The 115,343-nt window shown below is 60.7% G+C and carries 104 protein-coding genes and 1 pseudogene (1 of these 105 running past the window's edge); 46 read left to right on the forward strand and 59 right to left on the reverse strand.

Annotated elements, in window-relative coordinates; all coding sequences use genetic code 11:
- Window positions 1-17: 17 nt before the first annotated feature.
- Complete coding sequence (locus P9230_RS21850; protein ID WP_278120815.1) at window positions 18-146, reverse strand: hypothetical protein; 129 nt, start codon at window positions 144-146, stop codon at window positions 18-20.
- Between the two features lie 46 nt (window positions 147-192).
- On the opposite strand from P9230_RS21850, the gene P9230_RS21855 reads away from it, so the two are divergent.
- The 4 genes from P9230_RS21855 to P9230_RS21870 all read left to right on the forward strand — a co-directional run bounded on the left by P9230_RS21855 (window position 193) and on the right by P9230_RS21870 (window position 4,453).
- Entirely contained in the window at window positions 193-1,143 is a 951-nt protein-coding gene (locus tag P9230_RS21855; protein WP_278055625.1) for an ABC transporter permease, read from the forward strand.
- Window positions 1,140-2,663: a sugar ABC transporter ATP-binding protein gene (locus P9230_RS21860; protein ID WP_278055627.1), complete on the forward strand. Its 1,524-nt coding sequence runs from the start codon at window positions 1,140-1,142 to the stop codon at window positions 2,661-2,663. The genes P9230_RS21855 and P9230_RS21860 overlap by 4 nt, the downstream gene beginning before the upstream one ends.
- Window positions 2,660-3,625 (forward strand): ABC transporter permease, encoded by a 966-nt coding sequence (locus tag P9230_RS21865; RefSeq protein ID WP_278055629.1) that lies wholly within the window; start codon window positions 2,660-2,662, stop codon window positions 3,623-3,625. Before P9230_RS21860 ends, P9230_RS21865 begins: the two co-directional genes overlap by 4 nt.
- 99 nt (window positions 3,626-3,724) lie before the next feature.
- Window positions 3,725-4,453 (forward strand): GntR family transcriptional regulator, encoded by a 729-nt coding sequence (locus tag P9230_RS21870; RefSeq protein ID WP_278055631.1) that lies wholly within the window; start codon window positions 3,725-3,727, stop codon window positions 4,451-4,453.
- Between the two features lie 32 nt (window positions 4,454-4,485).
- Here the strand turns inward: P9230_RS21870 and araD are convergent, their stop codons facing one another.
- From araD to P9230_RS21910, 8 genes are all read right to left on the reverse strand, one after another.
- Entirely contained in the window at window positions 4,486-6,216 is a 1,731-nt protein-coding gene (gene araD / locus P9230_RS21875; RefSeq protein ID WP_278055632.1) for an L-arabinonate dehydratase, read from the reverse strand.
- On the reverse strand, window positions 6,213-7,133 hold the full coding sequence (locus P9230_RS21880) for an amidohydrolase family protein (RefSeq protein ID WP_278055633.1): 921 nt from the start codon (window positions 7,131-7,133) through the stop codon (window positions 6,213-6,215). The genes araD and P9230_RS21880 overlap by 4 nt, the downstream gene beginning before the upstream one ends.
- A complete protein-coding gene (locus P9230_RS21885; protein WP_278055635.1) occupies window positions 7,130-8,122 on the reverse strand; it encodes a Gfo/Idh/MocA family oxidoreductase in 993 nt (330 codons plus the stop codon). The genes P9230_RS21880 and P9230_RS21885 overlap by 4 nt, the downstream gene beginning before the upstream one ends.
- 102 nt (window positions 8,123-8,224) lie before the next feature.
- The gene (locus P9230_RS21890) at window positions 8,225-10,285 is read right to left on the reverse strand and encodes a hydantoinase/oxoprolinase family protein (protein ID WP_278055637.1); all 2,061 of its coding nucleotides are present in this window, start codon (window positions 10,283-10,285) and stop codon (window positions 8,225-8,227) included.
- Entirely contained in the window at window positions 10,282-12,033 is a 1,752-nt protein-coding gene (locus tag P9230_RS21895) for a hydantoinase B/oxoprolinase family protein (RefSeq protein WP_278055638.1), read from the reverse strand. The genes P9230_RS21890 and P9230_RS21895 overlap by 4 nt, the downstream gene beginning before the upstream one ends.
- 53 nt (window positions 12,034-12,086) lie before the next feature.
- The gene (locus tag P9230_RS21900) at window positions 12,087-12,854 is read right to left on the reverse strand and encodes an ATP-binding cassette domain-containing protein (RefSeq protein ID WP_278055639.1); all 768 of its coding nucleotides are present in this window, start codon (window positions 12,852-12,854) and stop codon (window positions 12,087-12,089) included.
- Window positions 12,851-13,750 (reverse strand): ABC transporter permease, encoded by a 900-nt coding sequence (locus P9230_RS21905; protein WP_278055641.1) that lies wholly within the window; start codon window positions 13,748-13,750, stop codon window positions 12,851-12,853. The genes P9230_RS21900 and P9230_RS21905 overlap by 4 nt, the downstream gene beginning before the upstream one ends.
- Window positions 13,751-13,912: 162 nt before the next feature.
- On the reverse strand, window positions 13,913-14,920 hold the full coding sequence (locus tag P9230_RS21910) for a sugar ABC transporter substrate-binding protein (RefSeq protein WP_278055643.1): 1,008 nt from the start codon (window positions 14,918-14,920) through the stop codon (window positions 13,913-13,915).
- A 186-nt stretch (window positions 14,921-15,106) separates the two neighbouring features.
- Between P9230_RS21910 and P9230_RS21915 the strand changes: the two genes are divergently transcribed.
- Window positions 15,107-16,156 (forward strand): LacI family DNA-binding transcriptional regulator, encoded by a 1,050-nt coding sequence (locus P9230_RS21915; RefSeq protein WP_278055644.1) that lies wholly within the window; start codon window positions 15,107-15,109, stop codon window positions 16,154-16,156.
- Window positions 16,157-16,685: 529 nt separating this feature from the next.
- On the opposite strand, the gene P9230_RS21920 is transcribed toward P9230_RS21915, so the two are convergent.
- The 7 genes and pseudogenes from P9230_RS21920 to P9230_RS21950 all read right to left on the reverse strand — a co-directional run bounded on the left by P9230_RS21920 (window position 16,686) and on the right by P9230_RS21950 (window position 27,800).
- Window positions 16,686-19,118 carry an AAA family ATPase gene (locus P9230_RS21920; protein WP_278055645.1) on the reverse strand — a complete coding sequence of 811 codons (2,433 nt, stop codon included), beginning with the start codon at window positions 19,116-19,118 and terminating at the stop codon, window positions 16,686-16,688.
- Window positions 19,115-19,714 carry a hypothetical protein gene (locus tag P9230_RS21925; RefSeq protein ID WP_278055647.1) on the reverse strand — a complete coding sequence of 200 codons (600 nt, stop codon included), beginning with the start codon at window positions 19,712-19,714 and terminating at the stop codon, window positions 19,115-19,117. The genes P9230_RS21920 and P9230_RS21925 overlap by 4 nt, the downstream gene beginning before the upstream one ends.
- Window positions 19,711-21,465, reverse strand: a complete 1,755-nt coding sequence (locus P9230_RS21930; protein WP_278055649.1) for an SIR2 family protein — start codon at window positions 21,463-21,465, stop codon at window positions 19,711-19,713. Before P9230_RS21930 ends, P9230_RS21925 begins: the two co-directional genes overlap by 4 nt.
- A gap of 433 nt (window positions 21,466-21,898) precedes the next feature.
- Complete coding sequence (locus P9230_RS21935) at window positions 21,899-23,059, reverse strand: hypothetical protein (RefSeq protein ID WP_278055650.1); 1,161 nt, start codon at window positions 23,057-23,059, stop codon at window positions 21,899-21,901.
- 188 nt (window positions 23,060-23,247) lie between these two features.
- Window positions 23,248-24,714: a helicase-related protein gene (locus tag P9230_RS21940; RefSeq protein ID WP_336618919.1), complete on the reverse strand. Its 1,467-nt coding sequence runs from the start codon at window positions 24,712-24,714 to the stop codon at window positions 23,248-23,250.
- Window positions 24,709-25,446 (reverse strand): annotated as a pseudogene (locus tag P9230_RS21945) (BREX system ATP-binding domain-containing protein); the annotation flags it as partial. The pseudogene P9230_RS21945 and the gene P9230_RS21940, both read right to left, overlap by 6 nt.
- Complete coding sequence (locus tag P9230_RS21950; protein WP_336618917.1) at window positions 25,443-27,800, reverse strand: TerB N-terminal domain-containing protein; 2,358 nt, start codon at window positions 27,798-27,800, stop codon at window positions 25,443-25,445. The pseudogene P9230_RS21945 and the gene P9230_RS21950, both read right to left, overlap by 4 nt.
- Window positions 27,801-28,102: 302 nt before the next feature.
- Here P9230_RS21950 and P9230_RS21955 point away from each other — a divergent pair, with 302 nt between their 5' ends.
- Entirely contained in the window at window positions 28,103-31,501 is a 3,399-nt protein-coding gene (locus tag P9230_RS21955; protein WP_278055654.1) for a TM0106 family RecB-like putative nuclease, read from the forward strand.
- Between the two features lie 113 nt (window positions 31,502-31,614).
- Here P9230_RS21955 and P9230_RS21960 read toward each other — a convergent pair whose 3' ends face one another.
- From P9230_RS21960 to P9230_RS21970, 3 genes are read right to left on the reverse strand one after another with little or no spacing between them, the layout of a single operon-like run.
- Window positions 31,615-33,021, reverse strand: a complete 1,407-nt coding sequence (locus tag P9230_RS21960; protein ID WP_278055655.1) for an exonuclease domain-containing protein — start codon at window positions 33,019-33,021, stop codon at window positions 31,615-31,617.
- A gap of 6 nt (window positions 33,022-33,027) precedes the next feature.
- Entirely contained in the window at window positions 33,028-33,585 is a 558-nt protein-coding gene (locus P9230_RS21965) for an ImmA/IrrE family metallo-endopeptidase (RefSeq protein ID WP_278055656.1), read from the reverse strand.
- Window positions 33,563-33,922 carry a helix-turn-helix transcriptional regulator gene (locus tag P9230_RS21970; RefSeq protein ID WP_278055658.1) on the reverse strand — a complete coding sequence of 120 codons (360 nt, stop codon included), beginning with the start codon at window positions 33,920-33,922 and terminating at the stop codon, window positions 33,563-33,565. The genes P9230_RS21965 and P9230_RS21970 overlap by 23 nt, the downstream gene beginning before the upstream one ends.
- A 152-nt stretch (window positions 33,923-34,074) precedes the next feature.
- On the opposite strand from P9230_RS21970, the gene P9230_RS21975 reads away from it, so the two are divergent.
- Genes P9230_RS21975 through P9230_RS21990 form a run of 4 tightly spaced genes read left to right on the forward strand, consistent with a single transcriptional unit; the run spans window position 34,075 to window position 36,981 of the window.
- Window positions 34,075-34,602 carry a hypothetical protein gene (locus P9230_RS21975; protein WP_278055659.1) on the forward strand — a complete coding sequence of 176 codons (528 nt, stop codon included), beginning with the start codon at window positions 34,075-34,077 and terminating at the stop codon, window positions 34,600-34,602.
- Between the two features lie 7 nt (window positions 34,603-34,609).
- Window positions 34,610-35,107 carry a hypothetical protein gene (locus P9230_RS21980; RefSeq protein WP_278055660.1) on the forward strand — a complete coding sequence of 166 codons (498 nt, stop codon included), beginning with the start codon at window positions 34,610-34,612 and terminating at the stop codon, window positions 35,105-35,107.
- 40 nt (window positions 35,108-35,147) lie between these two features.
- A complete protein-coding gene (locus P9230_RS21985; RefSeq protein ID WP_278055662.1) occupies window positions 35,148-35,594 on the forward strand; it encodes a hypothetical protein in 447 nt (148 codons plus the stop codon).
- 10 nt (window positions 35,595-35,604) lie between these two features.
- Window positions 35,605-36,981, forward strand: a complete 1,377-nt coding sequence (locus P9230_RS21990) for a hypothetical protein (RefSeq protein WP_278055663.1) — start codon at window positions 35,605-35,607, stop codon at window positions 36,979-36,981.
- A 312-nt stretch (window positions 36,982-37,293) separates the two neighbouring features.
- Here the strand turns inward: P9230_RS21990 and P9230_RS21995 are convergent, their stop codons facing one another.
- The 3 genes from P9230_RS21995 to P9230_RS22005 all read right to left on the reverse strand — a co-directional run bounded on the left by P9230_RS21995 (window position 37,294) and on the right by P9230_RS22005 (window position 40,159).
- On the reverse strand, window positions 37,294-37,941 hold the full coding sequence (locus P9230_RS21995; RefSeq protein WP_278055664.1) for an SMC-Scp complex subunit ScpB: 648 nt from the start codon (window positions 37,939-37,941) through the stop codon (window positions 37,294-37,296).
- Window positions 37,942-37,943: 2 nt separating this feature from the next.
- The gene (locus tag P9230_RS22000) at window positions 37,944-38,900 is read right to left on the reverse strand and encodes a DUF1403 family protein (protein ID WP_278055665.1); all 957 of its coding nucleotides are present in this window, start codon (window positions 38,898-38,900) and stop codon (window positions 37,944-37,946) included.
- A 239-nt stretch (window positions 38,901-39,139) separates the two neighbouring features.
- Window positions 39,140-40,159, reverse strand: a complete 1,020-nt coding sequence (locus P9230_RS22005) for a GSU2403 family nucleotidyltransferase fold protein (protein ID WP_278120818.1) — start codon at window positions 40,157-40,159, stop codon at window positions 39,140-39,142.
- 235 nt (window positions 40,160-40,394) lie between these two features.
- Here P9230_RS22005 and P9230_RS22010 point away from each other — a divergent pair, with 235 nt between their 5' ends.
- From P9230_RS22010 to repC, 4 genes are all read left to right on the forward strand, one after another.
- Window positions 40,395-41,486 carry a site-specific integrase gene (locus tag P9230_RS22010; RefSeq protein ID WP_278055846.1) on the forward strand — a complete coding sequence of 364 codons (1,092 nt, stop codon included), beginning with the start codon at window positions 40,395-40,397 and terminating at the stop codon, window positions 41,484-41,486.
- A 1,018-nt stretch (window positions 41,487-42,504) separates the two neighbouring features.
- Complete coding sequence (gene repA / locus P9230_RS22015; protein ID WP_278055666.1) at window positions 42,505-43,707, forward strand: plasmid partitioning protein RepA; 1,203 nt, start codon at window positions 42,505-42,507, stop codon at window positions 43,705-43,707.
- A gap of 2 nt (window positions 43,708-43,709) precedes the next feature.
- Window positions 43,710-44,720, forward strand: coding sequence for a plasmid partitioning protein RepB (gene repB / locus P9230_RS22020; RefSeq protein ID WP_278055667.1), 1,011 nt, complete (start codon window positions 43,710-43,712; stop codon window positions 44,718-44,720).
- A 165-nt stretch (window positions 44,721-44,885) separates the two neighbouring features.
- On the forward strand, window positions 44,886-46,220 hold the full coding sequence (gene repC, locus P9230_RS22025) for a plasmid replication protein RepC (protein WP_278055669.1): 1,335 nt from the start codon (window positions 44,886-44,888) through the stop codon (window positions 46,218-46,220).
- A gap of 33 nt (window positions 46,221-46,253) precedes the next feature.
- Here repC and P9230_RS22030 read toward each other — a convergent pair whose 3' ends face one another.
- Complete coding sequence (locus P9230_RS22030; RefSeq protein ID WP_278055671.1) at window positions 46,254-47,423, reverse strand: site-specific integrase; 1,170 nt, start codon at window positions 47,421-47,423, stop codon at window positions 46,254-46,256.
- A gap of 174 nt (window positions 47,424-47,597) precedes the next feature.
- On the opposite strand from P9230_RS22030, the gene P9230_RS22035 reads away from it, so the two are divergent.
- The 3 genes from P9230_RS22035 to P9230_RS22045 all read left to right on the forward strand — a co-directional run bounded on the left by P9230_RS22035 (window position 47,598) and on the right by P9230_RS22045 (window position 50,074).
- The gene (locus tag P9230_RS22035; RefSeq protein ID WP_278055673.1) at window positions 47,598-48,722 is read left to right on the forward strand and encodes an RHE_PE00001 family protein; all 1,125 of its coding nucleotides are present in this window, start codon (window positions 47,598-47,600) and stop codon (window positions 48,720-48,722) included.
- 102 nt (window positions 48,723-48,824) lie between these two features.
- Window positions 48,825-49,556, forward strand: coding sequence for an XRE family transcriptional regulator (locus tag P9230_RS22040; RefSeq protein WP_278055675.1), 732 nt, complete (start codon window positions 48,825-48,827; stop codon window positions 49,554-49,556).
- A 155-nt stretch (window positions 49,557-49,711) separates the two neighbouring features.
- Window positions 49,712-50,074 carry an RES family NAD+ phosphorylase gene (locus P9230_RS22045; RefSeq protein WP_278055848.1) on the forward strand — a complete coding sequence of 121 codons (363 nt, stop codon included), beginning with the start codon at window positions 49,712-49,714 and terminating at the stop codon, window positions 50,072-50,074.
- A 130-nt stretch (window positions 50,075-50,204) separates the two neighbouring features.
- Here P9230_RS22045 and P9230_RS22050 read toward each other — a convergent pair whose 3' ends face one another.
- Window positions 50,205-50,507: a DUF982 domain-containing protein gene (locus P9230_RS22050; protein ID WP_278055676.1), complete on the reverse strand. Its 303-nt coding sequence runs from the start codon at window positions 50,505-50,507 to the stop codon at window positions 50,205-50,207.
- A 327-nt stretch (window positions 50,508-50,834) separates the two neighbouring features.
- Window positions 50,835-51,077, reverse strand: coding sequence for a DUF982 domain-containing protein (locus tag P9230_RS22055; RefSeq protein ID WP_278055678.1), 243 nt, complete (start codon window positions 51,075-51,077; stop codon window positions 50,835-50,837).
- 298 nt (window positions 51,078-51,375) lie between these two features.
- Here P9230_RS22055 and P9230_RS22060 point away from each other — a divergent pair, with 298 nt between their 5' ends.
- The 4 genes from P9230_RS22060 (at window position 51,376) to P9230_RS22075 (ending at window position 56,165) form a co-directional block, all read left to right on the forward strand.
- Window positions 51,376-52,572, forward strand: a complete 1,197-nt coding sequence (locus P9230_RS22060) for a DUF932 domain-containing protein (protein ID WP_278055680.1) — start codon at window positions 51,376-51,378, stop codon at window positions 52,570-52,572.
- A 270-nt stretch (window positions 52,573-52,842) separates the two neighbouring features.
- Entirely contained in the window at window positions 52,843-54,960 is a 2,118-nt protein-coding gene (locus P9230_RS22065; RefSeq protein ID WP_278055682.1) for a ParB/RepB/Spo0J family partition protein, read from the forward strand.
- 110 nt (window positions 54,961-55,070) lie between these two features.
- Window positions 55,071-55,457 (forward strand): hypothetical protein, encoded by a 387-nt coding sequence (locus P9230_RS22070; protein ID WP_278055683.1) that lies wholly within the window; start codon window positions 55,071-55,073, stop codon window positions 55,455-55,457.
- A gap of 108 nt (window positions 55,458-55,565) precedes the next feature.
- On the forward strand, window positions 55,566-56,165 hold the full coding sequence (locus tag P9230_RS22075) for a DUF1419 domain-containing protein (RefSeq protein WP_278055684.1): 600 nt from the start codon (window positions 55,566-55,568) through the stop codon (window positions 56,163-56,165).
- 96 nt (window positions 56,166-56,261) lie between these two features.
- Here P9230_RS22075 and P9230_RS22080 read toward each other — a convergent pair whose 3' ends face one another.
- Window positions 56,262-56,657 carry a hypothetical protein gene (locus P9230_RS22080; protein ID WP_278055850.1) on the reverse strand — a complete coding sequence of 132 codons (396 nt, stop codon included), beginning with the start codon at window positions 56,655-56,657 and terminating at the stop codon, window positions 56,262-56,264.
- Window positions 56,658-56,920: 263 nt separating this feature from the next.
- Here P9230_RS22080 and P9230_RS22085 point away from each other — a divergent pair, with 263 nt between their 5' ends.
- Window positions 56,921-57,361, forward strand: coding sequence for a MucR family transcriptional regulator (locus P9230_RS22085; protein ID WP_278055685.1), 441 nt, complete (start codon window positions 56,921-56,923; stop codon window positions 57,359-57,361).
- Between the two features lie 188 nt (window positions 57,362-57,549).
- Here the strand turns inward: P9230_RS22085 and P9230_RS22090 are convergent, their stop codons facing one another.
- The gene (locus tag P9230_RS22090) at window positions 57,550-57,867 is read right to left on the reverse strand and encodes a hypothetical protein (RefSeq protein WP_278055686.1); all 318 of its coding nucleotides are present in this window, start codon (window positions 57,865-57,867) and stop codon (window positions 57,550-57,552) included.
- A gap of 79 nt (window positions 57,868-57,946) precedes the next feature.
- Here P9230_RS22090 and P9230_RS22095 point away from each other — a divergent pair, with 79 nt between their 5' ends.
- Genes P9230_RS22095 through P9230_RS22105 form a run of 3 tightly spaced genes read left to right on the forward strand, consistent with a single transcriptional unit; the run spans window position 57,947 to window position 58,672 of the window.
- Window positions 57,947-58,123 (forward strand): hypothetical protein, encoded by a 177-nt coding sequence (locus P9230_RS22095; protein ID WP_278055687.1) that lies wholly within the window; start codon window positions 57,947-57,949, stop codon window positions 58,121-58,123.
- A gap of 13 nt (window positions 58,124-58,136) precedes the next feature.
- Window positions 58,137-58,430 carry a hypothetical protein gene (locus P9230_RS22100; RefSeq protein WP_278055689.1) on the forward strand — a complete coding sequence of 98 codons (294 nt, stop codon included), beginning with the start codon at window positions 58,137-58,139 and terminating at the stop codon, window positions 58,428-58,430.
- Complete coding sequence (locus P9230_RS22105; RefSeq protein WP_278055691.1) at window positions 58,427-58,672, forward strand: hypothetical protein; 246 nt, start codon at window positions 58,427-58,429, stop codon at window positions 58,670-58,672. The genes P9230_RS22100 and P9230_RS22105 overlap by 4 nt, the downstream gene beginning before the upstream one ends.
- A 215-nt stretch (window positions 58,673-58,887) precedes the next feature.
- Here P9230_RS22105 and P9230_RS22110 read toward each other — a convergent pair whose 3' ends face one another.
- From P9230_RS22110 to P9230_RS22120, 3 genes are all read right to left on the reverse strand, one after another.
- The gene (locus P9230_RS22110) at window positions 58,888-59,079 is read right to left on the reverse strand and encodes a hypothetical protein (protein ID WP_278055693.1); all 192 of its coding nucleotides are present in this window, start codon (window positions 59,077-59,079) and stop codon (window positions 58,888-58,890) included.
- A gap of 115 nt (window positions 59,080-59,194) precedes the next feature.
- Window positions 59,195-59,473 carry a hypothetical protein gene (locus tag P9230_RS22115; protein ID WP_278055694.1) on the reverse strand — a complete coding sequence of 93 codons (279 nt, stop codon included), beginning with the start codon at window positions 59,471-59,473 and terminating at the stop codon, window positions 59,195-59,197.
- A gap of 26 nt (window positions 59,474-59,499) precedes the next feature.
- Entirely contained in the window at window positions 59,500-60,339 is an 840-nt protein-coding gene (locus tag P9230_RS22120; protein WP_278055852.1) for an ATP-dependent DNA ligase, read from the reverse strand.
- Window positions 60,340-60,433: 94 nt separating this feature from the next.
- On the opposite strand from P9230_RS22120, the gene P9230_RS22125 reads away from it, so the two are divergent.
- The 3 genes from P9230_RS22125 to P9230_RS22135 all read left to right on the forward strand — a co-directional run bounded on the left by P9230_RS22125 (window position 60,434) and on the right by P9230_RS22135 (window position 61,672).
- Entirely contained in the window at window positions 60,434-60,619 is a 186-nt protein-coding gene (locus P9230_RS22125; protein WP_278055696.1) for a DUF3606 domain-containing protein, read from the forward strand.
- Entirely contained in the window at window positions 60,616-60,798 is a 183-nt protein-coding gene (locus P9230_RS22130; protein ID WP_278055698.1) for a hypothetical protein, read from the forward strand. The genes P9230_RS22125 and P9230_RS22130 overlap by 4 nt, the downstream gene beginning before the upstream one ends.
- 130 nt (window positions 60,799-60,928) lie before the next feature.
- Window positions 60,929-61,672, forward strand: a complete 744-nt coding sequence (locus P9230_RS22135) for an excalibur calcium-binding domain-containing protein (RefSeq protein ID WP_278055700.1) — start codon at window positions 60,929-60,931, stop codon at window positions 61,670-61,672.
- 19 nt (window positions 61,673-61,691) lie between these two features.
- On the opposite strand, the gene P9230_RS22140 is transcribed toward P9230_RS22135, so the two are convergent.
- The gene (locus tag P9230_RS22140; protein WP_278055853.1) at window positions 61,692-62,885 is read right to left on the reverse strand and encodes a DUF1173 domain-containing protein; all 1,194 of its coding nucleotides are present in this window, start codon (window positions 62,883-62,885) and stop codon (window positions 61,692-61,694) included.
- A 178-nt stretch (window positions 62,886-63,063) separates the two neighbouring features.
- Between P9230_RS22140 and P9230_RS22145 the strand changes: the two genes are divergently transcribed.
- The 8 genes from P9230_RS22145 (at window position 63,064) to P9230_RS22180 (ending at window position 72,775) form a co-directional block, all read left to right on the forward strand.
- Window positions 63,064-67,560 carry a strawberry notch family protein gene (locus P9230_RS22145; RefSeq protein ID WP_278055702.1) on the forward strand — a complete coding sequence of 1,499 codons (4,497 nt, stop codon included), beginning with the start codon at window positions 63,064-63,066 and terminating at the stop codon, window positions 67,558-67,560.
- 11 nt (window positions 67,561-67,571) lie between these two features.
- The gene (locus tag P9230_RS22150) at window positions 67,572-68,615 is read left to right on the forward strand and encodes a toprim domain-containing protein (protein ID WP_278055704.1); all 1,044 of its coding nucleotides are present in this window, start codon (window positions 67,572-67,574) and stop codon (window positions 68,613-68,615) included.
- Window positions 68,616-68,861: 246 nt separating this feature from the next.
- Window positions 68,862-69,803: a DUF2493 domain-containing protein gene (locus tag P9230_RS22155; protein ID WP_278055706.1), complete on the forward strand. Its 942-nt coding sequence runs from the start codon at window positions 68,862-68,864 to the stop codon at window positions 69,801-69,803.
- Between the two features lie 63 nt (window positions 69,804-69,866).
- The gene (locus P9230_RS22160; RefSeq protein WP_278055708.1) at window positions 69,867-70,127 is read left to right on the forward strand and encodes a type II toxin-antitoxin system prevent-host-death family antitoxin; all 261 of its coding nucleotides are present in this window, start codon (window positions 69,867-69,869) and stop codon (window positions 70,125-70,127) included.
- Entirely contained in the window at window positions 70,114-70,536 is a 423-nt protein-coding gene (locus P9230_RS22165; protein ID WP_278120816.1) for a hypothetical protein, read from the forward strand. Before P9230_RS22160 ends, P9230_RS22165 begins: the two co-directional genes overlap by 14 nt.
- 273 nt (window positions 70,537-70,809) lie before the next feature.
- On the forward strand, window positions 70,810-71,343 hold the full coding sequence (locus P9230_RS22170) for a hypothetical protein (protein ID WP_278055710.1): 534 nt from the start codon (window positions 70,810-70,812) through the stop codon (window positions 71,341-71,343).
- A gap of 713 nt (window positions 71,344-72,056) precedes the next feature.
- Complete coding sequence (locus tag P9230_RS22175; protein ID WP_006205585.1) at window positions 72,057-72,380, forward strand: DUF736 family protein; 324 nt, start codon at window positions 72,057-72,059, stop codon at window positions 72,378-72,380.
- Window positions 72,381-72,436: 56 nt separating this feature from the next.
- Window positions 72,437-72,775 (forward strand): hypothetical protein, encoded by a 339-nt coding sequence (locus P9230_RS22180; RefSeq protein WP_278055711.1) that lies wholly within the window; start codon window positions 72,437-72,439, stop codon window positions 72,773-72,775.
- Window positions 72,776-72,892: 117 nt separating this feature from the next.
- Here the strand turns inward: P9230_RS22180 and P9230_RS22185 are convergent, their stop codons facing one another.
- Both P9230_RS22185 and P9230_RS22190 read right to left on the reverse strand, forming a co-directional pair.
- The gene (locus tag P9230_RS22185) at window positions 72,893-73,300 is read right to left on the reverse strand and encodes a hypothetical protein (protein ID WP_278055712.1); all 408 of its coding nucleotides are present in this window, start codon (window positions 73,298-73,300) and stop codon (window positions 72,893-72,895) included.
- A complete protein-coding gene (locus P9230_RS22190) occupies window positions 73,297-74,022 on the reverse strand; it encodes a ParA family protein (RefSeq protein ID WP_347404008.1) in 726 nt (241 codons plus the stop codon). The genes P9230_RS22185 and P9230_RS22190 overlap by 4 nt, the downstream gene beginning before the upstream one ends.
- A gap of 452 nt (window positions 74,023-74,474) precedes the next feature.
- Here P9230_RS22190 and P9230_RS22195 point away from each other — a divergent pair, with 452 nt between their 5' ends.
- Complete coding sequence (locus tag P9230_RS22195) at window positions 74,475-74,882, forward strand: hypothetical protein (protein WP_278055714.1); 408 nt, start codon at window positions 74,475-74,477, stop codon at window positions 74,880-74,882.
- Window positions 74,879-77,116: a relaxase/mobilization nuclease domain-containing protein gene (locus P9230_RS22200; protein ID WP_278055715.1), complete on the forward strand. Its 2,238-nt coding sequence runs from the start codon at window positions 74,879-74,881 to the stop codon at window positions 77,114-77,116. The genes P9230_RS22195 and P9230_RS22200 overlap by 4 nt, the downstream gene beginning before the upstream one ends.
- 161 nt (window positions 77,117-77,277) lie before the next feature.
- On the opposite strand, the gene P9230_RS22205 is transcribed toward P9230_RS22200, so the two are convergent.
- The 13 genes from P9230_RS22205 to P9230_RS22265 form a co-directional block, all read right to left on the reverse strand.
- Window positions 77,278-81,990: a hypothetical protein gene (locus P9230_RS22205; RefSeq protein ID WP_278055716.1), complete on the reverse strand. Its 4,713-nt coding sequence runs from the start codon at window positions 81,988-81,990 to the stop codon at window positions 77,278-77,280.
- A gap of 365 nt (window positions 81,991-82,355) precedes the next feature.
- Window positions 82,356-84,506, reverse strand: a complete 2,151-nt coding sequence (locus P9230_RS22210; RefSeq protein ID WP_278055718.1) for a type IV secretory system conjugative DNA transfer family protein — start codon at window positions 84,504-84,506, stop codon at window positions 82,356-82,358.
- 12 nt (window positions 84,507-84,518) lie between these two features.
- Window positions 84,519-85,544 (reverse strand): P-type DNA transfer ATPase VirB11, encoded by a 1,026-nt coding sequence (gene virB11, locus P9230_RS22215; protein ID WP_278055720.1) that lies wholly within the window; start codon window positions 85,542-85,544, stop codon window positions 84,519-84,521.
- On the reverse strand, window positions 85,541-87,004 hold the full coding sequence (gene virB10, locus P9230_RS22220; RefSeq protein WP_278055721.1) for a type IV secretion system protein VirB10: 1,464 nt from the start codon (window positions 87,002-87,004) through the stop codon (window positions 85,541-85,543). The genes virB11 and virB10 overlap by 4 nt, the downstream gene beginning before the upstream one ends.
- Window positions 87,004-87,801 (reverse strand): TrbG/VirB9 family P-type conjugative transfer protein, encoded by a 798-nt coding sequence (locus P9230_RS22225; protein WP_278055722.1) that lies wholly within the window; start codon window positions 87,799-87,801, stop codon window positions 87,004-87,006. The genes virB10 and P9230_RS22225 overlap by 1 nt, the downstream gene beginning before the upstream one ends.
- Complete coding sequence (locus P9230_RS22230; RefSeq protein WP_278055723.1) at window positions 87,798-88,505, reverse strand: type IV secretion system protein; 708 nt, start codon at window positions 88,503-88,505, stop codon at window positions 87,798-87,800. The genes P9230_RS22225 and P9230_RS22230 overlap by 4 nt, the downstream gene beginning before the upstream one ends.
- 79 nt (window positions 88,506-88,584) lie before the next feature.
- Entirely contained in the window at window positions 88,585-89,628 is a 1,044-nt protein-coding gene (locus tag P9230_RS22235) for a type IV secretion system protein (RefSeq protein ID WP_278055725.1), read from the reverse strand.
- Between the two features lie 183 nt (window positions 89,629-89,811).
- A complete protein-coding gene (locus tag P9230_RS22240) occupies window positions 89,812-90,537 on the reverse strand; it encodes a type IV secretion system protein (RefSeq protein ID WP_278055727.1) in 726 nt (241 codons plus the stop codon).
- Between the two features lie 18 nt (window positions 90,538-90,555).
- Window positions 90,556-91,713 carry a lytic transglycosylase domain-containing protein gene (locus tag P9230_RS22245; protein WP_278055728.1) on the reverse strand — a complete coding sequence of 386 codons (1,158 nt, stop codon included), beginning with the start codon at window positions 91,711-91,713 and terminating at the stop codon, window positions 90,556-90,558.
- Window positions 91,697-94,099: a VirB4 family type IV secretion system protein gene (locus tag P9230_RS22250; RefSeq protein ID WP_278055729.1), complete on the reverse strand. Its 2,403-nt coding sequence runs from the start codon at window positions 94,097-94,099 to the stop codon at window positions 91,697-91,699. Before P9230_RS22250 ends, P9230_RS22245 begins: the two co-directional genes overlap by 17 nt.
- Entirely contained in the window at window positions 94,096-94,389 is a 294-nt protein-coding gene (locus tag P9230_RS22255) for a VirB3 family type IV secretion system protein (protein WP_023720449.1), read from the reverse strand. Before P9230_RS22255 ends, P9230_RS22250 begins: the two co-directional genes overlap by 4 nt.
- A gap of 3 nt (window positions 94,390-94,392) precedes the next feature.
- Entirely contained in the window at window positions 94,393-94,707 is a 315-nt protein-coding gene (locus P9230_RS22260; RefSeq protein ID WP_278055733.1) for a TrbC/VirB2 family protein, read from the reverse strand.
- Between the two features lie 12 nt (window positions 94,708-94,719).
- Window positions 94,720-95,184, reverse strand: a complete 465-nt coding sequence (locus P9230_RS22265) for a lytic transglycosylase domain-containing protein (protein ID WP_278120817.1) — start codon at window positions 95,182-95,184, stop codon at window positions 94,720-94,722.
- 276 nt (window positions 95,185-95,460) lie between these two features.
- On the opposite strand from P9230_RS22265, the gene P9230_RS22270 reads away from it, so the two are divergent.
- From P9230_RS22270 to P9230_RS22280, 3 genes are read left to right on the forward strand one after another with little or no spacing between them, the layout of a single operon-like run.
- Window positions 95,461-96,063 (forward strand): hypothetical protein, encoded by a 603-nt coding sequence (locus tag P9230_RS22270; protein ID WP_278055735.1) that lies wholly within the window; start codon window positions 95,461-95,463, stop codon window positions 96,061-96,063.
- Window positions 96,060-96,608 carry a thermonuclease family protein gene (locus P9230_RS22275; RefSeq protein ID WP_278055736.1) on the forward strand — a complete coding sequence of 183 codons (549 nt, stop codon included), beginning with the start codon at window positions 96,060-96,062 and terminating at the stop codon, window positions 96,606-96,608. The genes P9230_RS22270 and P9230_RS22275 overlap by 4 nt, the downstream gene beginning before the upstream one ends.
- A complete protein-coding gene (locus P9230_RS22280; RefSeq protein ID WP_278055737.1) occupies window positions 96,605-96,769 on the forward strand; it encodes a hypothetical protein in 165 nt (54 codons plus the stop codon). Before P9230_RS22275 ends, P9230_RS22280 begins: the two co-directional genes overlap by 4 nt.
- Here the strand turns inward: P9230_RS22280 and P9230_RS22285 are convergent.
- Window positions 96,766-97,110 (reverse strand): hypothetical protein, encoded by a 345-nt coding sequence (locus P9230_RS22285; protein WP_278055738.1) that lies wholly within the window; start codon window positions 97,108-97,110, stop codon window positions 96,766-96,768. The genes P9230_RS22280 and P9230_RS22285 overlap by 4 nt on opposite strands.
- A 304-nt stretch (window positions 97,111-97,414) precedes the next feature.
- On the opposite strand from P9230_RS22285, the gene P9230_RS22290 reads away from it, so the two are divergent.
- Window positions 97,415-99,028 carry a hypothetical protein gene (locus P9230_RS22290; protein WP_278055856.1) on the forward strand — a complete coding sequence of 538 codons (1,614 nt, stop codon included), beginning with the start codon at window positions 97,415-97,417 and terminating at the stop codon, window positions 99,026-99,028.
- Window positions 99,018-100,043, forward strand: coding sequence for an alpha/beta hydrolase family protein (locus P9230_RS22295; RefSeq protein ID WP_278055739.1), 1,026 nt, complete (start codon window positions 99,018-99,020; stop codon window positions 100,041-100,043). The genes P9230_RS22290 and P9230_RS22295 overlap by 11 nt, the downstream gene beginning before the upstream one ends.
- 46 nt (window positions 100,044-100,089) lie before the next feature.
- On the opposite strand, the gene P9230_RS22300 is transcribed toward P9230_RS22295, so the two are convergent.
- Complete coding sequence (locus tag P9230_RS22300) at window positions 100,090-100,254, reverse strand: hypothetical protein (protein ID WP_278055740.1); 165 nt, start codon at window positions 100,252-100,254, stop codon at window positions 100,090-100,092.
- Window positions 100,255-100,439: 185 nt separating this feature from the next.
- The gene (locus P9230_RS22305; RefSeq protein WP_278055741.1) at window positions 100,440-100,967 is read right to left on the reverse strand and encodes a helix-turn-helix transcriptional regulator; all 528 of its coding nucleotides are present in this window, start codon (window positions 100,965-100,967) and stop codon (window positions 100,440-100,442) included.
- Window positions 100,968-101,063: 96 nt separating this feature from the next.
- On the opposite strand from P9230_RS22305, the gene P9230_RS22310 reads away from it, so the two are divergent.
- The 3 genes from P9230_RS22310 to P9230_RS22320 all read left to right on the forward strand — a co-directional run bounded on the left by P9230_RS22310 (window position 101,064) and on the right by P9230_RS22320 (window position 103,031).
- Complete coding sequence (locus P9230_RS22310; protein ID WP_278055743.1) at window positions 101,064-101,666, forward strand: hypothetical protein; 603 nt, start codon at window positions 101,064-101,066, stop codon at window positions 101,664-101,666.
- A 55-nt stretch (window positions 101,667-101,721) separates the two neighbouring features.
- A complete protein-coding gene (locus tag P9230_RS22315; protein ID WP_278055745.1) occupies window positions 101,722-102,180 on the forward strand; it encodes a hypothetical protein in 459 nt (152 codons plus the stop codon).
- Between the two features lie 482 nt (window positions 102,181-102,662).
- Window positions 102,663-103,031, forward strand: a complete 369-nt coding sequence (locus P9230_RS22320; protein ID WP_278055747.1) for a cupin domain-containing protein — start codon at window positions 102,663-102,665, stop codon at window positions 103,029-103,031.
- Window positions 103,032-103,131: 100 nt separating this feature from the next.
- Here P9230_RS22320 and P9230_RS22325 read toward each other — a convergent pair whose 3' ends face one another.
- The 10 genes from P9230_RS22325 to P9230_RS22370 form a co-directional block, all read right to left on the reverse strand.
- Window positions 103,132-104,193 (reverse strand): GTP-binding protein, encoded by a 1,062-nt coding sequence (locus P9230_RS22325; protein ID WP_278055748.1) that lies wholly within the window; start codon window positions 104,191-104,193, stop codon window positions 103,132-103,134.
- Between the two features lie 20 nt (window positions 104,194-104,213).
- Entirely contained in the window at window positions 104,214-105,872 is a 1,659-nt protein-coding gene (locus tag P9230_RS22330) for an amidohydrolase (RefSeq protein ID WP_278055750.1), read from the reverse strand.
- 82 nt (window positions 105,873-105,954) lie between these two features.
- Window positions 105,955-107,280 (reverse strand): branched-chain amino acid ABC transporter permease, encoded by a 1,326-nt coding sequence (locus P9230_RS22335; RefSeq protein ID WP_278055751.1) that lies wholly within the window; start codon window positions 107,278-107,280, stop codon window positions 105,955-105,957.
- The gene (locus P9230_RS22340; protein ID WP_278055753.1) at window positions 107,277-108,281 is read right to left on the reverse strand and encodes a branched-chain amino acid ABC transporter permease; all 1,005 of its coding nucleotides are present in this window, start codon (window positions 108,279-108,281) and stop codon (window positions 107,277-107,279) included. The genes P9230_RS22335 and P9230_RS22340 overlap by 4 nt, the downstream gene beginning before the upstream one ends.
- Window positions 108,282-108,283: 2 nt before the next feature.
- Window positions 108,284-108,988 carry an ABC transporter ATP-binding protein gene (locus P9230_RS22345; RefSeq protein WP_278055754.1) on the reverse strand — a complete coding sequence of 235 codons (705 nt, stop codon included), beginning with the start codon at window positions 108,986-108,988 and terminating at the stop codon, window positions 108,284-108,286.
- On the reverse strand, window positions 108,985-109,782 hold the full coding sequence (locus tag P9230_RS22350) for an ABC transporter ATP-binding protein (RefSeq protein ID WP_278055756.1): 798 nt from the start codon (window positions 109,780-109,782) through the stop codon (window positions 108,985-108,987). The genes P9230_RS22345 and P9230_RS22350 overlap by 4 nt, the downstream gene beginning before the upstream one ends.
- A 66-nt stretch (window positions 109,783-109,848) precedes the next feature.
- A complete protein-coding gene (locus tag P9230_RS22355; protein WP_278055758.1) occupies window positions 109,849-111,042 on the reverse strand; it encodes an ABC transporter substrate-binding protein in 1,194 nt (397 codons plus the stop codon).
- A 302-nt stretch (window positions 111,043-111,344) separates the two neighbouring features.
- Window positions 111,345-112,070 (reverse strand): SDR family oxidoreductase, encoded by a 726-nt coding sequence (locus tag P9230_RS22360; RefSeq protein WP_278055858.1) that lies wholly within the window; start codon window positions 112,068-112,070, stop codon window positions 111,345-111,347.
- A gap of 476 nt (window positions 112,071-112,546) precedes the next feature.
- On the reverse strand, window positions 112,547-114,520 hold the full coding sequence (locus P9230_RS22365; protein WP_278055760.1) for an FAD-dependent oxidoreductase: 1,974 nt from the start codon (window positions 114,518-114,520) through the stop codon (window positions 112,547-112,549).
- A 606-nt stretch (window positions 114,521-115,126) separates the two neighbouring features.
- A protein-coding gene (locus tag P9230_RS22370; protein WP_278055761.1) for a branched-chain amino acid ABC transporter substrate-binding protein crosses the window boundary here: on the reverse strand, window positions 115,127-115,343 show its final stretch. Its footprint extends 902 nt past the window's final position; the window shows 217 of its 1,119 coding nt (coding positions 903-1,119); its start codon lies beyond the right edge, outside the window; the stop codon is at window positions 115,127-115,129.

Here is a 115,343-nt window from a genome sequence, read left to right on the forward strand (position 1 = left end):
CTTTTTTGGCCTAAATATTAATAACCCTTGCGTGCTCTTTTACCCACCCCCCCCCCCCCCCCCATATTTTGGGGGGGGGGGGGGGGGGGGGGGGGGCGGGGCGCCCCCCCCCCCCCCCCGACATGATTGGCCACTTGCTTGAACACAAGGGCAACGAGCCGGAAAACGGCGACTCACGGAGGAGAGTTTAGGATGCAAGCCGTCGCTGTGCGCAAGGAGAACACGATTATCTTCGGGCTGGTCGCGCTGGCCGCTATCGTCCTCCTTGGCTACATGTACATGAACGCCCCGGCATTCTTCCGGGTCAACAACCTCGTCAATGTCCTGGTCCAGACCTCGGTATTGGGCCTGCTGGCAATGGGGATGTCTTTTGTGTTGATCGGTGGCGGGATCGACCTTTCGCTGCCTGCCATTCTTGCATTCAGCGCCATCATCGGCGTGATCGCGATGCAGACGACGCAAGTAGCGATGCTGGGTCCGATCATGATGCTGGCAATAGGAGCCGCGCTCGGCGCATTCAACGGAGCGGCGGTCGCCTACTTCGGCATGGCACCGTTCGTCGTCACCCTGGCGACGATGACCGTAGTCGGGGGAGCGAGCGTATGGATAACCGGCTCGCAAAGCGTTTCGGGCTACCCTCCCGTCTTCGACGACGTAATCCGCTTCCGCCTCCTAAACCTCCCCATGCTGGTATGGATCACGGCGGTGATCACCGCGGTCGCCACGGCAATCATCGCAAAAGGCGCATACGGACGGCAGATAAAGGCTGTAGGCCTGAATCCTCGAGCCGCCCTTATCGCCCGCATGGACGTGAAGCGCCTGGTTCTGTCGACCTACGTCTTGTCCGGCTGTTTTGCCGCCATAACCGGAGTGTTCCTGGTTGCCAGGCTAGGATCTGCATCGGCCAACCTTGGAAACGATAGCCTGCTTCTGGACATCATCAGCGCCTGCGTGATCGGCAGGGTCAGCATTTACGGCGGTATCGGCAATCCTCTCCATGCCGTTCTCGGGGCGCTGTTCGTTACCTTGATCAGCAATTCGATGAACCAGCTGGGCGCCTCCTACTTCGCGAGCCTTATCTTGAAGGGAGTGCTGATCATCATTTTCGTCTATCTCGATCAGGCACTGAGGAGGAAGGCATGAGCGAACTTGCACGCCTCTCCATGAAGGGCATTCGCAAATCTTTCGGCTCCGCCGTCGCCATTTCCGAAGGTGATCTGTCGGTAATGCCAGGCGAAGTCCACGCGCTCATGGGTGCCAACGGCGCAGGCAAGAGCACGATGATGAACGCGCTCGGCGGCATCATCCCGGTCGATGATGGGACGATCGAAATCGACGGCAAGGCCGTCGCGCTGAGACACGCCCGCGACGCGGCAAGCCATGGCATCGCTTTTGTCCACCAGGAACTGACGATGCTGCCCACGATGACCGCCGCCGAAAACGTGTTCATCGACCGCTTTCCGACCCGGTTCGGAAGGATCGACCGCCAGACCATGCGATCCCGGTGCAAGGAGCTTCTCCAGTTGGTCGGCTGCAGCGTCTCGCCGGACACGCCCGTCGAAACCCTAAGCACAGGCGACCGCCAAATGCTGGAGATTGCGCGGGCGCTGAAATCCAACCCCAGGATCGTCATCTTAGACGAACCCACCTCTTCGCTTTCGCGCCCCGAGCGCGAGCGCCTTTTCGACGTCGTGCGCAAGCTGAAGGCAATGGGGACGGCCGTCGTCTACATCACGCATTTCCTCGAAGAAGTCTTCACGATCTGTGACGCAGTCACGGTAATGAGGAACGGGCGTACGGTCTCGGCAACCAAGATCGAGAACACGACACCCTCGACCGTGCTTCGCGAAATGCTCGGAGAGATTGCCGCTACTGAGCGGTTGAGGGAGCCATACAGAACCAGCGCTCCTGCCAGGCTGACTGTGCGCAACCTGACCCGCGAGCGCGTTCTCGATGACATAAACCTGACGCTTCGGCCTGGCGAAATCGTCGGCCTCTGGGGCCTGCTCGGCTCCGGGCGAAGCGAACTGGTGCGCGCGCTCATGGGGCTCGATCCCATCGATCGTGGCGACTTGGAGCTAACCGCCAACGGAAGCTCCGGGCGCGTCGAACCTGAGTACCTTCGAAAGATCACCGGGCTCGTCACCGAAGACCGACGGGGCGAGGGCCTGATCCTTCCCTTCAGCGTGGCTGAAAACATTTCGCTGCCGCAGCTGAAGAAAATGAAGTCGAAATCGGGCCTCGTCGACACCGACGCCGAGAAGACCTTGGCGGAAACCCTCATCAAGCGTCTCGGGGTGAAGGTAAGTTCGCCGCAACAGCCTGTCGGAACGCTCTCGGGGGGCAATCAGCAGAAAGTCGTCTTCGCACGCTGGCTACCGCTAAAGCCGGAACTTTTCATACTGGACGAGCCAACCCGCGGACTCGACACCGGGGCGAAGGACGAGATCCTCAAGCTCAGCGTCGAGCTCGCGAAAGAAGGCGCGGCCATTCTCTTCATATCCTCGGAACTGGAAGAGATCATGCGCGTCGCGGACCGTTACGTCGTCATCATCCGCGGCCGCATAACGCAAGAATTGCCGGGCACCGCGACCAAGGACGAGCTGATGGAATCGATTTCCGCTCGGCCTGCAGTCGCCCATGCGCAGGAGACCGTCCAATGACCACAGTATCGACGAGCCAGTTCACGGGAAGGCGCCGGCTCCCCGTCCTCGGATTTGGGGCCATTCTCCTGGCGGTGATTGTCGGCTTCTCGATCGCCGCACCGAATTTCGCGACGGTCGGCAACGCCTTCGCCATGCTTCACGCCATGGTGCCCGTTACCGCAGCCGCAACAGGCATCGCTCTGGTCATCATGAGCGGCAAGATCGACATCTCGATCGGGTCCATAGCGTTCCTCGCAGGCTCGATCGGCGGCCTCTTGATGGACGGCGGCCAAGTTGGACCAATCCTTGGCTTTTTCCTCATCCTCGTAATTGCCTCCCTACTGGGAGCGCTGAACGGCTTCATCGTCTCGGTCCTGGGCATCAATTCGCTCATTACCACCTTGGGCACCATGATCACGTTCCGCGGCATTGGGCTGATGTTGACAGAAGCGCGCGTCATTCCGCTGCCCGCGAGCATTCAGAATCTGGGCAACTCAACATTGGGCCCGGTATTCGTCGACACGCTGTTGCTGGCGTTGCTGCTGGTGGTCGTTCATTATGCCCATCTCCACACGGCTTTTGGCAGGCACGTTACGGCCGTGGGAAACAGCGAGGAGACATCGCATAGAATCGGAATCAACACGCGTCTCACCAGCTTCGTGGTCTTTGTACTGTCCGGCCTGTTCGCAGGGATTTCGGCATCCGCCAGCTTTATTCAAGTCGGTTCCATAACGGGGTTTCTTGGTCGAGGGCTGGAGTTTAACGCTATCGCGGTTGCTGTCGTGGGAGGTATCAGCCTTTCTGGCGGGCGCGGCAAGATCCTACCGGGGATATTGCTCGGCGCGCTCGCGTTCCAGGTGATTTTCAACGGCCTCAACCAAGTCGGCGCCAACCCCTACATTTATCAGCTGGTGACCGGAGCGGTAATCTTCGTCGCTATGTATGTGGACGCCATAAAGACTCGGAGGCAGCCAACCTAACGGGCGGGCAGGCACATAGGGTCGGTCTGAAAATAAAGATAGGTTCGACAATGCGGTCGGACCTAGCGGACGCGCATTCTTCGGGCGGAACACCAAATCATGGACTCATTCAAGAAATTCGTTGCAAAGAGGGCTCTTAGCGACAGCCTGCCGAAAACCCATCAAGTCTATGAGCTCATTCGACAGGCGATCATATCGATGCATTTGCCTCCGGGGGCACCGCTCGTTGAAAAGGAGATTTGCGCCGAACTGGGCATTTCACGAACACCTCTCCGTGAGGCAATTCTGAACTTGGCCACGCAGAATCTTGTAGTGATCAGGCCGGGAGGCGGAACGTTCGTAAACCGCATTGTCCTGAGGCAGGTCCTGCAGGGTCAGATGGTCCGCGACACGCTCGAAGTGCGATTGACGAGGCTTGCAGCCCGCAATTTCACGACCGAAATAGCACCCGACTTTGAGCTTTCGCTTTTCCAGCAATCGGCCGCCGCGAAGCGCCGGGACGTCGATGCTTTTTTCGCGCTCGACAACGAGTTCCATAGCCTTGTCTGCAGGTGCGCCGGATTTCCCGATGCCTGGCAGACAATTCATATGGCGACCGGGCAACTGGATCGAATCCGGCGGCATGCGTTCCCGACCGAAAACACATTCGACCTCGTGCTTGACGAGCACCGTCAAATCTACGACCGGATCAAGAATCATGACGAGGACGGTGCCGAGAAAGCGTTCCAGGCTCAGATCGATAGCATCTTCCCTACTATCAAGGTCGTGAAGACCAGCTTCCCGCATATGTTCGACACGGATGCCGTTTCGGTCGAGGACATCCGGTAGCCGGGCACCCCGATAAGACGATGTCTCGGCCGTTAGAATATCGCCGGCTCATCAGTTACCCCACCGTAGCTCGTCTCCAAGAAGTCGAAGTCGCAACCCTTGTCCGCCTGCTGGATATGCTGGGAGAACATGGCGCCGTACCCGCGGGTAAACCGGGGAGCCAGAGGCTTCAGCGCCGCCCGGCGATCCGCGAGTTCCTCCGGGGATATCTCCAACCTGATCTCGCGGTTTGGAACGTCGATCGAGACGAGGTCGCCAGTCCTGACGAGGGCGAGCGTTCCGCCTACAAAGGCCTCCGGCGAGACGTGAAGGATGCAGGCCCCGTAGCTCGTCCCGCTCATCCTGGCGTCGGATATGCGAACCATGTCGCGCACGCCCTGCTTCACGAGCTTCTTCGGTATCGGCAGCATTCCCCACTCGGGCATGCCGGGCCCACCTTGCGGGCCGGCGTTCCGAAGGATCAGCACGTGATCGGCGGTGACGTCCAGGTCGTCGCTATCGATCACCGCTTTCATCGAAGGGAAGTCGTCAAAGACAAGCGCAGGCCCGGTATGGCGAAGATATCGTGGACTGCATGCGCTCGGTTTAATGACGGCGCCGTTCTCCGCAAGGTTGCCCTTGAGGACAGCCAGCGCCCCTTCGGGGTAAATCGGGTTGTCGAGCGGCCGGATAACGTCTTGATTGTAGACCTCGGCACCGGCGATGTTTTCCCCCACCGTTTGCCCGTTCACGGTCATCTCCGACATGGAAAGCCGGCTGGCGAGACGGTTCATGAGGGCTGGCAGTCCGCCAGCGTAGTAGAAGTCCTCCATCAGGTATGTGTCGCCGCTGGGGCGAACATTGGCGATCACCGGGACAACCCGGCTTGCCTTGTCGAAGTCGTCGAGCGTCACATTGTGCCCAGCGCGTCGAGCCATCGCAATGAGATGGATCACGGCATTGGTCGAACATCCCATTGCCATCGAGACGACGATCGCGTTGTCGAACGCCTGGCGAGAGAGCACCTTGGCGGGCACCAGGTCCTCCCAGACCATATCCACGCACCGCCTCCCCGCCTCCGAGCACATGCGAATGTGGTTGACGTCGGCGGCCGGGATAGACGAGGCCGCCGGAAGAGTCATTCCGATCGCTTCGGCGATCGCCGTCATGGTCGATGCCGTTCCCATGGTCATGCAGTGTCCGTGACTGCGGGCGATTCCGGCCTCGATATCCTGCCAATCCTTGTCGGAGATATTCCCGGCGCGGCGTTCGTCCCAGAATTTCCATGCATCCGAACCGGAGCCCAGCGTCTTTCCCTTCCAGTTGCCTCGCAACATCGGTCCGGCCGGCACGTAGATGGCCGGCAGCCCCGCACTGATCGCCCCCATGATCAATCCAGGCGTGGTCTTGTCGCAACCGCCCATCAGGACGACCCCGTCGACCGGATGGGATCGGATCAGCTCTTCGGTATCCATGGCGAGCATGTTCCGGTAGAGCATCGTCGTCGGCTTGACGAAATTTTCGGAGAGCGAGAGCGCCGGAAGTTCGATGGGGAAGCCGCCTGCCTGGAAAACGCCTCTCTTCACGTCTTCGACGCGAGTTTTGAAGTGCGCGTGGCACGGGTTGATGTCGGACCAGGTGTTTAGGATCGCGATGACGGGTTTTCCCACCCAGTCATCTGCCGAATATCCCATCTGCATGATGCGGGAGCGGTGGCCAAATCCCTTCAAGTCGTCCGGAGCGAACCACCGAGAGCTTCTCAGCGTGTTGGGAACCTTTTTCATTTCAAGCCATCCTCGTCAGCGAAGCCGAACAGCTTCGCTGGATTTCGGACCAGAATGCTTCTCAGGGCGTCGGAACTATCAACCCAAGCGGCGATGCGGTCGAGGGCCTTTGCGTCGTCGACTGGGCGGAAAGGAGTGACTCCATGCGGGCTGGACGCGCCCGTGCCCCCGCCCGGATGGGGCCAGTTCGAACCCCAGAGAAGACGGTCGGGGTTGGCTTTGACGAAGGCGCGGACCAAGTGCCCGACAGCGGTCGACTGGGGATCGGCCGAAACTAGGTAGGGCGCCGATAGCTTCACGTAGACCTTCTCGGACGAGACAAGCGAGATGAGCGTATCGAGGCCTGGTTGATCCAAACCCCTGTCGGCATCGGCACGGCCGAAATGGTCGATGACCACCGGGACGGGCGCTTGCTTCAATTCCGCTTCCAGAGCAGCGATGATGCCCAACTCCGTGAATATCTGCACATGCCAGCCGAGCTTTTCCGTCAGCGCGAATGCCCATCGGACATCATCGCGTATTCGATCCAACTCGGACACGGAGCCAGCCGCGAGGTTAAGACGGATGCCCACGATTCCCCCGCTGGCCAATTCCTCCATTCCCTTTGGGCTCGCATGACGATCCACGACGGCCACCCCGCGCGCGCCAGGACCCATCATCCGAATGGCATCGAGAGTGCACGTGTTGTCCGTGCCGTAAATGCTGGGCTGGACGACGATGACGCGGTCAAGATTCAACGCCGCCTGGTGGGCGGCAAGAGCCTCGACCGGGGCCGGCGGGGGGGTGTAGGAGCGTCCGTTCCACAGCGGAAACTGTTTGCGCGGCCCGAAAACATGCACATGGCAATCGCATGCGCCCCGTGGCATGTCCGTGCCGACAGTGCTGTGCACGACGTCCAGGATCGGCTCCGGTGTCATTGGCGCGCCTCGGCATCGGGATGCGCGTCCCACCATTTGGCCTGCTCGTCCTCAATGGATTGGAGAATGCTCATGGCCGGAAGGACGGACCGCCCGGTGACGAGCGGGGCCTTGCCGCCACGAACCGCCGAAACGAAATCGCGGCTCACTTGGGCATTGTTTTCCTTTTCCGACTGCACGGGCTGCTCGCGGCCGCTCAGCGACAGCGTGCCCTTGAGGATATCGAGCCGATAAGCCTCCCGGTCCGTGACGACAAAGATGTCGAACATCCTTTCCTGCGAGTGATAGGATCCGGTACACACTATCGTCTGCTGCCGATCGGTCTCGATCATCGCCGCCAGTTCCATCGGGATGCCGGTCTTGGGCAAAGGCGGCGGCATGATCGCGAAAGAGCGCGTGATGCGCGCGGCCGCGCGCTGCGGAACGCCTCCGCCTGCAAGCCAGAGCCCCACGTCGACCAAGTGCGCACCATGGTGCCAGAGCAGGTTGTCAGTCCAACTGCGATGCAGACCTGTGGAGCCTACGTTTTCCAGCCGATGAAGGAAGAGCCTGGAATGGACATGACGTACATTCTCCTCGCCTGCGCCAACGCGCTTGCACAGTTCGACGTGCTCGCGCCTGAAACGCATCGGATGGACGACGCCGAGAGTGAGGCCCAGCCGCTCGGCGAGTTCCACCACTTCGAGCGCGTCCGGATAATTCAATGCCAGCGGAATCTCGACCAGAACGTGCTTGCCCGCCTCGAGAGCCTGAATCGCCATCGAGGCATGGGTGGCGCTAGGCCCCGCGATAATAATGATGTCGATTTCGTCATCGGAAACGGCGGCGGAGTAGTCGGTCGTCCACTTGCGATATTCATAGTCGACGGCGAAGGCTTCCGTCTTAGGCGCTTCGCGGCCGACAAGCGTATGCAGTGTGCAGCCGAAGTCCTTTAGGCTGTCCGAATGCCACGTGCCCATCATGCCGTGGCCTACCATGCATACGTTCATTTTGTCAGCTCCAGCGCGCCAGCGGACATTTAGCAATATATCAGAATATTACAATATCGATGACTGTCGCAGGCGTGTTGCGTCGATATCCCGCGGCCTCAGTCAGTCAAACGAGATCAGCAGCCCGCCCTCGGCTGTAGTGCTTGCTCGACTGCCCGCGGGCACGAAGTTTGACGTGAGCAAATCTGAAACGATGGCCGGCCCCGACAACTCGCTTCCGGCTGGCAGCGTGCCGGCATCGAAGGCGGCGATCGTGGACCACCCTCCTTTTTGCGAAAGATAGACCTGTCTCTTCGTGGAAACCCGGCGCGAGAAATTGGCCATCGCGGCGCCCGTTGGCGCCCGCACCTGCACCCGACCGACCGCCTGGATGCGCCATTCGAGAAACTCGACCGGCTCGGCAGGCGAGGCAACCGAGTAGAGCCGCTCGTGCAAGCGGTGGAAATCCAGGACGAGTTCGGTGAGAGCTTGCGCGTCGAGGCTCTGCCTACCGACGGGCACGGGTATCTGCCAGACCTGTCCATTGTAGCGGCACTCGGCCGCGAGCAGGAGCTCCCGCCTGTCATCGTCGATACCCATTGAATCGAGGAACGCAGTTCCTTCGGCCACCAGTGCGGCGAGCGTCGAATTCACAAGACCAAAATCGAAAGCGTCGCTTCGGCTGTGGGCGATCCTGCCGAAATCGAACTTGATGTCGCCCGTCGAGATGCCATACGCGCTCAAGACGCTGCCCGCACGCGGTATCAGAACCTTACGAATGCCGAGTTCCTTGGCCAGATTGGCAGCATGCAAACCGCCTGCCGCACCACCGGAGACGAGGACGAAGTCGCGAGGGTCAAATCCCTTGCGCATAGTCATGTCTTCAATGGCCGACACCATGTTCTGCTCGGCGACGGCTGAGATGATCGCGGCAGCATCCTCGACGCCAATTCCCAGCGGATCGGCCACATGCTTCGAAATCGCAGCCACAGCCCGTTGGCGGTCGAGCGTGAGGTGGCCGCCCCCGAACCGACCCGGCTCGAGAAGGCCGCGAACCAGATTGGCATCGGTAAGCGTCGGCCGTTCCCCACCCAAGCCATAGCAAGCCGGTCCAGGCTTGGATCCTGCACTTTGCGGCCCGACGTGTACGAAGCCTCCGGCGTCGACCCTCGCAATCGAGCCTCCGCCGGCGGCAATCGTCGAAATATCGACCGAGGGTACGCCGAAGACATGTCCCGCGATCGTTCCTTGTCGTTGCATCGCGACCGCGCCGTCGATCGCCATGCAGACGTCGAGGCTCGTCCCCCCGAGGTCCATGGAGATCACGTTGCGCTCGCGCAGGCCGGCGTGTCCGACAAGGCGGATCGCAGCGCCCGGGGCGGCGGAAGGGCCGGACAGGCACAGGAAAACAGGCTTGTCGACGATGACCTCACCGGAAGTTCTTCCTCCGTTGGAGCAGACGAAGAGCGGCGTTCGCTCGAATCCGGCATCGGCAAGCCGGGTAGCGAGGGTGCCGATGCTGTCCTTCATAACTGGCTTCAACGAAGCGTCGAGTGCTGTGGCGGACGTCCGGCGGTATTCGCCCACGGCGGGATTGACCTGATGCGACAAGCTAAATGGAACACCCGGCAATGTCTCGGAGATCAGTTCGCCGACCCGCAGCTCGTGCCTAGGATTCATCACCGACCACATCAAGGCGACTGCGACGGCTTCGGGTTCGGTCTTCTTGACGCGCGCCAGAACCTCTCGAACCTCTCTATCGTCCAGGGAGAGTTCGACGCCGCCTTCCGCATTGATCCTTTCCGAGACGGCAAACGTCAGCTGTCTCGGGATTAGCGGGTCGGGATAGTCCTCGAATATCTCATAGCTGTTTTCCCGGCCTCCTTCCCGGATGCGCAGCACGTCGCGGAACCCCGTGGTGCAGATCAGGACGGTCCTGGCAGTGCGGCGTTCGAGAATGGCGTTTGTGGCCGCCGTCGTGCCGCACGAGAACGTCGCGCAAGCTTTCAGAAGATCCCTGACGCTGGTGCCGCGGTCGGATGCGACGTATTGAATCCCGTCCATTATCCCTTGCGGAATGTCGTCGTGGTTCGAGAGCGACTTGTAGAAGCGGAGCGCTCCGTGGTCGTCCACCACGATGTCGGTGAACGTACCGCCCACATCCACGGAGATGGTGAGATTCATAGTGCATCTCCCGAGCAGGGACGGCTTCCCGCCGTTGGGTCGGCCCGGGCATAGCCGTAAAGCCTTGCCGCGTGGGCTTCGGTCAGCAGACCTTCCGAAATCGATTTCTCGATCTTTTCCCGCGATCGCTTGCCTGGATCACCGAAGCCGCCGCCCCCGCTTCCGTGGGCGATCAGGCGCTCACCGGGACGAAGGGTGACGTCGAAAAAGATCGGGAGCTCGCTCAGCGCGCCTGACAGGTCTCGCTTCCACGTTCTGGTCTGTCCGCCTGGCAGCCCGCCTGCTACTCCGGCCGGTGGAAACTGCTCGCCGCCGCTGTTGACCGAAAAGGTCACCGCGTCGTCTCTCACCCGGATGACGCAGTCGCAGCCCTGCGCGCCTTCCCACTCGCCGGCACCTCCTGAGTCCGGACGGAGCTCGAGCTTCTCGATGATCAGAGGCTGCTGCTGCTCCATGACCTCGACCGAGGACTGGGAGAGCATGCCTTGCGTCGTTCCGCTTCCGTATGTGAGCCAACCGTCGTGGCCGGCGAGTGCGGGGCCGCCCCAGTATCCGAGCACCATCTGGTTCACGAAGGGCGCCTGGCGCCGGGAATCGAAACCGCTGACGCAGGGAGCGGAGGCGGGATTTCCGACGGTCCCGTAAGCGGTGCCGCGCGTGTCGGTGACCTCGGCGAACATAGCCTGGATGTGATCGATCAGGATGTGAGCGAGATTGGTGGTCGCCGAACTGGTCGCCGCGGGGAACCTCGGCAGTCCGATCGCGGAGTTCTCGCGCATCTTGATCCGCACCCGGTCGAACGAACCCGATGCCCTGGGCACGTCGGGTCCCAGCATGTTGAGCACTGCGGTCAGGCAGCTGGCGGTGACGGTCGCCTCGGTCATGTTCAGGCCGATCGGAAGGCAGTCGATGTTGTCCGTAAGGTCGATCGTGATCTCGCCGGCCGTCGGGTCCACCGTCATCGTCGCCGAAATGGGCAAACCGCTCTCGAAACCCTCGCTGACGCCGTCGTGCATCGCGCGCTTGCTTAACGTGGCCGCCGGCAGCCGCGAGATTGCGCTCTTCGCCATCATGGACGCGTATTCCTGATACTGGTCCAGGAACGCCAGCACCGTCTCGACGCCGGACCGCTCACACATCTCCCGGGCCCGGCGTTCCCCGGTACGCACCGCTCCGACCATCGCGAGGTAGTCGCCATAGAACTGCTCGGGAGCGCGGATGTTAGCCTTGCAGAGTTCCACCAGCTCGAAGTTGTCTCGATAGTCGGCCTGGATTCTCAGGCAGGGAAGCGTCAGACCCTCGGCATAGTAGTCCCTGCAGAGGGATCCGTAGGTCGTAGGGGTCGGAAACCCGATATCGCTGAGGTGCGCGCGGGCGATCGAGAAGAACATGAGCCTGCCGTCGAAAAAGACGGGAGCGCATAGCGTCACGTCGGCGCAGTGTGTATTGCCCAGGTAGCTGCTGTTGTTGATGAAGCAGTCGCCTTCGCGGACGTTGTCACCGTATCGGTCACGAACGGCCTTCGGCACCAGATGGGCTGCGCCGGTGTGTATGGGAAGACCCTGCCCCGCGCTCACAGTGCGATGCCGGGCATCCGTCATAGTGCACGAGAAATCGAGCGCGGTGTTCAGCACTCCCGATCGGCCTGTCCGGGCCAGCGTATATGCCATTTCCCGGTTGATCGCCTCGAAGCGCTTCTGAAGGACGACCATGGTCAGCTGGTCGAGAGTTTGGCTTGGGTCAGACATACGCATATTCCCCTGGCCATCCTCTCAATGTTCCAGATCCTTGCTGGCCGCGCTTAATGCCGGCGCGGCTCCTCGTTGCCTCGGATGAGCGCGGAGACGTGTTCGGGATCCGCCTCGTCGATCCCGAAGGCGGCGATCGACCTGCCGTTGCGAAGCACGACGATGTCGTCGGCGACTGGCCGCACGTGGTGCACGTTGTGGGTGATGAAGATTACGGAAATCCCGCGGTCCCGGACCGCCCGGATCGTGTCCAGGACCTGCTCCTGCTGACGGACGGAAAGCGCGGCGGTCGGCTCGTCCAGGATGATCAGCTTCGCGCTGAAGTGGATCGCGCAACTGATGGCGATGCTCTGTCTCTGGCCACCGGAAAGTTCGCTGATACGATCATCGGCGCTACGCAGCCGAAGCCCCATCGAGATAGCGGCCTGTTCAGTTTCGCGCCGCATTTTTGCGTGATCCAGACGTTTGAACGGCCCCCAGCCCTTGGTCACGGAGTCCTCGCGCCCAAGAAACATGTTCCTGGCGATGCTCAGCTCGTCGACGAGGGCAAGGTTCTGGAACAGCGTCGCCACGCCTGCGTCCTGGGCGGCTTGCGGCGAACGGAAGTCGATCGGGCGGCCCTCCCAGTGGAGGCTGCCACGATCTGGCGAAACCACTCCGCTCAGCATGCTGATTAGGGTGGACTTCCCGGCGCCGTTGTCGCCCAGAAGGGCAAGCACCTTGCCCTTGCCGACAGCGAAGGAAACGTCCTTGACTGCCTCGATATGTCCGTAGCTTTTTGCGACGTTGCGAACGTCGAGGAGTACCTCCGCCGAGTTCATGAGCGGCTCCTCTTCTCGATCGCCCGGTTGATAAGAACTGCGGAAACAAGCAGCGCGCCGAGCAGTGCCTGGTAGACTGCCGGCGGCATGTTTATCAGGGCAAGCCCTTGCCGGATCATCGCGATCGTCAAGCACCCGAGCAGGGTCCCAAGCACGCTGCCGACACCGCCGCGAAGGCTGCTGCCGCCGATGACGGCCGCGGCGATGGCTTCGAGTTCCAGGCCGGAGCCGCGGTTGGCGTCGACGGTTCCAAAACGGCCGAGTTGGACAAGCCCGGAGAAGCAGGCCAAAACCGCTGTCATCACGAACAGGGTCAGTTTCAACTGGTTTATAGGCACGCCCTTCAACCGGGCGGCGGCGACATTGCCTCCGGTGGCATATATCCAGTTGCCAAACTTGGTGTTGGTCAGGACCCAGTGCGCGATCAGGAGAACGACGAGCGACCACAGAAGCCCCATGCTGAGGCCGTTCGCGAAACGCTGGGACATCCACGTCAGGACGGCTGAATCGGCGGGCGCCGAAACAGGATATCCGCCCGAGATCAGATAGACCATGGCGCGCCAGAACATGAGGCCGCCGAGCGTCACTATGAACGACGGTATGGACGCATAGAGCACAAGCGTGCCGTGCAGCAGGCCGATAAGAACTGCGCTTGCCAGCGCGCCGCATAGGGCGACGGGAACGCTCACGCCCGCGACCGACGTCAGGAACGCAGCGATAATAGACGTCAGCGCAAGCACCGACCCGATGGAGAGGTCGAATTCTCCGGCGATCATCAGCAGTGTCACGCCCGCGGCCCCGATCCCGAGCTGAGCCGCCACGATGGCCACTGAAGTCAGCGATTCCGCCGAGCTGAAATGAGGCGCCACCGTCAGGAAGATGACGAAGACGACCAAGGCGGAAATGGCCGCACCTACCCAAGGCGTTTGCGAGATCAAGCGGCGGAATTTGTGGCCAGGCCGCGGCCCGACATCGGGTGCGACAGCCGTCGTCTTCAACGTTTGCATACTTTCCTCCGAATTGAAGGGTGAGCGGGGAGCGCGCTCACCCTTCTCGCCTCACCGATAGCCGGCGGCGACGTTCGCCTTGACGGTCGCGACATTGTCCTTGTCGATGATGGCCGGACCAGTCAGCACGTCTTGGGCGAGCGTAAACCCGTACTTCTTGTTCAGATAGAGGAACTCGACCGCCAGGTAGCCCTGAAGGTACTGCTGCTGGTCGATTGTGCCGAGAATCTGGCCCTTCTCGATCGCATTGATGACGTCGTTCGACATGTCGTAGGAAAAGAGGGTGACGCTGTCGATCTTTCCGGCCTCCTGAAGCACCTTCATGATCTCGATGGTGTAGGTTGGATCCACGACGAAGACGGAAGAGATGTCGGGGTTGGCGGTCAGGTAGGCGCGGAACTGCTCGGCGGCCTGGGTCGGACTGTCGGGCGGCACCACGATGGTGTCGGCCTTGAGGCCGGCCTTGTTGTAGGTGTCCGTGAAGCCTTCGCAGCGCGCCACCAGGCCTGACTGGCCCGCGTTGGTATTCACGCAGATGCCCGACGTCGGCTTCTTGTGGCTGAGAATGTACTCCGCAGCCCTTTCGCCGCCCAGTCTTTCGTCGCCGCCGATGTAGAACAGGTAAGGGATACGCTCACCGACCGGACGGGTATCGCCCACGTTCATGGCGATGATCGGAATCCCCTTTTCAGTCGCGCGCTTCAGGCTCGCTTGGACGCCCTTGGCGTCGGGGAGGGAAACGATGAGACCATCGGGCTCGGCGGCGATGGCGCGGTCGATCTTCTCCGACTGCTGGGCCGAATTCGGTGGCGAGTTTTCCTGAAGGCTGACGACTTTGACGCCGTACTTGTCGGCGGCGTCGTGCATTCCCTTGTTGAGAACGTTCCAGAAAGGATGGCCGAGCCAGGCGTGGCTCGCCTCGTAGAACACTAGCTGCTTGTCCTCGGCGTTGGCCGCCGAAGTTGTTGAGGTGAGCGAAAACGCGGCCGTCAGGACGACTGGCAGGACGGCAAGCAAGCTGCGGACACGCGACGTCCGGCTATCACGCTGGTTTTTCATCGTTTTTCCCTCTAGCGGTTGAACCTTTGAGGTCCGCGGCCGTCTTTAGCTGTCTCTGCAGCGGCCTCTTGTGTATCGATACACAACCACCTGTCGGTGTCAACAGAATATTGATATATCGTTGAACCGCACTCTCAGACGATGAAATCAGTTGCCCTGATCGAAATGGTGTGTGCAGGAGGCGGCATGGGAAGAGTCACGATCCAGGACGTAGCAAGGACGGCTGGCGTATCCGCCACCAGCATCTCAAATTTCTTCAACAACCGCCTTCATCACATGCGCCCAGAGACGAAGGAGCGGATAGAGCAGGCGATCAAACAGTTGGGCTATGTTCCAAGCCACGCGGCACTTCAGTTGAAGACCGGCAAGACACCGATGATCGGCCTGCTCGTCCCGACTGTGGCGAACGCGTTCTTCGGAGAGCTTGCGGTGGCCATGGAGCAGGCCGCAAAGGAACAGGGATTCCGGATTATCCTTTGCAACACGTTGCAGGATGCCTCGAACGAGCGGGATTTTTGGGTCGGCCTATCTGCGCTGGGCGTGCGTGGGGTAATTTGCTCGTCAGCCCTGGTGACGAACGACGAACTGGCCGGCTACGTGAAGATGGGTCTCTGCGTTGTCGCCGTCGACGAAAAGCAGTTGGACCAGCTTCCTCCGTCTGTGGATTTCGTGTCGATCGATCACCGGAAGGCGATCCGCCTTGCTGTCGACCACCTGGTGATGCTGGGGCACCGCCGCATCGCCTACATAGCCGATTTCAGCACGACGACCTTCAGCCGCAGATCCAAGGCCGAAGGCTTCCTGGAGGCCGTGGCTAGCCATGGACTTGAAGACTGCCATCTGGTGATGCCTGACGCATCAGAAGGCGTTCCCAGGTTCTCCGGCAAGGAACTGGCGGAACTGGGAAGAGCGGGCGTGAACACCATTCTTCTCGAACATCCGAAATCGACCGCTATAGTGACCTTCAACGACATGACCGCGCTCGGAGCGATCGAGGCGTTGAAAGAGCGCCAAATCTCGGTTCCCGACCAGATTTCCGTGGTTGGTATCGACGGCATCAGCGTCGGCGAATTGCTCGCGCCCACGATTACGTCCGTGCGGCAGCCGCTGGAGCTGAGCGCCAGAGAGGCGATAGGCTGCATCACTGAACAGCTTGAGGGCGGGCGCAAGGTTCGCAAGGATGTCTCGATCGAACCTCAACTTCTAGTTCGGAAGTCTTCGGGGCCGCCGCCATGACCTGTTCAGCATGAAGCCGCCTTTGTGCGATCTCTGTCGTCAAGTTCGGGTTCAATGCGGCCGGTTGCGCGATGCAACAGGCTGACGGTGCCCTTGTCATATCCCTGTCAAGGGCGCTCTCGGTGTCGGCAAAGATCACGCTCGCACACAGGCCTGTGAAGCACCTTGCAGGTACTGCTGGCCACAGCCATGGTTGCAATCGCGGTAACGAAGCCTGATCTTGAGCAGTTCCACATTGCCCTTAATGCGACTTTCGAAGCACGAAGCGTGAACATGGAGTAGCGGCTTATGTGTTTCGAAGCCAGCAGCTGTGGCTTAGTTCGGTGACGGGCAACCACTGTGAAGGTTGGGGCCGAGAACGGATGGCAGCATGGGGTCGAGCGGCCGTTCCTTCGTCGACCTCGAGTTGGCGCCGCGACGTTCGTTGGGCACTGGCTGCAGCGTCGGGTCGGCCGCATTTCGCCGGAGCAAGGCGTCCGCGGTTTGCGCTTCCAACGTGCGAGCGGTTATAAGTTTTCGCTGCAGTCTGCTACGCCGCCACAGCGTCCACCAAGTAGGTGACTAGGTCAGGCACGATTCGGGTGGATTCTCCCGCTGTCCGACGAAGCTCAAGCGCCAGAAGACGGTCCTTCTCAAATGCGGGACTTAGCTCCAATTTCAGGTAGTCGAAGAGCGTCCGTTCATGCACGGCTATGACTACTTTCGTACCGTGTGCGCGGGAAATCGTTCTCAGCAAAGCCGCGAACTGTGCAATGTGGACCTCGTCCATATTCTGCACCGGATCATCCAGTACCAGCCATGGCAATCTCGTACCGACCGAGAAATGCAACGCGAGGAACAGCGTCAGCGCGGCGGTGTTCAGATTTCCAGCACTGAGCATGGAGCCCGGCGTGCCTCCCTTTTTGCCGTTGCGGTGCACAGTCTCGAGCTTGGCAAAATCCTTAGAATCCGTTTCGGGAACCTTGAATGCAGGCACGAATGGTTCAGTCGGAGCAAGCCGGATGAACAGGTCGCGCCACAACTTGTTGAGCGAGTCGTTGAACACACGCCGCACGATCGACGTTCGGGCACTTTGAGCGGTCTCCCCTAGTATCTTTGCCTGCGCCTTGAGCTTCTCAAGCTCGGCAACAGCCGCCTTCAGTATGACAAGCGTGTCGCGTGCCTTTGAGAGCTCGCCCGAAACAATTGCACGACGTTGATCGATGGATAGAACCGTCTGCAATGATTGCAACGCAACCGACTTTTGCGACTGCAACGCGTTTAGGCGCGTCACATTGGCCTGAACTTGCTCGACCAACGATTTAAGCATTGAGTCGAATGGCTCGTTGGCCAAGTCTTGGCGCGCCAGTTCGTCGGCAATGCGAATAAGCGAGTTGCGTAGATCAGACGCCGAGCGATCTCGCTCTCGGAAACTGGCAAGCCGCCCGCGTAATGACGCCTCGTGCGTAAGCAGCGCCGTGCCGCTCGCGGCCGAAGTGGCCAAGCGGTCCAACGCTACCTTCGCCTCCGACATATTCGCTTGCACCATTATCATGGAAGCTCTGGCATCGTCCGCGATTCGTTGCGATTTCAGCGAGCCAAGTTCGCGACGCAGCTGCGCCAACCGACCACCGGAGGACGACTTTTCGTTCGACAGTTCCGACAGTTTTCCTGCGTCCGCGGTCAACTGCGCGATGGTTTTTTGCAAGTGAACCGAAAGAGGCTCGGTGGGCGATATCTGTGAAAAATCGCGGCCACAAACCGGGCAGTCCTCGGTGTGGACGTGCGGAAGGAGCGCGGCGAGCGCACCCGCAAAGTCACCGGCGTCCTTCGCGACACCCGCCAGCTGACTGTCAATAAGCTGACCGCGCGCCTCTTCCTTCGAGACCGACTCGTTCAGTTCATCTTCGCGTTTTCCGGCGGCGTCGTCCCTATCGAGCAGGCCTTTGATGCGAGTCAATTCGTTAGCGACACGCTGACCGGCAGTCTCGGCCGCCGATGCCGGATCGGTTGACGACCAAGATGGCAAATCCGGGAACGTGGCGCGGAGGGATACGATTACTTCTTCGAGTTGGAAGCCAGTCGAGGCGCGCCAACCATCGGCTGCCTGGACAGCGGCAAGTTCTGCGGCCTCCACGTCGGTCCGCTCGCTGGCCTCCGCATCCTTTGGCAACTTCGCCCAGGCGCTATCGAGCGACCGTAGCTCCGTAAGGCGACGCGTTGCCTCGACAAGACCATTGTCACTCGAAAGAGCTCGAAGACGATCGCCCACGGTTCCGAAGTCAAAAGTATCCGGCGTCTCGCCCGGAAAGAGTGCCGCGAGGGCAACGTTCATTGGGGCAAGAGCTGTTGCCCGGCTTTGGTTCAGCTCGGAAAGCTCTGAGGTGAGCTGAACGATGTCCTGGGCCGTCCGCTCGATCCTCGTCTCGAAGGCCCGGTACTCCGGAACGAGCGTTTTGGTTCGGCTTTTGTGACCAGCATCATGCAGACCGTCTACCAGCGCATCTAGCTGGTTTAATCCAAGCAAATCCTTGACGAACTGCGTAAGCGCGCTTTCGCCATCTTCGACCTTAGACTTTTGGTAGATGTCAAGCAGTCGCCCAAGCATCGACTGGGCCAGATAGCATCGCTCGGCGAAAAACTTCCGATCGCGTGCATCCAGATACGGAGTTCCGGTTAAAACGCCGCCCCCGATGACAAAATTGCCAACCGCCGGCGTCGGCGCGTGTCGTCCCGTGAGGGCGACCTTAGCCTCGCTCGCGCCCTCATGAACGATATGACGAGCAAAGTTCGTGTCGTCGTCGCGCATCGACCTGATGTCGCCGGTAAGGGCCAACTCAAGCGCGGAGAGCAAACTAGTCTTTCCGGTCCCGTTAGGCCCGTGGATCAGAATAATCGGAGCGTCGAGCTGAACGGTGACCGTTCCCGCGATACTGCGGAAATCAGTGACAGATAGCTGGAGGGCATCATCGAGATTGCTCATTCGTCCTCGCCGAGCTTCTTCGCCGCAATCGCGAAAGGAACGGTGAGCCTCCGCTTCAATTCCTGCTGGACAGCCTTAGGGCCCCGCGGCGAAACCTGCAGCACGACGTCCGCGAGCGAATGATCCAGAGTCGTTGGCAGAAGCTTCTTTATTTCGCCAATCGGATCGGCCGCGATCCCCGATTGTGGGGCGATCGGCAGCGGCAATAGAACCGAAAGCCAGTCTTCGAGCACTTCGTCGTCCTTGGTTCCCGTAGGTGTGCCTACTGGCAGAACGCGGCAAACGCGAGCGATCGACTCTAGCGTGTTTTCATCAGGCCGCGGTCCTGTCAGAATCGCCGTTACCGGACGACGCGAGCCTACCACATCCATTGCGCGGCCGAGACCGCCGATCTTCTGGCGCGTTCGCTGAATCTCCTCGTTGATCGTGTCGATAATTACGACCAAGTCAGGATTCTTGTCCTTGCCGATCAACACCGCGGCGAAGTCGAATGGGACATTGCCGATCTTGATCGGTGTGGGGACGCGCCGAAAGGCATTCGATGCTTCTAGGATCGAAACGATCCGCTCGACAGGCGCTTGTGTCGATAAGCTCACAGCGTTGCCTCCTCTTTCAGGCGCGCCAGCAAATGGTCAGCGCCGGTGGCATTCTCCACGAGACTCTTGAAGCTGAATTCACGGCACCCCGACGGGGCATCATCCTTACCTGCCCGACCGTAGGTCGCCGACGGGTTTGTCTGGCGGCGAGGGACTGGCGCGGAGCAAACGGCGACGATCGTGTTCGTGTCACTCTCGTCTAGAACGCCCTCGCCGACTAGCTTCGATACTGTTTCATTGTTTGAAACCACGAAGACCTTCTGCGGGGCAACCGACGCAGGCGTCGAAATGGAGAAGCTTCCAACATCTGGACCACCGACAGGCTGCGTTAGAGTCCATCCCTCAACTGCCGTTCCTAGCCCGACTGCTCCCACAAACATCGCCAGCTCCGGCATGCCGGAGTTCTGAAGATTGGGATCGTTCCCCATTTGGCCAATTGGAACGGTGCCAACAGGCCCATATACCCTGTTGACGAGAGCATGGTTGTCGCCTCTAAACATCGCGAGATTGCGTGTGATGCCCGCGACAAGCCCGTTGACGAAATTGCGCTTGTCGTCACTGCTATCGCCCGCTAACGCGGCGATCAGATCACGTATCTCCATCGCGCCGTCGGCGATTCTCTTCCGCTCTGGCGCGAGGAGCAACGGTGCGTTGGCAAGGCGAATGAAACTAGCCAACTTCTGACTGAGCACGCTTAATACCAGCGCGGACAGGAGTGGCTTGCCATACGCGGGTATTTTCGCGCCTTTCTCGATTTCCTCTTGATGATTGTCGTAGTCGTCCTGATAGACGCTCTTGATCATCGTACCCTGCTCAGCGCCCAATTCGTCGCCGGCAAAAACATAAGCAGGAGGATGAGCGGGCCACGCGCGTTTCAGCATCGCGCGCCCGGCCGAGAAAATATCCTTGATGTTAGAGTCTTGCGCTGACAGCCCGATCATGAGCGTGCGATACGTTACGCTCATGCCGTCGAGTTGATTTTTCATCAGCGCGAACTTCGGGTCGTTCGGCCAGTCCGTGATTTGCTGATCTCTTCCCACGATGTACTCGCGGTACAGCTCCTCGCTTTGCTTAGCACGAACCGCGCAGCCATGAAACTTGTGAAGGTGCGTCCTGCCGTTTGCGCCGGGAATATCATCGGCCCGCACCATGATGGCGACGATATCCTGATTTCCGTTTGTAATAGACGCAGCGGCCTTTTCCACCAACCCATCCCAATTCGCCGACGCCACCTTCGGAATGACTCCTTCAAGTGCAAGCACCGCAATCGCAATATGCTCGCAGTCGGGCTCAAGATTGTCGTTGGCGTAGGTGTTACGAACATCCACGATGTCCCACACCAAGTGATCCGACCGTTTCCCTGCGATCCGCAGGTCCAGAAGCAGCGCATATTTTCCGACCAATCGGTCGACGATGGTGTCAACATTAGGCCACTGCGCGGGCTCAACAGATTGATCGACCCCGACCTTTTCCGCAGTAGTGAGCGCGTAGTCCAAGGCCTTGCTAAGTGCCCGCTTGAACGGACCGTCATCAGCTTCTGCGCGCGCTTCTTTCGACAGGTAGTCGAGGACGCGTCGCGCCACGATGCGCAGATCGGGCACGCGCTCGCGAGATATTCCGGAACCAAGCCAGAGGGCATATTCGCCCTTGGCAACGCCTTCGGCCACCTCGTGAAACTCACCATCCAGTAGTTTCAACGTGTCCAAGACAGAAATATTCGCAGCAGTCTTTTTCTTTATGGCGCTCGACATGAAAGTGCCCCCCGACACATACGATTTCACTCTACTTAAAATACGCGAGCCGGAGCTTGCAAGGCTGGTAAGCGAATAGAGTTATCCGTTCGCCTTACCCAAATTCATCGGACAAAACAAGAACGATCAACCGAAGGCTACCCATTAACCATTCGCCAAGGCTTGTTAATGACCGGACACAGGTCTCCATTTTTACTGAACGAAACGCAACTACCGAGCTAGCGCGGCATTACGGCGCATGACGTCGGTGGCTTTTCTCAATAGTCGACGACTTACTTCGTGCAATATCTAACATCTGCACTTGCCCGATCAAGCGCCATCGACGTCGACTTCAACCGACCAGAATGCCTTTCTGAGCGTCTGTCGCTCAGCGCACAGCTGGCTTTATCAGTGCGGTATGAGGGGTGGGCCAGCGATGGTGTGCAATGGGTATTTACAGTGAGTGCGCGGCCAAATTCATTCCTCCACTAAATCGCGAAGCGCCGATCGGATGCGCGGCCGAAGTGCGTTTACAAACGCGTTTGTCCGCTCCTGAAGCCAGTTCAGGGCCCGTGCCCGGTCTTCTGGATTCTCCAGGTCCTGCACGGGTGTAGTCCTGAGCAATGATTGGCCTGTCGCCCGCAAAATCGATCGTCACCCCTGGACCCAATTCCGCAGCCAACTCCTCTGCCTGAGGGGCCAGGGCCTTCGACGCGCGCTCGCCCACAGAGTTACGGTTGGAAGATAGGTCCAGACCGACGCGGTTGGCGCGCATATCACGGTAGACCGTCAACCAACTCGAACCACCGGGCGCTCCGAACTTGAAGACGATATGGCCGCCAAGGGCAGGTGGCGGCCGCATCTGATCCGGATCGTCGAGATGGAGTCCCGACAGGAAATCTTGCCAGAAGCTCTGCCTGATGGCGTTGCGCCGCTCCCGCCCGGCTCTTCTTTCCGATGTCTCGACGGGACCAGAGGATTCCTCTTCTTCGTCCTCAGACAGAGCGAGGCCATCCGGCAGGGCGATAACGCTCCTCACAATTGTCTGCGTCTTCGCGAGAACACGCGCCACGACGATCCGAGTCCCGTCTGCCAGCTCGTAGATCGGCATTTCGACGAGGCCCAACGTAAAATGAAGGCCGGAATGGCCTTGTAGATACTCCGCGATCGTCTCTACCCCGACGCGAATACCATCACCTACAATCAGGAGCAGGAACCGTCCTCGCCTCAGGTTCAGTGTCAGCGCATCATTGAAGCTGATCTCGTCCACATCGTTTCCTGCTGCCCGCACCAGATCGAGGAGGACATTTCCTTCTCTGCCTACTCTTCGGCTGGTCTCGCGTTGCAGGTCGGATGAGGTCCACAGCGCTAGTTCCTTCGCATAGTCGAGAATCTGCCCAACTACCTCCCGCCTGCCTTCTGGGTTGCGCCAAAGCTTGCACTCAGCGAGCACTGGCAGGCCTGTAGGCGTGACCATGAAGTTGTCGATTGGACCAGCCGGCGTCGAAAGCTCTCGGCAAATGGGTACCGGATTAGCGAATAACGGATCGATCTCGGCGATGGGCAGGCAGGATGGAAAGCGATGAATGAGGTCCTGGATCGCCGCCTCGGTCACGCCATGTCCCCCTCGGCCAAGCTCGAGGAGCCTTGCAGTCACTACCGAAGCTCCATCGCCGGAGATAACCAGAGGCGTTGAATGCTGCCTCGCCATGCGTCATTCCTCCTGTTTAGGGTGCGGCTGAACCGCATTTGCCCGGCGGTCCGATTGCCTCGCTTTGCAACAATTTCTTCTCCAAGCACCGCTTAGCCTCGCGGATTGAGTAGTTCGGTCGCGACAGCGCCGATCTCTTTCCCTATGTTCGCGCGCGCCTTGGCCCACAGCCTTCTCAAGAGTGGTTCAGGGACCATACCGTCGAACCTCGCTGTCTCGAGGTTCTCGACGAACTCCGAAATGGACTGAATATCCGGTGGGCGTTCAGCTACTTGACGAAGGACCGCCTCGGCTTCTGAAGGCGTAGTCTCCAGAACTGTCACGCCGACGTCGTGCACCGCGCATTCAAGGCCCGCCGAAACCAACGTGAAGGCGAGAACTGCATTGGCTTCGGTACCTCTCCAGGTCAGGATGTGCGTATCCTTCCCCGCCGGCAGGAATCTGGTCCGCTGCAGCCCGAGCTCCAGATAGGCTTCCCTCCCCTGCCCCAGGAAGTCGGCGGCGGCCATGTCGAGATAGGCTGGAACGTCGTCACCTTCCAGGACCGCTCGCATCTCGGACGAAAGCCTGTCGTGTACAGGTTCGCTCATCACGTTGTCGAACTGAGGAATCTTTCCGGACCGATGCCGCTCGACCTCGAGCACCTTGCTGCGGTCGTCCACCGATGCGATGCGCCAGCGCTGCCCGGCGAACGCGATTACCACTCCAACGGCGACCGGGTTCGAGATCGGGATGGCGCCAAGCGTCCGCCCGCCGCAGACGATCCGCCACTCCTCGTCCGTCGAAAACACGGCGTAGAAGTCGCGGCCAGCCGTAAGCCGCTCCCCGATTTCGCCGAGCATGACCGTACCATCCGGCGCCTGCTCCAGCAGCCGGTTGTCTGCCGAAGCCATGCCGCGCAGCAGCTCGATGTAATCGTCCTTTCCCAACACGGAAAGCGGGCCAGCCGAGCATATCGTCTCGAAAAGACGATCAGCGCGTAGTCCGCCCTCCTGAGCGATCAAGGAAACAGTCTGGTGAAGCGCGACGGTCGCAACGGCGTCGACGATGGATGGTGGTTCCACGAACTTGGCGACGAGCAGGCGCACCGCGGCAACGGCACGCACCGTCTCCAGTCTCAGGTGGTCGAGTGGGTCGGAATCCTGTCCAAGATTTCGTTCTCGCACATACACGCGAAGGATTGCAGGAACGCCGCGCCGCCGGCCACTGCGCCCCAGACGTTGGCGAAGCGACGCGAGCGACCGCGGCGCCCCAACCTGGGCCACGGACTTGATGGATCCGATATCGATGCCGAGTTCCAGCGTCGTCGTCGCGACCTCTGTCGTGGGTAGGTTGGACTGCTTCAGCCTGTCTTCGAGCTCCTCCCGCAATTCCTTCGAGAGGCTGCCATGATGGGGAAAGAACTCGTTCGGAACACCGCCATTTTCGGATCGCGTCCGCAGCCTGTCTGCCAGGGCCTCCACGCGCCTGCGCGACCCGGCGAATACAAGGTTGTTCGCTCCGCGAAGCGTCGCGAACATATGGTCGGCGATGAGGTCGAGCGCGACTGGCTTCACCATTTCGTCGAAGACGACGAACAGCCCGGCGTATCCTGCAAGCTTCACGAACGCTGCCAGCAGCTTGAGGGAATCATAGAGGTTGTCGTCATCGATGATGTTTCGGACGCCAAGCGCCTGGCGCGCCTCCGTCTTCGTGGAGTATTCCCCGCGCAGCCACCGGAGGGCCGAGGCCTTGAGAACCTCGTCGCCCTCTTCGCTTCCTTTCCAGTACGCCTTCAGGACCGTCGCGTAGTCATAGCCGCCGACGTGTTCCTGCAGGTGCGCGAGACGCTGGTCGATGATGCTCTCGACCGGCACGCCCGCTTGTCCCGCCTCCTGGATGCAGTCCGTCACGAAGCGCTCGACCACGCTCGGCAGTGCGCCGCCGTCGGGCCGGGTCCGCGTCGCCATGTTCCGGACGGCTTCGGCATAGAGTCCCCTCGCCTGGCCTGCCGTCGCATGAATCCTGCGGTCGGGCGCAAGGTCGGCGTGGATCGTGACGCATTTGCGCTCGAGTGCGACCAGGCGCACGAGGTTCAGGAAGAAGGTCTTGCCGGCACCGTATTCGCCGATCACGAAACGGATCGCCGCGCCACCGTCGCAGATGCGGTCGATATCCCGGACCAACGCTCCCACCTCGGCGGCACGGCCGACCTGCACATGACGAAGTCCCGTCTTGGGGACGACTCCGGCGGCGAGCGCCTGCAGAATGGCGTCGCGATCGCGCGTCTTGATAGTCGTCACGGTCGTCATGCTTCCACCCTCGCTTGCTGCAGCTTGTCCCTGAGATGCTCGCCGACTGAAACGCGCTCGTCGCTATCGACTATAGGTTCGTCGAACCTGTCGAAACCCCATTCGTTTATCGTTTCGATCGCTCCGTCGGGCAACAGCCGAAGCTTCCGTGCCTCGTCTTCGAACTCTTGCCGGTCAAGTTCGCCGCTCTCGGCCAGAAGGCTCAGCAATTTGGCGTGAGCGCCATCGAGACCGGCGAACTTCCCTTCCGCAGCTACAGGTTCCCTGATTTGAGGGGGAGAGGCTGGCGGCTCCTCTTCGATGAAGATGCCCGCGAGAAGCTCCGACACGGCCGTGGTCTCCGATTTGATCCGCTCCAGGCGACCGCGATCTATCCTGACACCGCCCGAGGGAGGTGCAGGAGGCTGCGCCGGGATCGGAATGCCGATCGCACGCGTCTCCGGAGCGACGGCGACGGGCTCGTCCAGCGCGACCGACCCGCGATGGAGGGCGGAATACAGATCCTCCACCGGGTAGCCGAGCGCCTTGTACAGCCGCTCGAGGAACTTCACCTCGTCAGGGGCCGCGTGGCCATCCGCCAGGACGGCCGACGTGGCCGATCGGACGGCGCTGGCGCGGGCATCCGCACCGATGCTGCCCAATTTCTTGATGGCGGATTGCTGCGCCGCCGGGTCCCTGAGAAGCGTGCTGGCGTACGCCATCAGCCTGCCGCGCTCGACGCCTCCCACGCCTGGAAACGAACGGATGTCCGCCTTGATCGATTCGAATTCGCTGGGCTCGACCTTTCCATCGGAAACGGCCGCCAGTGCCGCCACCTCTACCATCGCCCTGGCGGCAGCATAGGCGGAGAACTCGCCGTCCACGGGAGCCCCTTCCTTCGCCTTGAACAGCAGAATGTAGCCGTCGGCTTCCAAGCCGCGCGAGCCGTACCTGCGGTCCGGCTCGAAGCCAACATCCAGCTTGTCCATCAAGGCGCCGATCTGGTTGCATAGGACTGCGCCGAGTTTTCCCTTGGGCGGGATTTCCATTCCCAGGGCTTGCGCCAGCCGCGTCACCTTGACCCCGGCGATCCTGTGATCGCCAAAAAGATCGTCAACGCGCTTGAGCGCTGCGGCTCCGGTCCTCGAGCCGGACATCAGAATCTCCTTGGGCAAGAGGAAAGCGGCCTCAACGGTATCCTTGGCCTCAGGTTTCTTTCCAAGAAGACGGCTGTAAGCGGCAAGCTCGTCTGTACACGCGTTGAGAAGGTCTCTCAGTCCATCGATTGGCGCGGAAAGGGCAGCGACGTCGGGAAGCGGTCCGAGCTCGCTATCCGACAGGTCCACCCTGCCCCCGAAGCCTCCGCTCGCCGCCCGGTATTCGACTTTGATCTTCGTCCTCGGCGAATTGACCTTCAGCCCGTCCGGATACCGCGACGCGAACCGCACATGCCAGAGTTCGGCGAGTTCCTCGAAGCATCTAGCTGCAGGCTTACGGAGCTGCGTGTCCGGAAGGGACAATACCCACAGAAGCGCATCAGTGCTGTCGAAAGGAAGCTTGGAACCTAGCTTTCGTCCGAGATGCAGCCTTACGGACAACGGCATCTCGTAGCCGCTCCTCAAATCTGGCGAGAGTGCCGGCCGGGAGATATCCGGGTTCGCCATCAAATCCGCCACGTCCAGGAACTTCGAAACGTAGCCCTTGAAGGAGTAGTTCTCGCCATGGAGCGCAAGAAGGCGCCGGACCTCCGCTGCCATCGCCGGCGCCTCGTTCCTGGCCTCGTCGACGAAGAGACGACGTTCGAGGCCATAGAAGAATATGAAGACGTAGCCTATGCCGATCGAAGGATCGTTCCTGCTTCCTGCAAGCCATTCGAGATACGTCCGGCGCGCCCCGGGGGAGATCGATTGGTATGATGGCCAGTAGGGCAACGTCCTGCCTTCGGGATCACCTCTTACGGAGCCGACGTGGCATGTTGGATCAACCAGGCAGTTCTCGGCACCGGATTTTCCGGCGAAGGACGCGCCGAGATAGAACATGCCCGAGTTGATTGAGACTCCCGCCACCCGAACGCTTTCTCCGGAAGCTATCCATTTTGCCGGAGCCTTCGACTGACGACCGCTATCGCCTGCGAGCATGCTGGGCGTGACCGGGCGCCGCTCCCACTGATTGCTTCCTTCGGTGAAACGCCCGCCAGGATGAGATCGCGGGTCCTGCCAAGGCTGCTGCGGCGACGCAATCCGTTCGCTCGTCGGCGCAGACCGGTCCTGCACAGATCGGTGTGAGCGCTGCGGCGCCTCTTCTGCGAGACTTTGCTTGCGTCCTAGATAGATCAGCCACGCAACCAACGCCGCGCCGATCAGGAACCATTCCATAGTCGTCCCCCCGGACCCTCAGGATATTCCGTTGACATCATGGCATGGTCTGCGGGTATCGGACAATCTTCGAACAAAGATTGCCGCCCACAGCAAACAACTTCGATGACGAAGAGCACCTTCCTTGGTCATCGCCGCTAAAGAGAGCCGGACAATAGGGTTGCGTGGCGGCCATGCGAGCACCACTCATCCCATTATCTTGCGGCGCCGGGTGCCGCTAGACGGCGAAAGTTCTCCCGCAGAGTTTATTAACGGCAGCGAATGGAAATAGGCTGCGGCAGCAGAAATGGGGGGACACTGGTATGCAGGTAGTTGCGGGCGAACTGCGCCTTAGTGCGAGCGACTTGGTAGGGCATCTAAGTTGCCATCATCTGAGCGTTCTTGACCGAGCTGTCGCACAGGGACAGCTCGTAAAGCCAATCTACTGGGACCCGCAGCTGGAGGTCCTCCGGGAGCGCGGAGCCGTGCATGAACGGAACTTCGTGCAGCATTTGACCGACAGCGGATTGGAGACAACGCGGATCGACGGCGTCGATATCTCTGACACGGCCGTTGCAGCGACCCTCCAGTCGATGGCATCCGGCACCGAGGTCATCGTGCAAGGCGCATTGCGTCATGGCCGCTGGGGCGGCCGGGCCGACGTCCTGCGGCGTGTCGAGAAGCCAAGCAATCTCGGCGCCTGGTCGTATGAGGCGCTCGATACGAAGCTCGCACGGGAGACGAAGGCCGGAACGGTGCTTCAGCTCTGCCTCTATTCGGACCTGCTGGATCACGCGCAAGGCCTTGCGCCGGATCATATGCATGTAGTCGCCCCTTGGTCCGACTTCATGCCGCAGACGTTCCGCTTCGCCGACTACGCAGCCTACTATCGGCAGGTGAAGCGTCGCTTCGAGCAGTCGCTGGAGCAAGAGAATGCTCCGGCCACGTATCCCGACCCGACCCCGCACTGCGACGTTTGCCGCTGGCATGACACTTGCGATCGCAAGAGGCGGGAGGACGACCACCCCTGCCTGATTGCCGGCGTGACGAAAGTCCAGATCAACGAATTCGCGCAGCACGGCGCCTCGACGATGGCTGGCATCGCAGCGCTCGCCCTTCCCTTTCCCTGGCGTCCTGAACGCGGGTCGGTCGGCTCGTATGGTCGTGTGCGGGAACAGGCGCGCATACAGGTCGAGGCGCGGGAAACCGGGGCGCGAAGATTCGAGATGCTTGAGATCGAACCCGGGTTCGGGCTCGCACGTCTGCCTGAACCTTCCGCCGGCGACATCTTCCTGGACCTCGAAGGAGATCCATTCGTGGGAGAGCACGGCCTCGAATACCTCTTTGGCTACCTGTTCAACGACGGTCAGGGCCAAAGCGTTTACCGCGGCGAATGGGCGTTAAGCCGCGCCGAAGAAAGGCAAGCGTTCGAGCGGTTCGTCGATTTCGTCATGGCGCGCTGGGAGACGTATCCGGACCTGCACATCTACCATTACGCGCCCTATGAGCAGGCAGCCCTCGAGCGCTTGATGGGAAAGTACGGCACGCGAGAAGACGAAATCGACCGGATGCTGCGCGCGGAGCTCTTCGTCGACCTCTATTCAGTCGTTCGGCATGCCGTTCGTGCCAGCGTCGAGAGTTACTCCATCAAGCGTCTCGAACCTTTCTATGGCTTCGCAAGGCAGGTGTCGCTGCCGGACGCGAACAGCGCGCTCACGAACTTCCAGGCCAATCTCGAGCTCGGCGACGTCGCATCCGTCAGCGAAGCGACCCTCGAGACAGTGCGCGGCTACAATGAAGACGACTGCCTCTCGACGGCCGCCCTCCGCTCATGGCTCGAGGATCGGCGGGCAGAATTCATCGCCGCCGGCGTGGATGTCCCACGGCCCGCAGGCGGTGATGATGGTGCCCCGAACGAGAACGTCGCTGCCTGGCTTGCGCGCATCGCTCCCGTTATCGAGCAGCTTCTGCAAGGCATCCCCGACGATCCTGCCGATCGCTCGGAAGAGCAGCAGGCGCGTTGGTTGCTGGCCAATCTGCTGGATTGGCATCGGCGGGAACTCAAGGCTGCATGGTGGGAGCTCTTTCGCCTTGCTGCGGTGTCCGCCGAAGAGTTGCTCGACGAGCGGGCGGGGCTGTCAGGCCTTACATTCGTCGGGGAAGCCGGCGGAACGGCTCGCGCGCCCATCCATCGCTACAGTTACCCAAAGCAGGAGACCTCACTTCGCGGCGGCGAAGACCTCCGCAATTGCGGCGGCGACAAGTTCGGAAAGGTTGAAGCTATTTCGCTTGAAGAACGGACCGTCGATATCAAGAAGCGCCAGGACACCGCCACCGTTCATCCTGAAGCAGTTTTCGCGCATAAAGTCGTCGGCGCCGAGGTCATTGCGGAGGCTCTCCTCCGCATCGGAGAACATGTCGTGGCGAACGGAGTTGAAGGCCCCGGCCCGTACCAGGCGGCGCGAGATTTGCTGTTAAGGCGCCCGCCTCCCATCGGTGACCACTCTGTGAGGGAGGCAGGAGAGAGCACGCTTGATGCCGCGTTACGACTGGCGGAGCATCTCGGCGAAGGCGTCCTCCCCGTGCAGGGACCGCCGGGCGCTGGGAAGACCTTTACAGCAGCGCGAATGATCTGCGCCCTCGTCCGACAGGGCAAGACAGTCGGGATCACCGCGAACAGCCACAAGGTCATCCGGAACCTCATCGACAAGGTCATTGAGGAAGCGGACAGTCTCGGCGTCGATCTCCAGTGCTGTCACAAGGCCGATGAAGAAGACGAACAACAGCATCGGCTGACGTTTGCCCGCCGGAGTGAAGACCTAATCGCGGCCATGGGCCACGACGTGAACGTTGGCGGTGGGACGGCCTGGCTCTGGTCTCGTCCCGACGCATTTGAAGGGGTCGATGTGATCTTCGTCGACGAGGCGGCACAGATGGCCCTCCCCAACGTGCTCGCCGTCTCGCAGGCAGCGAAGACGCTTGTCCTCGTGGGTGATCCTCAGCAGCTCGACCAGCCGATCCAGGGCAGCCACCCTGACGGGTGCGACGTATCCGCCCTCCACCACATCCTCGATGGCGCCCAAACCATCCCGCCAGATCGCGGCCTGTTCCTCGACGAAACATGGCGGCTTCACCCCGACATCTGCGGTTTCACGTCCGAGCTCTTCTACGCAGGGGAACTCCATCCGCGCGAAGGGCTAGGGAGCCAGTTAATCGGTGGCGAGACACCCATGTCCGGCGCCGGCCTCCGATGGATGCCCGTTGCGCACAATGGCAACCAGAGCAATTCGCCGGAAGAAGCTGAGGCGATCGCGGACCTGGTGAACGAAGTCATTGCGGCGGGCGTTAGCTGGACGGATCGCGAAGGGGCCAGTCGCCCGTTGACTCTCGATGACATCCTCATAATCGCGCCTTTCAATGCGCAGGTTTTTGAGATCCAGAAGCGCCTGCCAGGTGCCCGGGTCGGTACGGTGGACAAGTTTCAGGGGCAGGAGGCGCCGATCGCCATTTATTCCACCGCGACCTCAAGTCCCGCCGACGCGCCGCGCGGCATGGAGTTCCTGTACAGTCTCAACCGTTTGAATGTGGCAACGTCCCGGGCGAAATGCGTATGCGTTCTGGTGTCGTCGCCTATGCTTTTCCAAGCCGAGTGCCGAACACCTCGCCAGATGCAGCTTGCCAATGCGCTTTGCCGCTACCTAGAGCTCGCAAGGCCAATTTGACCTCGTCGCAACTAGGCGGGAGAGATTGCATGGGCATTATTAGCGTCGGTACATATGGCTGAGGCTCGGACCAGCACCTAGTGACTGAGCAGAATAGCGGTATGGTTGTAAATCTACGCCGCGACGGACGCTAGACTGTCACGCCAGCCGACAAGGTGGGCCCGATGGGACTGGAGATGTGCCAAATCGCCAGGGCCTGCGAGGGCAATCATGGAGTCAGCGAGTTCTATCGCCGCCGGCAGCGTCAGCCACGGGCAAGGCGCCTCAAGGCCAAGTACCCGATTACGATGGCGGACTGCGTGAAAGGCTCGCCGCTCGGTGCTCAGTGCACCGGGACTTTCCAAGTAAATCAATTCTTCGCCAAGAAAACAAAGCCGTCCGTCCTGAAGCGCGGATAGGATTGCGTAGCGTTTCTCCCACGGAGCAGCGTGGAACTGCTCCAGTACGGCGACATCATTATCGGCCGTAAAGGCGTCGAATATCTGCTGCTCGACATGGGGCGATGGCGGGTAGATCGGCAGAGACGCATCTCTCGCAGCCACCAGCCTGGCGGTCAGACCGGGATCATCGCGCAGGCGTCGCACTCTGAGCTCCAACTCCGCATCATCTAGTGCCCGCGCCTCGGTGCCCGCTGGTGCGTCTTCAACAGCGAACAGGACCGGGCAGCCATTCACCTTGAGCTTCTTTACCGGGCGCGGGAGGGTGGCAAGCCGCTCGACAAGCTCTTCGTCCGAGAGCGCGGCAAACTCTGCAGGATCGAACTGGAGATCAAAGGCGTAATGAATATTCCTGTCGCGAACTGATATCCCGATCCGGGTCACGAGCCACGTGTAGGCCTTGCCCTTGTAGAACTCCGCCAGCCCGAAAATCTGTTCGTCGTGTATATGCTGAAGAACTGCCGATTTCTGCGCGAAGCGCATAAAGTCGTTCCAGACTGCGGGCGCCTCGTTCATGAGAATGCGCGCGACATGCAGGGTCGCGTCAAGATCTGCACGGGCATTGTGAGCGTTGAGATTGTTGTATCCGTTGGCACGGGCGAGGTCGCCAAGCTTGAACACAGGCGCTCCGTAGTCACCGGTATTGAGCCGTAGAGCACCCGGCGCAAGGAGGTGGGCAGCGCGCGCGAGCTTCAGAAGATCGGTTCGCGAATTGCCGTCCATCACCGTCAGGTAGGGGCGATGCAGCGTCTTGTAGAAGGCGGCGCGCAGGATATTTTCATCCAGCCCGAGATTGTTGAAACCCATGAACATCGATCTGCCCCAGCCGCGAAGCCGGGAGTTGATCGACTGCATCATCTGGTAGTGCGACGGCAGTGACGGGTCGGTCAGGTGGGAGGGCTTGAGGCCGTTGACCTTCATGGCCTCCGGACTTGGCACGACGTGAGGTAATAGCCGGCTCTGGAGCTGGAACTCGTCGACGATATGCAGATCATGGTCGGTCTTGATCGCGGCGAACTGCAATATCTGATCGAACTGCCAGTTCGTCCCGGTCGTCTCGGTGTCGTAGAATACGAAGGCCATGAGACCTCAATTCGTCGCTGACAAACTCTTCAGTCGGTATTCCATCATCGATTTGCTGACGCGGAACTTTCGCGCCAGCTCGTCCAGCGGGCTCTCGTCGTCTATGTCCGCCGAGGCGAGGCGACCATCGAGGGTCTTTTGCAGTAACGTATGCGGAACCAGGAGTGCCGCGGCGAAACGGTTGGCCTGGATTTCGATCGGCTGCGTGCCGAGCGAGGACCGGTGATCGCGGTTGAACACCAGCAGCGGCACTTCATATTCCTTGTCGACGTGAACCTCGCTGGACAACAGTTCGCGGTGCAGTTCGAGATGCCCGCACTCATGGGCGATTGTGAACCGCTGCCGATTGACATGGTGGAGTGCGTTGACCCCGATGATCGGCGTCCCATCCTTGATGTAGATCATCCCTGAAAGCTCGTCATCGAGCGGCGAGTATCGGACAAGGGCGCCGAGGCCCTTGGCTATCTTGTCGACGGGTATGGGCGCTGTATCTCCCAGTTTGAATCTTTCGAGAACGGCCGCCGCCGCTTTTTCTGGCTGGTCAGCGCTTGTTCTGCTTGGCACCTGTCTCTCCCTCTGCTGGCACTATTGGCTTGTCCGCGAGCATCTGCGCGAGTTGTGCGCGCTGGCTCGCGCTGAGCTGCTGCGAGAACTTCATGTCGTTCTGCCCAACCACCGGCCTTGCGGGCCTCGGCAGAAGGTCGGGCGGCTCCAAGCCAAGCGCCGAGGCGAAGGCGAAGAGTTGATGCACCAGCAGCTTCTGCCTGCCGCTCTCGATGTTTGCCAATGATGTTCTTGAGAGTCCGACGAGCGGCGCAAGCTTTTCCTGCGTCAGATTCTGCTTTTTGCGGCGCTGGCGGATCAGGCCGCCGATCTCTCGATATACCCAATCGTGGTTCATGACTTGTTCTAAATGCAAACCGACAAAATGTCAACGTCACCAACATTGTTTGCATAACAGACATTATAAATGTTTGTATTTGACGCATTTTGGAATCGACGCTATGGTTGTCGCCGTGGGGATGGCCCTGCGACGAATCCAAGGAGAGCAAAATGGCTTTCGATATTTTTGTTCATGCGCACGGACGCGATCCCGTGGTGGCCTCCGTCGAAGACACGGATAAGCTAGCTGACGTGCTGGAGCGGCTGGGGCTTGGCGACAAGGAGTCTGCCGATGCGCCGGTATTTGTCGGCGAGAGCGAAGATGTCCTGAAGGATATCGAAGCGGAGGATGCCGAGGACACGGTCGAGGCCATCGACAAGAAGAAGTCGATCGGCGAACTCGGCCTTACCAAGCACCGCCATGTTCATTTGGCGCGCTGCACGCGCGTGAAAGTGGAGGTGAATTACGGCGCGAAGACTAAGCACCGCAAGGTTGCCCCCTCCACGACGGTGAATACGCTGACGAACTGGGCGCGCAAGGCGTTCAAGCTCGATCCGGCTTCGGCTGCCGAGTACGTGCTGCAGATCACCGGCACCACGACGCAGCCCCGTGGCGATACCCATATCGGCGAACTGACGACTGCACCGGTTTGCGCGGTGTCGTTTGACCTCATCAAGGAAGTGACGCCTCAGGGCTGAGGTCGAGATGACGCCGGATCAGAAGCTGTTCAACATTGATCTTAAGGACGCCGGGTTTCGTACCGGCGTCCTCGCCGGGCGCTGGGGCATTGCCGAGGAAGAGGTTCTGCCGGAGGGGATGACATGGCCGCGTGCCTGTTTCTGGCTTCAGGCGGCTGAACGTCCGGGCGCACCGACACGCTACCACATCATGATCGACGTTGCCGGATACCGGGCGGTTTCTCCAACCGGGTCTTTCTGGGACCCGGTAGCAAAAACCATGCTGCCGAAAGGCATGTTCCCCAAGGGGCGGCCAGGATCGCGGTTCGCCCAGGTTTATCGGACCGACTGGGAGCCCGGCCTGTGCAAGGCCTTTTACCACCCTTACGACCGCTTCACCCTGAGCTCGCACGGCGACTGGACCACCACCATACCGCACCTCGCATGGAAGGACCGGAACACGATCACTGACTATCTCGACGAATTTCAGACGCTGCTGGTGGGGGAAGACTATATCGGCCAGTAACGCAGGCGCGAGACGCATCAATATCAGCGTGTGGACCTGGATGTGGCTGGTACTCGGGCTGCGCAGTCGCGGCCAAGGCCGTCGTGAAAGCGGAGCGTTTCTGTTAGGCAAATGGAATGGTTCAACCGGCAGGGTGAAGCGGGTCGTGTTCTATGACGACCTCGACCCGAACGCCTACCAGCACGGGATCATCACGTTTCACGGCCACGGCCTTGCCGCGTTGTGGGCAATCTGCCGGAACACCGGCCTCGAAGTTCTCGCCGACTGCCACACCCACGGCAACCAGAACACGGGGCAGAGCGTGACTGACCAGCGCAACCCAATGATCCCCGAAGTCGGTCATGTCGCACTCATCTTTCCGCACTTCGCGCACATGGCTCCTTGGACGGCGCGGGGAGTCGGTGTGCATCAGTACCTCGGCAGCTTCCGGTGGTGCCGTCACGACAAGGACGGACTGTCGGATCGCATCCGTCTTTTGCTTTGGTAGGAGGCCAGCAATGGCACAGGGCATCTCGCGCATCTCCAAGTTGCTGGTCGACCGCAATGGCGACGATCCCGAAAACGTGCTTGCGCGTCGGCGTGGGTTCACCGTCACTCTTCGTCTCGGCGAAGACGTCGCCGGTTCACGCTCGCTGCAGTTGGCAGCACTGACAGCCGCCCGCCTCGCCGTGCGTTGCTTTCCGGGCGCAGTGCGCATCGAGGCCCCACAGAAGGTGTTGGATGCCGTGGCCGTCGTCGGCGTGGTTGGAAAGCCCCCGTTGCGCGAGGCGCTGAATGCCGAGGTCGGCAAGAACGGCTGGAAAGCCGGAAGCACCGGGCACGTCCTCCTCATTGGCGATGCCATGCATGACGGATTGGCGACCCGCATCACGTTCGATGGCTGGGCCGCTGCTGCTGGACCGGCATCGTTGTTGAGCCGGTATGCGGAGCGGGAACACTGCTCCCTTGCGCCAGTCCTTGCAGCAGCGCTGTCGGTATCGGAAGTGTTTCTCGCTTTCGCCCGCCTTGATCTGCAAGCCGGGCGGCGGGTCATCGGGATGTCGCTGTGGCGACCGGACCTTTCGCCTACTGACCCGGACGCCGTCGGGCCCGGTGTCACTTTTCTGCCGAGGAAGGCATGGCTTCTGGGCCTCGGGCATCTTGGCAACGCATATCTGTGGGCCATCTCAACGCTGCCCTACGCGCGACCGCAGGATCTCCTGCTGTATCTGCTCGATTTTGATAAAGTCGAACTCGCGAACACGGAGACGGGCGTCCTCTTCCGTCGTCGACACATCGGTCAACTGAAGACGCGCGTATGCGCAGGCTGGCTCGAGGACATGGGCATCGAGACGCGCTTGATCGAGCGCCATGTCGATGAGCATCTTCGCAGGCGCGACGATGAGCCCGCGCTCGCGTTCAGCGGATTCGACAACAACGAGGCGCGCCATCAGTTGGTCGGCGCAGGGTTCGGCCGCGTGGTGGATAGCGGGCTTGGCGGGACTGCGACCAATTTCGACTCAATTAGCCTGCGAACCTGGCCGAACGCCCGCCGCCCAGACGATATTTGGCCGTTGGTCTCGGGCGCGGAACAGCAAGCAATCAATGCGGCGATTGAGAAGGCGGCAGAAGCCAACCCCGGGTACCGCCGCCTAAAGCGCCAGGCCTGCGGCCTGATCCAGCACGCGGGAAAGTCGGTGGCGGTGCCGTTCGTAGGGATGACTGCAGCAACGATGGTTTTGGCCGATGCCCTCAGGGTGCTGCACGATGGAGGCAGGATCGAGAACCTCAAAGTGCGGCTGGGGGCGATTGCCAGTGGTATTGACGTGACCTGGTCGCAGTACAACGGCGACGACCTTGCCGCCGTCGCCTACACCGACGCCAGGTCCATCTGACGCGACCTCGGTCCACGTGATTGAAATACCTTGCTCTCGGGTCCGCGTCGGCGTTGCGCGATAGGTGAGAACCCCCTAATGCGGCCCCGCCGCCAGAGCAGGCCAGCAGCTTTCGGGACAATGGCAGTGAGGCGCGAACGGATAGCCTGCGGCGCAGAGCTGCCGCTAGGCAACCGATACGACGATGAGGAAGGACAAGCCGTGCGTTATAAAGCGTAAGCCTCTGTTCGCTTACGTTGCATTTTGCATGTGGCCGCAACGTGACAACGCTCCGCTCACGGCACAAGCTCCTCAACGATGTCGCCCTCCCCGTTAGCCAATACCGCCGGCCAGCAGCTTTTCTTTCGACAGCAGCCCGGCGTCCTCGAGCGCCTCGAAATCCGGCAGCTGGCGCAACGTGTCGAGCCCGAACTGCGACAGAAAATTCTTGCTCGTCACATAGGTGTAGGGCGCGCCCGGCTGCGGGCTGCGCGGCCCCGAGGCAATGAGGTCCTGCGCGCGCAACACGCCGATCAGGTCGCGCGACACCTCTTTGCCAAAGAAGGACGACAGCTCGCCACGCGTGATCGGCTGGAAATAAGCGATGCACATGAGGACAAGAGCCTCCGACTGCGACAGTTCTTTTGTCCCCTGTCCCGCGGCTGTCCCGAACGCGGCGTGGATGACGTCTCCAAAAACCTTTTTGGTCCGATGCTGCCAGCCGCCGGCGACCGACACCAGTTCGTAGGGGCGGCCGGCGAGCTCGGCGCGAATGTCATCGATGACCAGTTCGAGATTGCAGTCTTTTCCCACCACCCGCGCGAGCACTTCGCGCGGTACCGGCTCGCTGGCCGCAAAGATCACCGCTTCGACGCGGCCCATCCACTCGCGCCAGCGCAATTCCGGCGGCAGGTGCTCAAGCTCAGTGTCCAGCAGCGCCGGCTGCTCGTTCGGCTTTCGGCGGACGGACGCTTGGCTCATCGCTACAGCCCAAACAGCCGGAAGGTGGGACGGCCGGAGAGCTCGCGCACGGCCTCAAGCTGCTGAAGCCGCTCGAACAGCCGCCGCGCCGCAAAGCGCGACAGGTTTTTTGTCACCAGCGATCCGGCGACGGCATCTTCATTCAGGAGCAGAAAAATCACGTCGCCGGCGCCTTTGGCGCGCAGTTTCGGCGCCACCGCCAGGAGTCTTTCGGCGCGGCGCGACAGCTCGGTGGCCAGCCGGCAGGCATCGGCCGCCGCCTGAACCAGGGCGACGCAGACCGCCCGCTCAAAATTCTTTTCGCCCGGTCGGATGCGCTTGCCGCCGCCAGCCTGGGCGCGGAAGGCCGGCGAAAAAGCCTGCGCCATCAGGAGCGGCAGCGGCCGCGGCCAGCGCAGGCTTCGCGCCAGCACTAGGTCGGCGAGCCACCAGGCCAAAAGCTCGGCATCGGGGCGCATGGCGACGACGCGGGCGGCGATCGCCGCGGCGGCGAATGGCGCCGACTGCCGCGAAGCCGCTACTTCTTCGATCTCCGTATAGAGGTCAGCGAGAGCCGCGCCGTCCCAATGGAGGCCAAGCTGGACGACGATCTTTGCAAGCCGATCGGCGCTGGCGACGGGCGGCTGCAGCGCCAGCTGCCGCCAGGCGGCAAAAATGGCGCCGGCGGGACCGGGATCGGCGCCGGCCGGGCAGAGGTGCCAGGCATCGCGCAAGGCGGCCGCGTCCTCGGCGCGGCCGGCGAGCCGCATGCTGGCGGTCGCGCAGTTGAGTGCCAGCCGCTGGCGCCACGCGCCGGCCCACGCTGACTGGGCGCGGGCAAGCATGTCTAGCGAAGCCGAGGCGGCGCCGGCCTGGAAGGCGGCGTCGGCCTCTTGCAACGCGCCGCCGGCGGCGAGTGCCCAGGCGGGAACGGTCGGCGGCGCGGCGGGGCTGGCGGTCGCGGGATCGAGGCGAATCATGCTTTCGAGGGTAAAATGCCGGTGCGCTTTATGCCATGATCTTCGCATCAAAACGCACAGCCTGTCGGCGCGATAAAACGAATGATAATGTTGCCTTATCGCTCGTTTTGGGAAAATGGCCTCTGTGGCTCGTTTTTCACCGGCGGACGGGCTTGTTCAGGCGTCAGATCGACGAGAATTCGCGTTCATTGAGAACGCGCATTTTGTTCATCGCCAAGCATTTTCTGGTGCGGCAGCTATCACATCATGTCGCCAAGGGCAGCCTGCAGCGATGGCGATCGCTTCAGGGTGGCCGCAATCCTGTCCCGCCAGCGCTTGCCGCGCGCCAGAGCGTCCTCAAGAGCCTCGCGCAGGTCGTCCGGCCTGTCCGTAGCCAGCACATCAACCAGGAATTCGGCCTGCAGCCGGTCCTTGATGGATTTTAGGCTGTCTGGCCCGTCGCGGCGACGATCGGCAACGATGAGCTTATGGATTGCGAAGCGTTCCGGCCGCGGAATTTGCACGAGCACGCCGTCGCGATAGGTAACGGCTGCCAGCATTGGCTCTGCCAGGAGATAGTTGAGATGATGTAGCGATTGGGCATGGACGCCGAGCGCCGGTAGTGGACGCAGTCCCTCTTCCTCGGCGAAAGACGGCGTCAGGAACTCGACCAGCGTCTCGCTCCGCGTTTGTTTCCAGCGCCAGGTCTTACCGGGGTCCAGCGTCGGCGCCGGTTCGAACGAGAAATCCTTGAGAACCCGTTCGAGCGGCGCCGACACACTGTCGTCCAGGGCGATCGAGAGTTGCTCGAAGCTGGCGATATCGACGTCGTTCGTTTGGGCAGTCTGGTCAAGGGTGAAGCGGACGCCGAGCTCGCCCTCGTAGAGGCGGAACGCTTGAGTTCCCACGACCGTCCCGCCGAGACGGAAAACTCCGGCGGAAGCGAATGCATGCAGAAGGCTGCCGGTCGCTGCATCGACGCCAAGGAACCGTTCCGCGCGCAGCAGGCGGACCAGTCGAGCGCGATTGCGGCGACGATTATCGCGGTCGTCGCGCAGTGCTTCGATGCGTTGCATCCGAAGGCGAAGTTCTTCGCCATCTTCTCCGATATAGGTCTTCTTGACGTCCGAACCGACGCGGTAGGTGTCGTACCAGTAGACGCGGCCGTTGCGGTCGATCCGCGTCGGCGTTCCGCGAATCTCCGCCGCGACTTCGTCGCGCAGAGACGACAGCAGATCGTGGTAGGCCGAATGAGCGAGCGGTGAATGGCGCGTGATCATGATGCTCAACGAAATACGGTTTTGTTGAGCATACTCCATGTTCAACGAAAATGAAAGCCGTTGAACATCATCACCGCCGCGGCCTGATTTTTCTGATTTAGGGCATATTTCGGCTTCGAGGATGAGACGTTCCAGCTAATCGTCCCTGACATGGTATGTTGCGAATAGCAGTTGAGGATCCGCGCGATTGACCGAACAAGGTGACCTGCCTGATATCGTGGAGATCGTCCACGCCATGGGCCGAGATACCGCTGAAGGGTCAAATGCGCGGTTGACGGCCGCCAGGAATGATCCCTCCCCTGCCCTGCCGGAGCCAAATCCTGTCGACCGACAGCGGTTGCCCGGCCACCTCGAGCACCTCGCCGATCGCGCGCGCGATTATGTCGAGGCGGCGAGTTCGGCCAACACCCGTCGCGCCTACGCCGCCGACTGGAAGCATTTTTGCGCCTGGGCGCGACGGCAGGGCATCGAGGTGCTACCGCCGGATCCACAGATCGTCGGCCTCTACATCACGGCTTGCGCATCCGGCAAAGGAAACGGTGACAAGAAGCCCAATTCCGTGTCGACCATCGAGCGCCGCCTCTCCTCGCTTTCCTGGAATTTTGCCCAGCGCGGCCAGCGGCTGGACAGGAAGGACCGCCACATCGCCACGGTCATGGCCGGGATCCGCAATAGCCATGCCATCCCTCCCCGGCAGAAGGAAGCGATCCTTCCCGAGGATCTGATCGCCATGCTGGAGACACTTGACCACGGAACGCTACGCGGCCTGCGCGACCGCGCCATGCTGCTCATCGGCTTCGCCGGCGGCCTGCGCCGTTCCGAGATCGTCGCGCTCGATGTCGGCCGCGACCAGACCGAGGATGGCCGCGGCTGGGTGGAAATCCTCGACAAAGGTGCATTGGTCAGCCTGCGCGGCAAGACCGGCTGGCGCGAGGTCGAGATCGGCCGCGGCTCGTCCGACACGACCTGTCCGGTCGTGGCGCTAGAGAACTGGCTCAAGATCGCGCGCATCGGCCACGGCCCGCTGTTCCGGCGTGTCACCGCCCAGGGCAAAGCCGTCGGCGCCGAGCGGCTCAATGATCAGGAGGTGGCGCGGCTCGTCAAGCGGACCGCGCTTGCCGCCGGCGTGCGCGGCGACCTGCCGGAAGGCGAGCGCAGAAAGCTCTTTGCCGGCCATTCGCTGCGCGCCGGCCTCGCTTCGTCGGCCGAGGTCGACGAGCGTTATGTGCAAAAACAGCTCGGGCATGCCTCGGCCGAGATGACCCGCAAATATCAGCGCCGCAGGGACCGCTTTAGAGTAAACCTCACGAAGGCGAGCGGGCTCTGACGCCCGGCTCCACAAGTCTGCCTGGATAATTAGAGCGGTATTCCGTGATTGGAGGGGATTATCGGGCCCCGCATGGCCGTCTACGCCCGCAGGCAGAAAACAGAAGGCGCCATTGCCCACGCGAGATCTTTGAGGGGCATTGAGGTTAACATCTGCTCGCACAAACGCGCACTTTGGGCAGCGGGAAGCCTGGGTAGGATAGCAAGAAATCGCGAGCTCGGTTGTACATGTGCAACTCTCTTCCCAGTGGCTAATCGCGAGCCTTTAGTTGTGCACGTGCAACTGACGGATATGGAAGCGGGGAAAGGGCGATGTATCAGGATCGCCGATTTGATTCGCTCGACCAGGCGGCTATTCCCTGGTCGACGCCAACTCAATCCGTGCCGCGTCACAACCGCGAACCGAGCCCCCGAGTTACCGTGTCGGAACTGGTGCAGGCGCGTTCGCATGCATTCGACGCATCGACGCCTGGCGTCGCGGAACACACCAGACCGAGAATGGTACGGATGCCCACTCGCACATTGAAATGCTTCCACGGTTGGCAAATGTCGAAGTTGCACACGTACAACTGAAGACCACCTTACCGCTTCAGGGCCGATGCGGATGCCTCCGAGGAGCCGGCGGCGGTGGCGCAATTCCCGCGATCGACCAGGACAGGTGTTGCACGTACAACCACAGCAAACGATCCGAGTCACGTCATGCTGAGCGCCGGGTAGGTCGCAGCAGCCGAAAACGCACTCGCGGTCTCGACGGGATCTTATCGACGGGGAAGGGCGGCTTGAAGAGCCTTGCAACGCACCCGTATGCCGGTCCCATGAAAACAATACCTGGCCGACATAGTAGTGCGCAGCTTTGATTCTTTACAATTTGCAAGCGGACGGAGACTCGCTCAGCGGCTTTGCCGCGTTAATCTTTCGTTAACCAAAAAGGGTTTGTCGGCCATCAAGAATCAGTCCATCTTGATCAGCGCATTTCAGTCGCCTCTTGGCCAAAATGCGCAGATCAGGAGAGGCCGGTGTTGGACAAGGTCAGCCAAAGCAGTCCCGCGGGCGAAAGCCTCCGCGAACTCATCGCCACGGATGCCGCGGAACTGTCAAGACAGCTGCAGGCGCACCAGGCGAGAATATTCCCGCCGACGTCGCAAAAGGGCATGCGCCTGTTCACGCCGGGCGAGGCGGCTGACTTCATCGGCATCCATGAAGGTTATCTTCGACAGATCGTTTCCGAGGGACATGGTCCGCAACCGCAGCCAAACGGTAGGCGACTATATTCCGTGGAAGATATTGATCGGCTCCGCCAGGTGCTCGACGAGGCGAATTCGAAAGGGCCTGGGAAATACATCAGACATCGCAGGGGAGGGGAGAAGCTTCAGATCCTCTCGGTGATGAATTTCAAGGGCGGCAGCGCCAAGACCACGACGGCTGCCCACCTTGCCCAGTTCCTCTCTCTTCGCGGCTACCGGGTGCTCGCCATCGACCTCGATCCACAGGCCAGCCTGTCGGCCATGTTCGGCCACCAGCCTGAACTCGATGTCGGCGCCAACGAGACCATCTACGGGGCGATCCGCTACGATTCCGAATGCCGCAGCATCCTGGAGATCGTGCGCTCGACCTATACGCCCAACCTGCACCTTATCCCAGGCAATCTCGAACTGATGGAGTTCGAGCACGAGACGCCGAAGGTTTTGTCCAGTCGGCAGCCGGGCACGATGTTCTTCGCTCGCCTGGGTGAATGCCTGGCCGAGGTAGAAAGCGCGTACGACGTCGTCGTCATCGACTGCCCGCCGCAACTCGGCTTCCTGACGCTGTCGGCCCTGTGCGCGGCCACGGCCGTCATCATCACCGTGCATCCCCAGATGCTTGACGTCATGTCGATGTCCCAGTTCCTGCTCATGACCTCGGACTTGCTCTCGGTCGTGGAAAACGCCGGCGGCAACACCGACTATGACTGGATGCGTTACCTGGTCACGCGGTTCGAGCCGAACGATGGTCCGCAAAGCCAGATGGCCGGGTTCATGCGCTCGATCTTTGGCAATCGGGTCCTTGAAAACGCCATGCTCAAGTCCACCGCGATCTCCGACGCCGGGTTGACCAAGCAGACCCTCTACGAGGTCGAGCGCGGGCAGTTCACGCGCGGAACATACGATCGAGCGCTTGAGAGCCTGACCCTTGTCAACGGCGAGATCGAGGAACTGATCCGCAAGACCTGGGGGCGTAAGTAGCGATGGCCCGCAAGAACCTCTTCGAAGTCTCCGAACCCACTGGTGAGCAAACGCCTCCGGATGCCGCCAGGACGGCTTTGGTGCGGCCTCTAATGGGGTTGGACCGACCGCTCCAGCCGGGCCGGCCGGTCGGCGCCATCTCGCAATCGCTAGAGAACATCAATTCACGCGCTCAGCGGGCCGAGGAGATCGAACGCAAGCTCTCGGAAGGGCAGGCGGTCGTCGAGCTCGATCCCAGCGTCATAGATCAATCCATAGTGGTCGATCGTCTGGGCGTGAGCGACGAAAGACGAGTGGCTCTCGTCGACCAGATCCGCGAGCACGGACAGCAGGTACCTATCCTGGTGCGCCCGCATCCTGAGAAGGGTGGGCACTACCAGGTTGCCTACGGCCATCGCAGACTGGCCGCGGTCAGGCAACTCGGCCGCCTGGTCCGCGCTGTCGTCAGGGACCTGACGGACGAGCAGCTCGTCGTTAGCCAGGGGCAGGAAAACAACAGTCGCAGCGACCTCTCCTACATCGAGCGCTGCTATTTCGCGGCGAAGCTTGAGGCCAAGGGCTTTTCGCGAGACATCATCATGGCCTCACTTGGCGTCGACAAGGCGGCGCTGTCGAGAATGATTGCGTTGGTTGCGCGACTGCCAGCCGAGATCATTGAGGCGATCGGCACCGCGGAATCTGTTGGACGCCAGAAATGGGCCGAGCTTGCCGAACTGCTGGAGGAAAAGGGCAAGCGGACCAAGGCGCTGAAGGCTATCCAGGAGCCGGAATTCGCTGCGCGTACCAGCGATGAGCGCTTTCAGGCCATATACGACCTCGTCAAGACCGCGGCAAAGAAGCCGGACCGGACGGTGTGGACCGCCGCCAACGGATCTCGGCTGGTCACAATCAACGAAAGCGAAGCGAAGATGACCTTCGCCTTCGACAAGCGCATCGAACCGGAATTTGCCAGCTTCGTGCGGGAGCGCCTGCAAGCGCTCTATGACGAGTTCCGCCAGAAGATAACGGACTAAGGAGCACTGAACCGCAAAAGAAAAAGGCCCCCAGACGTCGCCGTCGTGGAAGCCTCTCTCATGATCTAAGCAGTCTGAGAATCGCAAATCCACGAATCACTGTCAAGAGTCCAGGCGCCGAATTGGCGAGTTGATTTCTTTTGCCTAGCGATAGGTGGAAGGAAAATGGGGACGCATACCGTAACGACGCCCTTTGGGCGGCGGCCGATGACGCTTGGCTTGCTTGCAAGCCAAGTCACGGCCAGTCAGATCGACCAGGAAGCACGTGCTTCGAAATGGGAGGTCTTTCGGGATATCCGAGAGGCAAAGCAGGCGCTGGGCGCGACCGATCGCGCGCTGGCGATCCTCAATGCGCTGCTATCTTTTCATCGCGCGGACGAACTCTCGGCCGAGGGCAGTCTGATCGTATTTCCCTCCAATGAGCAGCTCATCCGTCGTGCCAACGGCATGTCGCCGGCGACGCTGAGGCGGCATCTGGCCAATCTGGTCGAAACAGGTCTCGTCATCCGGCGCGATAGTCCGAACGGCAAGCGGTTCGCTCGCAAGGGGGAGGGCGGCGCAATCGACCAGGCCTACGGCTTCGATCTCTCGCCGATCCTGGCCCGCGCCGAGGAATTCAAGGCCTTGGCCGCCGATTTGAAGGCCGAGCACAAGGCATATCGCCTGGCCAAGGAGCGCCTGACGATCTGCCGGCGCGACGTCGTCAAGATGATCGATGCCGGCATCAACGAAGCCGCTCCTGGCAATTGGGATGGCTTCCAGCGCCGCTATGAGGCAGTCATTGCCAGGTTGCCGCGCACGGCGGCGCGGTCGGTCGTCGAAGCCATCTGTAACGAACTGGAAGACCTTTGGGTCGACGTCCATCAGACGCTGGAATCGTTCATCAATTCCCAGAATCTGAACGCCAATGAGTCTCAATCTGAGCGTCATATACAAAATTCAAACCCAGATGTTTCTTCTACCGATGAATCTGAACACGGCTTTAGACAAAGGAATGAAGCGAGCGGCGTTGACGCCAAAATCGACAACGTACACGCCTTGCCGAACCGGGATTTGCCATTGGGCATGGTGGTGGACGCCTGCCCCGAGCTTTTGACGCTGGCCCGCGACGGGCATATCCGGACCTGGCGCGATTTTGTGGCGGCGGCCGAACAGGCTCGGCCGTTCATGGGCATCAGCCCAAGTGCCTGGCAGGAAGCGGTCGAGGTCATGGGTCCGGAAAAGGCGGCCGTTACGGTGGCGGCGATCCTGCAGCGGTCCGATCGGATCGGCAGTCGTGGTGGCTATCTTCGCAATCTGACGGAGCGGGCGCGCGATCAGAAGTTCTCCGTGTGGCCCATGGTCATGGCACTGTTGCGCGAAAAGCTCGATGCGCACGCCAAGTCAGCCGGTCCCGGTGCGAAGCCGGGGACCGATCATGCGGTTGGTGGCGGGGTCGAACCGGTGGAAATCAGCGATGCGCTGCGCAAAAGCATGAAGAAGAAAGGCTGGGAGCGGTGAGGGGCTGCTCGCCGATTCTGTATTTTCTTCTCCTCACACGATCAGCCGCGCGGCCTTTCCATGCCGCCGCTCGGCGTCGTTGTAATAGCGAGAGGCCTGTTGCACGGAACGATGTTGCGATTGCTGCATGGCTTCGGGCAGGGGGATGCCGCGCCGTGCAGCCTCGGTGAGAAATCCGGCACGCAGGCCATGGGCGCTGAACTCCCGTGGATCGAGCCCTGCCTGGAGGATACGCCGTTTCAGGATCAGATTGACGGCCTGCGGGGTGAGCGGCCTGCGCTCGAGGTGGCCCCAGCGGTCGATGCGGCGAAAGACGGCGCCTTCGGTGATGGCTGCGCGCGCCAGCCAATCCTTCAAGGCCGATACCGGCTTGCCTATCAGCAGGACGGACGCGCCGTCATCGGCCTCAGTGGTCTTGGTCCGGCCAAGATGGATACTGAGGCACGCCAGCGAGGCGGTATCTGAATTGTCCGGGTCGGCCGGGACAGGATCCTGTTCGACCAGTTGGTCGATGCGCAACGACGAAACTTCACTGCGGCGACGGCCCCCGGAGGCGAAGGCGACCATCAGCAGCGCTCGATCGCGCACATCCACGAGACGGTTGCCAGCGCAGGCCTTCAACAGCGCGCTCAGCACGTCGACCGTGACGGCCTTGGCGCTTTTTCTATGCCTCGGCCGGGAACTCGCTCGCACAGCGAGTTTCGTCGCATTGAGAAGCCGCGGCGCGTTGAACTTGCCCTGCAGCCCGCGCCATTGCGTCAGGGTCGACCAGCTCGACAGGCGCCGGCGCACCGTGCTGGGGGAGTGGGGTCCACTGCTCCTCAGCAGGCCGGCCTGCGTCAATGCCACGCTCACGTCGTCGGGCATGCCATGCGCCGGATCAGTCTCGCGCCGGGCCGGATCCCACAGATGGTGCGCCAGGAATTTGAGCAACAGCGCCTCCGGGGCCGGCCAGGGCAGGGGATTTGCCGTGGCAGCCTGGCACCATGCCTCAAGGTAGGCGAGGTCGGAGGCGAGCGCCCGCATCGAGTTCTCGCCGATGCCTTCGCGCGCCAGGTGCCGCAGCGTCTCGACGTCGTCGTCCGACAGGAGCTCGGCCAGGAATTCGCGGCGATCGAACGGCAGCACAGCATCCAGCGCATCGAGCGCCTCGGCGCGGCGCAGGACGTCAGCCGCGCTTGAAATCGTTCGAATTGCCCGCATTCCGTGGGTTCCTTCGGCATCACAGCATGGATTCTGGCCGATTTGCGCCTCAAAAACAATCACTATCGATAAGAGGTACTTATCGGTAGTGAGAAGGCCGCGAGGGCAGACCCCCTGCGAGTCAACTTAACTGCGAGATAGCTGGACTCTCGCGAATCATGTTAAGGTAAATCAATGGTTTATGACGCCGCCGCACTGCCTCTGGAGAGCCTTTTCGCGCCCGTTGCCCGCGCGACAGAGGTTTTGGCGCGCCTCGACGAGCGGCTGGCGCGTTCTTCCGTCCGAGACGGCTGGCTCGAGCGGCAGAATTTTGCCGATGCGGCGGCAGTGCTCTGGCTCGAGGGCGAGCTCGTGCATCTGGAAGACCTCGTCCTGCACGACGCGCACATGGACGTCCGCGCGCCCACCCACGAGCTCACCCGCGCGCATGCCGTGCTGCGCGCCCGCCGCCAGATTCTTGCCCGCGCCGCCGACTGGGCGCTCGGCCGCGAAGGGCTGCGGCAGCTGACGGGACGGGGCAGCCTGGCGGCGCCGGCGGAGAATGGTCGGGAAGGGGACGGAGGGCCGCTTTTGGCAGTCGGCCTTGACGAGTCCATGGAGGCGGACGATCCAGATCCGCTGGGCGAGGAGTTTGCGGCGATCGACGCGGTGCTCGAGCGAACCTCCAAAGTGCTGGAAGGTGGGGGAGTGCCAGCTCGCAGGGAGGCCGCGTCGCAGTCTGACCGACCGGGTCTGGTCTACGATCTCGACTGGGATGAGGACGCACGGCTCGCCGAGTGGCAGGACGTGCTCGCCGCAACGCGCCAGCTGCCGGTGGTTCTGCGCGCGGCGATCCTGCTCGACGCCTGGTTCGAAATCGAGGTGCTGCAGCATGCCACCTGGCTCGGACCGCTGCTGGTGGCTGCGCTGCTTCGGCAAGAAGGGCTCTGCGCCAGCCATCTCGTCTGCCTGCATACAGGGGCCAAAAACATTCCGCGGGAGCGTCGGCGGGCACGGTTGCGTAACGATCGATTGCTGGCTTTTGTCGACGCCATCCAGGACGCGGCGCTGACTGGATTGAGGGAGCACGACCGTCTGGTCCTGGCGAAGAGCCAGATGGAGCGGCGGTTGCGTGAGCGACGAGTAAGCTCCAGATTGCCCGACCTTGTCGAACTGGTTCTGTCGCGCCCCCTCGTCTCAACGGGAATAATCCAGGCGCGCTTGAAGGTCTCGAAGCAGGGGGCACTCAATCTGATTAGCGAGCTCGGCTTGCGCGAGATGACGGGCCGGGGAAGATTTCGCGCCTGGGGGGTCGTTTGAACAGCTTCGCGTCGATTGTCGGATGCAACTGGCCACGCAGCCCCTGTTTTACGAACTTGACGAGACTGGCGCATGGAACCATATTGGTTACAAAGGTGCGATATGGCCAACGTCAAAAGCAAATCGAGTCAGCGCGGTTCCAAACGGCCGGCCGGACGTTCCGCCCAGGCAATGCTGACCACCGCATTCATCACGAAAGCAGGCGTAGCGCTGCCCAAGGGCGCGGCCGGTGTCACTTTCCGTGCGCCCCGCAATGTTGTTGACCTCATTTCGGCAAAGCCGGGCAACGTGAAGGCGTTGTTGGCTGGCTATGGCAAGGCGATGGCAGAAAGCCAAGCGGCCGGGCGGACGGTAAGTTTCCGCGTTGAGGTTGACCCCACAGGAGACACGGCCGTGTCTCCGTTGGAGAAGCCCGCTGGCAGTGCGGACGATCTGGCTGCAGCACTTGATGAAGCGCGTGCGCGAGGTAAAGTCCGCGCCGCGACAATCCTCGTAGGCGACGACATGCTGAGTGCTGACCAGTTTGCCGCATTGCTGGGCACGACCAGGATGACGGTCAATACCAAGCGGCAAAACCACCAGGTGTTGGGTCTGGAGGGCGCCAAGCGGGGCTTTCGCTTTCCGGCCTGGCAGATCGGCGAGGACGGGAAGCCGTTTGCGGCGCTGCCGCGTCTCTTCGAGCGGCTCGGCGGTGGCCCGTGGTCGGTATATCGCTTTCTTGTCCAGGCTCATCCCGAGCTCGATGGGATGACCGGCCGCGAGGCGTTGCGGCGCGGCAAAACGGATGAGGCGCTCGCCGTTGCCGACAGCATTGCCGACGGCGCTTTCGTCTGAGTGCCAGGGCTGGATCCTCCATCCGGGTTCGCGACTGTCGTGCTCGATATCGCGACAGTCGACGTTGGTTCGCAGTTTGGACGCATCTTCTTCACCCGATTCAAAGATCCGCTAGGCTTCGGAGCGCCACCCGGTTCAGTGATCCTCGGCGCCGCCTGCCTGGCAATCGCTTCGGCGTCGTCTACCTCGGCAGCAGTCTGAAAGTGTGCTTCGTCGAGGCGGTGATGCGCGATCAGGGTGACGGTCGCATCGACGATCTTTTGCTCGACGAACGGGACCTGACCATCCGGAGCTACGCCACCATTGAGGTGACCAAGGCCCTATCTCTCGTCGATCTGCGCGACGACGGGCCTTTGCGGATGGGAATCCCCAGTGACGTCGCGCGCGGATCGAAGCAGAGCTTGGCGCGGCGTTGGTCGCTGGCCATTCACGAGCACCCCTCCAAGGCAGATGGGATCATTTATCCGTCGCGGCTGAAGGGGAGACAAATGTGGCGGTTTACGATCGTGCGATCCTGAAGCTTCGGGCGGTGGCGCACGGGGAGCTTCTCTCAGAGATCGGGCTTGCCAAAGTATTGCGCGACCTGAAGGTTGGCCTTCAATGATGGGGGAGCTGTTGTTTTCACTTTCACACGATGCCATCGGCGTATTACGCCAGAACGCCCCCAGGGCCGGATTTCGGTCCGGTCATCCAAGCGGGGATCGTAGCGATGTCCTCCAGGATATTGGTGGACTTGGCCCATTCGACAAAGGCAGCGCGGGCCGACGAAAGCGGGTGGCGGCCATCATGAGCCGAATGACAGACCCGCATGGTCGTCTCATGGAGGACGTCTTGCAGCTCGATCGGCCATTCGTCGAGAAAATCAATCGCATCGTCTATGGAAGCGATCTCCGCAATCGTAAACGGTCCATCCTTGACGAAGATGGGACTCTCAAAAATCTTATCGTTCATGACATCCTCCACCTTGGTCGACATTGCGCTTGGCCCATCAGCATGGCCGGCGCAGGTGGAAAATATGCGTTCGGAACCCCCGGTCTTCAAGATGCGGGACACCGTCGCAAAAGCATGGTGACGAGCAAATGGGGGCGACGTAGAACGACCGCAGCTAAGCGAACTGGGCAGCCTGAATTGCCAATTGGACGGAAGAGCAAGGCTTCCGTGCACCACGACGATTAGACCTGATGCCGCTGCTCGTCGTCGGTGTCGCTATAGGCTGCAAAAGTGTCGGTAAGGCCGCGACGGTGGTCACATGGGAGCCAGCTAAGCTTCACGAGGAACTCAGTCGCTGCGTAGCATCCTCGCTTCTAACGCCGCCGCAACGAAGGCCCGTCGGGCAACTGGTGTCTGGGCTTCGCCGCGTAGAACTTGAAGACATGCATCCATAGCCAGTTTTCGCTTCTTCGTCTGATGAGGGAAACTTCGCAGCAAGATCGTCGCGGCGTCGTTCACGTCAACTATGACGCGCTCACGCTCATGTCGGCCAACCTGCACGACCACGGGTCGGACGAACCTGTTCGACATGCCATCACACTTTCATCCGACCTCGGTACGTCTCTGCGTACCATGACACCAGTCATTCATACATGCACCAGCAATGGCCTGTAGGCCCGGCGGGTTAGCGGTGCTTGGCCCACACGAGGCGTTTCGGCCAAGCGTTCCGCCGGGGGCACCAGCCTTCCCGGGGTATCGACTGGTGGGGGCGCTGCCGCGGCTCTTGTAGCGGGCGCGGAGGCGAACAGAGGTAGAGGGTGGGCGGGCTAGCGGTGGCGGGCGGAGGTCCGGGAGAGAGACTTCCGGCGCTCGCCGCGGAGCTAATAGCATGACACAGATGGAAATCCACACGCCCACGCGCAGCAATCAAGCCGGGTATAGGGTCGACGTCAGCCGCGGCCGGCGCATCGGCCGCGTGTCGTCGGAATGGTTCAACCGACCGGCGGACGAACGCTACCTGTCGCTCACTGATCTCCACAATGCGGTGAAGCGCCGGTCCGAACGCAGCAAGACGCGCATCGTCGAAAGTGAGCTCATTCGCGTTGAGGCTAGCCGCGACGATCCGGAGCGCCTGCGGCTAATGCTGCCCGATGCACCTGTCCCTGTGGCGCCGACGCATTGGAGCTTTGGCCAGCTCGCCAACCTTGTCGGCGCGCCGTCCGCCTATTTGCGCCAGCTTCCGGCGCCGCTCGCGGCGATCAACCTCCAGCATGGTCTCCTTAACCACCGCGGCGAGCAGGTGAAGACGCTGGAGATTGAGAACGGGCGCCTCGAGCTGCGGGCCGTAACTGGCCCGGACTATGGCAGAATATTCGACTCAGAATTGGTCGCAGCCGTTCAGAAGATCGCAGGCAACGGCACCGGCGACACGCGCTGGAAGGTGCCCGGTGTGCTCGACTGGTCGACGGGGATCTACAATCCGAACGTCGAAATCTCCAGAGACACCACGACGCTCTACGCGTCTGATCGCGATGTCTTCGTTTTCCTAGTCGACGATCTGAACCCGATCGAGGCCGGTCGGCTGCCGAACGGGGAACCTGATCTCTATTTTCGCGGCTTCTACTGCTGGAATTCCGAAGTCGGATCCCGCACCCTCGGGATCGCCAGCTTTTATCTGCGCGCGGTGTGTCAGAACCGAAATCTGTGGGGCGTGGAAGATTTCGAAGAAATCACCATCCGCCATTCAAAGTATGCGGCCTCGCGTTTCGCCCTGGAAGCCGAGCCGGCCCTAATCCAGTTCGCCGATTCCTCACCCATGCCGTTCGTCAACGGCATCAAGGCGGCACGGCAACGGATCGTCGCTCGGGACGACGAAGATCGCCAGAGCTTCCTGCGCAAGCGCGGCTTCTCCAAGTCCGAGACCGCAAAGATCATCGATACTGTCCTGCTTGAGGAAGGGCGGCCGCCAGAATCGATTTTCGACTTCGTACAGGGCATCACGCGGGTCGCGCGCGACAAGTCGCATCAGGACGTTCGCCTGGACATGGAGGGCAAGGCCAAGAAGCTTCTCGATTTCGCCGCCTGATCCTTCCGATGCCGGCTTGGAGGGCCGGTCTTGCGTCTGTCGTCTCCGTCAAGCCAGCGCCGTCCTCGAGAGCACGAGGACGGCGTTCTTTCCTTTTTCAGTTACGGGCCGTGTGCCGGGACGATGGCTTTTCAAACCGGGGGCGTCACCTCGACCGGCAGGCAGCCGGCGCCGGCGCGAGCCGGGAGAGGCAGAGGGGGGAGGGGAGGCGGTGACGGGCTTGGAGGTTCGGGGAGAGGCCCCGGGCCGCCCGTCATGGAGAAGCTGACCATGGCAAAGGCCATTCAGAAGATCGCGATGAACGGCGCGGAGAACATTCCCTATGACAAGCTGATGCTGTCGCAAAAGAATGTCCGGCGCATCAAGGACGGCGTGTCTATTGAGCAACTGGCTGAAGACGTCGGACGGCGAAAGCTTATCCAGAGCCTGAACGTCCGTCCCGTGCTTGACGGCGAGGGCGAGGAGACCGGCACGTTCGAAGTGCCCGCCGGCGGCCGCCGCTATCTCGCGTTGGGCATCCTCATCAAGCAGAAGCGGCTGGCGAAGAACGAGCCGATCCCCTGCATCGTCAACAGAGGGCAGGAGACCTCGGCCGAGGAGGATTCGCTCGCCGAAAACCTGCGGCGCGCCGACCTGCATCCGCTCGACCAGTTCCGTGCCTTCAAGACGCTCGGCGATCAGGGCCTCGATCCCGACGAGATCGGCGCCCGCTTCTTCGTATCGCCCGCGACGGTGAGGCAACGCCTCAGGCTCGCCTCCGTGTCCCCGAAGCTGCTCGACCTCTACGAGAAGGACGAGGTCCGGCTCGAGCAGATCATGGCGTTTTCGATCACCGACGACCATGCGCGCCAGGAGCAGGTTTGGAACCGGGTTTCCAGCTCGCACATGCAGGAACCCTATTACATCAGGCGCCTGCTGACCGAGACCACGGTGCGGGCCGATGATCGCCGGGCCGTCTATGTGGGCGCGGAAGCCTATGAGGCAGCCGGCGGCGTCATTCTTCGCGACCTGTTCGAGCAGGATTCCGGCGGCTGGTTCCAGGATGCTGCTCTGCTCGAGCAGCTCGTCTTCGACAAGCTGAAGGTGGATGCCGAGACGATCCGCACCGAAGGCTGGAAATGGGTCGAGGCGGCGATCAGCTTTCCCTACGGACACAGCTCCGGCATGCGGCGCATCTATGCCGAGGCGCAGGAGCTGAGCGCCGAGGAGCTTGAACGTCACGACGCGCTGAAAGCCGAATACAACAAGCTCGACGCGGATTATGCCGCGGCCGAGGAAGCCGACGAGGCAATCGAGGCGAAGCTCGACCAGCTGGGTGCCGAGCTCGACGCGATCGACGATCGTCCTCGAAGCTACGACCCGGCACAAAAGGCCATTGCCGGTGTGTTCGTAACACTTGCCGCAAACGGTGAGCTTCAGGTCGAGCCCGGATTCGTGCGCTCCGAGGACGAGCCGCGGGCTGAGACCGGCGACATCGGCGAGGGCGAAGGTGAAGCTCAGTTTGACGGTGAACGCGATGGTGTTGTCGTCAACGGCAAACCGGTGAACGACGGTTCTGGTGATGACGGTGAGGACGACTCAATCAAGCCGCTGCCTGATCGGCTCGTCTTCGACCTGACCGCGCAGCGGACGCTGGCGCTCCGCAATGCGCTCGCCGGTGACGTCGACATCGCCTTCGTCGCCGCACTCCATGCCTTCGTCCTGCAGGTATTCTATCGCTTCGCGCAGGACACCTGCCTCGAGATCAGCCTGAAGAGCGGCAGCTTCGGCCAGGTCGATGGCCTTGCCGAGACGTCCTGGGCAAAGGAAATCACCGAGCGGCACGAAGCCTGGGATCGCGATCTTCCCGATGAGGCGGAACGCCTGTGGGACTTCCTTCTTACCCTGGACGAGGCAAGCCGCAAGGCGCTGTTCGCGCACTGCGTCTCGCTGACCCTCAACGCCGTGGTGGAACCCTGGAACAGGCGATCGAAGGCGCTTGCGCACGCCGACGTGCTCGGCCGTTCGCTCCAATTCGATATGGTCGACGCCGGCTGGACGCCCACGGTCGAGTTCCTCGGGCGCCTTACCAAGGCGAGGATCCTGCAGGCTGTCCGCGAAGCCCGTGGCGCGGATTCCGCGCAGCTGATCGACCACATGAAGAAGGACATCATGGCCCGCGAAGCCGCCCGTCTTCTCGAAGGATCGAACTGGCTGCCCGAGCCGCTGCGCCTCGAGGTCAGTGAGGCGGCTGGCGATGCCGGCGTCGGCGGCGTCTCGGACGAAGCGGCTCTCGACGGCGACACAGCCGAACTGCCGGCCTTCCTCGCCGGCGATGCGGACCCGTCCTCCGATGAGCCGGCGACGAACGACGGCGTGGAGACGGACCACCTCCAGGCCGCCGAATAGAAGGCTCCCGCTCGGCATCGGTCCGGTACCCCTGCCGGGCTCAGTTCCAAAATTCACAAGCCCGGGATCGCCACAGCGATTCCGGGCGCTTTCCTTTCATGGAGGTCGATATGTTCCAGTGGGACAAGAGCTGCTCCTATGACGAGCAGCACAAAAGACGCTTTCACACGACGGCACGTTCAAGGCTGAGGAGGCTCGCCGCCGAACTTAACCTGCCGCCGGGCAGCTACGACCTGCGGTCCAATATGGCCGGGGTGGCTGTCTCGGGCGAGGTGACCTTGCATCACGCCCGCGTCTATATCCAGGCCAGCCAGTTCGGGCTTTCCTCTGGTCACGGCATTCTCATACGGACCTGCAAGGGCCGCAAGGACTACACCGGCGGCCCAAACCACTTCGTCGCGCTCGCCATGCTTGACGATGTTTCGGCCCTTGCCGCGGCCGTCCGCGCCATCACCGGCGTAGGTCATCATGATCCATCCCGGTCCCGCGCCGCCTGACCGGCCGCAACGCTCGTTGCAACCGCCAAAACGCCATCGTCAACAGCCTATCGGCCGTCGGGAGCGACCCCGCCGGAGCCGAAGGCTTGTGCCCAAAGGAAATCTGGCATGTCCGACCATCCCACCTTCCGAAAAGTCTTCGATGGGGCCGCGACCCGCGAAGAGATGTTTTCACTGTTCAACCGCCACCGCAACGATGTCGGCGTCGATGCTCTCTGCGGCGCCATCTACGCCGGGGAATGGTTCGAGATTCTTGAAAGCGAATATCGCTTCATGCTCGCGCTCCTGCCGCCGCTCTTCCAGCGCACAGGGATGTTCGGCCTGTCCGAATATAAGTCCGGATATGTGACCAGCGTCTTCTTCTCGATCCGCATCCGCGGCCGCGAACGCTGGTTCCACGGCTTCTGCGACCTCTCAAACAAAAACAGTCCGGACGTCATGCGGGCCGCCATCGCGGCCTACGAGACGGGTGCGGTCGACAGCATGACGCGCGAGGAGAAGCTCGAGGCAATCTGGAATGCTAACCCTGCCAACCTAAAGGGGGGCGCCGGCAATGCTCCTCCCGAAGCCGAGGCGGCCGATCGTCGCCATAAGCGCACCATTCTCGTGAACGCTAAGGGGGACGGCGCTGCCCTCAAGCTGCTCGACGATCTGTCGGATCGCGAGATCGATGAACTCCTGTCCGCAGCCCGATTGCGTCGGAATTGAGCGAGCCACGCATCAAGGGCAGACCGGATACGGACTATTCCCGTGTCCTGTTGTTGGCAGCCGGCGATGGAGACCAGTCGCTGAACACACTTCCCATCAGGAACTGCAGCGCGGGATGTATCCGGCGTCGCGTAACGCGCCGATGAAGAGGCCAGTCTGGCCGGCGATACTCGTCCTGGCCTGCTTCGCCAGAGGCAGGGTGTTCCAGTCCTTCAGAGGAGCGATAAAGCTGGAGAACGTGCCATTGACCAAGCAATGGTTGGTCACCGCGCCCCGCTTGTCGAGCGTCAGAACGCCCGTCTGGTTGCTTGGATACCGGATGGCGGCGATCCGCTGCAGTTCCATGTCGCCATCGATCCGCAAATCGAAAAGCAGCACGCCGTGGCTCCTGGTGGCGATTTCCGCGACTTTTTCCGTGAAGCCAAGAGGAAGCGCCAGGACGCTTTCGACCGCCATCCGGAAAACAAACGCGTCCAGCTCATCCGCCGCCATCGGCAAGATTTGCCCCCAAGAAGCCCGAGATTGCAATTGACGCAGTCGGTTTGTGCACAGTCATCGGAAGCCGCCGGCTGTTAGTGACTGGTGCATTTGTCTGGCGGCGAATGACGGCGCTCGATGCAGGATATGTCCTTTGTCGAACATGGAGGGTGCCGACACTCATCAGACATGTCGGGTTTTATCTCAGCAACCAGTGTAGTTGATTAGTTCGTCACCAAAAGCTACTACGGCGAGGAATTGCGACAAGGAGATTCATCTTGGCCGACGAGACGACCAACCTGATAGAGTTAACTGCTGATATCGTTTCTGCCTACGTCGGCAACAACCCCGTACCTGTCGCATCTCTCCCGGATCTCATCGAAAGCGTGAATTCGTCGCTCGCGAAAATCGGGCAGGCCGCCGAACCCGAGAAGCCGGCCCAGGCTCCCGCGGTGAACCCGAAGCGGTCGGTGTTCCCGGATTACATCGTCTGTCTTGAGGACGGGAAGAAGTTCAAGTCGCTGAAGCGCCATCTCAACGTGCACTACGGGCTGACGCCCGACGAGTACCGGGCGAAGTGGGGATTGAAGGCCGACTACCCGATGGTGGCGCCGAACTACGCGGCGCAGCGGTCGTCGCTGGCGAAGGCGAGCGGGCTTGGCCGGAAGGCTTCGGCGAAATCGTCCAAGAGCACGGGCAAAAAGCGTCCGACGCGATGACCACGGAGCCTTGCCCGTTTTGCACGGGCTCGGAGGTAAGGCCGTATGTGACGGCTGGGCCGCGTTGCGATCAGATGCGAAAACTGCGGCGCATCGGATCCGGTCTGCATCGACGAATTAAGCGCCGTTAGAAACTGGAATCGTCGACCCGCCCCACCTGACCAGGATTGGGACTAAGGATCCCGCCATCACTCATCGCGCCAAATCACGCGCTTCTCCCAGCGAATTTGCACTAAGCGGCGATAGCGGATCGTGTGGGCTTGCTCGCCGCTTGGGTGGAATAGCTGTGCGCTCATCCACTCCCGGCTCTTGCACTGTTGGCAGCGCACCTTGTCCCTCACCTCGTCGATCGTGACGTTGCCGATCACTTCCCGCAGCTCGGCCGGCTTATAATAGCGCGTGACGTTGCAGTGGGCGCAGCGGATGCCCGCCACCTGCCCAGCGTCATGGGCATGCGTCAGGGTCCAGGCGGCGCCTCGCGGCCACTTTTCCGGTTGCTCGGGCATGCATTCGAATTGAGAACATATTCCCATACGGTCAAGGGGTCTCTTGACTCTTTTGTTCCCATTTTGTTCACTATTGCTCATGAGCGACGAAATCAGACTGCCCAAGCCCGATTACGCCACGTCGGTCGGCGTGCAGCATCACGTTTGCGAGCACGACGGCTGCAGCAAGGATGCAGGTTGGGGTTTCGCCAAGCCGAAGCAGGCGTCGCACTGGTTCTGTTTCGAGCATCGCGGCGAAGGTGAGAAATTCCTCTAGGGGAGCATGGCCGATGTCCCGCCATCAATTCGTGCAGGAACTGGAAAGCACCGCAGACCATATTGCAGACACGTCGCGGCCCGATTTGCAGGTACTGCTGCGAAGGGCTGCGCTGCTGCTCAGGAACGTGGGCGGGCTCAGTCTTGACCCGAGAACAGACGACGCGCTGACCAGCCTCGCCGCTGAGATGGGAGTGGCGAAACCGGACCTGGTGGAGATGATCGTCGGCGAGTGGCTCGTTGCGAATGCTTATCTGCCCGTGCCGCATGTGCTGGACGATGAGAGCAGTGTGGGAGGCAACGCATGATCAGCGCGCCAAGGCATGAGGGCGAGTACGCCGATCGCGAGGTCGATTGTCAGGAAGCAATGGAGCCGGGTTTCCAGGTGATCGTCGACTGCATGTTAGCGGCCGGCTGGGCACGCGGCGAGATAATGCGCTCTGTGCGGCGGCTGATCGCGGCCGACAACATGACTCAGAAGGAAAACGCCAGGGTCGAGACTGAGCTTGCGCTTGCAAGGGCGATGATCCGGGCAGGCAAGGCGCTCTAGCCCTTACGCGATCACACCATGTCCTTTCGAGGTAGATTAGCCGATCTGCATATATGGCGGACCACGGTTCGCCAGGCCGGCGTCTATTCAGGCAATTCTCCCCAACGAGAGGGCGCCGGCCACTTGGGAACAACAGGCTGAGCAGCCCGGCAAGCTATGGAGGTGACACAGGATTTGCCGGTCGGGCAGCCCAGTATGGCTAGCGTTGCCTGGTGCTAGCCTACCCTTTCCAGTTCTGCCGATAGCTGGTCAGGGTCGATCAAGCCGCGCCTGAAAAGGCACATGATCTTGAGCGCAATGGCTTCGCGGTCCTGCTCGTTGACCACCCGATACTTTGCGCAGTAGTCGTTGAATACCTTCGCCAAGACAGCCAGATCGTCGGAATCCGCCACGCCGTATGGCAACATGGCCGCCGGCTGTTCCGGAACCGAAGTGTAATCGTCGCTCCCTAGCATCCGCGTGCCTCTACTCGTTAGGACGACGAGCGGAAAATACACCCAAAAAAAGTCAGCTTCGAGTCAATTAGCTCGGACTGAGGTCTGACTCAGATCGTTGTAGGAGAGCCTCCCCATATTTCTTCCACAGCTGCTCGCAATCTCTGGCCCTGAGGCTCGGCGTTCCTCGTTCGCCGTAGATAACCATCGCGGCTCGGACGTCGTAGCCCAAGATCGAAGCATTGGCGACAAACCGAATGGCTTCGCCCAAAGAGCAGCAGTCGATCGCAGCATCGGCTTTGGTGGTGGTGTCCAGCACACCGATGATCTGGGCGTCCCTATTCCTGGCGGCCAACGCGGCAGCCATAGCCTCTTCAGTCACATCTCTGCCCTCTACTGGCTCTCCTCCTCCCGAAAATCCTGCAGCGAAGCATGCCGGAGGTCTTCCTCGCCACGCAGGTGCTTCACACGTCCGATCAGCCCCGGCTTGACCCATTGTGTCGCCGGACGCTTCATACCTTTCGGCGCCGACCCGGCGTGCTCCTGCACACGCTGCCAAAGCCGTTCTCGCATCTCGCGATTTAGGGTGATGAAAGCCGATCCGACATACCGGCCTGTGTCGCGTTCGGCCATCAAAGCAAATGCCGGCTTGCCCGGTTCCCGCTCGACGCCAAGCAGTTCGTATTCGTCAATACTGTATGCCTTGGCCTTCAGCCAAGCGGTCGAGTTGCCACTGCGATAGACGCTGTTTTTACGCTTCGAAACGACGCCTTCTAGCCCGGCCTGCTCGACAAGGTGAAAGACGGCCGCGCCAGTGCCTGGCAGCGCCTCGCTGAACTGGATGCGACCGCCCATTGGGATCATCGCCTGCAGGACCTCGCGCCGATCGATCACCGGCATGTCGCGGAGATCGTGGCCATTCAAATGCAGGAGATCGAAGGCGACGAAATAGAGATCGTGTTGGCGCCGGGTGATGGCCTTGCGCAACTCGCCGAAGTCGGACAGGCCCTTGTCGTTGAGCACGATGATTTCGCCATCGATGATGGCGTTGTCGACGCCGAGCTCGCCGGCCGCTTTTACCAGGTCCCGGTACTTCGCCGTCCAGTCCAGCCCGCGGCGGGTGAAAATGCGTACGCCCTGACTGTCGATGACGATTTGGGATCGATAGCCGTCGAATTTGACTTCGTGAATCCACCCTTCACCCTCGGGCGGCTTCTCCACCAGGGTCGGCATCAATGGAGGAATGAACGACAGCCGGCTCCCGCCGGCAGGCTCCGGAACATTCCCGCCCCGTCGCTGTTCTCCCTCACCACCGGGAGGAACAGCTATGACAGACGACAAGACCAAGCGCGATTTTCGGGACCGCGACCGCGTGTCCGCCGACGAGGACTATGAGGTGCGCTACTTCGCCAAGCAGCACCGCATCACGCCCGATCAGGTTCGGGAACTGATTGGCGAGCACGGCAGCGACCGCAAGACTTTGGAGCGCGAGGCCAGGAAACTCCGGGGGTGACCAAGCTTTCCGATTTGGGGCCGCCGATCATCGGCCGCCGGCATGGGAAAGAGCATACCGACGAGCGCGACCATTTCCATAAATGCCCTGTGTGTGGCCAGGCAGTCGACTGGCGCGACCTTCGACAAGTCATTTGGCACGAGCAGTCAGGACACAAGCCCTTGGAAACGGATGCCTGACCTCCGGCACATTTGGGAGCATTCTCCCGCCGGGGAGATGGGGGTGGACAGGTCTCGGCACAATAATCGGGCTGACCAGTGGCGCAATCGCACCGGCGCCAGACGTTCGCGCGCTCTGCGGTGGGCGAGCGTGCCACGACGGCTGATCTTCGTGACGGTCGCCGCGGCCGGAACCTTGGTCGCGCAGACAGCCATGCAGCACAGCGACGGTCTACCCGAGCTCAACCTTTCGAACTGGATCGGACCGAAGCCGCAGCCGATCACCGGCGTCGCCTCCGTCATCGATGGTGACACGATCGAGATCCACGGCCAACGCATCCGCTTCAACGGCATCGACGCGCCGGAGAGCAAGCAGTATTGCGACGACGCCAAGGGCTTTGAATATCCGTGCGGCCGCCGATCGGCCGAAGCGCTGGACGGCTTCATGGCCGCCTCGAGGCCGGTGCAGTGCACGTTCGTGACCTGGGATCGCTATCACCGCTTCGTCGGCGACTGCCGGCGCGCCGACGGCGCCAGCGTTGCGGCGTGGATGGTCGAGCACGGTCAGGCGCTGGACTGGCCCCGTTACAGCCACGGGGTTTATGCGGTGCAGCAGACCAGGGCGCAAGCGGCTAAGGTCGGATTATGGGTCGGCAGTTTTCAAGCGCCGTGGGACTGGCGTGCATCGCACGGCGATGGCACTGCGCCGTCGAGCCAGCCGCTCGGCATCTTCAGCCGTAAGCTGGTAGCCCAGAGCGGCTATTCGTGCGAGCCGCGGCGGTATTGCTCACAGATCGGCTCGTGCGACGAGGCCCAATGGTATCTGCACAACTGCCCGTGGGGCCGGAAACTGGATCGGGACGGTGATGGCGTGGCATGCGAAACACTTTGCTGAGGAGCGCCAGCAACGACGCTCAAAGCGGTAGCGGGGGCATATCACCCTCGCCGACTCGCCACACCCAGGCGCCGATCTCAGGTCGCGCGGCGATCATTTCGTCGAGCGAGGCTGCGAAGCTCTCGTCCGCTCCGGCCGGGACGACAAACAGCGCGACCGGCTCGTTCCTGTTCTGGAGCAATGCGTTAGCGATCGGCTGGTCGGGTTGCAGGTCGTAGCGCAATCCCTTCACGCTCTTCTCGCGAAGACGGGCCAGCCCATCGACGAGCCTCTTCTCAGGGACCGTCTCATAAGGAATCCAGTTCTCGGACACCACCATCAACGCGATCTCCTCGACAATGGCGAGGCCGGCCCGGTTCAGTCCAAAAGTCGCGATCACTATCAGATGTGACGTCGAATCCGCCTCCCACAGTGACAGCTCCTTCTCGAAGCGTGCCTGCAAACGCCGATGCAACGCATCGTCGATGATGAAGGGAAAACCGGGTAAATGCCTGACGACAAGTTTTTGACCCGATCTTGCGGGCACGATCTCCTTGACCTCGCCGACCAGCACCAGCAACTTCCGTGGACCGGACTTCGGCGGTAGCCCCGCAGCGAGAACCGCGTTGCGGCGTTGCTCGATCGCTTCTTTGTTCTCGGCGCGAAATGGCTCGGGCACGAACAGGATGTCCGCCAGCGATCCGCCGCGCACCGTCATTTGACCGGCTGCCTCGACCAGATGCCAACGGACATTCCACCAATGGCGCTTGCCGGCCCATCGCGATGTCCAGATTGTCAGTTCGGCCTCGTGCCAGAGGTAGTGAAGGAGGCCACGCAGCGACATCCTCCTGGGATCTGCGGTTACGCCGGCGGAGTTTTCGCCAGCAGGTACGGAAGCTGCCCGGCTCCCCGTCTTCGACAGGCTGAAGTCCAGCTTCAGCGTCGCCATCCCGCTTTGCGGATCGAGCTGGATCGCGCTGCCCATCAAGGCGCCTAGCCCGGACAGATCATAAGGCTGTTCATGTGACTCGCAGGACGGATCGTGCTCGCTGCCGCTGAGCGGCATGCGCTTGATCAGATGCAGGGCACCGATCCGGGCGACATACATCGGACAGCCCGGTTCGCGGCACAAGCATAGCGGACGCTCCCTGCGGGCATAGGCGTTCGCCAGTGCGGCCTGCAGATCAGGCGCTCCCTCCTCGTAGACCGCACTTCCAATACGAAACCGTCGCATCACCTCCGCTAGCTCCAGGTCGCCGCCGCATCCCTGTGCGCGCATACAAGCCATGGCTTTGCGCCGAGCGCAACCCGGATCGGCGCCAGAGGGAGAGGGGAGCGGGAGGAGTGCGGCCCAGCCGGCGCGGAGAGAGTGTCGGCGCGGGGCGTGCTCACCTTTCGCGAAGGACATCTCCATGAACATCGTTTCGACCACATCGGCCGCCGCCCGGACGGCCGCTCCACTCGCCACGCCCGCACCGGCCGCCATCGACAACGGACAGGCGATCTACCAGGCGGCAATGCAGCTTCTGCCATTCCTCGAGCAAGGCAACGCGATCACTACCAGCGCGCTCCGCGTTGCCATGACGGGCAGCTTCGGCGGCAGCGATGCGGAAGGGTTCTGGGTCTGGAAGGACGCCTATGAAGCGCTTGAAGCTGCGCAGGTGCTGTTCCTGCGCAGCTTCGGACCGGCGATCCTGTCGCGATCAGCATCGCCGCGGGCGGCCCTGGCAATGATGAAGCGGATCGCCGAACTTCTTCCCACCCACACGCGACGGTCTGACGAGAGCCAGGCCATGCAGCAGTTGTCGACGCCGCTGCCGCTCGCCTTCGTCACGGCTCACGCCGCAGGGCTCACCTTTTCAGACCACGTACTCGAACCCTCGGCCGGCACCGGCCTGCTCGCCGTCCATGCCGAGGTCGCCCGGGCCTCGCTCGCCCTCAACGAGCTTGCCGCGACACGGGCCGGTCTGCTCGGTCTGCTGTTTCCGCGCGTGGCGGTCTCGCGGCATGACGCCGCCCATATCCACGATCATCTCGATGCGGCTATAGAGCCGTCAGTCGTGCTGATGAATCCACCCTTGAGCGTCGGCGCCTATGTCGAGGGCCATGTCGCCGATGCGGCATGGCGACACTTGTCTTCGGCCTTCGCGCGGATGCGCGCCGGCGGCCGTCTCGTCGCCATCACCGGGACCGGGCTCTCTCCGGAAAACCCCAAGTGGCGGCCGGCTTTCGAACGGCTGCAGCAGCAGGGCACAGTCGTCTTCACCGCGGCGATCGACGGCCGTGTCTACGCCCGCCATGGCACCACCGCCGAAACCCGACTGACGATCATCGACAAGGTGCCGGCCGCCGACCCGAGCGGCTTCGTCCGATCGCCGGGCAAGGCGGCTGACGTCGAAACGCTGCTCTCCTGGATCACCGATCTTCAGCCCCGTACACCGGGCGGCTTCCTGGACTCGATCGGCGCCCTGTCCAACGGCATCCTGCGCAATGCCGCCATGCGCATTGGCGCGCAAACCGCGGCAAGAGCCGCACCGATCGCCGCGGTCGGGACAGCCGCGCGGGTCATTCGACCAGCAGCCCGTCAGGTCGCCCGGGAAAAGCCCACCCGGCCCGGCCTAGCAAGCACGCCTGCCGCTCCGCTTGCCTATGAGCTGCGCGATTGGATGCCGGAGGAGGGCGGCCGGCTCACCGACGCGATCTACGAACCCTATGCGCTCCAGTCGATCGAGATTCCCCGCGCCAAGCCGCATCCGACACCGCTGGTCCAGTCGGCCGCCATGGCCGCGGTCGCGCCGCCGAAGCCGTCTTACCGGCCGCTTCTCCCTGACGCGACGATCGACGATGGCCTGCTGTCGGACGCCCAGCTCGAAAGCGTGATCTATGCCGGCGAGGCGCATAGCGGCCATCTCGCCGGCGCCTGGACGGTCGATGAGACCTTTGACGTCGTCTCAGCCGCGCCCGAAGGTGCAGAGGCCGCGGTCCGCTTCCGGCGTGGATGGTTTTTGGGCGACGGAACCGGTTGCGGCAAGGGGCGCCAGGTCGCCGGCATCATCCTCGACAACTGGCTGCAGGGCCGTCGCCGCGCGATCTGGATTTCCAAGTCGGACAAGCTGCTCGAAGATGCTCAGCGCGACTGGGCAGCGCTTGGCCAGGAAAAACTCCTCGTCCAGCCGCTCTCGCGCTATCGGCAGGGGACGTCAATTCGTCTTGCCGAAGGCATCCTGTTCACGACCTACGCGACCCTGCGCTCCCAGGAACGCGAGGGCAAGAAATCCCGCATCGCCCAGATCCTCGACTGGGTCGGCCAAGAGGCGGGGAGCGCCGAAGGCGCGACGGGGACCAGGAAAGCTTTCGATGGCGTCATCGTTTTTGACGAGGCCCACGCCATGGCCAATGCCGCCGGCGGCAAAAGCGAACGCGGCGACGTCTCACCCTCGCAGCAGGGCAAAGCAGGCCTGCGCCTGCAGCATGCGCTGCCCGACGCTCGCGTCGTCTATGTCTCGGCCACCGGTGCGACGGCCGTCGAGAATCTTGCCTATGCGCAACGGCTCGGCATTTGGGGCAGCGATGATTTTCCGTTCGCCAACCGCGCTGAGTTCGTCGCGGCGATCGAGGACGGCGGCGTCGCGGCCATGGAGGTGCTGGCACGCGATCTCAAATCCCTCGGCCTCTATACGGCGCGCTCGCTCTCCTATGACGGTGTCGAATACAATCTACTCGAGCACGCGCTGACCGAGGAACAGATCCGCATCTACAACGCCTATGCAGATGCGTTCCAGGTGATCCACAACAACCTGACCGCCGCGCTCGAGGCGGCCAACATCACCAGCGATTCCGGTACGCTGAACCGCAACGCCAAGGCCGCGGCGCGCTCGGCCTTCGAGAGCACCAAGCAGCGCTTCTTCAGCCACCTCATCACCTCGATGATGACGCCGACGCTGATCGGTGCGATCGGACAGGACCTTGCCGGTGGCCACTCGGCCGTGGTGCAGATCGTATCGACCGGCGAGGCGCTGATGGAGCGCCGGCTTGCAGAAATCCCAACCGAGGAATGGTCGGACCTCCACGTCGACGTCACGCCACGCGAATATGTCGGCGGGTATTTGATGCACTCTTTCCCGACCCAGTTGTTTGAGGAATATTCGGACGCCGAAGGGAATGTTTATTCGCGGCCGGTGCATGACGCGGACGGCAATCCCGTCCAATGCCGCGAAGCGGTTCGCCGACGCGACGACATGATCGAGAGGGTCGCGTTGTTGCCGCCGGTCGGCAGTGCGCTCGACCAGATCATCCACCATTTCGGCACCGAGGCCGTCGCCGAGGTGACCGGCCGCTCGCGGCGCATCGTCAAAAAGACCGGCGGCGATGGCATGGACCGGCTCGCCGTTGAGAACCGTCCGGGCTCGGCCAACCTCGCCGAGACCCAGAGTTTTATGGACGACGACAAGCGCGTGCTGATCTTTTCGGATGCCGGCGGCACCGGCCGTTCTTACCATGCCGATCTCGGCGCGAAGAACCAGAGGCTGCGCAAGCATTATTTGCTCGAGGCCGGCTGGCGCGCCGACAATGCCATCCAGGGGCTCGGCCGGACGCATCGCACAAATCAGAAGCAACCGCCGCTGTTCCGGCCGATGGCCGCTAATGTGAAGGCGGGAAAACGCTTTCTGTCGACCATCGCGCGACGGCTCGACACGCTCGGCGCGATCACACGCGGCCAGCGCCAGACCGGCGGGGCAGGGCTCTTCCGTGCAGAAGACAATCTCGAAAGCCCCTACGCGCGGGCCGCACTTCGCCAATTCTATATGCTGCTCCACCAGGGCAGGATCGAAGGTTGTTCTCTTTCTACATTCGAGACCGTCACCGGCCTTTCGCTGACCACCGACGAAGGCGGCCTGCGTGACGAGCTGCCGCCGATCACGACCTGGCTCAACCGGCTGCTGGCACTGCGCATCGAGACCCAGAATTTCTTGTTCGAAGTGTTCGAGCAGCTGATGGCGGGAAAAATAGAAGGCGCGATCGCCGCCGGCAATTACGACAAGGGGCTGGAGACGATCACGGCGGAGAGCATCATCGTCACCGACAGGCGCACAGTCTACACGCATCCGGTCTCGGGCGCGCAGTCGCATGTGCTGACCGTTGCTCGTAAGGACCGTGTCAGGCCGCTCGGGCTTATCGATGCGCTGGCCATTGCCCGGGCGGAGCCGCAAGGGGTCCTGCTCGTCAACACGCGGTCGAACCGCGCCGCAATCCAGCTTCCGACGGCGAGCCTTATGCTCGACGACGGCACCGTCGAGCATCGGATGCGTCTGCTTCGTCCGACCGACGAGCTGCGCTTCGGCCTGAACGCCCTTGCCGAAACCCATTGGCAGCCCACCGACCGAAAGCTGTTTTGCGAGTTCTGGCAGGCCGAAGTCGCCGCCGTCTCGGAGTTCACTACCAGCACCTTTCACATCGTGACGGGTCTGCTGTTGCCGATCTGGCGGCGCCTGCCGGACCATGATTGCCAGGTCTACCGCATCCAGACCGATGCCGGCGAGCGCATCATCGGCCGTCACATAGCGCCGACGCTGGTCGCGACCATGTTCCGAAATCTGGGCCTCGACGACGTGCCGAGGCTCGCGCCGGAAGATGCCTGGACCGGGCTTGTTGAAGGCCGAGTCGGACTGCAACTTGCCGACGGCCTGATCCTGCGCCGCAGCCGGGTCATGAACGACTACCGTGTCGAGTTGGTCGGCTTCAACGAAGCCATCGTCCCCCGGCTGAAGACGCTGGGGCTGATCTCCGAAATCATCTCCTGGAAGCTGAGGCTGTTCATTCCGACAGCCGCGCAAGGCTCGGTCATCCTCGCCTCGCTGCTCGACCGCCATGCGATCGTAGGGGTCACCGCTCGTACCGCAGCGGCTTGAAGGAGGCGGTCATGGCCGGCTCAGCTTCCGAGCTGGCACGCCGCCTTGGTGAACATGCCGAGGCGGTGTGCCGCGAGTATCTTTCCAATGGCCATCGCTCCGGCAATCACTGGATGGTCGGCGATGTCCGCAACACGCGCGGCCGCTCAATGCATGTGCGGCTGAAGGCCAACGCGAAGGGCCCGGCCGGTCGATGGGTCGACGAGGCGACGTCCGAATTTGGCGATCTGCTCGATGTCATCCGAGAAAGCTGCGGCCTCGTCGACTTCCGCAAAGTCGCGGACGAAGCACGTCGCTTCCTCGCCATGCCGCTGCCACCGCCGCAAAGCCATGGCGCCGAGCGTCAACCCGCCGCGGCCCGCGGCTCGCCCGATGCCGCGCGTCGCCTTTTCGCCATGTCGCGGCCGATCGCCGGCACGCTCGCGGAACGCTATCTCGTTGGCCGTGGCATTCTGCTCTCCGCCCATGAGCGCGCCCTGCGTTTCCATCCCGGCTGCTACTATCGAGATCTCACTACCGGCGAGACGCAGACGCTGCCTGCGCTGATCGCCGCTGTCACCAGCCTCGACGGGCGCATCACCGGCCTGCAGCGCACCTGGCTCGACCCGGCGGGCAACGGCAAGGCGCAGCTCGCCGATCCCCGCCGCTCGCTCGGGGATCTCCTGGGCAACGCCATTTGGCTTGGCCACCAGCCCGAGGAGCCTGTTCCCGTCATGGCCGCCGGCGAGGGGTTTGAGACGATGGCCTCGCTCAGGACGGTGATGCCGGCCTTGCCGGTGGCCGCCGCCACCTCCGCCAATCACCTCGCCGGCCTGACGTTCCCGCCAGGCTGCCGCCGCCTCTACATCGCGGCCGACGCGGACGCCGCCGGGCGCCAAGGCATCTACCGTCTCAGCCAGCGCGCCGGCGAGGCCGGGATTCTCGCTCTGGCGCTGCGGCCGCAGCTTGGCGATTTCAACGACGATCTGCGCCATCTCGGCCCGGCCCACCTCGCGGCATGGCTCAGCGGTCAGCTCGACCCCGAGGATGCGCGTCTGTTCCTGCCATCAAGATGAGCGGTACGGGTAGTTAGGCGTGGAGGGCAGCGTCACCGGAAGACCCGCCGGCCTGGCAGCTGTTCGCCGGAGAGGCCGCGCCCGCGGCCTGCCCGAGAGGCGACCCCTGCCACGTCCCCGTCACGGCCGCAACGGCTGCGCCGTCCTCCGCTCGCGCTTCGGCCTTCGGGGCGGCCGCGCCCGGGGCGCGGCCGGGATGCGCTGTCAGGCCGCGATGGGCGCGGCCACAGCCGACGGAGACACGCCATGACCTACGAACTTCCTTTCGACGCCGCCTACGAGCCCTACCACGCCTCCTCGCCGACCGACCGCGTCATCCTCGAACTGCAGATGTACGGCCACCGTCCGCATCAGGACGAGCCCGATCCTCGCCCGCTGCCGGACGGCGAGGTGATCCGGGGTGGCCTCGCCGGGATCGTCGAGATCTTCGCCGGCATGCTCGGCGACACCAGGCTCGAACCCGACCTCGACGATCTGCTCTGGTCCTTCGCAAATGTCTTCCACCGCGCGGCTGAGCGCGTCGCCCGCAGCCTCGACCGCAACGAGGAGGCGCAGCGCACCAGCCAGCAGGAGCAGGACGGCTCGGAAGTGAAGTCCGTCGAACTCGAACGGCTCACCGCCGAGGGCATCACCTACATCGAGCGCCGCAACGTGCTCGAAATCATGCGCGACGAGGCAGCCGACCTTTACGAGGCGCAAACCGGATCGGCATGGCGGCCGCGCACGGGTTCCAAGGTATCCCACCAGGCGATGACGGCGGCGGTGATCGACTCTAGAGACTTCCTCGCCGCGCGGCGCCACGCCGAAACCGAGGTACTGGTCCCTGCCGGCACCAAGATCGCCTTCGCCGGCGGCCTCGACTGCAACGAACAGGACCGGATCTGGGACGCGCTCGACAAGGCCCGTGAGAAGCATCCCGACATGGTGCTGCTCCATGGCGGCAGCCCGCGCGGCGCCGAGCGCATCGCCGCCTGCTGGGCCGAGAACCGCAAGGTCACGCAGATCGCCTTCAAACCGGACTGGAACCGACACGCCAAGGCGGCCCCGTTCCGCCGCAACGATCTGCTGCTGTCGGTGGTGCCCTACGGCCTGATCGTTTTTCCCGGCTCCGGCATCACCGAGAACCTTGCAGACAAGGCGCGTCGGCTCGGCATCCCGGTCTGGCGGTTCGCGGAGGGCGGCGCGTGAGCGCCGTTTTCTTGCAAATCCAGAAAATCTGGATATTATGGAGACCGATCAAGGAGTCCAGCCATGCGTCAGTTCACGACGGGGGATCTCAACAAGCAGGTTGGCGACGTCACCGACGTTGCCAGCCGCGAACCGGTTATTCTCACCAAGCACCGAAAGCCCCGGTTCGTTTTGATGAGTTACGAGCACTACGAACGGATGCGTGCCGGCGCCGACCCCCGCCGCGCATACCGCGTCTCCGAGATGCCGGATGAACACGCGGGACTCTTCGCCGCCGAGATCGACCGACTGGCGCGCGGGGAGGGATACGATGACGAGCGGTAGATTCCTGCCCGGTCAAGTAATCTCCTACCCGTATCTTTGGGCATGGCAACAAGAGCGCGGCGAAACGGAAGGCCGCAAGAGCCGGCCGACCTGCGTGGTCATCGCTGTCCGCGGCGCTAGCGACGGTCTGACCCATCTGGCGCTCCTGGCGATAACCACCCAACCACCGCCCGCCGATCGGGTCGCATTGGAGGTCTCCGCCATCGAATGTCGCCGCGCCGGTTTGACCGATCTCAAACGCTGCTGGATCGTGGTTGACGAATATAACTACGATATTGCCGAACGCTCCTGGTACATCGGACCCCACGGGAATACGCTCGGTCGGTTCAGCAAGGCATTCATGATGAAGATCGCGGCCGCCTTCATTGAAGCGCGCAGCGAGGGGCGCCGCGTCAGCCGTCTGGACTAACGTTCTCTTTTCGCGGCCATGTGCCCGATCTAGGACGTGAGCTCTGGCTGGCCGACAAAGGCCACTAGCACTCGCTCCAGGCGCGTAGCGCCTCTGGCAGCTGCAGCGTCCGGGCGCGCCGGCCTGCGGCCGGCCGGGCTCTCGTCGCGGCGTCCCGCCGCTTCCCGAGCCGGCTTTGCCGTCTCGGCCTTCGGTGACGATCCCTCGCGCAAGGCCAGGGGGAGAGGGCGGCCGGCGCGGAGCGGGGGCCGCGGGAGAGAAGGGAAAGTCACGATGTCGATGATATTCATAGGTGGATCACGCGAGATATTCGAGCTGCCGGAACCTGCCATCGCTCGCATCGGCGCAATCGTTGCTGCCGAACACGGCGTGCTGGTTGGCGACGCGTCGGGAGCCGATGCCGAGGCGCAGGGCCTGCTTGCGGGCTACAAGTACGAGCATGTCGGGGTCTTCCATGCCGGCAAGGAACCCCGCAACAATCTGGGCGACTGGTCCGCCTACCATGTTCCTTCTCCTGAAGGAGTTCACGAGCACTTGTTCCACGCCGCCAAGGACCGGGAGATGGCGCGGCGCGCCGACTTTGGCATGATGGTCTGGGACGGCGCATCACCCGGCACGGCCGTCAACATGCTTCGGCTCGCCATCGCGAACAAGCCGTGCGTCATTTACGATCTGGCCAGAGGGAGCATGGCGATCACGTACAATGTGGAAGACTGGTGCGCGATGCTCCGCCATGCTGGTCCGGATATTCGCCGCCAAGCCGAAGCCCGCATGACGCCGGAGGAGCGTCTAGCGTTGCCAGGATGATGGATGCGGTTCCTGCCGACAGCCTGGCGGGTTCAATCCGATACGTTGATCCGGCCCCGCGCGGCCCACTCCACTTTATGAACGGCCGGAGCCGGCCCCTTTCGAAACCGGTCCACGCGCAGAGCCGCGGGGCGTTGCGCGGATGATCATCTTGATCCGTCTCGCCTCTGAAGCGGGTGCAAGCGTGCCGAACAACATCCTGGCTTGCCGGGTCATCCAACCTGACTGCGCGGTATCGTCCCCCGAGGGGCGTAAAGGCCGCTGCCAGCCGGCCCCGATCTCGAAACCGCTATGCCGCCATACCGAACACGCAAGGCGGTCACGCGCTGGGCTAACTGTTCGATGTGTTGGCAATGCCGACGATATGACCCGAGAGGCTGCAGCATGTTCCTGCGATCCGGCAGCATTGCGTCGGCGGTCTAGCAATGGCGGCCTGAGTTCTTTTCCTTCGGTCGCATCCGGGGCCATTCCCGTTTCATGTCGCCTTTGTAGACGACCGCCTGCTTTGTGCGGTCAACCCCCGTTGGGGGTACACTCGGCGAATATTCAGGAAAATTCGATTTCTGTTTTTAACCGCGGGCAGGCGAAGGGCCTGCTCGCTATTTTTCGGCAAATAGAATTTTCCAGAATTTTCGCCGAGATGACCGCAGCAGGACGGCCCTCTCCTTTGGCGCCATCGGGAATGGTCCCGATGCAACCGAAGGAGAACTACCATGGCCACCACGATCGCAAACCTCACCACCAAGGCCGACGGCTCGATGGAAGGCGTCTTCGCCACGCTCCGGGTCAACGCCCCGATCACCCTGATCCCGAACACCAACAAGTCGCGCGAGGACGCGCCCGACTACCGGATCGTCAACAAGCGCACGGGCTTCGAGATCGGAGCCGGCTGGCACCGCATCTCCCAGCGTTCGGGCGAGGAATACCTCTCGGTCAAGCTGGAAGCCCCCGAGATCGGCGTCATCTTCGGCAATCTCGCTCCCGCCCCGGGTGGCGAGGAAAACAAGAAGGTCATCCTCTGGAACAACCCCCAGTGAGCATCGGTGGCCGGCCTCGCAAGGGGCCGGCTCCCCACCGGCAAAAGGAGGTTGCAATGAGCCGCTACACCATCACTGTCACTGGCACCGTCACCGGACAGAGCCGCTCGGATCCAGACGCTGTCATCGGCTACGATCCACCGCTTCGGACCTACTTCCTGCAAGCATTCCTGCACGAAGAAACCGACGAGCCCGGTCTTTGGTTCGGCACCCACGATCGCGCCTTCGATACGCTTGAGGATCTTCGCCGCGCAGCCATCTCACACGGCTACGACTTCACGCCGTCGCCCAAACTGGCCGCAAAGCTGGTCGACGACAAAGCGGTAGCCAGCCGGCGTCCGGCGCGGGACACAATTCTCGGCCAGGTGCTGAAACACCTCAATCAACCCAAGTAGGCAAAACGTCTCAGAGCCCGCGACGGAGTGTTCCGTCGCGGGCCCTTTTTTTGTGGGTCGCAAAAGAGCCACGAACATCACCGGCTACAGCAAGAGACAGCGACTCCAAACCGCCGATTATTCCTTCGGCAGTTTGTGCTTATGAATGCGGATATAGTCCTGCACGGCCTTGCGCAGCAGTTCGGTCATGCTGTGCCCATTGCTGATCGCCAGCAGCTTGAACTGCCGCTGCTCCACGGCCGTCAAATAGTAGCCGCAGCGGATCATCTCCTCCTCGCGAATCTTCTTTCCGGCGATGGGATCCTTTTTCTGGCCCTGCCGCAGCAGCTTGCGGAAATCGGGCCCGACTGCCGGGGACGGCTTTGTCGTTTTCTGGATCTGTGGCGCAGCCTGCTCCCTGGTCCCTGATGTCTCGGCCTTCGGCGGGATGAACATGCTCGGCAGCGCGGGCGGTTGCGTGGAGATCGCCTTCATCATACGGGCTTTCTTGTCGTCACCGGGTTTCGGCGTGGTTTCTTCACTCATGCCGCGTTCCTTGTGGCTTCGATGAAGGTTTGCAGAAGGTCGTCGAAGACCCCTTCGCTCTCGGCAATCGCCTTCGCGTCAGGCACCTCGGGGCTGTAAAGGGTCTGCCCGGTCTGAAGGTCGCGGTAGGCAACGCGATTGTGCAGGACGTGTTCTGCAATGGGCGTGCCGTTGGCCTGGATGATGGCGCGCAGTTCGGTCAGGGCTCGCGCCCTGCCATCGATGATTGTCTGCTTCGTCAGCACGAATATCGCTGGCAGCGGTCTACCCCGGCTCTCGACCGCCAGCGGGATGTAGTGGTCGGTGATCTGGATGGCGGCGGTCACATCGTCGAGGGCAAAATAGACCGGCACGACGACAATGTCGGCAGCGAAGAGCCCGGCCATGAGGTTGTCATTTGTCGTGCCTTCCGTATCGATCAAGACGACAGAGCGTTCCCCGTTGTGGATGGCTGCTGCGTCGAGGATTTCCTGCGGCGTCATCGCGCTCACCATCTGCAGCTTGTCAGGACGATTGCCAGCTTCGCCCAGCATCTGGAACCAGCGGTTCATGTTCTGCCGCCGGTCGCCGTCGATAAGAGTGACCGAATACCCCCGATGCAGCGCGACGGATGCAAGGGTGCGCAGCATCGTCGATTTGCCAGTGCCGCCCTTTGGGATCGCAGCGGAGATGATCATAGGAGGCTTCCTTCCGGCGTTGTCTCCTTGTTCCCATGTTAACATGGGAACAAGTCATCATGGACATATGGACCAATGTCACGGTCGAAACATGGTGACATTGTCGACGGGGAATACTGGTTTGGCAACCCACGCGCGCATCGATAAGGGCTCGCCTAAAGGTGCAGTTTCTGCGCAGCTGCTGTTTTCAGCGAAGAAGGCGTCCAGCCGGGCTAATCCGACTGCGGATTTTCGACTACGCTTTCGGGCTGCGCATCAGGGCACTTGTTTCCTTGTTAACATGGAAACAAGTCTTCAACGCATCATAGGCACATCGCATCAATACACGATGGGAACATTTCGTCGCCCGCGCCTCTCACCAACTGCGCTGGTGAGAAAACGCGCCCCGTAATTTCATGCCTCTTGCGTTCTCTTGGCAGGATAGCCTATTTTGTGACACACACAAAATAGGCGGCGCGGCCCTGGCGGACCTTAGCGCCCGCAAGCGGGCTTGAGAGATGGATGCAGACGTCCAGAAAGCGGCGGTCAAGAGCGCGTCACGACGCTACGGCGAGGTGACGCACATCCGGTTTTCGGCTGCCGAGCTGGCCCGCCTCAAAGCCATTGCGGGGCGGGAGGGCGTCACCGTCAGTGAGGTCGTCCGGCGTCTGGTGCGGGCAGAGGTCGGGCATCTGCCTATCGCGTCAGAGGCGTTGCGGCCGGCGATCGTGGACATGACCGATCAGCTGCGGCGTGTCGGCCTCAATTTCAATCAGGCCGTGCGCGCCATGAACGACGGCCGTGTCGCCCATGATGAGGATCTTGAGCAGGCGCTGATCGCGGTGGGCGAGCTCGTGAGGCAGTTTCGCGAGGAACTGAAAACGATGACCGTCGAGTCTCGCAAGGCGAGGGAGGCCAGGCCATGAGCGGTCGTCTTGCTGGCTACGCGGCCGAAATCGAACGCTATCTTCTAGGCGAGTCCGCCGTGAAGCGCGAGGACCTGGACGACGACAAGCCCGGGACGAGCGCCCGACGCGAGGCTGGTGAATTCCAGGCGATGAAGAGTCGTGAGCGGGCCGGTGGCGCTGGCCGCCTCGGGCAAGGACAAGCCGGCTCGACGGTAGGTGGGCGCAGGAGCGCCCCTCGTTCTTCGCCGGGATTAACAGGAGTGGCGGGGAGCTCCGTCTCCAGCGCTGCACCGAAGTCCACTGCTGCTGCGAGCTCGCCCAAGGCCGCTAGCGCGCCGATCATGATCTATGGCGCCACGCTCGCCGGTTTCCGGCCGGAAGAGGAGGAGGAAGACTGGAAGCGGCGCGGCGGCGGCGGCGGCCGTGGCGCTGGCCGCTCTGGCGGTACAGGACGAGCGGCGCGGGCGGGCTATCAGGCGCTCGCCGTGGCGGCACGGGCAGGCTATGCGGCGGGCGCGCAGCCCGCTGTGTTTAAGGTCATGCCCAATCCTCCGTCTACCAAGGAAGCCGCCGCGCGGCTGCTCAATTACATCGGGAAGCGCGAGGACGAAAAAGGCGAGAAACACGACATTGAGATTTTCGATGAGGATGGGCAGGTTCTCGCGACAGGTGCCGCACGAAAGGCGTTCCTGGAAACGTTTTGCGAGACGTTCGAACCGCCGCTGGAAAATACCAATTTTCTGGAGGTTCGTTTCGAGCTCGCCAGCGAGGTTGCCGATGGCGCCCTGAGCGAGGCGCTGAACAAGGCCTTCGGTGCAAAACCGTTCATCTATGCGCATGATGGACAGACGGTGCAGGTTTATGCACACACCGATGAGCGGGCAGGACCTATTGCGAGGGTGCTTGCCGGTGGTCGGGATAATTCGCGCAGCAAGGCCCTCGACAAGATCGAGGCGCGTTTGTCTGAAGCCATGGGCGCGGCGGGGGTGGCAGCCAAGGCAGCGGTGACGGCGGCGGTCAGCCGTGAAGCCAAGGCGAAATATTTCCTGCAGAAGTTTATCCGTACCCACAGCCATGTCCGCTATGCAAATGGCGAACCCGTGCCTGGGGTGAAGAATTCCACGACGGCGGCGGCTTCGGTCTATGAACAATGGCGCCCGCAGTTTTCGGGGCGCGAGCGCCGCAATGCCTATCACCTGCTTTTCTCGGCAAGAGCCGGTACCGATGCCAACGCCGTCATGGCCGCGGCGCGCGCCGTACTCGAGGAGCGCGCGCCAGGATACAAGTTCGTCCTGGCGCATCACAAGGACACCAAGCACGTCCATATCCACGCGATGGTGCAGGCACGATCAGCCGACGGCGAACGCCTGAAATTCTACAAGCCGGATCTCGCATCCTGGCGCGAGACCTTTGCGGAAAAAGCGCGCGAGAACGGCATTGCGATGGTGGCGACGCGGCGGATGGATCATGCGATGACGCGGCCGTTCACGAAGGAGCATGCTGGAGCCTATAGCCGCGCACAGAGCGATCCGCGTTACCAGGTGAGCGCCAGGACGATCGAGCGAGTGGAGGCCAAGCGGCAACGCCGTTTGGACGGGCAATCCCTTGTCGTAAACGGCGATGCAATCGTTGCCGCATGGCAAAAGACTGTGACGACGATGCGGACCGCGGGGATAGTCGGTCAGGCTCTCATGGCAGCGGAGTCGATCGGCAGCAGTTTTCTGCGATTGCGTCGCGATCGAACAGTGGAGGGGCAGACAGGTCCTATGGGTCGCGGAGCTGATCAATCGGGGCAGAAGTCTTTCCTGTCCCATCCCGGTATGAGAGAATTGAATGCACTGATAGGAGATTTGAACATGGCGCAAACCCCCTTGGAAATGCGGCGTCAGATGGCCCGTGTCAATCAGGCTCTGGACAACATGCGCCAGACGCTGCCGCCGGCGCATCAGCAACAGTTCGAACAGTATCGTGAAGAGGTGAACGACAAGATGCACGACCGTCTCGCGCGGCTGCAATTCGAGCGGCAGCAGCAGCGTCGTGGTGGTGCCGGCGAGCCGATCCCCGAGCGTGAGGCGCGAGGGCGCGACCTTCCAACGCGGGCCGATCCCCGCGAGCCGGAGGAGCCGCGCACAGGCACCGACCAGGAGAAGGTGAGAGCCAAGCGAAAAGACGCCAACAAACAGAAGGCGCGGCAGCCGGAAGACCAGGACCGTAAGACCCAGCGCTCGAATGATAACGATTACGAGCGTTGAGTAAGGGCCGACCCAGCGTCCTCCCGCGGAGGTAGGTCTGCGACGCATTCGCCATACAATGATCAGGAATGACAGCAATGCGCCGCATGTCGGGCGTTGAGGCGCGCTCTCTCGATGCATGTAAACGAACATCGTTAAAGATCGAACGGAACTTCCCGCGCCTACCGTTCGTGCGGCTTAGTAATTTCATCCATGCCATGTAGCTCAAGCATCAGCATCTGATCGATCACGTCGAGCAAACGCCTGCGCAATGCAGGGTCGTTTTCCGAAGCTGCGTATTCCGCTTTGATTAGGTCTTTTAGCTGGTGGATATCCATATCTCTTCGCTTCGCCTCTTCGCCGCCAGCCTTTAGGTCGACTATGACTCTCTCCGCAGCGGCAACTACCAAGCCAGCGACATTGCATTGTGCATCTTCCAGCGCGTGCAAGAAGGCAAATGAGTCGTTCTCGAATGCGTTGCTCGTTACATATGCTTGAGCAAGTCCCATAAACGTCGCGAACCTCCCGGGAGGGATGGAGCGAAACACCTCGGACGCCTCGTTCCGCACCTTCGGATCGTCATCATCGAAGTAGCGCAGAAGGTTTCCGACAGCCCGATCCCGATAGGTGGCTTCCACTACAGAGTGAGAGGCAATGTCGGACGCTAGCCGCCTCGCATCCAGCGATGACTGTTCGAGCGAATCCGCCAGAGCGACGTAGCTGGCATCATTGTAGCTGGCGCGTGCAATGTGCCATGTCGCAACCAGCCGCATGTCCGCATTTCCAAATGTGAGCAACGTGGAAAGCAGCCGCCTGCCGATCGCGGGAACTTGATGGACGATGTAAGGTAGCAGATTGGTTGCCGGGTGCGTCATCAAGGGAGACAGCCACACGGGGTCGGGCGACGAGCGTCTGGCAACAGCGTTGGTTGCGACCTGAGTGGCGGCGGCAAGCATCCTAGCGGCAGCGGGTGGCAACCATGATGGCGGGAATTGCAGCTTCGCTATGGCGCTCGCGGCGAAGCTGGGCCGCTGTGCATCAGGCGTAACCAGCTTTTCCAGAAGGGCCGCACATCGGCTCTTATCCTCGTTGAACATCGGGGTGAGCGGGCGCGGCATGCAACAACGCACGCTGATCTGCGCTTCGTTGGCAATGCGGTCTTCAAGCAGCGACCATGCATCCCGACGCCGCTCCGGAACATTCCAAAGAACCGCTGACAGCGCCTCCAAGGCCCAACCGCGAGCCCCGTTGAGGCCGCGCATATGCAACTTGCCGCCTCGGTTAAGAAGATCTTCGATCGACACCATTTCCCGGTCGGCATGGTTGGTATCGACATCGACATTGTCCGCGGCCTCCCCATGGAGGATGTACCAGACCAAGACTTCCCAGCATGATTGCGATCTGCCCAGTTCGGGATGGCGCTCGAACAGCCGGGCGATACCGTCACCATAAGGCTTGCCTTCGCGAGCATGAGCATCGAGCACCGCCGCTTGCAACGGCTCCAATGCAACGGATTCCGCTTCGGCTAGTCCCCAAAGAAGCTGTTGCACATAAGCAGGATTCGCGTCGGCGGGGATGCGCAGTTGCAGGCGGGCGAATCGTTCCGGGTTTTCTTTCGCGAGTTGCTGCAACACGTATGCGAGCTGCCGCGCGCCGCCGGTGGCCGAGCCGTTTCCGTAGTGCCGCTCTTCGTCACTGTGATGGCCACGCATAGCCGACAGCCATTGCTCATCGGTCATATAGACGGCATTGTCTTTGGCAATCGGCGACTCAATCGCGTAGGCCTCGACATGCGAAGGCTCTACAACCTTCTCGCCACGGAATTTTCGCCGCAGTTCATCCAACCGAACCGCCGCTATGGGGCTAAGCAAATCCCGCCCGACGGTTTCGAGTATACAGAACTGCTTGTAGCCTGACCATCTCAACTGACCGACGATATTCTTGGGCTGTGTCCATATCGTCTCCCGCTCTCCGGCTTTGTGCTCCTGTGCGGCTTTGACGGCGAAATCCAACTCCGGCTGGTATGCGAGGATCGTCTGTTCTACTGCGGTGCGTTCCGGATCCGCTAAATAGGGAAGCGCCGCCTTCGCCGCGTCGGCAAATGAGCGCCAATCCGCGCCCGTCCATCCCGCCTCGAAAACTATAGGAAACGCGAGCAAAGGCAGCAGCTCGTTCGCCAGGACCCGCGGATTCGCGGCGATGGTCTCAAGATACAGATGGGCCGCAGCCTCGTGGCTTTGCGGATCGATACGGCGGAGTATCAGTCGGGCCTGCTCGGGATTGTCACCGGCCACCTTTTGCAGGGCGGCACGCACCAACTGCAAATACTGGTCGCTTCCGAAATTGTGGCCGGAGTAGGCGCGATGGCGAAAACTGGAATCGTATTCGCCCGCGCCCACCTTTAGGGCAATCCGCTGAAATGTTTTCGCTAGCGCGTCTATCGACCCATCGAGCAGCGCCAGAGGCGACTTCTTTGCCAATTCGCCGAGTGAGTGCAGGTCGATATCCTGTATTTCGTCCCGGTCGAACGGTGCGCCATCTGGGTGTTCGTCAAACCATGCGTCGAAGTAGGCCTTTAGTATCGCTGCTGCGCCGTCGCTGCTTCTTCCGGCGGTCCACGTGGCGATCAGAAGCTCGCGACGAAAATTTCCCTTCCGCTCGAACAAACCGGGCGGACGGGAATGAACGACGCGCGTACATAGATCGATCAGCGCCTGATCCGATCCCTGACGGCGCACATAGCCGAACCAGTCCAGAAGTTGAGCACCTTTGTTTCGATCACCGTTCCACCATGCGTCCAGCAACTGCGCGATAGGCTGTGGCCGAGCACCGGCTATATTTGAGAGCCACCAGAGAATGGCCTTTTTGCGGGTTTCAACTGTGCTGCTGAGCTGCGCAGCCAGCCAGCCATTTTGATTGAGCACGTCGAACCAACCTGCCGTTCCCTGAATGGCGGTGCGGACCAGCAAAGGAATCGGTTGGGATGATACGTCGAGTTTAAGTATGAGGTCGCGTTCCTGCTCGGTGGGCGAAGCAAGAGCTGCCAGCCATTGGGCGACGGCGATCTTGATATGGAAGCGCACATCGCCCGAGGCAATGACTTGAGCGAGTTCGCGGACGTAGCGCACATAATCGCTTTGGCGCATGTGTTCGAGAATCTGGCGCACCTGTGTTCTCCGGAACAAATGCTGTTCGGTCGAGGCCAGCAGATCCAGCAGGCTTTGCTGCCGCGCAGAAAATGCACGCGCGAAGACATAGTCGAAGAAGCTTTCATGGAAAAAATTCAATGTGCCGCGCGAGCGGATCACGAGATGTTCTGACGTCAGAATCTCGACTGCTCGGGAGAATCCGTCGAGTACGGTGTGAGGAGCATCTAACCGTTGCCGTGCGCTCATCCAATCGGCGAGTGTCGTGAGCGGGGCCATCAGTGCCCAACTGACTTGATCGCGGTTCTGAGTGATCAATCGCTCCTTCCGCTGCAGGAGTTTCGCGAAAAGGTCGTTGCGATTGCCGAACTGGGTATCGCCATCGATTGCTATTTCGGCGAAGACCGCCAAGTTAAGAGGAAGCCTCAAGAGCTCCTTCTGGCTGGCATCGAGGGTATCCGGACCTACGCCAAGGCTGGCGACCACCGGCGCAACGTCAGTGCTCCAGTCGAGGAGCGGTACATCGACCTGCGCCACATCGTTGGACTGCTTTAGCTGTTTGATCCGCTCGTCGCTCTCAATGTCGAAAGAGCGGCACACCAGGACGATCCGCACCGACGCGTAGCGCCGGGCCTCTTCGACCATCCCCAAGACGGCGTTTTTTGCCGCGCCGTTTCGACCTGATACCTCGCTGACGGCGTCGATCTGGTCGATGAGCAGAACCGTCCGATCGTCGGGAGACAGACCTTTTAGCACCGTAACCGGACTATCTTCACGATCGAGAAGTGTGCGGCCGAAATCCCGCGGTGATCGGCAGTCGAGATTCTGATCGATGCGAAGGGCCAGATGAAGAATGCCGGCATCGGTCAGCTTTTCGAGAATGTCACGTGCAACACCGGATTTGCCGGATCCCGCGACGCCGCTCAGCAAGATTACACTTGGGCCAGCCTGGCTACCCAGCAGGGACATGACCTCGTCTCCATAGGTCCGGGCGACGACATGCCCGTGCGCGCCAAACGGCGCATAGCTGTCCAAATAGGCCTTGGTCTCGTCAGCCAGCGTTTGGCGCAAGGTCGGATCGAGCGACCATTCCTTGATCCGCAACTTGGCGACAGCGGCCATGTCCGCGCGAATGGTCTCCGTCGTCAGAACTCTATTAAGCCTCGCTTCGAGGTATCCTCTGAGAGCCGGATACACCTCTGTCGGCGCGCAATCGAACAAGAGGGCACCGAACGTTTCGATGGAAGAGGTAATCTCGGCCTCTGGCACAACCCGGAAATCACAGCGGCGAAGCCAACCGAAAGCCACATCGGGTGTGACCCCGACAGTCGTGTGAAAGCTCTTGAAATTGTCTTGCGATCCTTTCGGCAACGCGCCGTCGAACTCGACGAAATCGCTGGCGTAGGAGGCTTTGCTGGCAAGGTCGAGTAGCTCCGCTGGCGGGCTTTGCGAAACGAAAACGCAGCGGTCACGATCATTTGCTCCGAGCCTGTCCGCAAAGGCAGAAAGCACGCCCTCCCGCTCAAGCGCGCGGATGGTCCAATTCTGACCTGGGGCGTTGATCTTGGTCTGGTGCCAGGCGATATGGGGCCCATAGTCGACGGCGAACTCGAAGCCTTTGAATGCGTCGCTGATGCCTTCGAGACGGATGGAACGCGCCTTGGCATTGAGAACGTCAAGTAATTGACGAACAGCCCATCGCGCTTCGTAGGCATTGCCAAATTTATCTGCGATCCCGCCCCCGAACACCTAACCCCCCACAAGCTATGCCATCACGGAATCGGCTGTATTCCTGAATAGGGCATGCGGCCTCGTTCCTGTCGTGTTCTATTTCTGGAATTCTTGAACTGCAATGTTGAAGAGGCAGCCTGCCTGATCAAGCAGACCAAAACGACAACTTACCGCCCATCGCTTTCCAAAACCGGACCGTCCGGACACGGCCCCAAAGCCGCCAGGCGGAAACGCACTTGAGATGAACTCTGTCGCTTCCTAGAACTTCTGGCGAACTATGCTTGGTGCCCGGCGCGAAGCGCGTGGCAATGTGCGCCGTCGCCATGGCTTGTGCGACAAGGTCACGATAGACAGCGACCTCTCCGCCGCATCGGAATCCTGGCCTACCCATCGACTACATCAGGCAAAGTATCTTCCACGACGCCCAGATTTCGATCGAAAGTCTCGGTATCGGATGCGTTGGCGCGCAGGGACCGCACCTTGTTCAGGATCGCCGCAACCGCTGCTTCCTTGTCGGGCGCGATGCGTGTCGTCACCGCTTTGGCCGCCAAAGCGGAAAAATCTATGGCGGCATTAGCCGGTGCGGCTGCAGCGTCGGTTGCTTTCAGCCGCCCTTTTACGATTGCGCGTCGGCCCTGTGGCGGAGCCATACGGCCGGCCTTGGCGGCGAATGTCGCGCCGTGCCGAAGGCGCATTTGCAAGAGGCCCGATCGGTACGCTGGTGCTGTCGGCACAATCGGCGGGAGCGCAGGAGGTGGAACCGCCGCAGTGGAATTCAACGCAGGGCTTTTCGTGCGCGAAACGTCGCTAGAGGCGGGCAGGGGCATGAACGCGCGTCTGGCGAGCTGGCCGTCGGCGAAATAGAAATTTCGCGTGCCAAGGATCGGTAACTCGCCACGTGGCAATATGATGACCTTGTGCTTGTCGAGCGTGCGGATTTCATCCGGCCGCATCAGGGGCCGCCGCACCTCCTTGCGGTGCTCCGAGCGCGTGTAATAAGTGTCGAACAACGTTGCCTTGGTGCGTGTCACGTCCTTTTGCACGTCTGACGTTTCGCCGAGCTGCTCGGAAACGTATCGCAGATCGTCCGCATCCTGCGCACCGAAAAAGATCTGCACGCGAGCGGCGTTGATGAGGGTCTTGCGCCCTTCCTGGCGATAGATCTCGTCTACAGCCTTCAGCGACTGCACAAAAAACCACATCGAAACGCCGTTGCCGCCGAGCACGCTCGCCATTTCGGTTACATTCTCGAGCTTGCCGAGGTTCTGGAACTCGTCGAGCAGCACGAGCACCGGATGCTCGTCCGGACGGGGCAGGGTTTCCGACATGAAGTTCATCAGCTGCGTGATCAGGACATTGAACAGCGGTCCAAGCGACGTGATCTGCTCACGGCGCACGTCGAGATAAAGAGAAATTCGATCACGCTTGAGCCTGCGAATATCGAACGTGCTGCGGGACGTAGCTCGCATCAAGCGCTCGTTGAGAAAAGGGGCCATGCCGGTGCGTACGCCGGCGTAAATTCCGGAAAACTGCCGCTCGGACATCTCGAAATACGGCAGCAGGGTTTGCAGCGTAAAATGCGAGCATTCGCGGCGGCGTTCCTCGCGCAGCGAGCCGATGAATTCCAGGAGCGGCTGCTCGGCACCGTTCATGATCTCAAGGATTTTGGCGAAGGTCTTCTTCTCGTTCAGGATTGCAGGCGATTCCATGACGAACGATGCTATGCCGGTAAAAAGCAGGCGGGCGTCGTTCACCCAATATGGATCTGCGTTGGACGGCGGGCGCGGAAATAGCGCCGCAGCGATATTGCGAAGGTCGATGTCGCGCTGGGCGGAATCCAGCGAAATGAAGTCCATCGGATTGTAGCATGCGGTATTGCCGTCTGGATCAGCCGGCGCAAAACGCACCACGCGGCTAATGGTGGAACGGTAGCCGGCGGTCGCCGCATAGGTCTCGCCCCGCAGGTCGAGAACGACGAGCGAATGCGGCCAGGTCAAGGCGTTCGGGATGATAAGGGAGCTCCCTTTGCCGGAGCGCGGCGGCCCTATGACGAAGCCGCCGACATCATCGCCATCAATCCACAATTTCTTGCCGCCGATCAGCCGGCGCTGGGTCAAACGGATCTTGCCGGATCGCTGATCGCGGCCGGGCGACAAGATTTCGGCAAGCCTGCCGCCGGCCCGCCCGACGAAGACGCCGCCAGCTTTCGTCAGGCCGCGTTTTGATACGTCGTTCATAGACATAAAGCGAGAGTCGTTGCGCTTTCTCGGGCGCATGAGAAACAGGCCGACCAGTGGTAAGAAAAACCCTGCTGCTCCCGCGGCAACGGCATATTGGACCCGGCTAAAATTCCTGGCCATCGTATCCGCCCAGGCCTGGCGAACGACCGGCAGGGGATTGGCGTTCAGCTGGTCGAACAGGACGTGGGAGCCAGTCCGGTACCAATCCGTCGCGGCATAGGCGACCGTGAAGACCAGGACGCCCAGGGCCATCGCCATGAGCACCATGAAAATTGCTGTTGCGATTTTCTGCATGGATGGGCCCCGCTAGATCGTCTCCGCCTTGGTGAACTTGATCTCGCTGATGCCGCGCCGTCCGCCTTCGGTGCGGACCATCTGGACGACCACTGGAATGACTTCGCGCAGATAGTCGAGAATTTCGCTTCGTGAGAGGCCCGAACTGCCCTGCATGACCATCAGAGCCAGCCGCTCATAGGCGGACCGGGCGGAATTGGCATGAACGGTGGTGAGCGAACCCGGATGGCCGGTGTTGATCGCCTGGAGGAACGCGAAGGTTTCAGCGCCGCGCAACTCGCCCAATAGCAGACGGTCGGGCCTCATGCGAAGGGAGGCTTCGAGCAGCTGTTGGGCGGAGACTTTGGCAAGGCCCTGGTCGCCCTTCGAGGCTATCAGGGTGACGTTGTTGGGAGCCGGCAGCCTCAGTTCGCGGGTATCTTCAATCGTGATGATCCGTTCGTGAGCCGGGATCTCTTTCAGGAGCGCATTTAGAAACGTCGTCTTGCCCGTGGATGTCCCGCCTGAAACGACAATCGAGACACGATTGCGCACCGCATATTGCAGGAAGTCTATCGGCGACGTGTCGTGCAACATGTCGACCAGCCGCTTTTCTTCGGCCGACAGCGCCAGTCCGCTGCCCATTGCCGTGTTCTCGAAGGCGCCAAGATCGTTGTAGGCATCAAGGCTCATATCCATGATGACCTGCTTGCGGATCGAGATCGCCCCGCCTTCGGGAGCCGCCGGAGGCAAGATGCATTGGATGCGCTCGCCCGAGGGTAGAGCGGCCGACAGGACCGGTTTTTCTTCGTTGATGACCTGATTTGTCGCCGAGGCGACGCCCGTCGAGATGTTGCGAATCCAGCCCGGCGTTACCTCCCGCTTGACGACGTGCTCCATTTCCTTCGCGCCGAGGCGTTCGATGAACAATTCACCCGGCCTGTTGATCGCAATCTCGGACACCGAATCTTCGTTCAAATAGGGCCATATCGGTTCCAGATGAGCGCGCAGGACCGGGGCTCTGGCCCAAGGGTCGGGGAGGGGATGCAGTGCATTCATTTCACCGGGCTCCCATAGCCGGGATAGAAATTATCCTTTGGCGTCGCGTAGAGAGGCGTCGGATCGATCGCCGTCTTCGGTTGCCCACCTGCCTTCAGACGCACCGCTTCTTCCTGGACGGGATCGGCGTACAAGTCCGAGAAATCGAGATCTCGACGCACCAGCACGACGACCGAGGTGCCCTGGTCGACATAGACTGTCGGGCCAATGTTCTGCGTGTCGCGAAACGCCTCTTGCGCGAGTTGCTGCAGGGCGGTCGATGACTTGTCGAACGCGATGCCGCGGGCGTCGCGCTGCGAGCCGTTGCCACCATAGGTCACGGTCGTCGTCTCACCGGTTACGGGATCGATCGTCGACACCTGGCGCTGTTGGCCATTTTGTCCGCTATCGCCAAGCGAGGACAGATATTCAGAGACGCCGCCAACCACGGAAAGCATGATGGCGTTACCGTACCGTTCAACCCAGTGCGTATCGACACGGCCGCCCATGCCGCCGCGGCCGAGCGCGTCTGCGCCAGGCGACTTGATGTCGACGGAAATGCCGTCCGAGCGGATGACCCTGCTCCAGACGATGAAAACACGCTTCTGACCACGTGCAAGCCCTGAGCGGTATTCTCCGGTCAGGCGCGAGCCCTTCGGGATGAGGATCCGCCGGCCGTCGAGAGAGAAGACATCCTCACGCACGACAGCGCGCACGGCGCCGGGAAGGTCGGTGTTGATCGCGGTTTCCAAATAGCCGCGAATGATCGTTCCTTCAGGGATCAACGCATCGGTGCGTCGGAAGACCCTGGCTTTGACGATGCCGGAAGAGCTTGCCTCAGACTGCGCCAGGAAGGCCTTGTTGGGATCGCTGTCCGCGCCGGGCACCGGTACGATCTGACCGTCCCGCGCGATTTCGACCTGCGCCGCCTGGGCGCCGGCATCTGTCGAGCCGGTCTGATCATTCGTCACCATCTGGTTCGACCGCAGGCGTTCCCACACCGCTTTTTCATGCTCCGCCGCCTCCGCTTTACGACGAGCCTCGTCCTCAGCCGCCGCCTTGAGTCGGGCTTCTTCCGCCTCCGCCTTGCGGCGTGCCTCCTCGGCCGCCATTTGCGCCTCCAGCGCGCGTCGCTGCGCATCGAGATCCGCGCCTTGCTGCACGGTCTGATCGACATTATCGGCTTGTTGCGCGCCATTCTTGTCGTCAGCCGGTGGCGGCACCACGATCTGGTCGATCGTGCCGTCGGCAGGTTGCGGCGGTTCGTTCAACGCCGGCGGGCGGAACTCTGGCGGGTTGAAGTTTTCCTCGGCATCGCCGCGCAGATCGCGCGATACAGGCTCCCGGGGCCAGTTAAGCCATATCAGCGCGCCTACCAGCACCACGCCGAGGCTGACCAGGGCGATCCTGGTACCCACGCCAGCACCACGGCGCGCGACCGTCGGGCTGCCGTCCAGCTGGTTATAATCGATCTGGGACATCAGCGCCCTCCGCTGGATCCGAACAGGGTGGAACCGCCTGTCAGTTTCGTTGGACCGTAGACTTGCTCGACGGGATCGATGGCGTTGGGTCGCGCCCGGTTGTAGAGGCAGAGCGTCTCGCCATCGGCCCGCAAGGTGAATTGCCGTGCGACCTTGTCGATGACGGTGTATTTGCCCTGCGTGCGAACGTTGACCAGCGACTCCTGACGCTTGTCGTCGACAACGAAGATCGCTGGAATGTCGCCCTTGAACTCCAGAAACACCTTGGTGCCGTCGTCGAACACGGTGCGCGGCTTCAGACTGTCGTCGCCCTTGTAGGCGTAGTCGTAATTGAGATCGGCATAATTCAGGTCCTTCAAATCCGGAACGGCGGCGCTCTCTTTGGCCTGTGAGAGGAGGCGCGCGTCTATATCTTCGTCCGGGTATTTGAACCGGACCTGGAAGGATGCTCGGTCACGGCTGTTGTCAGTGGCCTGCAGCAGCAGGGAATAGACGCGCCGGTTGGTGACGACGTTGACGTTGGTCCACGCATCGCGCTCCAGCGGCTTGATGAAAAGAAACCGCGATCCGCGTTTGGGGATTATGGACCAGCCTTTCGTGTCGCCAGCCGACACGGTTTCGATGACTTCGGTCGGGCTGAGCTCGATCATCGTCGAAATGCCAAGGGCTGCGCGCACTGACGTCACGTCGTCATTGTTGAAGGTGACATATCGGATGCGGCCGTCGCGTGCGGCCGCGCTGTGCATCGTCCCGAGCAGAAGGGCGGCCGATAGGACGAAGCCCACGCGCCATCTCATTGCAGGCTCCCCGCCGCCGGCGCCGATTCCTGGTCGCGGCGGTAATCCCTAACCTGAAATCCCAGTGGATTGTCGAAACGCCATTCGTTCTTGAGCGGCGTTGAGGTGTAGCGGAATTTTATCACCGCCACCCAATTGTCGGCGGTGGACGAATTGTCCCGCCGCGTCGTCGTGGCAAAGCGCACCGAAGCTGTGTTGCGATTGAGCAGCGAGACCGACTTCACCTCGACCGAGACAGTGACATTGCGGCCAAAAATCTTGTCAAGCGATTGTGGATTTGCAGGCGTATAAAGCCACGTCAAATCCTTGGATGCGGCATCGGTGGAGTAGAGCTGTGCCAGGTCGTAATTCTGTTTCAGTTCACGCGAATCATAGGTTTCGCGGGCCCTGATGTAGCGGACCAAATTGGCGGCCGTGACGGCTTCGTTCTGGGACAGATCTCCGGGCTTCAGCGCGCGCATGATCTCGAGGTAGCCCGTCGATTTGTCGACCTCGACAACATACGGTTCGAACTGCCGGAGCGGCAGGATCAGCACGAGCGCCAGCAGCGACAACACCGCCACCATTCCGGAAACACCGCTGACGATCCAGGCCAATGTACGCGATCGACGCATTGACCTGTGCGTGTCGTCCTCCCAGGTCGCGCCCGCCCTGTAATAGCCCTTGTCGACGAGCTCGCCGCCGCTGTTAGCAGCTGTTTCCATTGAGATTGACACTGTACTATTGCCTCGTTTTCGAAACGATCCCGATCCAAGGGCCGCTATCGGTGATTATCCTTGTGTTCTAGGCCAGAGGCCTGGAGTTATCGCGCGCACCTTGCTGGATGGCGGACCGGGTTGCGTCGTCGGCCCTCGCTGCTCGCGAGGATCGAAAACTGTTTGCCGCGAGCTGCCGGGCGCCGCGAGCGGCGCGGCCCGCGGCCCATCGCGCGCCGGAATAGCGCACGGCATTCCTGCCGAACGTCCCATATGAGTAACGAGCGCCCGTGGTGCTGAGATACCCGCCGCCATTCAGGATCGAAGCAATCGAGGGTATCTGCATGAGAACGTAGATGCCGATGATCGTCACCAGCACCAAGGGCAGCACCAGCGACATTTTGCTGTCCATGGTCGCTCCGCCGGACGTGGCGGTGTTCAGCGCCGCGTTGACGAGCGAGAAGTAGAAGCCGAGAAAGCCGTAGATCAGGATTTGCTGGATCATCAGGAAGGTGGTCAGCGAAAGAAAGCCTTCGCTCATCCGCGAGGACCATCGGTAAAGCCAAAGAATGATCCATATCGGCGCCAACGCGAGTGTGATGAACAACATCACCTTGGCGGCGATGATCGCGGCAATGGCAAGCGCTGCGAAGATGATGGCCGACAGCAGAACGAGCAGCGACAACAGCGCACCAAAAATGTCATAGAAGGATCCGCTGTAGACCTGATTGGCGACGTCCTGGGCCCCTTGGTAGAGGTTGTCGATCAGCGTGGGAATTGCCGCCTGGTCGCTAAGCTGATTGCCGGTGGCCCGCGACACGGCGCCGACGATCACTTTACCGATCTCGTCTGGAATGCTTTGCACGAGCTGATAGATCGTGGCGGAAAATGTGCCCCATCCGGTCAGCAGTAGATAGATGATGACGGCGCGGCCGAGCCGATAGGCCGCTTCGATTGGCGAAATCGACTCCCGCCCGCTCAGGATCGAATAGCCCCACCATGCGATATAGAGGGTCAGCATCAGGGTAAAGACGTTGCCCATCGCATTGCCCAACTGCATATAGACATTGCGAACGAAGTCCTCACCGATGTTGTCAATGCCACCGAGGATGCTTGCGGCGAGACCGTTCATGGATCCTCGTCAATAATGCTGGCGAACGGAGTTGAATTGACCGGCTTCAGCGCGCCGCAGTTGTCGGCATGGGCATACGCCAAAGGCCCGCACGGCGCTTTCAGGTCGCGATTTGCGCATCCAAAAAGCCCTGTGCCGAGCCCGATCACAACGCATATGCGCAGGACTCGCCTCGACAAGCGCTCAGCCCCCGCTCTTGCCGAATTCCGCGAACGGATTGACGGTGCGCGGTGTCATCATCTTCTGCACCTGGCTTTGGCGAAGGAGATCTCCCTTGAGCTTCTCATTCAGCGCCGCGACCGCACCATTCTGGACGCCGATCAGTTCGTTGACCGCACGCGCGTTTTCCAGCTGCATTCGTGTGTTCTGGTCCACGGAGCCCTTGACGTCCTGCGACTGCCCGATCTGCCCGCTCGCGGACTGCAATGACTGTTGGCGCTGGGTAACGCCTTGCGAGGCCTGCGAGGTCAACGCGCTTAGCAGCGAGGCCACGTTCACGCTGCCGCCATAGGCCGTGTTGACGGCGCTGGTCTCCTTGCCGGCAATCTGCTGGAGCTGCTTCACCAGCTGGAGCCCGTTGATGACGGCGCCGGCGATTTTCTGGATTTCGGGCGAAAGGCCGCCAAACGAAAGCGCGCCGCCGTTCAGGATCGATCCGAACGACGGAGCCTGGGCGATCGACATGTTGCCGCCAAGGCCCATTTGTCCGATGCCGAGCGAACCGTCACGACTGCCGCTGAGCGCCTGAAGGATCTCCTCGCTCTTTTTCAGAATATCCTTGTTGGAGTCCATGATGGAGTTGGTGTTGTCCGCATTCTTGCGGGCGACATCGAGATTGGCGCCATCAATGACCGCAATTTGTGCGTGGGCAGTGCCTGCCCAAAGCGCCAGACTGGCGGCAATCGCCAATTTCTTCATGTCAGCCTCCTATTGCTGTAGAGAATTGATCACGCTGGCAGCGCCGGCAGGATCAGTGGTTATGATCATCGAGCGACTGTCGGCCGAGCTTGCCCCCGCGTTCTCGAGTGCGCATGGTAGCCACCGGCCGCGATCTATCTCCAACCGTTCCAGTTCCGCCGGATCACAAGAGAACGGGTTCGGAGAGCCGCTCTTCGGCTGTTGCACCAGCTTGGCCGACTGCGATGCCTGGACGTTCTGCATCGACAGAAGTTGGGCAAGCAGCGTCGTAAAATCCCCCGCCTGGGCGAGGTACTGGTTAGTGACATCGGCGTTGACCCCGCGAGCCGACGAGTTCAGCTCCCAGGCGTCCTTGTATTCGGTCACCTGGCCAACGTTGCCTGCAAGCGCCTCGATTGCAGCATTGTTGGCGCCGAGCTGCGATGAGCTTGCGTCAAGGCCGCCAGCCGCCTTCCTGACCGCGCCCATGGCCGCGTCCTGGGCCGTGCCGCCTGCGCCGTCGGCCGTTACGATCGAGAATGGTGGCGGCGCGGCGGCCGGAGCCTTTCCGCTTGACACATAGTCGTTGAAGTAGCTGTTCCAACGGCCGACGCCGCCGGCCCACTGACTTTGTTCGCCTGCGTTCGATCCGTTGTAGAAGGAGGCGAGACAGCTGTAATTCGTCGCCCCGCATTGCTTCACGCCCATTCCGAGATATTTGACGCCGCCTTCGACATTCTGCTCGTTCACGTCGCGGTCCAGTCCCATGGACTTGCCGGTGCCCTTGGTCAGCTGCATGACGCCTTTGACGCCGGTGTGGCTCCCGGCGCATGTGTCGAAGCGCGATTCCTGATAGGCAACGGACAGCGCCAGGCCTTCGGGAACGCCGTATTCTTGCGCATAGTAGCGGATCATCTTCACGTTGCCGGCGTCGCGCTGCAACGCTTCGGCCGGCGATCGGCGAAACATCTGTGAGCGGTATTTGTTAGAATAGGTGCAGACGACGCTTTTCTTCCTGTCGGTTTCATCCTTCTTGGCCTCATCCGACTTCGTGCTGTGCTGCTCGTCCTCTTGCTGCTTGTCGAGGTTCTGCCCGTCGATGACCGCGATCTGAGCGGCAGCCACGCTCATGCTTTCCGCCGTCGCGAGAGCCACGACCAGACAAGCGCTGCTAAGCCGCTTCGTCATGCTCGTTCTCCCATCCGCAGAAGTATGGCAGCCACATTTCCGGCTCGTCGCCGAAGGTCTCCCGGAGCCGTGCGCATTCCTTGCTGTTGGCTTCGTTCGAGGACAGGACCTTGATGAGATCGGGCATTGCCGACAAATCGAGCTTGGCGACGATCGAGTCGCTGTCGTGCTTGACGAGGAAGGTGCGCGTTTCCTTGGCGGTGCGGCGCACGAACTCGAATTCCTTCGCCGTCAGCGAGAAGCGCTCCATGTAGGATTCCTTGCTCGCCTTCGGGTTGGGGAAGAAAATGTTGGTCTTCGTCTGCTCGATCAGTGACGACGAGATGGAGGAATTGACGACGTCCTCCGCCGTCTGCGTGCCAAAGCCGACCACGCCGTTGCGGCGACGAATGGTCTTCAGCGTCTCATTGATGAAAGCGGCGAAAACCTCGTCGTCCAACAGCTTCCAGCCTTCATCGAGGAAGAGCATGATCGGCGAGCCGTCGATGACGTCTTCAAGACGGTGGAAGATGTAGAGCAACGCCGCCGAACGCAGCTTTCGGTCGCCGAGGATCTTGGTCATGTCGAAGCCGACGACGGGTTTCGAGAAATCGACCAGATCGACCGGATTGTTGAAAAGCCAGCCCTTGTCCTTCGGGTCGAGCCAGGGTTGGATCCGCGCGGCCAGATCGTTCATGCCGGGCATGAGCGAGCCCCGCAGCACTTCCGGCAGCAGGTCGAAGGTCCGCTGTTCGCGCGGGATCTTGTAGATCATGTCGACGGCGGCGTTGATGACACGCATCTCCGCCACGTCCAGCGCGCCGCCTTCCGGCGTCAGGATGTAGATAAGAAGATCTTCCAGGAAAGAACGGTTCTCTGCCGTGTCGTCAAGCTGCAATGGCGCGAAGCCGGTCGGCTGGGAGGGCTCCATCACCTCGTAACGACCGCCAAGCGCTCGAACGAAAATTTCTGCTCCGCGCATGTAGTCGAAATAGACACATCGCGGCCGCGGCATGATGCGCATGGCCTGCGCCATCAGGAACGACAGCACGACGGTCTTGCCCGAGCCGGTCGGGCCGAACACCGTGAAGTGGCCGACATCGTGAACATGGAAATTGAAATAATAGGCCGTCTGGCTGGTCGTTTCGAGCAAAGCGATGGGCCGTTTCCAATGCAGCCTCTCGCGTTGGCCGGACGGAAAATTGTGTCCTGAGAAAAGACCGGCGAAGTTCAGCGACGAGATCAACGCGCGTCGCGCGATGTAGCTGAAATTTCCCGGCAACTGCGCCCAGAATGCCAGTTCCGTGTTCAGCGTTTCGCGAACCGGCACGATCGACATGCGCGAAAGCTCGGCCGTGATGTCGGATATCGCACGGTTGAGCCCGGTCATGTCCGGTGCCAGGGCCATGACGCTCATGTGATGTTGGCCGAAGACGACTTCGCCGCCGGCCAGCTTGTCGGCGCCGTCGTGGACGGACTCCTCGACCGTCGTGCCCGCCTCGTCGGAACCCTCAACCTGGTTGGCGATTGTGTTGATCCGGCGCATCGCCGTCACGCGGTCTTCAATCGCGAAACTCTGCGTCAGGACAAACTCATGTGGGAGGCGCAAGAGACCGTCCAATGACCCCGGAGCAGTGAATGGTGGGTATTCCTTGATCGACACCATGGCGCCGAGCTTGCCTTCGTCCGGCCCGCGGAGTTCCAGCGCGGATCTGCCGAAAAACAGCTGTCGTGTCGCCAGTACATCGCCAAGGCTCATGCGCGGCAAAGGCATTTCCACGTCGACGCCGCCGGCGAGGATCTTCGCCAAAAATTCCGACGGCTCGGAAAAGAAGCTGTCGCGGCGATTCACGACGCCGAGAAGACGCGCACCATAAGCTGTGAAATCCTTGACGACGCCGTCGAGAACTTCACGCAGTTCAGCCATCGCGTCTTCGCGGGTTTCCTCGCTGGCGGTGCTGATGCGGAAGGCATTGAGCGCCTTGTCCACCCAGCCGACCCGGCCGACCATCGGGCGGCGTATGACCGTCAGATAGGCCTCGTTGACGAAAAGGTTTTTCGCGCCAAGCTCGTCCATGTAGCGGGCGTCGAGCTCGGCCACGAAAGGATTGTCAAAGTCGCCTTCGATCTCCGGCGTCACGTGGCGGCGGATGATCGTTGTGTAGACCGCAAAGCGAGAGGTCGAGAGATTGCGGAACGTCGTGTTGCGGTTGAACATGCGGCTGTTCAGCTCGGCCTGGTCCATCGTCTGGAAGGGCAGGCCACTGAGCTGGATGACGCCGACCAGAAAGCCGCTCTTCGTCACGATCAGATTGTCATCGACATGGCGAAGGTAGGGGATGTGCATCGCCGCGGGCTTTTCGCGGCGGCGCTCACGGCCAAATTTCAGGTCGGCATCGAGGCTCATGGCGAATAGCTCCTCGCGCCCCAGAAAGTAAGGTTCGCCACCGCTCCGCGTTTTGAGACGCGCCGCTCGAAAATATGAAACATGTAAGGGTCGCGCTGGCACAGATATGCGCTGACCAGATGCACCACGCCGAACACACCAAGGCCAAGCATGAAGCTGCTCGTGGCGATAAAACCGATCACCGCCAGGATGCCGTTCAGTGCAAAAACCTCATAGCGCACACCCCACTTCATAGGCGGGCGTGTCAGTGGCAGGCTGACCGGCTCGACATAGACCTCCTCGTCGTCCATGTCTCAGCCGCCTCCCGCGGTCGCGCGAACCGCATCCACCAGCTGCGCGGCGCCGAAGATCAGAGCGATGCCGATGATGATGGAGAAAGCCATCATCCACGCCAGCCGGCCCGTCATGGCGAGGAAGCCGAGAAAACAGACCGCGATGATGGCGAATGAGCGCGCTATGTTGCCCTGCAGAACGCCGACGAACCACTCCAGCACGTTTTCGACTGGTGCCGCCGATTGGGCGTACGCAGTGGCTGGCGCGAGAGCCATTCCGACCGCCGAGGCCAAGGCGAGTTTCAGGGCAAATATACCCGCTTTTCTGTATTCCACCCTTGGCTCCTTTCAGTTGCCGAAATCCATGACATGACCATCCTGCCAAGCGTCCTCGCTTGCTGGCGGCGCGGCCGCGAGCGTCTCGGATTTGGTCAGGGCGGACTTCTTGACGACACCGCCGAACTTCCAGCGGTTCAGGATTTTCACGATGTATTCCGCCGTCTCCGGATTCACCGGAATGCCCTGCGCCTTGTAGACGCTGTTGGGCCCGGCGTTGTAAGCCGCCAGCATCAGTAGCGGATCCTGGAACTCGTCATAGAGTGACTTCAGATAGCGTAGGCCAGCCCGGACATTTGCCTCAGTATCGCAACGGTCATTCACGCCGAGATCGGCCGCCGTGCCCGGCATCAGCTGCATGATCCCCAAGGCTCCGGCCTTCGACGGACCCTGACTGGTGCCGAGATCGCTTTCGGCCCACGCAATTGCCTCGGCCAGATCAGCGTCGAAACCTTCCTTTTGCGCGATTGAACGCACAAGTTGGGAGACCTCAGCCCGATTTACGGTCCTGCACGCTCGCGGCCTTTGCCCCCCGACTGCGGCAAGGGCTTGCGCCGGCGTTGCAAAGGCGATTGCGACGCGGTCTGATGCCAGGTCCCGGCCGTGCGCCTTGAACGGCATCGTGGCGCCACAGAGGGTGAGCAGAAGAGCGAATCGAGTGTTCATACTGTCGCCAAAATTTGACACTTTACTATGGCTACACGCAGCCCTAGTAAAGTGTCAACACGATATACACCGCGAGGACGGATTTCGATGAAACAGACGGCCCTGTACACGATCTTGCTGCTCCAAGGCACCGTGGCCTATGCTGCTGGCGCCGACGTCCCGAGCCCCTTCGCGCAACCTTCGGAGCACTACCTGCTTCAGTTTGCGAAGCCGGGCGAAAAGGTGTTCGTCTACGAGCGCTACGATGCGAAAGGCGCGCTCTTTCAGCGCGATGCGGCCGCTCTCGTCGGGCGAGTTAAGGTGCCGTCTGCGACCGAGCGCGTCGTCAACGGCGTGACGTACCGGCTGCGCGGCCTTGCGGCCTGCCCCAAACCGAAGATCACGTACAAGACCCAGCAATGGGACTGCGCAAAGGCGGCCCAGGACTATGAAGAGACAATCTACAACGATCGTGCGTCTGTCGTGCTTTGCAAGACACTTGTTCTGCAAAGCAAGAAGGGCGAACCCGACGCTGTGTCGTGTTTCTCTCTCGTGGGTGCGGGCAACGCAAACGACCCGTACAACGTCGCCTACGACGATGACGAAATGGTTTTCTTCGACATGGCGGCAATCGGACGCAACAAGGATGGCAAGTCGCTGCGCCCCGATCTGGAGCACTCCGCCGACCTCGGTGGACAGTTCCAGGAATGAAGCGGGCGAGGCTCGCAGTGCTGGCCGCATTTGGTTTGTGCGCATCGGCACAGGCCCAGGATGCATCGGAGTCTGCCGTTCCAACGCCCCTCGCAGTATCGAAATCGGCTCAACTGCTGACCGGAGATACCTGGCGAGACGGAGATCACCTTTTTCGCCTCTATGGCGTCCAGTCATGTCTTCGAGGCACATCAGCCGAAGAGCCAAATGGGAACAAAATCGATTGCGGGAACACATCGCTGGCGCATCTGGCGGCGCTGTTTGATAGCGCGGCGGTTACGTGCCAGCCAATCGGCTACGCCCTGGACAAGGCGGTGTTTGTCGTATGCGGTGCGCAGCTGAATGGCGCAACAATTGATGTTGGCACCGCCCTCATAGCGACCGGATACGCGTTTGCCGCAACGACAGCGAAGGGCAAAGCCGTCAATGAGAACTACCTCGTCGCGGAAATTAACGCTAAGATGAAACGTGCAGGTCTGTGGAGCACGACGTTTCAGCATCCTGTTCAGCTGCTGCTAGAGAAGCAGTCGGAGAGACAACAATGAAGCACGACGATGAGGCGCACAAATATTACTATCCCGTGGAAGGACGCACTGACGGCGCCATCGGCGATGCTATCGCTCTCATCGCGATCATCTTGGTGCCGGCAGGAATCTATGCGGCCTGGAATACCGTGGCCTCATGGATTTCAGCGCTCTTCTCCTAGGATTGCAGTTTCGCGAAAGAACCGAGCAACGCGCGAAAATCGTCGACATCAAGCTCGCACCAGTCGTTCCCCAACAACCGCCGGAAATAAGCTGCCTTCATTTTCATCTCAACGACATCGGCCACCGGCGCAGCGGCCGCGCGCCGACGCGCGAAAGCCTCCTCCGCCATCACCGAATCCAGTCGCCGACCGATCAGGGTCGCGTCCGGCCCGTCGGCCCTCATCCGTCGTCTGCCGAGACGTTCAACCATGGCGACTGCATGGCGATGCGCCGCGAGCAGATTCGCGACCCCATCGGCCTCTTCCATCACTCCGTTATTACAGACCACTTGAATGGGCATCGACCGGCTCCATGCGCATGACAATTCGGTACCCTGGGCAGGCGAGATCATCCCTCCGCTTCTCTGGCTTCCCCTGTTCGCTAATGAGGTCACACTACCCTGCCACCAGACAAACGTTTCGGTTGGCCGGCGGTTTGCAAAACATCCCACGAAACAAACGTTTCCAGCCTCTCCAGCGGGTCACCCGTCATTCTATCTCTGCCGTGCCGGCCAAAATCGAGTTGATAAAAACGTTGATTGAGGACGAAGGCACGATAGGGTACGAAGCCTAGCGAAACGGAACGAAATTAGAGCCTATAAGTTGTTGTTTAAGAACGGAAAGTTATTTCTCCCTCCGCCGAGAGACGGGAGTGATTTCAAAGAATTATTCAAACGACTGGCGGCGGCCGGTGCGGGTCGACCGTTGGACAAAGACGGGTTTCCTGCTGGCCCATGGACGCCCGAACTCCTTGCAGAGGCGATTTCACTGATTGATTCCAACCGGGTTGGGGTCGATCTGCGAACGGTGCAGCTTTGGTTTCAAGAGAACGAGAAGGGAATTAGCGCTGCCAACATTCGTTGGCTGGCGCGGGTTTTTGGATGCGATGATCCGGTCGCAACTAGCGAATGGCAGATGGAGCTTAGTGAGGCGCAATCGCGGTTATCGGCCAAGAGACGAGAATGGAAGAGAGCCGGAAGCAGCGTTGCTCAGGAGATCCCAGATACGGCAGTGACTGCGACCATCGATAACGAGACAGACTCCCCGGTAGAGCTGATACTGGATACTGACCCCAAGGCGCCGAGCCGGCGCTTTAGTTTGGCGAGGAAATCGGAGGCGTTTTTTAGTCGCGGATCTCCCCTGAATTTACCGGCGTCGGTGTTTGCGGGTGTCACCGCGCTTGGGTTTTTGTCGTATCTTACGGGGATTCACAGCGTGACGTATGGCCGGGCGGATGGCATCGTCAAGCAGGTCGGGTTTCTTTGGACAGCGAATTGGACATTTGTCTTCATGGTATTTTTACCACTGTTTTTTGCCTTCGTGACCGAGCTGGTGACCTTTTGGAAAGATGAAGGTCGCCCAAAGCTTGTGGCGCAGGGCGACAAGATGGAAAGCGACGATGCCTGGGCGCGCACCGTACAAGCTTCTTCATATTCATATTGGGCGGTTTTTTTGATTTGCGTGGTGTTCGCCGGTCTTTTTCAGTGGATCGGCGTGTCTTTGATCCCGTTGCTCAAAGGGGGTGGCAACTATGCGACGGATTGGGGCTCGTTAGCGATTGTGCGCCCTGAGGTTATATCGGTGCCGGAAGCGGTCGTGTTCACGGGACTCGCTTACCTGTATATGTGCCTCTGTTTTTATCTGTTCTTCGTAGGTCTCATTTTGCTTTATACCGTGATCCATGATCTTTGGAAGACTGGAGAAGCAGCGAATAATCGACCCGAGGTTGACTATCAACACGAGCTCCATGAAACCAACCTAAGGGTTATGCGTGCGATTTTTCGTTGTACTGTTTTGGGGTTTCTGATCGCCATAGCCATGAAGCTCCAGAGTGCTTACCTGACATCGCGTGGAGAGAATATTGTGTCTTGGTTGGTCGGCGATATGTCTAACGCCTTTTATGGGCACAATGATGTGAGCGCCGGGATCATCTACCGTAGGCCGACCCATTACAGTAGCCTTCTTATCGCTATTTCGACCTGTGTGGTATTTGTGTTCGGCTCTATCCGTTTAGGTGTCGAACGTCGGTTTTCTATGTCTTTGTGGAGGATGTCAGCGATCGTAGCGTTACTCGTGGCTAGTTACTTGCTGATCGATGCATTTTCTGGCTTTTCGATCCTTCTGGGCGTTGGAATGCTGTTCGCAGTATACGGCCTGTTTGATCCAGGGTTGGGGCGAGGGCAAGCGAGTAAGTTAGGAAACAATCAGAGTGTATCATAGTTGGCTTGATCGTTGGGATGAGCGGCGGGCACGACGCGGTGAAGAAGGGAAGAAACCATCGGATTTCGCCCTTGACGCCGAACTCGCCTTTCCAGGTGCGGAGAAGATAACAAGTATCGAGGAATTCTGTGCCCTTGCGGACCAGGCCGTGGCTGATCCAGCCTTTTTCGATGGCCCGAATGTGAGTGATCAGGGGTTTGAAAGGCTAGATTGGTGGCTCAAATTTCCATCGGACATTTCTACTGATATCAAACAGAACAATGTCGTCTCGGCGAAAATCACAGAAAGCGGATCGTTCGATCAGGCGATGGTGATTTTTCACCATTGGAATGCAAGCTCCCGGAATCGCCAGATCGCCAGTTTTTTCTCGAAGCGTGGCATCACGGTTGTCGAGATCGCCATGCCCTATCATTTCGAGCGCAGCCGTCCCGGATCCCTGCACGCCGATTATATGCTTAGTGCCAATCTTGGTCGAACGATCCAATCCGTAAGGCAGGCAGTATTGGACGGTCGAAAACTCATACGTTGGTTGAAGAACGAAGGCTATCGCGAGATTTCGGTTCTCGGAATGAGCTTGGGTTCCTGGGTTGCGGCCATAGTCGCAACACACGACTTGGCTGTTTCAAAAGCCTCTTTGTTTCTGACGGCGGGGAGTCTAGCGGATATGGTTTGGACGGGCCGTGCGACACGATCGATACGCGATAGCCTTGAGCCTGAGATTGAGCTGACCGATCTCAGAAGGGCCTGGGGTCCACTTAACTTGGAGAACTACGCGCATAGTCTGGCACGACCTGATCTCGATCTTCACGTTGTGTTGGCCAAGAGAGACAAAGTGGTGTTGCCAGAGCTATCGGAAAGCTTCATGCAGAGGCTGAAGGACGTCGGTGCTAGGCCAACTATTTTGAAAATGAATTGTGGTCATTATTCGCTTGCTATCCCACCTTACATTGTGTTGGCCGGTCTGAGCTTGAAGCGGTTTCTGTCGCGCGCTGACAAGTCGGCCCGGCGAGCATGAGTTTGGCTTTGGCCGGTCAGTTCACCAGCAAGTTCTCTGGCGGGCATCACGACACAAAAGTGATGAATGTGGGGTCGCCACCTACCGGAACCGACCCCGACAAAGGCGCAGGCATGACCCCGGCAATTGTCACCACGACACCCTTCTTCTCTAAACGCGCCGGCAGGTTTGACGGCTTGTTCTCATAGGGTTTCTTTTCATCAGCAAGCATTCCTCGCGCCGGCACAGTCGCCCATGTCAAAGTCCCGTTATCATCCCCGCCGCTAACGACGATGACGCCAGCGGCCGCACAGCCGCGGCGGGGGCGCTAGTCGGTCGCGGGCCCGACCGCCAGGGGCAGAGGAGCGATGCCCGCTGGGCCGAATTATAGGGCCCTTAGGAACAGTCGTGGGGCGGCTAGGTGTCGGCTCTGCCAGGCGGGATCGTTTCGGAAAAGAGGAAGGTCGCTGGATCAAGTTTTAACGCCTTGGCAATCGCGGCAATCGTGTCCACGCTGATGTTGCCGCTCGCGCGTTCCAGTTTCGTGAATGTCGCCTCCGCCACGCCGATGAGTTCGGCCATCTCATAGCGGTGCAAAGTACGTCGTTGTCGCTCAAAATCGATGATATGCGCCAGCCGCTTGCGGATCGCATTGTCGTCCAACCGATGCGCCCATTCCGGAACTTTCTTACCGCCGGCGAGGAGTCCTGCAAAAGACATTTGCAAGCCGTTTGCCATGATCTGCAGCGTCGTCAATGTGACATTATTTTTCTGACGCACAGTCTGAATGTACGTTCGGTAGGCGAGTTTCTCACCGTCGGCGGTCCGAAACAGCTCGGCCATATGCATATGGGATAGGCCACGTTTGGCTCTCTCCCTCTCAAGCGTCAGAGCAATGTTGGCGCGCAACGGGTTATTGACCAGGCCTTCGTCGTCTCGTTTCATAAATCGATGTAGTCGCACAAACCTGCCTTTTCGATCTGTCCTTTTTCGCGCGGATCATCCATAGTAAACTATCAAATCTGCAGCGAGGAAAAGGCTATGACCATACTCAAATTGATACTGGGGGGTGCCGTCGCCATCGCGAGCGCCGCAGCTCTTCCATCTCAATCAAAAGCGTCGGAATGGGGCTGTCAGGTCCTTCTATGTCTTTCCGGCGATTGGCAAGGCACCCCCTCGTGCCACCCGCCAATTTACAAGTTGATTGCGGCGATGGAAGCCCCGGGTTTTAATTGGCCGACCTGTCCGCAAGCCAACTCCAGCGCGGCGAGATTTGAGAAGTATGAGGATTGTCCGTCTGGCTGGCAAGCAGTTGGCAGCTCCGAATCCGATCGGCCGAGCTTAGGTCAAGAACGAAACATCTGCCGCATCGCGGCCGATCGGCTCTCTTTGCCCGTCGTTTTCAAAAACAACGCCCTCGGCGGGCATCATGGAGACGGATCACGTCAGGTCCAAATCGAAATCGACGGTAAGGTGGTTGCGGCAACAATCCAGACCGCGGGGAACGATGGAGGGCATTCCCTTGGTAATGGTCCGACCTACTACACCATCCCTCGGCCGATGCGCGGAAAGCCCTGGTTCCTCGAGTATGATGACGCGAACGGCGTGCGCCAGAAAAGTTGGTTCAATCTCAACATGCCTTGAGCCAGGCGATCACGCAGGACGAGGTACTATTGGGTCGCAATTAGGGAGGTTTGTAGTGTTCAAGGCGCTTCTCCTGTCTGCTGTGATTATGAACACAGGCGCAGTGTTGGCGGCGGCTGGTCAGAGCGACAAGCCGCGATCAAGTGTGGACAATCCTATGTGGCCCGCTTCACTGAAATGGGACTGCAAGACCGCTGCCAAAATCGTGTGTGAGCGTGATGGCAGTTGCTCAGTGGCTGGGGACCACACTGGATTTGTGCTGAACTACGGGAGCAACGAAGCTGAGTTCCCGGCCAGCAATGTCAGGATCAAACGCCACTATCAGCAAACAGTGCAGGCAAGCCCTTTGCAGCAGGAAGTCAAGGTCGAACTGGCCGACAATCGCGTTCTCTGGCTGACGGCCGTGGATGCCAGCCGCACTTATTCGGAAGCGTGGGTCGGCGCAATGAGCGAGCTGAAGGGTGGCGCTGTACTAATGGAATCTGAGGGAGTCTATTGCATGCCGCACAAGTGAGTGCCGGGCGGGCGAGCGAAGGCCGACACAGTCTGGTCTGAGGCGCCAACCTCGGTGTTTCAGAAAACGGCGAGTCGTCCCATTCAGATTCGTCATACGATGAGGCAGCTTAAGTATTCTCTATATGTCAGCCCAAGACAATAACGAAACGGGACTGGAAAAAGCTAATCATTTCTTTTGGGTTGTCTCAATAGGACTTCGCGTCGACCAATACCTACTTTGGTAGATTAACGTTTATTGGTGAAAGTCGCGTAATATAGCTTATGGAACTTCGAAATTGCGCAATGCCTGGAAGAAGAATAAGTAGCATCGCCCGCATCCATCAGCTTTTGTTTGATTGACAGATTGTCTGACGAATTATACCCTGCAGCCCTCTGGCTACCTCGGTTGGACCCGCATCGGGGCCGGCGCGTAAAACCATATGCCTAGCCGCTCCTGCGCAACCAGCGGGAGGCTATTTCGACCGACTGGAACGAATGACTATGACCGGGAAAATCAATGTATCTGAGGCGTTCTCGCAGTTCGAGGAGAACTGGCGCCCAAAAGTCATCGCGACGCTTAATGGCCAGGAAGTTAAGGTGGTGAAGATCAAGGGCGAGTTTCCCTGGCACTTCCACGAGAACGACGATGAGTTCTTCATGGTGTGGAGCGGCCGCCTGCGCGTGGAGTTCCGCGACCGCGTTGTGGAGATGGGCCCCGGCGAATGCGTCGTCATCCCCCGTGGGATCGAGCATCGCAGTTGCGCGGATGTCGAGACGGAATTCGTGATCTTTGAGCCGGCCAACGTGCTAAACACGGGCAATCTTGGTATCATCGACACCTATACAGCCCCCAACGGCGTTGCCGTCTAGCGCACGCCGGGAAAGCGCCGGCGCGCTGGCAGGGTGCGGCGCATGCTTTTGATGGGCTTATCGGCTGCTCGCGCCATCTAACAAGTGAAGCTTCCCCAACTTACTCCTTCTGACAGCTCAGAAATGCGGCATGCAACGCGTCGACGTCGACCTCCCCTTTTTTACCGATCACGACAAGACTTGAGCAATTCGGGGCGTCTGAAGCGCGCTCGCAAAGATCGAGCGACCACCTCGGACCTACGACTTGCAGCAGGAACCATCGACCCGGTTGGGGGTCCAGGCGGATAAAGCCTTTGACGCGCAGCACACCGACGGGAAAAGCTGCCGCCAACGCGCAGATCCTTTTGCGGTCAAGCAGTCTATCGGCCGTCAGCACATGGCTCTCGAAAGTATCGGAGGCCGGTAAGCTCGCTTCGACAGCGGCGAAGCGGGATTTGGTAGAAATGCCTAAAATAACCTCGGCGGGGATTGCACAACGGACCGCTGGCAGGAGCCTCGCCGCCGGTGCGACGGTCGACAGCAGGTGTGAGATCGCCGCCAGGTCCTCCGCGCCTGCAATGTCGATTTTGTTTAGAACAACGAGATCAGCAGCGCGGATCTGCCCTTCGGCCACGGGCCCCGCTGCAGCATCAGCAACCGTCCGCGTGGCAGCATCGGCGTCCACTACGCAAACCACGCCATTGAGCCGCAATGCCGAATTGGTGAGCGCGACCTGAAGAACACCATGTGGCTCAGCGATGCCACTCGCCTCCAGTATTATTTGCGTGGGAGGCTCGTCGCGCATCGCGAGTTCTCCCAAGGTGGCAACAAGCCCGTTGGCGAGCGTGCAGCACACACAGCCATTGGCAAGATCGATGCTGTTGACGTCCTCGCGGCTGACAAGCTCGGCATCGATATTTACCGAGCCGAAATCATTGACGATGACTGCCAGCCGAATGCCATGATCCTGTGAGAGGAGAGAATTCAAAAGCGTCGTTTTTCCGGCGCCAAGAAAGCCGGTGACGAGCGTAAACCCGATCGATGCCTTACGCGCCGGTGGTAACTTTGCCGCCGACACTGAGGCATGTCCGATGCCGAGCAACATCTGCCAGGTGTCCGCCAGTTGGTCGCGGCGTCTGCTTTCGAGCTCCGCAAGGTTGCCTTCGTCTCTCATTTTGCTCATCGGGGCCCTTCCATACCTAGTCAGGCTGGCTGCTTTAAGCCGCCGAGCACTGTCCCCCAGATAGGGATGTGGCGGATACGATCGACCTCTACTTCGAGCGGATCTTCCTCCAGAATGGCGAAATCCGCCAGTTTACCGACCTCGATACTGCCCACCTCGTTTTCCATCCGTAGAATATACGCGGCGTCAATGGTGATCGCCCGCAAGGCCGCATCTCGCTCGATACGCTCGTGCGGCGCAAATACCGTCTTTCCGTCCTGAACAATGCGGGTCATGGCGATCCAAGCGGCCGTCAACGGATGCAGCGGCGCAACGGCAAAGGCATGATCGGAATGGAACGCGAAGGGCACGCCTTCGCGCTCGAGCGTGCCCACGCGCGCAGTGGCTTCCGCGCGATCAGGGCCCAGCCCTTGCGCGGACTGAAGTTGGCTGCGCGTGTGCAGGTAATAGATCAGAACGCTCGCAGCGCCGCCTAGTGCCTTGAGACGACGCGCCTGCTGTGTAGTGCTGATAAGGTAGTGTTCGATCGTGAAACGATGGTCGAAACGGGGAAGCCGACGCTGCAACTCGGCAAGTGCGTCAAGCGTGGCGTCCACCGCTTCATCGCCATTAGCGTGCACGTGGAGTTGGATACCGCGTTCCCAGTAGGGCATCATCCGGTCTGCCAACTCCTCCCAGGCGTCCTGGCCCCGCAAGCCGTTGCCGCCGTCCAAATAGCCGGGAAATTTGAGCCTAAGCGACATTGCCTGATAAGAGCCGTCGGTCCAGAACTTCACGCCGTGAAACCTGAGCTTCTCGTGGAAGTGGGCCGGGGCGAGGCCGGCGATGAAGTCAGGTGTTGCTTCGCCGTGAATGGCGCGCAGGCCGAACTCGCTGGGGGTGAGAACCATTCGCAGCGGAAAATCGTCGTCGAGCACGACCTGCCTGTGATCGCGCAATTCATCGTCGAAATTGGTGACACCGGTCCCCATGTCTGCCGTGAGCGTGATACCGGCGCGCTTGGCGGTGGCGGCGAGCTTGCGCATTCCCTCCCGAGCGCGCTGCGGATTAAGCATCTCGCGCCGAAACGGCTCCATCGCGAACCGGGTCGCCTCAAACTCGATGAACTGGCCATTGAGGCGCCCGTCCTCAAAGCGTCCGAGGCCGTGCATCTGCATCTCGTCGGTGGCGCCAAGCTGGTCAAGCATGGCGCTGTTTACGTAGAGGTAGTGGATAGCATAGGAGAGAACCCAAATCGGTCTCGTTTTCGAGATTCCGTCCAGGATATCCCTGTCGATTTGACCGCCATGGAACGCGGGATCGAAACCCCATGCAAACAGCGTCTGATTGGGATCCTCCATCGAACGATCGATCTCGCGCAGGCGCTCGAACACCGCTTCGCGCCCTTTGACCGCCGGCTCAAGCCACGTCGGGGAATCGATCGGACCGATATAGTTGAGGTTCACGACGCAGGCCGACCAGTGAAGGTGCGTGTGGGGATCGATCAGTCCGGGCATGATGATCTTGTCAGCGAACGTGTCGTCGACGACGTGGGGATAGCGCTCCAGCCAGGGCTTGATCGTCTCCATCGTGCCGACGGAGACGATCCGACCGTCGCGTACGGCCACCGCGCTCGCCTCCGGGCGGCCGGGATCCATGGTGATGATCTTCTTGGCCTGATAGACGCGGATTTCTGACATTTTGGAATCCTCCCGGACGACCATTCAGGGCCGCATTAAGCTGCTGTTTCAGACCAATTTCTCAAGCCGGACCTCAGCCCGGCTACGCCCGAGGCAAATCGGCTCGACCTCCCGCGGTTTCCGGTATCAAGCCGCGCGGACCGAAGCGCAGCACGAGGAGCATGATCAGCCCCATGAGAAGGAAGCGCATGTGCGGAGCGCTTTCCATGAGGCGCTGATGAATCAGACTACCTTCCGGCAGCGGCGAACTGATAAGGCGCATGAGCCAAGCACCAGCGGGCTCAGCCTCCACCCAAACGAACCAGATCAGGAACGCTCCGAGCACCGCGCCCCAGTTGTTCCCCGAACCGCCAACGATGACCATGACCCAAATTAAAAACGTGAAGCGGAGCGGATTGTATGCGGCAGGCGCATACACGCCATCAAGCGACACCAACATCGCGCCGGCCATACCAATGACAGCTGAACCCAACACGAAGACTTGGAGATGCCGCCTGGTGACATCCTTTCCCATCGCAGCAGCTGAAATGTAGTTGTCGCGGATGGCGCGCATCATTCGTCCCCATGGAGAGTGGAGCGCGCGCTCACTCAGCCACAATAGCACGCCGAGAACCAAGAGAAATAATAAAGTATATCCGAGTTTTACGGCAATTCCAGCAAGATCTGATGGGTCCGCACCAATTTTATCCGCAAGTCGTATAAACCATTCCATCTGACGCAGCGACATCTCGTCCGCGAAAGGGCGTGGAATGCCGCTGACATTCTTTACGCCGCGGGTGAGCCAGCTCTCGTTCTTCATCACCGCCAGAATGATTTCGGAAATTCCCAGTGTGGCGATCGCCAGATAGTCAGAACGCAAGCCGAGCGCTACTTTGCCAGTCAGCCAAGCTGTGGCAGCGGCAAAAGCTCCACCGACAAACCACGAAACCACGATGGGCAGACCAATGCCGCCAAGGTAGCCGTTGCGCGCGGCATCGAAATTCTCAATCGCGTCCGTGGCCGGCAAGAAAAACGAGCTGGCGAGAACAATTCCCCCGGCAATAATGAGAAGGATGGCGGGAAGCCGCCACTGGGCCGGCAGCCACCTCCTTGCGCCGAGGGTTGCGAGGATCGTTGCGACCACACATACCAGAGACAGCGCCAATCCACCCGCGCCGACGTGCCATGCTCCCACCACGGGCGGCAGCGAGAGGACGGCTGCGAAGCCGCCTAGTGCGGCGAAGCCCATTCCCCCGACGTTGAAGAGCCCGGCATAGCCCCACTGAATGTTAACGCCGAGAGCCATAATGGCTGAAACGAGGCACAGGTTGAGGATAGTGACACTCACGTTCCAACCTTGCAGGAAGCCAATGGCCAAAAGCGCGGCCGTCATGATGGCGTAGAGGAAAGCTGGGCGGAAACGTTTCACAGTACCCTCCCTTTGAAGATTCCTGTCGGACGGAGCAAGAGAACAAGGACGAGGATGACGAAGGAGACGGCATATTTGTAGTCGACCGATATGAGTTGCACCAACCCTTCGGGTCGGAACCCCAAATATTCGAGCACCCGCTTGTACGGATAGGTTATTGCAACCTCGGAGAACGCGACCAGATAACCGCCGACAACTGCGCCCAGCGGATTACCGATACCCCCGACCATAGCGGCTGCGAAGAACGGCAGTAGTAACTGAACATAGTTAAACGGCTTAAAGCTTTTATCGAGGCCATACAGTGTGCCGGCCAGGGTCGCCAGACCTGCCGCGAGCAACCAGCAAACCAGGACGACCCTTTCGGGATTGATGCCTGAGAGCAACGCCAGATCCTCGTTATCGGAGAAAGCGCGCATCGCCTTGCCGGTGCGAGTGCGAGCGAGAAACCAGAATAGCCATCCCATGGCGAGCACGGTGGCCACGACGGTGACTAGTACCGTAACTTTGACGGCCACACCTTCAGCAAGACCTGTCAGTTCGCGGAAGCCAGCGGCGCTGATTAGAAACCGTTCCCCATCGGCAAAGCGCTGGTCGTCCGATCCAATGAGGATACGGACGAGACCGCCATAGATGAAGGTCACGCCGACCGAGGCCATGGTCATTATGACGGGGGCAACGCGCTTGTTCCGATAGAAGCGATAAACAATCCGGTCCGTTGCCAATGCAAGTCCCGCCGCAGCGGCAATCCCGACGGGTAATGCGAGCAGCGCAGTCGGCAAAACTCCGAATCCGATGCCAAGCGACTGCAGCCACCACGTAAGAAGAATGGTGACTGCGGTGCCAAACGCCATGAGGTCGCCATGAGCGAAATTTGCGAAGCGAAGAATACCGAAAATCAAAGTAACGCCGAGCGCGCCTAGCGCGACCTGCGAACCATAGGCAATTGCAGGTAAGATGACGAAATTGGTGAACAGTGCCATCGCATTGAAGATGTCGATCACACTCAGCCTCCCAGAAATGACGCACGAACCTGCGGATCGGCTAGCAGTTCATTTCCAGTACCGGTATGGGCGTTGCGCCCCTGCACCAGAACGTAGCCGCAGTCGGCTATTTGCAGTGCCTGCCGCGCGTTCTGTTCCACCATGAGGATCGCGATCCCAGTGGCGGCGACGTCGAGAATGCGGTCGAACAGTTCATCCATGACGATCGGCGAAACGCCGGCGGTCGGTTCATCGAGCATTAGAAGAGCGGGTCTCGTCATTAGCGCGCGACCCACGGCAACCTGTTGTCGCTGCCCGCCCGACAGTTCACCGGCTGGCTGCCGCCGCTTCTCCTTGAGAATGGGGAACAGCGCGAAGACCTGATCGAGAGTCTCGGAGAAATCGTCCTCGCGGATGTATGCGCCCATTTCGAGGTTCTCCTCGACGCTCATCGTCACAAACACGTTGTGTGTCTGTGGCACAAAGCCCATGCCGGCCCGTACACGTTCCTGTGGTGAAAGGGCGGTGATGTCGCGCCCAGCGAGCAACACGCGGCCTTCGCGAAGCGCGAGCATTCCGAAGATGGCCTTCATCGCCGTAGACTTCCCGGCGCCGTTTGGGCCGACGATGACCGCGATTTCGCCCCTGTCGACCGATATGGTGCATCCATGAAGGATATCTGCACCGCCATAACCTCCGGTCATGGTCTCGCCTATCAGCATGCTCACTGGGCCGAACTCCTCGGTTCACGCGCCGGGCGCTGCCTGAGACCTCGTCCGAGATAGGCCTCAATCACCTGTTCATTCGCCTTTACGGTCGCAGCGGAACCCTGGGCTAGCACTTTCCCTTCAGCCATCACGATCACCGGGTCGCAGAGACGCGCGATGAAATCCATGTCGTGCTCGATCATGCAGAAGGTGTAGGCCCGCTCACGGTTTAGCCGGAGAATCGCGTCGCCTACGGTGTTCAGCAAAGTGCGGTTCACGCCCGCACCCACTTCGTCCAGGAAGACGATCTTGGCGTCAGTCATCATCGTCCTCCCGATCTCGAGCAGTTTCTTTTGTCCGCCGGACAGGTTGCCCGCACGTTCGTCCGCCACGTGCGAAAGCTGTAGAAAAGCAATTACGTCGTCGGCCCTGGCACGAACCTCTTGTTCACGGGCCGCAACTTTCGATGGTCGACACCAGACATCGACGAGCGATTCACCGGGCTGCCCTCCAGGCACCATCATCAAATTGTCCCTGACGCTGAGGGTGGCGAATTCATGGGCAATCTGGAACGTCCGCAGCAAGCCCCTCGCAAACAACTGGTGCGGAGGCAGGCCGGTAATTTCGTTTCCGTCCAGCATAACCCGACCCGACACTGGTCGATGATGGCCGGCTATCGCATTGAAAAGAGTTGTCTTGCCGGCACCATTCGGCCCAATCAAGCCAGTAATCGATCCTTTCTCGATCGTAAGGCTGACACCATCGACCGCGCGGAGTCCCCCGAAATGGACATGCAGGTCTTCTACTTGGATCAACACGACCTCCCACGTAAAAAGGCAGCCGCCAGTTCTACACTGGCGACTGCCCGGTTAGCGCCGCGCTCAATGGAAGCCGACGGTTTCGAACTTTCCTCCCTTGATTACATATTCGCGGTAGGAGCCCCCGACGTCGCCGTTTTTGTCGAACTCGACGTTTGTCGCACCGACATAATCGATATCGCCACCATCCTTCAGGATCTGCAGCCCCTTGGCGAGTTCACCCGGGTAGATCTTTTCTCCAGGCGCATTGGCAACGGACTCGAGCGCATCGCGAATTTTTTTGCGATCCGTGGAGCCGGCCTTCTGAATCGCCAGACCGATCAGAGCCATGGCGTCATAATACTCGCGCCTGTAAACGCCATTAGGATTGAAACCGGCCGCCTTTGCCACGGCGTCAAAGGCTTCGCCGCCCTTGCCCTCCGAACCTGCGACGGCACCGATCGAACCTTCAAGATCCTTGCCCACTGCGTCGAGAAGAGATTGGTAGTACATGCCGTCGCCAAAAGCGAAGCGACTGAAAGCACCGGACTCGAGTGACTGGCGCACGATGCCGAGTCCGCCTTGGTCGGCGTACCCAAACACGACGAGAAGATCACCTCCAGCAGCAGCCAGGGCCGCCACTTCGGCCGAGTAGTCGGCCTTGCCGTCATCGTGCGGAGCAGCCAGGGTAATCGTGCCGCCGGCTGCCTTGTATGAGGCTGAGAAGGAGTCAGTCATGGCCTTGCCGTAGTCGCTGTTCGAATAGGAGACTGCCACTTCCTTGAGGTTCTTCTTCATCAGCATGTCGGTAATGACTTGCCCAAGCCGAGCGTCCGAGGGCGCGGTACGGTAGAAGTAGCCAGGGGCAATGCCAGTGAGTGCGGGCGACGTGGCCGAGGGCGAGATCGTCAAGACGCCATTCGGTTTCGTCACGTTGTTCACAATCGCCGCGGTCACTCCCGAGCAATCGGCGCCGACGAGTGCCACGATCTTGTCGCTAGATACTAGGCGCTCCGCCGCCGGGACGGCGGCCGAGGAATCGATGCAGGTGGAATCGGCATGGGGCGTTACGATTTTGCTGCCGCCAAGAAGTAGCCCGCTGCGATTGATCTCGTCCGCCGCGATCTCAGCGGCGCGGGCGTAGTTCGGGGCTTCTGACTCCGTCGGTCCCGTAAATCCAACGATGATCCCGACCTTAATATCCGCTGCACTGGCACTTGCGCATGCGATGCCAGTTGCCGCAAGTGCGGCCGTAAACATGCGTCTCAATTGGTACATTTACATTCCTCCCAATCTCGTTCGGCAATCACCAGGGCGCCTTCAGGACGCTCCCGCTGCAAAACGATCATACATTCACTTTGTCTGACAATCTGTCAATAGCTGCATTCTCGTCGCCCCAGATTTTCTGACCAACATAGTGTTGGAGTGACGCCCACTGATCCTTGAGATGCTCATCGGGCCGATTGGCGTGCGCGCTCTAGTTTTCGCGGAAATCACCGCATCTGCGAGGTCGTCCCGTATCGGTGCAACCTTGATCAAAATCATCTCTTTTGAGGCTTGGGCCGCGACCTGTACTGCCGCTAGCGCTTTTTCAACCAGGGTATACCACCAGCATAGGTCACGAACGCATCCTTGGCGATTATGCCACTATCGATTGGAAGGAAGGCCCCGGTTATCGCACGGGCGCGATCGGAGACAAGAAAGGCGATGGTTTCAGCCACGTCTTCCGGCTCGGGCAGGTAGTTCAGCGCGTGGGGCTCCATAATCCTTGATTCGTCACGTTCTCCGGCGGCTATCGCGGCGACAAGAGGCGGCGTCATAACGTGGGTCGGCCCGATGCAATTGACGCGAATGTTGAAGCGGCCCAATTCAGCAGCAAGCAGCGTCATACGCTCAATTGCCACTTTACCGGGGTTATAGGCTGGCAGCGGCAACGGCATTCGAGAATGAATTGATCCCAAGGTTACGATGGCGCCTTTTTCATTGGGGATCATTTGCCGGGCAAAGGATTGGCAGGCGTGAATGGCGCCGAAGTAATTGACCTTCCACATCCGCTCATGCGCGACCATGTCCATGTCGAGCACACATTCCGGGTTTGGCTGCATCGCAGCGGAAGTCACAAGTACCTCGACAGCACCGAGTTCAGATCCGACTGTGGCAGCAGCCGCTTCAACGGCAGCGGCGTTTGACACGTCGCAACGGATAAACCTTGCGTTATGCCCAGCTTCGGTAAGTTCCCGCTCCACCCGCCATCCTTCGGCTTCATCGATATCGATGAGTGCCAAGGTGTATGGTCTTTTGCCAATCGTTTCGCCGTAGCCTCACCTAGCCCGCTGCCTCCGCCGGTAATCACTGCGACACGTGAACTCATGGCGAAACCTCCTTGCATGCAACCCACGTAAGGTAGCTATGGAATGTCTTACATTCTGTCAATATTACTTTCTACGCTCAGATTGACCAACACCTCGGGGCGCCGGAATCCCGGAGATGTGGCTCTTGCCCGACAGGCTCGAACTGGTCTTGGCCTGTGAGACGCCACAAAGAAAACCAGCATCGCAACCGCCGCACTGTCATCTCAGTGCCGGTTTCCGCTCTTGCGAGCTAAACGCACCATCGAATTGGCAGTGTCGCTATGCATGCGAGTCGGGTGAAGTAGGCTCACCCGGCTCGATCACCTGAACACCGCTGATAAACAGGCTCCTGGAGCTCAGCTCGGGTCTCCAAGACGACTTGCGCATATCCAAGGACGGGACTGTCGATCTAAATTCCGAACGCACGACATCTAGATTTCACGTCCGGCCCGATGTCCGTCAATGATCGCAAGTTCGATATCTCTTGGCTGGAAACAGTCTCCGATCAGACGCACGGCGACTTGTTTGTCCCGAAGCGGCTGGGCCAGCGCATCATCGGCGGCACCGCCGGCGCCAATAATAACGGAATCCACGTTCTTGATGGAATCCGGCTGCCACGTGACCACATTGTATACCTCTACGCCGTCGTCCGTTATCTCCCAAGGGGCGGTATGCGTCAGAAGGCGTACGTTCGGGAAGTTCATCAGCCTTTCCAGTTGATGGTGGCGCGTCGGGGACGGCATGTGTGGCGCAATGGTCTCGAGGCCAGTGATGAATGTGATCTCGTGCCCCCGCTCAGCCAGAAAATCGGCAACACTGACGGCCTCGCCGCGACCAACCAGATCGAATATGGCCAGACGCTTTCCAAGAACCGCCTGATTTGCCATGGCGTCGCGTGTCGTAAAGACATGAGGCAATCCGGCGCCTTCGATCTCGGGTAAATAGGGCTTCGAGCCTGTTGCGACGACAACTTCGTCCGGCTCCTCGCCAAGAATTGTATCTAGGGTAACCTCTGTTCTAAGACGAATGTCCACGCCGAGCTTTGGCAGTTGGCGCTCGAACCACAAGATGATTTCTTCGAAGCTGTCGCGCTTCGGGGCTTTCATCACCAAATTGACTTGGCCGCCGAGTCGAGAACCCCTGTCGAACAAAACCACCCGGTGGCCGCGAGTGGCCGCGATGCGGGCTGCTTCCATTCCAGCGGGCCCACCACCGACGATGACCACCTTTCGTGGAGTTGCGGCGGGCGGGAGTTCGCTCCAAATGCCCTCCCGGCCGGTTACGGGGTTATAAATGCACCCAACCCCCAGTCCAATATCGACGTGACCGACGCAAGCCTGCGTGCAGCCTATGCAGGTGCGGATGTCGTCTACCCTGCCCGCCTTCGCTTTGTTCGGGAAATGAGGATCCGCGATAAGGGTTTTCGCCATGCCGATGATATCGGCCTTGCCATCGGCAAGGGTTCGCTCGGCAATGCCAGGAGAATCCATACGCCCGGCACCAACAACCGGCAGCGCGACGGCGGCTTTGATTGCCGCAGGCAGGTGCACGAATGCACCGGGCTCGTAGTAGTGGCTTGGCCAATGCATGCGGCCCTGACGCGGTATGGAGGTCACCGCGTGCCACATGTTGAAATAGTCGACGAGACCTTCCGCTTCGAGGAGTTTCGCCAACTCAACGTAGTCCGCGAGTTGCAGACTGAACTCGGCCAGATCGTCATACATCCTGATTCCGACGATCCGGTCAGGGCCCATCTCTGCACGCAGGACGTTCAGAACTTCGCGCAGGAACGTCATACGCTCGAGGAGCGTATGACCACCATATTTGTCTGAACGGCGATTACCGTTGGGATGAAGGAAATTGGCGGCAAGGTAGTCCATTCCAACAGCGAGTTCGATGCCGTCGTACCCGACCTTACGGAGGCGACCCGCGGCGGCACCAAAGGACGCAACGATCTCCTCCACCTCCCCGGTGTCTAGAACGTGTGGCATGATCATTGGCACGGAATAGTCGGGTGTTGGCACAGCAGACGGCGCAACGATCGCGCGGCCGTGATACGCACCACCGTCCATGAGGCGGCGGCCCCGGTGGCCAAGCTGTGCCAGGATCGGAACGTCGTAGTCGTGGGATGCATCCGCCATCCGTTTGAATGCATCTGAACTTGAGTCGGAATAGTTGGTAAGAGAGAGTGAGAGTTGGCCATCGTAAACCGGTACAGTATGACCGGCGACGATGATCCCGGCGCCCCCCTTCGCGCGCTCGCGAACATAGTCCGCATAGGCTTGGCTCGGCGTGCCGTCGCCCTGCTGATAGTGTGCAGCATGGCCCGTATTCATGATACGGTTTTTGACCGTATAGCTGCCGATGCGAATTGGGGCGAAAAGGTTCGGGAAGAAATCGTTCACTGCTGGTCTCTTCGAGTTTTCGGGACTGCGAGCCGGACTGGCTGTCGGATGGGAGGGTGCCGCCCAACGGGCACGATTGTAAGACAATCTTAATCTAAGTCAATCGCACTCCTCGTGCTTGTTGCGTCCTGTTTGAAGCCATGATCCTTCAATTTTCTCACGGCGATGTCAGTGACAAACGGTGTGTTCGCAACGCAAGGAGACCGTTTGCCGGGAGTACTTTGCAGTCGTTTGAAACATTAGCTCGGAGCGCTCGGCTGTTGTGGACTGCGGCTTCCTGAAGAAAAACTCGGGCTAGAACATCGGGATCATCAAATGACCATGAACAGCGCAGTCTCTGTAGTTTCCTATCGAACTTCTCGTAGCGATGTTCATCATATTGATCCTATAAATTATTACTATATTTAACATAAATAAAACAAATATGGTCAAATTCACTGTGCAATTCGTGCTGATATTCTTATCGCTAACATTACTAGAGACCGGCTTTGCGAAATCACACGGCATTAAAGGAAACTCTGGTAAATTTCTCCTGAGCGACGGCTGTGCATCCGTGGAGTTGGCCGCCTTGAATAGGCGGCCATAGCTCCGTGGGTCTCGACCCTACTACTCGGTTGGGAAATATGTGTACTTCCCATCGTCACCCTTCTTCCACTTGTAGACGATATAGTCGGCTCTCGTTATGTCGCCCTTTGAATCGTAGCTGAGATCGCCAATTACAGTCTTGAAGGCACCCTTGGCTTTGATTGCCTCCGCCACTTTTGCTGGATCGTTCGTGCCGGCCGCGTTGGCAGCTGCCGCAATCACCTGAACAGCCGCATAT

Origin of the sequence: Mesorhizobium sp. WSM4887 (assembly GCF_029625865.1) — a bacterium.
Lineage (GTDB): Bacteria > Pseudomonadota > Alphaproteobacteria > Rhizobiales > Rhizobiaceae > Mesorhizobium.

Coding starts and splice junctions, on each gene's coding strand:
- P9230_RS21855 (WP_278055625.1), top strand. CDS start 193: ATGCAAGCCGTCGCTGTGCGCAAGGAGAACACGATTATCTTCGGGCTG.
- P9230_RS21860 (WP_278055627.1), top strand. CDS start 1,140: ATGAGCGAACTTGCACGCCTCTCCATGAAGGGCATTCGCAAATCTTTC.
- P9230_RS21865 (WP_278055629.1), top strand. CDS start 2,660: ATGACCACAGTATCGACGAGCCAGTTCACGGGAAGGCGCCGGCTCCCC.
- P9230_RS21870 (WP_278055631.1), top strand. CDS start 3,725: ATGGACTCATTCAAGAAATTCGTTGCAAAGAGGGCTCTTAGCGACAGC.
- araD (WP_278055632.1), bottom strand. CDS start 6,216: ATGAAAAAGGTTCCCAACACGCTGAGAAGCTCTCGGTGGTTCGCTCCG.
- P9230_RS21880 (WP_278055633.1), bottom strand. CDS start 7,133: ATGACACCGGAGCCGATCCTGGACGTCGTGCACAGCACTGTCGGCACG.
- P9230_RS21885 (WP_278055635.1), bottom strand. CDS start 8,122: ATGAACGTATGCATGGTAGGCCACGGCATGATGGGCACGTGGCATTCG.
- P9230_RS21890 (WP_278055637.1), bottom strand. CDS start 10,285: ATGAATCTCACCATCTCCGTGGATGTGGGCGGTACGTTCACCGACATC.
- P9230_RS21895 (WP_278055638.1), bottom strand. CDS start 12,033: ATGTCTGACCCAAGCCAAACTCTCGACCAGCTGACCATGGTCGTCCTT.
- P9230_RS21900 (WP_278055639.1), bottom strand. CDS start 12,854: ATGAACTCGGCGGAGGTACTCCTCGACGTTCGCAACGTCGCAAAAAGC.
- P9230_RS21910 (WP_278055643.1), bottom strand. CDS start 14,920: ATGAAAAACCAGCGTGATAGCCGGACGTCGCGTGTCCGCAGCTTGCTT.
- P9230_RS21915 (WP_278055644.1), top strand. CDS start 15,107: ATGGGAAGAGTCACGATCCAGGACGTAGCAAGGACGGCTGGCGTATCC.
- P9230_RS21920 (WP_278055645.1), bottom strand. CDS start 19,118: ATGAGCAATCTCGATGATGCCCTCCAGCTATCTGTCACTGATTTCCGC.
- P9230_RS21930 (WP_278055649.1), bottom strand. CDS start 21,465: ATGTCGAGCGCCATAAAGAAAAAGACTGCTGCGAATATTTCTGTCTTG.
- P9230_RS21940 (WP_336618919.1), bottom strand. CDS start 24,714: ATGGTGAAGCCAGTCGCGCTCGACCTCATCGCCGACCATATGTTCGCG.
- P9230_RS21950 (WP_336618917.1), bottom strand. CDS start 27,800: ATGGAATGGTTCCTGATCGGCGCGGCGTTGGTTGCGTGGCTGATCTAT.
- P9230_RS21955 (WP_278055654.1), top strand. CDS start 28,103: ATGCAGGTAGTTGCGGGCGAACTGCGCCTTAGTGCGAGCGACTTGGTA.
- P9230_RS21960 (WP_278055655.1), bottom strand. CDS start 33,021: ATGGCCTTCGTATTCTACGACACCGAGACGACCGGGACGAACTGGCAG.
- P9230_RS21970 (WP_278055658.1), bottom strand. CDS start 33,922: ATGAACCACGATTGGGTATATCGAGAGATCGGCGGCCTGATCCGCCAG.
- P9230_RS21975 (WP_278055659.1), top strand. CDS start 34,075: ATGGCTTTCGATATTTTTGTTCATGCGCACGGACGCGATCCCGTGGTG.
- P9230_RS21980 (WP_278055660.1), top strand. CDS start 34,610: ATGACGCCGGATCAGAAGCTGTTCAACATTGATCTTAAGGACGCCGGG.
- P9230_RS21985 (WP_278055662.1), top strand. CDS start 35,148: ATGTGGCTGGTACTCGGGCTGCGCAGTCGCGGCCAAGGCCGTCGTGAA.
- P9230_RS21990 (WP_278055663.1), top strand. CDS start 35,605: ATGGCACAGGGCATCTCGCGCATCTCCAAGTTGCTGGTCGACCGCAAT.
- P9230_RS21995 (WP_278055664.1), bottom strand. CDS start 37,941: ATGAGCCAAGCGTCCGTCCGCCGAAAGCCGAACGAGCAGCCGGCGCTG.
- P9230_RS22000 (WP_278055665.1), bottom strand. CDS start 38,900: ATGATTCGCCTCGATCCCGCGACCGCCAGCCCCGCCGCGCCGCCGACC.
- P9230_RS22005 (WP_278120818.1), bottom strand. CDS start 40,159: ATGATCACGCGCCATTCACCGCTCGCTCATTCGGCCTACCACGATCTG.
- P9230_RS22010 (WP_278055846.1), top strand. CDS start 40,395: ATGGGCCGAGATACCGCTGAAGGGTCAAATGCGCGGTTGACGGCCGCC.
- repB (WP_278055667.1), top strand. CDS start 43,710: ATGGCCCGCAAGAACCTCTTCGAAGTCTCCGAACCCACTGGTGAGCAA.
- repC (WP_278055669.1), top strand. CDS start 44,886: ATGGGGACGCATACCGTAACGACGCCCTTTGGGCGGCGGCCGATGACG.
- P9230_RS22030 (WP_278055671.1), bottom strand. CDS start 47,423: ATGCGGGCAATTCGAACGATTTCAAGCGCGGCTGACGTCCTGCGCCGC.
- P9230_RS22035 (WP_278055673.1), top strand. CDS start 47,598: ATGGTTTATGACGCCGCCGCACTGCCTCTGGAGAGCCTTTTCGCGCCC.
- P9230_RS22040 (WP_278055675.1), top strand. CDS start 48,825: ATGGCCAACGTCAAAAGCAAATCGAGTCAGCGCGGTTCCAAACGGCCG.
- P9230_RS22050 (WP_278055676.1), bottom strand. CDS start 50,507: ATGAACGATAAGATTTTTGAGAGTCCCATCTTCGTCAAGGATGGACCG.
- P9230_RS22055 (WP_278055678.1), bottom strand. CDS start 51,077: ATGTCGAACAGGTTCGTCCGACCCGTGGTCGTGCAGGTTGGCCGACAT.
- P9230_RS22060 (WP_278055680.1), top strand. CDS start 51,376: ATGACACAGATGGAAATCCACACGCCCACGCGCAGCAATCAAGCCGGG.
- P9230_RS22065 (WP_278055682.1), top strand. CDS start 52,843: ATGGCAAAGGCCATTCAGAAGATCGCGATGAACGGCGCGGAGAACATT.
- P9230_RS22070 (WP_278055683.1), top strand. CDS start 55,071: ATGTTCCAGTGGGACAAGAGCTGCTCCTATGACGAGCAGCACAAAAGA.
- P9230_RS22075 (WP_278055684.1), top strand. CDS start 55,566: ATGTCCGACCATCCCACCTTCCGAAAAGTCTTCGATGGGGCCGCGACC.
- P9230_RS22080 (WP_278055850.1), bottom strand. CDS start 56,657: ATGGCGGCGGATGAGCTGGACGCGTTTGTTTTCCGGATGGCGGTCGAA.
- P9230_RS22090 (WP_278055686.1), bottom strand. CDS start 57,867: ATGCCCGAGCAACCGGAAAAGTGGCCGCGAGGCGCCGCCTGGACCCTG.
- P9230_RS22095 (WP_278055687.1), top strand. CDS start 57,947: ATGAGCGACGAAATCAGACTGCCCAAGCCCGATTACGCCACGTCGGTC.
- P9230_RS22100 (WP_278055689.1), top strand. CDS start 58,137: ATGTCCCGCCATCAATTCGTGCAGGAACTGGAAAGCACCGCAGACCAT.
- P9230_RS22105 (WP_278055691.1), top strand. CDS start 58,427: ATGATCAGCGCGCCAAGGCATGAGGGCGAGTACGCCGATCGCGAGGTC.
- P9230_RS22110 (WP_278055693.1), bottom strand. CDS start 59,079: ATGTTGCCATACGGCGTGGCGGATTCCGACGATCTGGCTGTCTTGGCG.
- P9230_RS22115 (WP_278055694.1), bottom strand. CDS start 59,473: ATGGCTGCCGCGTTGGCCGCCAGGAATAGGGACGCCCAGATCATCGGT.
- P9230_RS22120 (WP_278055852.1), bottom strand. CDS start 60,339: ATGCCGACCCTGGTGGAGAAGCCGCCCGAGGGTGAAGGGTGGATTCAC.
- P9230_RS22125 (WP_278055696.1), top strand. CDS start 60,434: ATGACAGACGACAAGACCAAGCGCGATTTTCGGGACCGCGACCGCGTG.
- P9230_RS22140 (WP_278055853.1), bottom strand. CDS start 62,885: ATGCGACGGTTTCGTATTGGAAGTGCGGTCTACGAGGAGGGAGCGCCT.
- P9230_RS22145 (WP_278055702.1), top strand. CDS start 63,064: ATGAACATCGTTTCGACCACATCGGCCGCCGCCCGGACGGCCGCTCCA.
- P9230_RS22150 (WP_278055704.1), top strand. CDS start 67,572: ATGGCCGGCTCAGCTTCCGAGCTGGCACGCCGCCTTGGTGAACATGCC.
- P9230_RS22155 (WP_278055706.1), top strand. CDS start 68,862: ATGACCTACGAACTTCCTTTCGACGCCGCCTACGAGCCCTACCACGCC.
- P9230_RS22160 (WP_278055708.1), top strand. CDS start 69,867: ATGCGTCAGTTCACGACGGGGGATCTCAACAAGCAGGTTGGCGACGTC.
- P9230_RS22165 (WP_278120816.1), top strand. CDS start 70,114: ATGACGAGCGGTAGATTCCTGCCCGGTCAAGTAATCTCCTACCCGTAT.
- P9230_RS22170 (WP_278055710.1), top strand. CDS start 70,810: ATGTCGATGATATTCATAGGTGGATCACGCGAGATATTCGAGCTGCCG.
- P9230_RS22175 (WP_006205585.1), top strand. CDS start 72,057: ATGGCCACCACGATCGCAAACCTCACCACCAAGGCCGACGGCTCGATG.
- P9230_RS22180 (WP_278055711.1), top strand. CDS start 72,437: ATGAGCCGCTACACCATCACTGTCACTGGCACCGTCACCGGACAGAGC.
- P9230_RS22185 (WP_278055712.1), bottom strand. CDS start 73,300: ATGAGTGAAGAAACCACGCCGAAACCCGGTGACGACAAGAAAGCCCGT.
- P9230_RS22190 (WP_347404008.1), bottom strand. CDS start 74,022: ATGTTAACATGGGAACAAGGAGACAACGCCGGAAGGAAGCCTCCTATG.
- P9230_RS22195 (WP_278055714.1), top strand. CDS start 74,475: ATGGATGCAGACGTCCAGAAAGCGGCGGTCAAGAGCGCGTCACGACGC.
- P9230_RS22200 (WP_278055715.1), top strand. CDS start 74,879: ATGAGCGGTCGTCTTGCTGGCTACGCGGCCGAAATCGAACGCTATCTT.
- P9230_RS22210 (WP_278055718.1), bottom strand. CDS start 84,506: ATGCAGAAAATCGCAACAGCAATTTTCATGGTGCTCATGGCGATGGCC.
- virB11 (WP_278055720.1), bottom strand. CDS start 85,544: ATGAATGCACTGCATCCCCTCCCCGACCCTTGGGCCAGAGCCCCGGTC.
- virB10 (WP_278055721.1), bottom strand. CDS start 87,004: ATGTCCCAGATCGATTATAACCAGCTGGACGGCAGCCCGACGGTCGCG.
- P9230_RS22225 (WP_278055722.1), bottom strand. CDS start 87,801: ATGAGATGGCGCGTGGGCTTCGTCCTATCGGCCGCCCTTCTGCTCGGG.
- P9230_RS22230 (WP_278055723.1), bottom strand. CDS start 88,505: ATGGAAACAGCTGCTAACAGCGGCGGCGAGCTCGTCGACAAGGGCTAT.
- P9230_RS22235 (WP_278055725.1), bottom strand. CDS start 89,628: ATGAACGGTCTCGCCGCAAGCATCCTCGGTGGCATTGACAACATCGGT.
- P9230_RS22245 (WP_278055728.1), bottom strand. CDS start 91,713: ATGACGAAGCGGCTTAGCAGCGCTTGTCTGGTCGTGGCTCTCGCGACG.
- P9230_RS22250 (WP_278055729.1), bottom strand. CDS start 94,099: ATGAGCCTCGATGCCGACCTGAAATTTGGCCGTGAGCGCCGCCGCGAA.
- P9230_RS22255 (WP_023720449.1), bottom strand. CDS start 94,389: ATGGACGACGAGGAGGTCTATGTCGAGCCGGTCAGCCTGCCACTGACA.
- P9230_RS22270 (WP_278055735.1), top strand. CDS start 95,461: ATGAAACAGACGGCCCTGTACACGATCTTGCTGCTCCAAGGCACCGTG.
- P9230_RS22275 (WP_278055736.1), top strand. CDS start 96,060: ATGAAGCGGGCGAGGCTCGCAGTGCTGGCCGCATTTGGTTTGTGCGCA.
- P9230_RS22280 (WP_278055737.1), top strand. CDS start 96,605: ATGAAGCACGACGATGAGGCGCACAAATATTACTATCCCGTGGAAGGA.
- P9230_RS22285 (WP_278055738.1), bottom strand. CDS start 97,110: ATGCCCATTCAAGTGGTCTGTAATAACGGAGTGATGGAAGAGGCCGAT.
- P9230_RS22300 (WP_278055740.1), bottom strand. CDS start 100,254: ATGCTTGCTGATGAAAAGAAACCCTATGAGAACAAGCCGTCAAACCTG.
- P9230_RS22305 (WP_278055741.1), bottom strand. CDS start 100,967: ATGAAACGAGACGACGAAGGCCTGGTCAATAACCCGTTGCGCGCCAAC.
- P9230_RS22310 (WP_278055743.1), top strand. CDS start 101,064: ATGACCATACTCAAATTGATACTGGGGGGTGCCGTCGCCATCGCGAGC.
- P9230_RS22320 (WP_278055747.1), top strand. CDS start 102,663: ATGACCGGGAAAATCAATGTATCTGAGGCGTTCTCGCAGTTCGAGGAG.
- P9230_RS22325 (WP_278055748.1), bottom strand. CDS start 104,193: ATGAGCAAAATGAGAGACGAAGGCAACCTTGCGGAGCTCGAAAGCAGA.
- P9230_RS22330 (WP_278055750.1), bottom strand. CDS start 105,872: ATGTCAGAAATCCGCGTCTATCAGGCCAAGAAGATCATCACCATGGAT.
- P9230_RS22355 (WP_278055758.1), bottom strand. CDS start 111,042: ATGTACCAATTGAGACGCATGTTTACGGCCGCACTTGCGGCAACTGGC.